This is a genomic window from Brevundimonas sp. ZS04, assembly GCF_001956865.1.
GTDB lineage: Bacteria > Pseudomonadota > Alphaproteobacteria > Caulobacterales > Caulobacteraceae > Brevundimonas > Brevundimonas diminuta.
The window spans coordinates 1-111412 of the sequence record NZ_MTHE01000007.1 but is presented as its reverse complement, the minus strand read 5'-3'; the positions used below and the strand labels follow the sequence as shown (position 1 = coordinate 111412).

Below are 111412 nucleotides of genomic sequence, written 5' to 3'. Positions count from 1 at the left end.
TTTCGCCCAACTGCCCATCGGCACGCGCGGCTCGGCCTCGACCGCCACGGGCGCGCAGGCGTCGGGCACCCTGGGCGCGGCCTCGGCGGCCATGACCAACGGCGTCACCGGCGCCCTGATCGGCAACGCCGCCTACGTCACCCGTCTGGGGGACATCGCCCGGATCGAGGAGGCGCCCGCCGAGGCGCGCCGCCTGTTCCGCGGCAACGGCGTCGATCAGATCGGCCTGGCCGTCACCCGTCAGGCCCAGTCCAACGACCTGCAGATCTCCGAAGGCGCGCGCAAGCTGATGGAAGAGATCGCCCCCAGCCTGCCGCCCGGCACGACGCTGGAGGTCGGCTCCGACAACTCGGTCTTCACCTCGCACGCCATTGACGAGGTGTGGATCACCATCGGCATCTCCATGGCCCTGGTGGCCCTGGTCAACTTCATCTTCCTGGGCAGCCTGCGTGCGGCGATCATCCCGTCGGTGGTGGCGCCTATCTGCCTTCTGGCGACCTTCATCGTCCTGGCGCCGCTGGGGTTCTCGCTGAACCTGCTGACCCTGCTGGCCCTGGTGCTGGCCATCGGCTTGGTCGTCGATGACGCCATCGTCGTGGTCGAGAACATCCAGCGCCGTCTGGATCACGGCGAGCCGCCGTTGGTGGCCGCCGAGCGCGGCGCGCGTCAGGTCTTCTTCGCCGTCGTGGCGACGACGATCGTGCTGCTGTCCGTGTTCGCGCCGCTGCTGTTCCTGCCGGGCTACGTCGGGCGCCTGTTCGTGGAACTGGCGGCGGCCATTGCAGCGGCCGTGGCCTTCTCGGCCTTCCTGGCGCTCAGCCTGTCGCCCATGCTGGCGTCCAAGATCCTGAAGCCGGCGCACACCGGCGGCTGGGTTGCGCGGCGCGTGGATGCGGGCATGGACGCCCTGAAGCGGTCCTATGCGGCTTCGCTTGACGCCCTGCTGGGCCGACGCATCGCTGTCGGCGGGGTGGCGGCCGTCATCGTGCTGGTCGCGGCGGGGGCTACAGGCATTTTCCTGCACCTGCCGAACGAGCTTGTGCCGAACGAGGACCGCGGGCGCGTGACGCTTCGCATCGCCGGGCCTGAGGGCACGGGCTTCGACTACACGCGCGAGATCATGCTGGGGCTGGAGCCGATCCTGGCCGAGTATCGTGAGAACGGCGAAGCGGCCAACTTCCTGGTGTCCTCGCCTGGTTTCGGCGGTTCCGGCTTCAGCTCGGGCAGCGCGATTTTGAACTTGTCCGACTGGTCCGAGCGCGACCGCTCGGCCGACCAGATCGCCCAGGAGCTGAACGGCAAGCTGCGCAACCAGACCGGCGCCCAGGTCAACGCCTCGACGCCCGGCGCCTTCCAGCGGGGCGGCGGCAACTCCAACTCGGTCGAGATGGTCGTCACGGGTTCGGAATACGCCGCCATCTACAACTGGCTGCAGCCCATCTTGGCGGCGGCGCAGGAGAACCCCGGCTTCTCGCGTCCGCGCCTGAACTATGAGCCGAACGCGCCGCGCCTGCTAGTCGACGTCGATCCTCAGAAGGCGGCCGCCCTGGGCGTCTCCTCGCAACAGATCGGCCGCACGCTGGAAACCATGTTCGGTTCGCGCCGCGCCACGACCTACATCAAGGGCGGTCAGGAATACGACGTCATCCTGCAGACCGAGCGCGACAATCGCCGCGAAGTGACGGACCTGGAGTCGCTCTATGTCTCGACCGGCACGGCCCAACTGGTGCCGTTGTCCGCCGTGGTCTCGACCAAGACTTCGGGCGATACGCCGGACCGTCGTCGTTTGGATCGCCAGCGGGCGATCACCCTGGCGGCCGACCTTAATCCCGGCATGACCATTGATGACGCGGTGCAGTTCCTGAACGCCGAGGTCGCCAAGCAGCCGCAGGGCGTGACCAATATCCGCTGGGGCGGGGCCGCGCGCGATCAGCAGGAGGCGGGCAGCGCCGTCGGCTGGGCCTTCGCCCTGGCCCTGCTGCTGGTCTTCCTGGTTCTGGCGGCCCAGTTCGAGAGCTGGATCACACCGGCGGTCATCATGCTGACGGTGCCGCTGGCGGCGGCGGGCGGGCTGTTCGGTCTGTTGATGGCGGGCTCCAGCCTGAACATCTATAGCCAGATCGGCCTGATCATCCTGATCGGCGTGGCCGCCAAGAACGGCATCCTGATCGTCGAGTTCGCCAACCAGCTGCGCGATCAGGGGCGGAGCATCCGCGAGGCGATCATCGAGTCCTCGTCGCTGCGCCTGCGTCCGATCATCATGACTTCGATCGCCACCGCCTTCGGCGCCCTGCCGCTGGTGCTTTGGCAAGGGGCGGGGGCGGGCAGCCGTCAGACCATCGGCGTGGTGATCTTCACCGGCGCCATGTTCGCGACGGTGCTGACTCTGTTCGTGGTGCCGGTGATCTACGGCGTGCTGGCGCGCTTCACCAAGTCGCCGGAATACACCGCCCGCAAGATCGAGGAATGGGAAGCGCAGGAGAAGCGCGACGGCCTCGAGCCGGACATGAGCCCGGCGGAGTAGTTTCCTTCTACCCTTGTGGGAGAAGGTGGCTGCCGAAGGCAGACGGATGAGGGGTTTTGCGACCTCAGATGAAGGGACGCGCGTCAGGCGTCCCGCAACTCCTCATCCGACCTCGCTCTGCTCGGCCACCTTCTCCCGCAAGGGGAGAAGGCTAGGCGTTGCTCACTCGCCAGTCGGCTTGAACCCCGTCTCGACCTTCAGGAAGGCGATCACGTCGCGACGGTCCGTGGCGTCGGGCAGGCCGGCGAAGCTCATCTTATTGCCGGGCAGGAAGGTGCGTGGATTCTGCAGCCAATGGTCCAGGGTCTCGGCGTCCCAGGTGAAGTCCGCTGTCCGCAGGGCGTGGGAATAGCTGTACTTGTCCCGCGCGCCCGCCTCGCTGCCGAAGACGCCATAGAGGTTGGGGCCCGTCATGTTCGGCCCGCCCGGCGTGATGGTGTGGCACGAACGACAGCGGGCGAAGGCGCGGCGGCCGTTCTCCAGATCCGCCTGGTCATAAGGGGCGGGCAGGGAGGCCAGCAGGGCGGCTTTCTCGGCCTCGGTCAGCGCGGGGGGCTTGGGGGCTTCGGCCGCGCTGGTGCCCGAACCTTCGGCGCCTTGGCCGCAGGCCGTGAGGCCCAGAGAGCCTGTTAGCGCGGCGGCCAGCACGACGGCCGGGCCGGACGCGCGGCGGATCGTGGGGAAGGACGAAAGACGGAACATGACGCACTCCTTGGCCGAGGGGCATGCTTTAGCCCATGAGGGCGCCGTCGCAATGGACAGCTTGTCCAAGCGAGGGCGTCAGCGCCCGGTGGTCAGCTTCACCACGATGTGGGCGGTGGTGTCGATGATGGCTTCCGGCGTATCGGCGCGGCGCATCAGTTCGAAGCCCGCCGCAACGGATTCCACCAGGTTCGCCGTCTCATAGGAGGTCAGGCGGGGATTGAGCCCCTCGGGATGCAGGCCGCTGGCGTGGGCCTGGGCGATACGGCGCTCCAGCGCCAGGTGCAGGCGACGCAGGCGGCGGATGCGGCTCTCGGCGAACGCGGGCTCGCCCATGTCGGCCAGCATGTGCTCGACCCGCAGCACCGGGCCGTGATCGCTCCATAGGCCCAGAACCTCCAGCACATAGGCGCGCGCCGCCTCGAAGGCGCGCTCGCCGGACCAGTCGGCGTGGATGTGCGCAGCCAGCCGCTGGAAGTCCTCGCCTGCTTCTTCGCACAGCAGCAGCAGGCCTTCCTCGACCGAAGCGAAGTAGGTGTAGAAGGTCGGCGCCGACACCCCCGCCGCCGCCGCCACGTCGGCGGGACGGATTTCGCCCAGATGCTTGCTGTTCAGCAGTCTGCGCAGAGCGTCCAGCAGGGCGCGCCGGGTGCGGGCGCCCCGTGTGCGGATCTTGTGACCCAGCTTGTTGGTCGTCTCGGACATGTGGGAGGCGGCCGAAGTTGCGATGGAAACGGGCCGAAAAGGGGAGAAGGCGAAGGCCTAGCGGCTTCCGCCCTCTGCGACAAGCGCGACTCGGGCCGCGACGGGCCCTACAGGGTGGCGCAGACCTCGACCTCGTCGCCGAAGAAACCGCCCGTGGGCACGAAGCCCAGACGGCGATAGAAGCCCTCGGGGCTGCCTTCGCCCAGGCCGTAGCTGGTGAAGAGCGTGGCGTAGCCGCGACGACGCAGGCGCTGCTTCACCATCTCGACGACCCGGCGGCCGACGCCCGCGCCCTGGTGCGGGCCTGCGATCATCAGGCGCCACAGATAGGGGCCGTCGCAGTCGATGCCGTCGTCCCACTCGTCGCCGTCGTTGACCATGACCAGGCCGACGAGTGTTTCGTCCAGGTAGATCGCTCGAAGCCATGTCGCTTCGGAACAGAAACCCTCGGCGATGGACACGCCGTTATCGGCGACGACAGCGCGTTGCGCCGGCGACAGAGTTTCGCTCAACTCGCAGACTTCGCTGACATTTTCAGAGGTGATGCGGCGGAAAGAGATTTCATTTTCAGGAGACATGGACGGCATATTGCAAAGCCTCTCCATGCTTCGCCCTGCGACGTATGGACGCCGAACGCCTGAGGCGCGGGAGAGGAGGCGAGGGCCCTCGTCTCGCGAACGCCGTGACGGGCTGTTCGTCGTCCTGCCGGTTTGAAATCGGCGTTCTGCTAGTTCAGAGCGCGGCATTTAGAGGTGGAGTTGTTCATGACCGGGTCGTCGATCATACAGAGGACGTATCGGTCGCCGTTCGTGAGAATGAAGGAGAACGACTCTGTATTGGGGTTGTACATCTCGGTCCGATAGTTGGTATGCGAGATGATCTTCCAGCCTGTATTCAGCAATTCGGTCATTGATTGAGAAAGCGGAACCCAATCCGTAGCGCGGTGCTGGGGATCGGGGTCCGGAACCCTCTGCCGCCGTGCTTGGGCCTCGACAGCCGTCGGAACCATCACGAGCAGAGCGAGCAGCAGGGTGAATTTTCGCATTTTCATCCTTTAGGGCGGCCAAACGACGGGCGGGCGAGCGAAGGCCCTGGGCGTCGAACGTCGTCGGCGGATGGTAGCGTGAGGAATCGCGATCCGTCGATACGGATAACCGCGTCGCATCTCGCTACGTGCGGGCCTGATCATTCCCGGTCTGATCGGGAGAGGGTGGTGCCGGTTGCAGGGATCGAACCCGCGACCTTCGGTTTACAAAACCGCTGCTCTACCAGCTGAGCTAAACCGGCGTGGCCCGCCTTATGCTGGCGGAATCTCTTTGACGCAAGCACACTGATCGAATGCCCTCGCTGCCCTATCTCGCGCCCATCGTCATGCTGGCGCTGTCCAACGTCTTCATGACCTTCGCCTGGTACGGCCACCTGAAATTCGGGGCCAAGCCGCTGTGGATCGTGGTTCTGATCAGTTGGGGGATCGCCTTCTTCGAATACTGGCTGGCCGTGCCCGCCAATCGCATCGGCCATCAGGTCTACTCGGCGGCCGAGTTGAAGACCATGCAGGAGGTGATCACCCTGCTGGTCTTCGCGATCTTCTCGGTGATGTATCTGGGGGAGAAGCTGACGGTGAACCACCTGATCGGCTTCGCCCTGATCGCCGGCGGCGCCTTCTTCATCTTCAAGGGACCGCTGTAGGCGGTCAGTCCAGCGCGGCCGCGATCTTCTGCGCCAGGATTTTCAACTGTTCGGCGTCGGCCATGGGGGCGTGGCCATGACCCTTCATCGGGCGATCGGCCCAGCGCGGCACGATGTGGAAATGCAGGTGGAAGACCGTCTGGCCGCCCGCGTCGCCGTTGAACTGCATCAGGCTGAGGCCTTCGGGCTTCAGCGCCTTTTCGACCGCGCGGGCCGTGCGCTGGACGGCGGAGGTCAGCTTGGCCAGGGTCTCGGGCTCGATCTCCAGGATGTTGCGGGCGGTCGACGTCTTGGACACGACCAGGACGTGCCCTTCAGACTGGGGAAACACGTCCATGAAGGCCAGGACGTCGTCGTCCTCCCACACCTTCACGCTGGGCATGTCGCCGCGCAGGATCTTGGCGAAGATGTTGTCCGGGTCGTAGGCGCCGTGAAGGCTCATGAGGGTCTCCTTCGGGGTAGGGCGCTCAGCCTAGCAGGCGATCTTGCCGGACGCACGGAGCGGAACGCCGCGATATGCGCTTATATGGTCAAGGTTCTTCAGTTGGAGGCGTCATGCTGGGTTTCATCGTTCAGGCCGTGGTCACGGCGATCGGCCTGTGGGCCTCGGCCAAGCTGGTGCCGGGGGTGGAGTTCACCTCGACCGGCTCGCTGATCGCGGCGGCGGTCATCCTGGGCGTGGTCAACGCCTTCGTGCGGCCGCTGATGGTGATCCTGACCCTGCCGCTGACCATCGTCACCTTCGGCCTGTTCCTGCTGGTGGTGAACGCCGCCATGATCGGTCTGACGGCCATGTTCCTTGGCGGCTTCGTCGTCGACGGTCTGTGGGCCGGGATCGGCGCGGCCATCGTCACCGGCGTCGTCAGCTGGATCGCCGGCGCCCTGTTCGGGGGCGTGGACGAGCGGAGATAATAAATTACCCGGGCAATATTGACGCGATAATATCATCCGGGTAATTCCTTCCTCAACAAAGCGAGGACGGATTATGACTCTGTGCACGGCCTTCGACGGCCATACGATGATCGCGACCGGGCCGTTGGCTCAGGTCGCGGGTGCGGTGAAGGCCGCGCACGACTCCGGACGGGCGGTTCTGATCTTTCGGGATGAGGATGCGCAGCCGGTGGACCTGGATTTGCGCGGCGATCTTGCGGCGGTGCTGGCGAGACTACCGCCCGAGCCGTCGCAGCCTGAACCTGAGAAGCGCGGGCCGGGGCGGCCGAAGCTGGGCGTGACCGCGCGCGAAGTCACCTTGCTGCCCCGCCATTGGGACTGGCTGGCGTCCCAGCCGGGCGGGGCGTCGGTCGCCTTGCGCAAACTGGTCGAAACCGCCCTTCGCGAGGCGGAGGCGCCGGATCGGATGCGTCGCAGCCGTGAGGCGGCCTATCGCTTCATGACCGCCGTGGCGGGCGATCTGCTGGACTATGAAGAGGCCGTGCGGATGCTGTTCGCGGGCGACTGGACGGCGTTCGACGCCTGGACGGAGGCCTGGCCCGTGGACGTGCGTGATTACGCTCGGCGTCTGGCGGAGCCGGGCTGGCGCAACGGCCAGGGACGCTAAGGTCTGGACGCTGAGGTCAGCTGGGGCGGATCACCATGCAGGTGACGCGACGCTCGGACAGGGCCTCGCACGCCGCCTCGGCCGACTGCTGGGTCATGCCGGTGAAGCGCGACCGATACCAGCCGTTCGCCGTCTGCACGTCGCGCTGGGCGCTCGAGAATTGGGTGCGGAAGCGGCGGCTGACGTCGTTCAGCCAGTCGCGGGCGACGGCTTCCTCGCGGAAGGCGCCGACCTGGACAGTCCAGCGGCCGGCCGGAGCCGGAGCGGCGGCGCGCGCAGAGGTGTTGCGGGTCGCGCGGGCCGGCGCCGCCGGCGCGGCGGCCGAACCGCCGTTGAGGGCGGCGGTCAGGCTTTCGGGCGGGCGGTTCTCGGCGCGGCGCGCCGATGGCGGCGGCGTCACCTCGGTCGGCAGGTTGCGCGGCGGCGGACCGGCGACATAGGCCACCTCGGTCGATGAGCCGACGCCTTCGCCGTCCTCATCCGACAGGGAGGCGTAGGCGACGGGCAGCGAGGGGGCGGCGCTGATCCCAAAGCCGCGCTGTTCGAAGAAGGCCTGGGCCAGTTGGATGCGCTCGCCCTGGCCGCGGCGACGCTGAACCTCGAAGCCGGTGTCCATCAGTTCGGCGACGTGGTCGTTGCGGCTCTTGGTCGAGCGGCCGCCCATGACGATGGTGATGATCCGCTTGCCGTCGCGCACCGAGGACGCCGCGAGATTGTAGCCGGAGGCGTTGGTGAAGCCGGTCTTGATGCCGTCATAGCCGCGCCCGGTGGCCAGCAGGCCGTTGGTGTTGCGGTAGTCCCGGCCTTTGTAGAACCAGTCATGCAGGCCGAGGTAGCGGTAGTATTGCGGATAGTCGCGCATGACCGCGCGGCTGAGGATCGACAGGTCGCGCGCCGTGGTCGCCTGGCGCGTGTCAGGCAGGCCGTTGGCAGTGGTGAAGCGGGTCTGCTCCATCCCCAGTTCGCGCGCCTTTTCCGTCATCATCTGGGTGAATCGGCCTTCCGAGCCGCCGATGTGCTCGGCGATGACCACGGCCATGTCGTTGGCGCTGCGGACGGCCGTGGCGCGCATGGCGTCGTCCAGGCTGATCGTCTGACCGGCCGCCAGGCCCAGCTTGGACGGCGGCTGCGACGCCGCGCGCGGCGAGACGGTCAGGTTGTCGTTCAGGTTGACCTTGCCCGACTCCAGCGCCTCGAACGCCAGATACAGGGTCATGACCTTGGTGATGGAGGCCGGATAGCGTCGCGCGTCGGCGAAACGCGAGAACAGGACTTCACCCGAAGCGGCGTCGACCACGATGGCCGCATACCGACTATCGGACGACTGCGCTTCCGGCGGCGCGACGCCGATCGTCGGCGTCAGGATGATTCCGCCCAGGACCAGGGCGGCCAGGAAACGTCGGCGGAATAGGGCGTTCATGGGCAAGCTACTAGCCTCGTCACTGTGGCGCGAAGACGGCTGCGATCACGCACGTTACAAAGGCTAACATCCGCTTCCCCGGTTTCGAGAGGGTTAACGACGCGTCAACAGACTTGTGATCGCTCTCCGCATCCAGAGGGCAGGTTATCAGCGATCATATTGTGCGTCGCACAAATTTCACTTGAAGTTTCTTCGCAGGTGCACCATATCGCCGTTGTCGCGATGGGCCCGCCTGTCGCCAGAACCCTTTTGCTTCAGGAGACTCCCCATGGCTGACGCCGCTGAGACCGTGAAGAAGACCGTCGAACAAACCACCGCCAAGGCCAAGGCCCAGGCTGAATCCATTCAGGCCGCCGGCGCCAAGGCGTTCCGTGAAGGCGTCGACAAGTCCGTCGCCTCGCTGAGCGAACTGAACGCGCACGGCAAGAAGAACCTGGAAGCCGTGGTCGAATCCGCCGCCGCCGCCCAGAAGGGCGCCGAGGCCCTGTCGCAACAGGCCGTGGCCTACAGCAAGAAGTCCTGGGAAGACGGCGTCGCCGCCGCCCAGTCCTTCTCGCAGGCCCGCTCGGTGCAGGAACTGTTCGAGCTGCAGACCAACTGGGCCAAGTCGGCCGCCGAGGCCTATCTGGCCGAGTTCGGCAAGGCGACCGAGACCATGACCGCCTCGGTCAAGGACAGCTTCAAGCCGATCAATGAGCGCGTTTCGGCCGCCGTCGAGCAGTTCCAGGCCGCCCGCTAAGGCGCGACTGCACGCTTAATGCGAACGAGGCCCCGGCGGAGACGCCGGGGCCTTTTTCATGGCTTCGCTTCGGCGCTCATGGGCGCGTGGTCGATGCTGAAGGCGCGGGCCAGCCGCCAGCGCCCGTCCGGCTCCAGCCGCCACAGGACGGAGAAGCGGGCGCGTCCGACCAGGGTTTCCGGCCCGTCGCCCTGCCGTTCGTAGAACAGGTGGCTGCCTTCTTGGACGGCGCCGACGCCGGGGATGGCGTAGACTCGCATCGTGCCGGGCACGAGTTCGCGCCGTGAGCGCCAGGCGTCAGGGGCGGTCCGCGCCGCGCAGCCCTGGCGATAGTCGTCGATGAAGCGCGCCCGCGTCGCCGTCAGTCCGCCCCGGTCGTGATAGAATTCCAGGTCGTCTGTCACCAGATCGGCCAGGGCCTCGGGATCGCATCGGTCGAACATGACCGAAAACAGGGCCGCGTCCTGTTCAGCGATGATGGGGGCGAGGGCGGCGTCATCGGTAGGGGCGGCGGGCGGTTGGGCCAGCGTCAGGGCGACGAACAGTCCGGCGATCAGGGGCATGGCGGCGGTCCGGGGCAGGGAACGGAAGCGCATTGGTGCGGTTCCTGAGCCGAGATGTCCCGTGAATCTTTGGTCAGGCGACCGGGGTCACGCAGGCTGTGACTGGACGCATCTACAAATCAGGCCATCATTCCCTATCTGATCTTTTGACACTCCCCGATTACGGACCACGAATGCCTAACAGACGGCCAGGTGAACAGGGCGGAGGCGCAGGCGCCGCCGTCGTCACCGAGACAAAGCCGAAACTTCAGCGGCCCTCGCTCTATCGGGTGCTGATCCTGAATGACGACTACACCCCCATGGAGTTCGTCATCTACGTGCTGGAGCGGTTCTTCCAGAAGAGCCGCGAGGACGCGACCCGCATCATGCTGCACGTGCACCAGCATGGCGTCGGGGTCTGCGGCGTCTTTACCTACGAAGTGGCCGAAACCAAGGTCGCCCAGGTGGTCGAGACGGCGCGACGCCACCAGCACCCCCTGCAATGCACGATGGAAAAGGACTGAGAGGAACCTGCCATGCCTTCGTTTTCCCGTCCTCTCGAAGAGACCCTGCACCGCGCGGTCCACTACGCCAACGAGCGTCGGCATGAATACGCCACGCTCGAACACCTGCTGCTGGCCCTGATCGACGATCCGGACGCCTCGGCCGTGATGACGGCCTGCAACGTCGATCTGGGCGCGCTGAAGGCGGCGCTCGGCTCCTATGTCGACACCGATCTGGCCGCCCTGGCCACGGCCGACGGCGACGACGCCAAGCCGACGGCCGGTTTCCAGCGCGTGATCCAGCGCGCGGTCATCCATGTCCAGTCGTCCGGCCGCGAGGAAGTGACCGGCGCCAACGTCCTGGTCGCCATCTTCTCCGAGCGCGAAAGCCACGCCGCCTATTTCCTGCAGGAGCAGGACATGACGCGCTACGACGCGGTCAACTTCATCGCCCACGGCATCGCCAAGAAGGCCGGGGCGGCCGAAGCCCGCTCGGTGCGCGGCGCCAGCCCCGAAGAGGCCGAGGACGGCTCGGTCGTCAAACAGGGCGGCGAGGCGCTGGAAGCCTATTGCATCGACCTGAACGAGAAGGCCCGCAACGGCAAGATCGACCCCCTGATTGGGCGTCAGGCCGAGGTGGAGCGCTCGATCCAGATCCTGTGCCGCCGCACCAAGAACAACCCCCTGCTGGTCGGCGATCCCGGCGTCGGCAAGACGGCTATCGCCGAAGGTCTGGCCCGCAAGATCGTTAACGGCGAGGTGCCGGAAGTCCTGAAGGACGCGACGATCTACAGCCTCGATATGGGTTCGCTGCTGGCGGGAACCCGCTATCGCGGCGACTTCGAGGAGCGGCTGAAGCAGGTCGTCAAGGAGCTGGAGAGCCACGAGAACGCGGTCCTCTTCATCGACGAGATCCACACCGTGATCGGCGCGGGCGCGACCAGCGGCGGTGCGATGGACGCCTCCAACCTGCTGAAGCCGGCGCTGGCGTCCGGCAGCCTGCGCTGCATGGGCTCGACCACCTACAAGGAGTATCGTCAGCACTTCGAGAAGGATCGCGCCCTGGTGCGTCGCTTCCAGAAGATCGACGTCAACGAGCCGACGATCGAGGATACGGTCAAGATCCTCAAGGGTCTGAAGACGACCTATGAGACGCACCACAAGCTGCGCTACACGGACTCGGCCATCCGCACGGCGGTCGATCTGTCGGCGCGCTACATCACCGACCGCAAGTTGCCGGACAAGGCGATCGACGTGATCGACGAGGCGGGGGCGTCGCAGATGCTTTTGCCTGAATCCAAGCGCAAGAAGGTCATCGGCCAGAAGGAGGTCGAGGCCGTCATCGCCAAGATGGCCCGCATCCCGCCCAAGTCGGTGTCGAAGTCGGACACGGAATCCTTGCGCGAGTTGGAGACCGATCTGAAGCGCGTCGTCTTCGGTCAGGAACAGGCCATCGACCAGGTCTCGGCGGCGATGAAGCTGGCGCGGGCGGGTCTGCGCGATCCGAACAAGCCGATCGGCGCCTTCCTGTTCAGCGGCCCCACCGGCGTCGGCAAGACCGAGGTGGCCAAGCAGCTCGCCTCGACCCTGGGCATCGAGATGCAGCGCTTCGACATGTCCGAATACATGGAGCGCCATACGGTCAGCCGCCTGATCGGCGCGCCTCCGGGCTATGTCGGCCATGACCAAGGCGGCCTGCTGACCGACGCGGTCGATCAGCATCCGCACTCGGTGGTCCTGCTGGACGAGATCGAGAAGGCCCACCCCGACGTCTACAACATCCTGCTGCAGGTGATGGACAACGGGACGCTGACCGACGCCGTGGGCAAGAAGGTCGATTTCAGGAACGTCATCCTGATCATGACCACCAACGCCGGGGCCGCCGACAACGCCCGCGCCTCCATCGGCTTCGGCCGGGGCAAGGTCGAGGGCGAGGACGACAAGGCCATCCAGCGCCTGTTCGCGCCGGAGTTCCGCAATCGTCTGGACGCCATCGTGGCCTTCAAGCCGCTGGGCGCCGAGACGATCCGTTCGGTCGTGACCAAGTTCGTGCTGCAGCTGGAAGCCCAGCTGGCGGACCGTAACATCACCATCGAGCTGACCGACGAGGCGACCGACTGGCTGGCCAAGAACGGCTTCGACGAACTGTATGGCGCACGGCCCCTGGCCCGCGTCATCCAGGAGCATATCAAGAAGCCGCTGGCCGACGACATCCTGTTCGGCCGCCTGACCCGCGGCGGCCACGTCAAGGTCGAGTTGAAGGACGGCAAGATCGCCTTCGACATCACCCCGACCAAGGGCGCGGCGGTGAAGGAAGAGGAAGAAGAAACGGCCTGATTTCGCTCAGGCTCAAAGAGAAAGGCCCGGACGTCGCCGTCCGGGCTTTTTTCATCCTTCTCCCCTTGTGGGAGAAGGTGGCCCGTCAGGGCCGGATGAGGGGTCTTGCGACGTGAAAAAGGGGTTGCGGGATTTGTCGTCCCGCAACCCCTTATCCGTCTCGCTTCGCGAGCCACCTTCTCCCACAAGGGGAGAAGGCCTTGATCAGCGTTTGCGGCCCAAGGCGCCGAGCAGCACCGCCGCGCCGGCGATGATGCCGGTGGTCAGCAAAGGCTTGCGGCGGGCGAAATCCAGACCCTTGCGGGCGGGATCGCGCAGGTCGGCGGGGGCCTTGTCCACCATGCCGTCCAGGCCGTCGATGACGCGGCCATAGGCGTTCTGCGCCTTGCCCTTGAATTCGTTCAGCTTGCCTTCGACCTGAAGCTTGCTGTCGCCGGTCAGGCGGCCGAGGCCGTTCTGCAGCTTGCCGCCCGCTTCGGTCACGGCGCCTTCGATGCGTTGGTCAGTCATGATCAATTCCTGATGCGAGTGAGGAGGAGACTCCGAGAAAAAGCGCATCTGGACGGCGACGGTTCCTGATGTTCTGCCGCTCGCGACGAAATGTCAGGGGTCAGCCCTGACGGTAGGGCGACAGCCCCGCCGTCATGGCGCGCATCTCCGCCTCCACCGCCGGGCGTTCCTGCTCCAGATAGCGGGCGACTGGATCGCGCAGAGCGGGATCGGCGATGAAATGGGCCGAATAGACGGGCGAGGGCAGGTAGCCGCGCGCGATCTTGTGATCCCCCTGCGCGCCCGCCTCGACCCGCGACAGGCCGCGCGCGATGGCGAAGTCGATGGCCTGATAATAGCACAGCTCGAAATGCAGGAAGGGTCGGTCGACCAGCGTCCCCCACTGGCGGCCGTAAAGCGCATCGCGGCCGATGAAATTCAGCGCGCCCGCCACCGGCGTCTCACCCTCGAACGCCATGACCAGGGCGATGCGGTCGGCCATGCCGGCTCCGACGCGGGCGAAGAAGTCGCGCGTCAGATAGGGCCGGCCCCATTTGCGGTCGCCGGTGTCCATGTAGAAGGCGAAGAAGGCGTCCCAGTGCGCCTGGGTGATCTCCGCCCCGGTCAGGATGCGGATGTCGAGACCGGCCTGCGCCTCGCGCCGCTCGCGCCGGATGGTCTTGCGCCGGTTGGACGACAGGGCGGCCAGGAAGTCGTCGAAGCTCCGATAATCGTCGTTGCGCCAGATGAACTGGATGTCCCGGCGCGGCAGCAGGCCCGCCTCGGTCATGGCGCGCCATTCGATCTCAAGCGGGAAGTTGACGTGTAGGGACGAGACGCCCAGTCGCTGGGTCAGGGTTAGCGCGCCTTGCAGCAGGGCGTCGCGCACCGCGGCGGCGTCGGTTCCCGGCGCGTTCAGGAAGCGCGGGCCGCTCGCGGGGGTGAAGGGCACGGCGCCCAGCAGCTTGGGATAGTAACGCCCGCCCGCGCGCTCATAGGCGTCGGCCCAACTGTGATCGAAGACGTATTCGCCCTGACTGTGGCCCTTCAGATAGAGGGGCATGACGCCGATCACGGCGCCGTCTTCATCATGCAGGGACAGGTGGCGCGCCGCCCAGCCCTCGGACGGGACGGCGCTGCCGGACGCCTCGCAGGCGTCAAGGAAGTCGTAGGAGACGAAAGGATCGCCGCTCGGGGTCGCACAGGCGTCCCATGCGTCCCGGCCTATGGCGGAGATCCGGTCGTTGACCTGGAGGGTGAAGCTCACTTCACCTCGATGACGGCGTCCACTTCGACGGCGAAGCCGAGCGGCAGCTTGTAGACGCCGACGGCCGAGCGCGAGTGCTTGCCCGCGTCGCCGAAGACCTGGACCATCAGGTCCGAGCAGCCGTTGATCACGCCGGGGATGGCCTCGAAGTCCGGCCCGGCCTGGACGAAGCCGCCCAGCTTGACGATGCGGACCACGCGATCCAGGTCGCCGTCGACGGCGGCGTTGATCTGGGCCAGCAGGTTGATGCCGCACAGGCGGGCGGCCTCGGCGGCCTGCTCCGGGGTCACGTCCACGCCGACGGTGCCCTTGATGCCGCCGTTGGCGTCGTTCGACAGCTGGCCCGAGATGAAGATCTGCTCGCCCGAGCGGACGTAGGAGACATAGCTGGCGACCGGCTTGGCGGGCTCGGGCAGGGTGATGCCGAGTTCAGCGATGCGGGCGTGAATGCTCATGGGGCGACTCCGTATGAAAGTGTGGAGGGGGTTTAGCGCGGCGCGGCGGCCGCGTCATCCGGGGCGTTCATTTGGTCGCTTCAACGCGCGTCCGGCCACCACGGCGGCGGCCCCGAACTTGTCGCGCAGAGCGTCGATGGCGGTCTCGGTCTTCAGGGCGCGGGTCTCGGCCGTGGCGAACAGGCCGGCGGGCGCGTCCTGAGCATCGGCGATGTCGGCCATGCCGATGCCGATCAGTCGATAGGGCACGCCCAGTTCCGGTTTCAGCAGGTCGCGCCCAGCGGCGAACAGGGCGCGCGCCGTCTGCACCGGCTCGGCCAGGGTGATGCGGCGGGTGACGATCTTGAAGTCGGTCTTGCGCAGCTTCAGCACCACCACGCGGCTGGCCACGCCGTCGCGGCGGGCCTTGGAGGCCAGCTTCTCGCACAGGGGCCACAGCTCGGCCTCCAGCGCCTCGGCCGTGGTCAGGTCGTCGTTGAAGGTGGTCTCGGCGCTCATGCCGCGCCGGTCGTGGTCCGGGTTCACCGGGCGGCTGTCGCGGGCGTGGCTGAGGTCGTGCAGGCGCAGGCCTGTCTCGCCATAGCGCCGGACCAGATCCTTCACATCGGCGGCGGCCAGGTCGCCGATGGTGGCGAAACCGTCAGAGCGCAGGGTGCGGCCGAACACCGGCCCGACGCCGGGCAGGGTGGTCACCGGCCGCGGGGCCAGCAGCCCCTGCGCCTCGGCAGCGCCGATGACGGAGAAGCCCCGCGGCTTGTCCAGCTCCGACGCGATCTTTGCCAGGAAGCGGTTGGGCGCCAGGCCGATGGAGACGCTGAGGCCCGTCTCGTCCTCAATCCATTTCTGCAGACGCGCCAATTGGAAGGCAGGCGGGCCGCCGTTCAGCCGCTCCGTGCCCTTCAGATCGATCCACGCCTCGTCCAGCGACAGGGTCTGGACCAGCGGCGTCAGGCGGTGGACGGCGCCGAAGATGCGCTCGCTCTCGGCCACATATTTGCGGAAGTCCGGCTTGATCACCACGGCGTCGGGACAGGCCTTCAGCGCCTTGAACATCGGCATGGCGGAGCCGACGCCATACAGCCGCGCCACATAGCAGGCGGTGGAGACCACCCCGCGCTTGCCGCCGCCGACGATGACCGGCCTGTCGCGCAGTTCGGGTCGGTCCCGCTTCTCGACCGAGGCGTAGAAGGCGTCGCAGTCCAGGTGGGCGATGTGCAGATCGCTCAGCTCGTCATGGGCGATGACCCGGCGCGAGGCGCACGACGGACACCGCGCGACCTTGCGGTCGCCGGTCCACAGGCAGTCGCGACAGAGGGCCGTGATGGCCAAGCAAGAACTCCGTTTGTCTCGGCTTCACGTCAACTTAAGACTGCTGCGGTCACAGTGCATCCAAGAAGGCGCAACAGCCCACCGCAAAAGCGGATGAACAAGAGGCGCAACAGCCGGGTGGCGGATGTCCAAGAAAGTCCTCATCGTCGAGGATAATGAGCTGAACATGAAGCTTTTTCATGATCTGCTCGATTCCCAGGGGTATGAAGTGCTGCAGACCCGCGAAGGCCTGCAGGCGCTGGCGATTGCGCGCGAGCACCGCCCCGATCTGATCCTGATGGATATCCAGTTGCCGGAAATCTCAGGCCTTGAAGTCACCAAATGGCTCAAGGACGACGAAGAGCTGAACCATATCCCCGTCATCGCCGTTACAGCCTTCGCCATGAAGGGTGATGAAGAACGGATTCGCCAGGGGGGCTGTGAAGCCTACATCTCCAAGCCGATCTCGGTCATTTCCTTCCTGGAGACGGTGCGCAGGCACCTGGGTCAGGGGGCGGCATGAGTGCGCGAATCCTGGTGGTCGACGACGTCGAGGCGAACGTCCGGCTTCTCGAAGCCAAGCTGACCCTCGAATACTACGACGTGCTCACCTGCCATGACGGCGCGACCGCCATCGCCCTGGCCGGCGCCGAACAGCCGGACCTGATCCTGCTGGACGTGATGATGCCGGGGATGGACGGCTTCGAGACCTGTCGCCGGATCAAGGCGGCGGCGGACACGCGCCATATCCCGGTGGTGCTGGTGACGGCGCTGGACGGACGGCATGATCGGATCAAGGGCCTGGAGGCCGGGGCTGACGACTTCCTGTCCAAACCGCTGGACGATGTGATCCTGATGGCGCGGGTCCGCAGCCTGACCCGGCTGAAGATGGTCATGGACGAGCTGCGCGAGCGCGAGGAGAGCGGGCGTCGGGTCGGCGTCGACACCGGCGGCGTGGCGCGTCTCAAGGGGTCTGGCGGGCGCGTGCTGATCGTCGACGACAACACGCTTCAGGCCCAGGTGATGGCGCAGGAGCTGTCGCGAGAACACCGCCCCCTGATCGAGCCCTCGGCTGAGGCGGGGCTGGAGACGGCCCGCGGTCCGGTCGATCTGGTGATCGTCAACATCACGTCCGAACGGTTCGACGGCCTGCGGCTGATCGCCCAGCTTCGCTCCAAGGAGCCGACGCGGCGTCTGCCTATCCTGGCCGTGGTGGACACCCAGGACCGGCCGCGCCTGCTCAAGGCGCTGGAGCTGGGCGCGCACGACCTCCTGATCCGTCCCATCGATCCCGAGGAACTGGCGGCGCGGGTGCGGACCCAGGTGCGCCGCAAGCGTTACGGCGACTTCCTGCGCGAGAAGCTGGACCACAATCTGGAGATGGCGGTCACCGATCCCCTGACCGGCCTGCACAACCGTCGTTACATGAACGGCCAGTTGGACGCCCTGGTGGCGCGCGCCAATCGCGGCGGCGACCCGGTGGCGGTGCTGGTGCTGGACATCGACCACTTCAAGGCGGTCAACGACAGCCTGGGCCACGACGCGGGCGATGAGGTGCTGCGCGAGTTCTCGGTGCGGCTGGCGACCAATGTGCGGGCCGTGGACCTGCCGTGCCGGTTCGGCGGCGAAGAGTTCGTGGTGGTCATGCCCGGCACGACGCTGGAGGACGCCCATCGTATCGCCGAGCGGATTCGTCGGGACGTCGGCGCTTCGGCCTTCCGCATCCTGGGCGGCGAGCCGTTGAGCATCACCGTCTCGGTCGGCGTGGCGGCGACCATGGGGGCGGACGACACGCCGGCCTCCCTGCTGAAGCGCGCCGACGAAGGCGTCTATGAGGCCAAGAAGGCCGGCCGTAATCGGGTGGTGGCCCGCGCCGCCTGACGCGCCTGTGGTCGCATGACGGACAACGAAAAACGCCCGGTCCTGCGACCGGGCGTTTCGATTCTTGCAGATTCAAGCGGAGGGCAAAGCCCTTACTTGATCTTGCCTTCCTTGAACTCGACGTGCTTGCGGACGACCGGGTCGTACTTCTTGACGACCATTTTCTCGGTCATCGTACGGGCGTTCTTCTTGGTGACGTAGAAGAAGCCGGTGTCAGCGGTGGAGTTCAGGCGGATCTTGATGGAAGCCGGTTTGGCCATCGGAATTACCTCTGCGACGGCGAAAGCCGCTTGAAATAAGAGGCGCGGAACATACTCAGGACGGGCTCAAAGTCAACGGTTTCGATGTCGCGTTGAGCGGCGCCGCAGAAGCGTTAGTGTTTCGACATGAAAACGCCCTACTTCAAGCCCGCCCACGCCCTGTCCGTCGCCGTCATTGCGGCCGGATTGACGCTGTCCGCCTGCTCGTCCGAACCGGCGACGCCCGCCGCAACGGCCGATGCGGCCCCGGCCACGGCGCAGGACGCCTTCTTCGCCAATCTGACCGCCCTTTGCGGCCAGCGCTTCGAGGGCAAGGTCGTCACGACCGAAGCCGCCGACTCGGATTTCGTCGGCAAGCGTCTGCTGATGCATGTGCGCGACTGTTCGAAGGATGAGATTCGCATTCCCTTCTGGGTCGGCGAAGACCGCTCGCGCACCTGGGTCGTGACCCGCACCGAATCGGGCCTGCGGCTGAAGCACGATCACCGCCAGCCGGACGGCAAGACGGATCCGCTGCACTGGTACGGCGGCGATACGAAGAACGAAGGCACGGCCGAGCGTCAGGAATTCCCGGTGGATCAGGAATCCATCGATCTGTTCAACGCCCAGGACGCCGCAGTCTCGACGACCAACGTCTGGGCGATGGAGGTCCATCCCGGCAAGACGTTTACCTATGAACTGCGCCGGCCGAACCGCCATTTCCAGGTTGATTTCGACCTGACCAAGCCGGTCGCCGAATAAGACGCGAGGCCGCTGCGTCAGTCCTGATGGTCGATGACGTGGCGGCCGCGCACCATGTGCACGAAGGGCAGGGGGCGCTGCGGCGTCTCCAGCCGCTCGGCGACCTCGCCCAGCACGAAGCGGGTGATGGCGGGCAGGTCCAGGCTTCGCGCTTCGTCCAGAGGAATCCAGGCGATCTCGTCCAGTTCGCCTGAGCCTTCGATCCGATCGGGATCGCGCAGGGCCTCGACCGGGGCCATGAAGAAGCGGGCGTCGAAGCGGCGCGTGCGGCCCGGCGGCGTGATGGCGCGCGCCACATAGGACAGGACCGACAGGTCGGGCAGGGCGCCCGCCTGACGATAGTCCCGCCACGGTCCGGCGACCGAGGCGGCCGGCGCGGCGCGGCCCAGGATCAGCCCGGTTTCCTCAAAGGTCTCGCGTACGGCGGCCAGGGCCAGGGCGCGGGCGCGGCGGGCGGGCATCTCCGCCTGCAATCGTCGCGCGGCGTCATGCGACAGGGCGCCGTCGTCGGCGGCGTTGAAGTCCGCCCGCTCGATACGTCCGCCCGGAAACACCCACTTCGACGCCATGAAGACGTGGCCCGGCGCCCGGCGGCCCATCAGCACCTCAGGACGCCTGGCGTCGCGGGTCAGGATCAGGGTGGCCGCGTCCTTGGGGCGTTGAGCGCCGCCGACACGCGGCGCGTCGGCCAGGTCTTGGGCTGCGTCGAAGGGGAGGGAGGTCATGGATAAAACTCCTTCCTTCTGCCCGTCGGGGGGGAAGGTGGATCGCGCAGCGAGACGGATGAGGGGGACGCTGGCCGCGTCCTCAACGTCAGTCGTTCTGCGTGCGGATACAGCCCCCTCATCCGACCTGCTCCGCAGGCCACCTTCTCCCTCGAGGGGAGAAGGGAAACGACATCGCTCACCGCCGCTTGCCCTTTCGGACGCCTTTCAGGCCGCCGGAGGGCTTGGCGCCGTTGCGGGGCTTGGGACCGCCGGGGCGGCCTTTGCCGCGCTTGGGCGGGCCGTCTCCCCCGCGTCCGCGCATGCCGTAGCGCGGGGCCGGAGCGTTGGGATCGCGCGGGTCCGGCTCGGACAGCATCTCCAGCACCAGACCGCCGGTGACGGGCGTGGCCTCCATCAGCCGCACCTCGACGCGGCGGCCCAGCGGGAACCGCTTGCCGGTGCGCTCGCCGACCAAGGCGTGGGCGCGGTCGTCGTGGGTGAAGTACTCGTCGCCCAGCGTCGAGACCGGCACCAGTCCGTCGGCGCCCGTCTCGTCCAGGCGGATGAACAGGCCGAAGCGGGTGACGCCGGTGATGCGGCCGGTGAAGGTCGCGCCGACGTGCTCCTCAAGGAAGGCGGCGATGTAGCGATCCATGGCGTCGCGCTCCGCGGCCATGGAGCGGCGCTCCGTCTCGGTGACGTGTTCGGCGATGCCCCCCAGCTCGGCGATCTCGCGGTCGGTCAGGCCGTCCGATCCCAGCTTCAGCCCCCGGATCAGCCCGCGATGGACGATCAGGTCGGAATAGCGCCGGATCGGCGAGGTGAAGTGGGCGTAGCGGTCCAGGTGCAGGCCGAAGTGGCCGACGTTCTCAGGGCTGTAGATGGCCTGCATCTGGGTGCGCAGGACGACTTCGTTGACGACCTCGGCGTGCGGAGTGTCGCGGGTCTCCTCCAGCAGCTTGTTGAAGCGCTTGGTGTTCGGCGCCTCGCCTTTGTTCCACGGCTTGCCGATGGTGTGCAGGAAGTCGGCCAGGTTGAAGATCTTCTCCTGGCTGGGCGTGTCGTGGACCCGATAGATCAGCGGCGTGTGCGTCTTCTCCAGCGTCTCGGCGGCGCAGACGTTGGCCTGGATCATCATCTCTTCGATCAGGCGGTGGGCCTCCAGCGACTTGCGCGGCTCGATGCCGGCGATGCCACCGTCGGGCGACATGATGATGCGGCGCTCGGGGCTTTCGATGGCCAGCGGGCTGCGGCGCTCGCGGCCCTTCAGCATGGTGCGATAGGCGTTCCACAGCGGATAGAGGATCGCCTCCATGATCGGTCCGGTGGCGTCGTCCAGCAGCCCGTCGATGGCCGATTGCGCTTGCTCGTAGGACAGCTTGGCGTGGCTGCGCATCAGCCCGCGCGTGAACTTGTGCCCGGTCTTGCGGCCGTCCTTGTCGAAGACCATGCGCACGGCCATGCAGGCGCGGTTCTCGCCCTGCTTCAGGCTGCACAGGCCGTTGGACAGCACTTCCGGCAGCATCGGTTCGACCCGGTCGGGGAAGTAGGTCGAGTTGCCCTTGGCCCGCGCCTCGCGGTCCAGCGCCGTATTGGGGCGCACATAGGCGGCGACGTCGGCGATGGCGACCCAGACGATCCAGCCGCCGTCGTTCTTGGGGTCTTCATCACGCTCGGCGTAGACGGCGTCGTCGTGGTCGCGCGCATCGGCGGGGTCGATGGTGATGAAGGGGACGTGGCGCAGGTCTTCGCGCCCCTTCAGCGTCGGGACGGCCTGATCCTCGGCCTCGCGCTCGACGGCCTCGGAGAAGCCGGTCGGCACCCCGTGGGCGTGGATGGCGATGATGGAGGCGGCGCGCGGGTCGTCCTCGCGCCCGATGTTCTCGAGAATCTTGCCGCGCTTGGGACCGTAGCGATGCTCGCCCTTCTCGACGGCGGCCAGCACCAAGTCGCCGTCGCGCAGGTCCGTCGCCTGGGCGGCGGGCACCAGCAGCACGTCCTTGGAGCGCTTGTCGACCGGCTCGACCCGCGTCTCACGCCCGCCCTTGCGGATGACGCCCAACACGCGGTTGGTTCCGGCGTCCAGCCGCTTGACCAGGCGCGCCTCCCAGCCTTCGACGCCCCGGCTGAACTTGACCAGCAGGCGGTCGCCCATGCCGGGCGCCGGGCCGCGACCCTCGCGGTCGGGCATCAGGACGGCGCGCGGCGCGTCCTCGCTGCTCCTGACCAGTTTGACGTATAGTTCGCCGTCGGCGTCGCGATCCACGACATCGACCACCCCGACGGGGGGCAGGGCGCCGGCTTCGGAAAAGCCCTTGCGGCCGCGCTTGCCCAGGCGGCCCTCGGCCTCAAGCTCCTTCAGCATGTCGCGCAGGGCGCGGCGCTCGGCGCCCTTCAGGCCGAAGGCGCGCGCGATGTCGGCCTTTTCGGCTTCTCCGGCCTCGCGCAGGAAGGCGACGAGGGATTCTTTGTCGGGCAGGCCCGCGACGGGGCGTTTCGGTGTCTTGACCATTGCGCCCTTTCTAACGCGCTTCGCGGCGAAAGGGTGAAAACTTGCATGAGTTGACCGCGAGGGTGCGGACGCCCAGCTTCCCCCCTGAAACCCGTGCAACGGAGCCTGCCTTCATGTCGATGACCGACACCCCTGTTCTCAGCCGTCCGGCGAAGACCCTGCTGGACCTGATCGGCAAGACGCCGATGGTCGAGGTGACGCGGATCGACACCGGCCCCTGCCGCCTGTTCCTGAAGCTGGAGAGCCAGAACCCCGGCGGCTCCATCAAGGACCGTATCGCCCTGTCGATGATCGAGGCGGCGGAAAAGCAGGGCTGGCTGAAGCCGGGGGGCACCATCGTCGAGGCGACGGCGGGCAACACCGGCCTGGCCCTGACCCTGGTCGGCAAGCAGAAGGGCTACAACGTCCTGCTGGTCATCCCCGACAAGATGTCGAAGGAGAAGATCCAGCACCTGCGCGCCATGGGCGCTGATGTGCGCCTGACCCGCTCGGACGTGCCGCACGGCCACCCTGAGTATTACACCGACATGGCCGAGCGCCTGGCCCAACAGATTCCGGGCGGCTATTTTGTCAACCAGTTCGCCAATGACGCCAACTCCGAGGCCCACTTCAAGACGACCGGCCCGGAAATTTTCGAGCAGATGGACGGCGACATCGACGCCTTCGTCGCCGGCATCGGCTCGGGCGGGACGATCACGGGCAACGCCCGCTATTTCAAATCGCAAGGCTCCAAGGCCCAGATCATCCTGGCCGACCCGGTCGGCTCGGCGCTGGCGGGCCTGATCAACGAGGGCGTGGCCGGGCCGGACGGCAGCTATACCGTCGAGGGCATCGGCCAGAACTTCATGCCCGAGACGACCGACCCCGACCTGATCGACGTCGCCTATTCCATCCCTGACGCCGAGGCGATCGCCACGGTGCGCGAACTGCTGCTGAAGGAAGGCATTCTGGCGGGGTCGTCCTCGGGCACCCTGATCGCCACGGCCCTGCGCTGGTGCCGTGAGCAGACGGAGCCGAAGCGGGTCGTGACCTTCGTCTGCGACACCGGCGCCAAATACCTGTCCAAGGTCTACAACGACGCCTGGCTGGCCGATCAGGGCCTGGCCGAGCGCGAACTGCACGGCGACCTGTCGGACCTGATAAACCGCAAATACGCCGCCGGCGACGTGGTGGTGATCGGGCCGGAGGATACCCTGGACACCGCGTTCAAGCGGATGCGCGGCGACGGCCTGTCGCAACTGCCGGTCATCCAGGACGGCCGCCTGGTCGGCATTCTGGACGAAAGCGACATCGTCCACATCATGAACACCGACGAGATCACGCGGAAGGAGCGCTTCGCCAAGCCGGTCGCCTCGGCCATGACGCGCGATCTGGACACGCTTCAGGTGATGGAGTCGCTGGACGCCCTGATCCCGGTCTTCGATCGCGACCGCGTCGCCATTGTGCTGGACGGCGAGGCCTTCGTCGGCCTGATCACCCGCACCGACCTGATCAACCACCTCAGCCTGAACCGGTAAGCCCATGTCTGAACTGAAGAACCGCCAGGGCTTTTCGACCCGCGCCATCCATGCGGGCCAGCAGCCGGACCCGACGACGGGCGCGGTGATGACGCCGATCTTCGCCACCTCGACCTATGCCCAGGAAAGCCCCGGCGTGAACAAGGGCTATGAATACGCCCGCGGCAAGAACCCGACGCGCGAGGCCTTCGAGGCCTGCATCGCCGATCTGGAGGGCGGGGTTCAGGCCTTTGGCTTCGGCTCGGGCATGGCGGCGACCTCGACTGCGCTGGAACTGCTGGACGCCGGCTCGCACATCATCACCGGCGACGACCTGTACGGCGGTTCGTGGCGGCTGTTCGAGCGGGTGCGCCGTCGCTCGATGGGGCTGGACTTCAGCTACATCGACCTGACCGACCTGGCCGCGGTCGAGGCGGCGATCACCGACAAGACGCGGATGCTGTGGGTCGAGACGCCGACCAATCCGCTGATGAAGCTGGCCGACATCGAGGCCCTGTCGAAGATCGCCAAGGCGCACAAGCTGATCCTGGTGGTCGACAACACCTTCGCCACGCCGTGGAGCCAGCAGCCGCTGGCCTTGGGCGCCGATGTGGTCATGCACTCGGCGACCAAATATCTGAACGGCCACTCCGACATCGTCGGCGGAGTTCTGGTCGCCAAGGACGCCGAGATGGCGGCCCAGCTGAAGTTCCTGCAGAACTCGATCGGCGGCGTCATGGGGCCGTTCGACGCCTTCCTGGCCAACCGGGGGCTGAAGACCCTGGGCCTGCGCATGAAGGCGCACAATGAGAACGCCCTGGCGGTGGCCCGTTGGCTGGAAGACCGGGCAGGGGTCGCCAAGGTCATTTATCCGGGCCTGGTCAGCCACCCGCAGCACGACCTGGCCGCGCGCCAGATGAACGGCCGCTTCGGCGGCATGGTCACGGTGCTGATCGACGGCGATCTGGAGCGCACCAAGCGGGTGCTTGAGCGGGTGCAGGTCTTCACCCTGGCCGAGTCGCTGGGCGGCGTGGAGAGCCTGGTGAACCACCCGGCCATCATGACCCACGCATCCGTGCCCAAAGAGGTGCGTGAGGCGGGAGGCGTCACCGACAATCTGATCCGCCTGTCGGTCGGGGTCGAGGACATCGACGACCTGATCGCCGACCTGGATCAGGCCATCGGCTGAGGCTGATTGAGGCGCCGGGGTTCAAATCCCCGGTAGGCCTGCCTAGGCTGGGCCCATGTTTGATTTCATCGCCATGCGTGATCGCCTGGCGGAGTTCCCGATCGCGGAGATGCTGATCGGGCTCTGTCTTCTCGTCCTAGTCGCCTTTATCGCGGACTTTGTGGTCCGCCGCATCCTGACCCGACTGATCCTGCGGATCGTCGGGCGGGCGGTGCATGATCTCGACGTGCTGCTGCGCCCTGTGGTGCGCAGCTTCACCCGCGTCGTCCCGGCCGTCATCATCCATCAGGGCATAGGCGGCGTGCCGCATCTGGCGCCCGGCTTCGTCACCCTGGTTCAGAACGTGGCCGGGGCCTTCATGATCGTGGCCGTGGCCATCGGTATCGGCGCCGGTCTGGACATGGCCAACGCCCTCTACGCCCGCTCGCCGCGCGCCCATCGCCGCAGCATCAAGGGCTATCTGCAGGTTCTGAAGATCGTCATCTACGCCATCGCCACCATTCTGGTGATCGCGGCCCTGATCGACCGATCGCCCTTGCTGTTGCTGTCGGGCCTGGGCGCGCTGGCGGCCGTGCTGATGTTGGTGTTCAAGGACACCATCCTGTCGCTGGTGGCGTCGGTTCAACTGAACTCCAACGACATGCTGCGCGTCGGCGACTGGATCGAGATGCCCCAGGTTAACGCCGACGGCGACGTCATCGACATCGCCCTGCACACGGTGAAGGTCCAGAACTGGGACAAGACCATCACCACCATCCCCACCTGGCGCCTGATCAGCGAATCCTACCGCAACTGGCGCGGGATGCAGGACAGCGGCGGGCGCCGCATCAAGCGGTCCCTGCTGATCGACCAGACCAGCGCGCGCTTCCTGACCGAGGCCGAGCGTGAAAGGATGCGGCGCTTTCTGCTGATCGACGACTACCTGGCCGACAAGAGCGCCGAGATGGCCGACTGGAACGCCAAGCTGGTCGAGGCCGGGCGCGACCCGGTCAATATGCGGCGCTCGACCAACATCGGCGCCTTCCGCGCCTATGTTCAGAACTATCTGGAGAACCATCCGCGCATCCGTCAGGACATGACGCTGCTGGTGCGCCAGATGCAGCCGACGGACACAGGGCTGCCGCTGGAGATCTACGCCTTCACCGCCACTGTGGCCTGGGCCGAGTATGAGGCGATCCAGGCGGACATCTTCGATCACCTGCTGGCGATCCTGCCCGAGTTCGATCTGCGCCTGTTCCAGTCGCCCAGCGGGGCGGACTTCGTCCAGCTGCGGCGGCCCTCGCTGGCGGCCTAGGGCGCAAAAAGAAAAGCGCGCAGAGGGCGACCCCTGCGCGCTTTAAATCCTGTCATCGTCGGCCCGTCATTGCTGACGCGGCTGGCGATGGAGCCGGATCAGCCTTCGGTCTTCAATTGACCAGCCGATTCCTTGCCCGAGCGACGGTCGCGCTCGATTTCGTAGGAAACCTTTTGGTTTTCGTCCAGGCCGCGCAGGCCGGCTTGCTCGACAGCCGAGATGTGGACGAAGACGTCCTTGCCGCCGTCGTCCGGCTGGATGAAGCCGTAGCCCTTGGTGGAGTTGAACCATTTAACAGTGCCGGTAGCCATTTTCAGGACCTCCGCTAGAAGTTGGCCTCAGAGAACGTCCCTGAAGACCTGTCGGGTCTGTATGGATCGGCTTAGACCTCGGTGCGCGGGGCAGAAGGCAGAGCGTGACGCAGAGAGATCGACCCCTCTAAGGTGGACGCTCCGGTGTCCTAATGCAAGAGCCGGGGCGTCAGGGCTCGGCCGTTTCCGGCGGCGAGACCCAGTTCTCCTGACATAGCTTGCGCAGGGCCGAGGTGATGGTCGAGCCGTAGAGCGCATCCTGAATCCGCTCATAGCCCTCCATCTTCAGGGCCTGTTTGACGTCGCCTACCGTCCGGCAGCCGCCGCTTTCGGCCAGTTGATACGCACGTTCCAAGGTCGTCGGTCGAAAAGTCATGACCGTAGCCTAGGCCCTTTCGGGCCAAAGGTGAAACCGGGCGCCCGAAACGCGCCGCGCCCGGATCAGAAGGAAACGCTGATCCCGGCGACCAGGGCGTCGGCGTACTGTTCGCCAGGAACCTTGGCGTTGGTGCCGTGCCAGCGCAGATCGGCCTCCAGATTGCGGGTCAGGGCGTAGGATGCGCCGATGTTGTAGCCGGTGTAGTCGACGCTGTTGTCCTGCTCGCGGCGGCCGATCTCGGCCGAGACGTTCAGCTTGTCGGTGAAGTCCCAGCCGCCGCGCACCGCGACCCAGGTCCAGGCTTTCACCGAACCGGCGCCGTCGGGCGAGTGCTGCAGCCGCAGGCGCGCGCTGGCCGGGCCGATCGACCGCTTCATGTCGGCGGTGAACTCCCAGGCGTTGGCGTCATAGCCGGGGTTGGCGTCCACCCGCCACTTGTGCGCGACGTTCAGGTCGAAGTCGAAGCCCGCCCATTGGGGACGCACGCCGCCGGCCAGTTCGACCTCCAGCTCCGAGCCGCCGCTCTTGATCGTTTCGGCGGCGGGGCTGACGTAGAAGAGGCCGCTGTCGCTTTCCCATTCCGCCGCGCCCCAGACGAAGGGATCGCCGTCCGACTTGGAGGCGTCCTTGGAGCGGTTGTCGCTGGCAGCGCCGGCGCTGAAGCTCCAGCGGCCGGGCATGTCCTGCGCCTGTGCTTGGGCCGTCGAGGCCAGGATCAGGAGCGGGGCGGTCGCCAGGACGGTCGTCTTCAGGGCGGTCGTCAGGATGCGCATGGTCGGCCTCGATAGGGGAGTGTCGAGGCCGCTTCCTAGAGGCGCTTCTTGTCGAATTTATCACAGGCTTGCGAAAACTCGTCCGTCAGCCGAGCGACAAGCTGAGCCGTTGTCGGCACGTCGTGGACGGCGCCTGACCCCTGGCCCGCCGACCAGATGGTCTTCCAGGCCTTGGCCTCCTCGCCCATGTCCAGCTTGTGCTCGGGCAGGGATTTGGGGTCGATCTTGTTCTCGACCAGGGAGGGGGTCAGGAAGTTGGCCGGAATGCCCGACACGGCGGGCGTATAGGTGATGTCGGCCGAACCCGACTGGACGATCAGCTCCTTGTAGTGGGGCTGGGCCGCGCTCTCGGTCGTGGCGATGAAGCGGGTGCCCATATAGGCGAAGTCCGCGCCCATCATCAGCGCCGCCGCCACGTCCTGGCCGGTCGAGATGCAGCCCGCCAGGATGATGGTCCCGTCAAAGAAGCCGCGCACTTCGTTGATTAGGGCGAAGGGGTTCACCACGCCCGCGTGCCCGCCCGCGCCGTTGGCGACCAGGATCAGGCCGTCGACGCCCGCTTCGGCCGCCTTGCGCGCATGACGCACATTGGCGATGTCGTGGAAGACCACGCCGCCATAGCCGTGCACCGCATCCACCACGTCGCGCACGGCGCCGAGCGAGGTGATGATCAGCGGCACCTTCTCCTCGACCGAGACCATCATGTCGGCCATCAGGCGCGAGTTGGTCGGGTGGATGATGTGGTTGACGCCGAAGGGGGCGGCGTCGGGCTTCAGCCGCGACTTGATCTCGTGCAGCCACTCCCGATAGCCCTCGGTCGTGCGCTGGTTCAGCGAGGGGAAGGTGCCGATCACGCCCGCATTGCAGGCCTCGACCACCAGATCCGGCCCGGACACCAGGAACATGGGCGAGGCGATCACCGGCAGCTTCAGGCCGGACTGCAGGGAAGCGGGAATGGCCACGGGTCGTCTCTCCTGAAGGGATAGGTTGTTTTAGGCCACGCTAACCGGGTGTCGTCGGGGAAGGCAATGCGGTTCGGCTCGCCCCGTCAGGCGCCGGCCGCCGAGGCCTGTTTCGCCCTGAGCCGCTTTCTGAGCCGGGCGCGCGCATTGGCGTAGGGAGAGGACGTGTTGAACTGGATCATCCGCCCCATGGTCCATTTCCCGTCGAGCCAGCAGCGCCCGTACAAGGTGTCGTCCGAACGGCTTTCGATCTCTGAGACGATGCGCTCCTTGGCGGCCTCCAGCCGCTGAAGGAGAGCCGGATAGGGCAGGGCCTCATAGTCGCGGTAGAATTTCTGGGCGAGGCGACCCAGTTCGCTCCACTTGAACCCGGTTTCCGGGAAGTCGACGGCCAGACCGGCCTTGTCGCGATCCAGCCATTTGAGAACCAGTTCGTTCCACCCGATCAGATAGGAGACGAGGTTGGCGATGCTCATGCGCGTTCCGGCGGCGTGACCGTCCAGGCCGCAGTCGTCCGCCAGGTCGAGCGGGACCGCACGCAGGTCAGTCATCAGCTTGTCGAAGTTGACCTCGATCGCGCTCAACAACTCGGTCTTGCTCTGTGGGACGGCCATGATCCCGATCCTTTCCGCTTGACGTCGAGCGATCGGCCGATCCGGCGACGCGCGCATTGATCTTCAGCAATCGAGGTCCGCGATGGCGCGCCGGTCTCGAGAGAAAAACAGAGTCCAATTCGTCTGAATCGTCTGAAATCCCCCGGCCCGGACGGCCGCTCTCCCCTCGGCCGCAGGGCAGTCTAGCACAGGTGCGACAGGCGGATGGCCGATTGCGGCGGGCGCGGCGTTTTCTTTGGCGGGCCGAACGCCTAAATGGCGGGCATGACGCATTATACCGACAGCCTCAGCCAGCTCGGCGCCCAGACCGCCGCCCCGACGAACCCGCAAGAGGCGGTGCTGGAGCGCGTGGCCAATCCGCACGCCGACACCCTCTATGTGGCGCGCTTCACCGCGCCGGAGTTCACCAGCCTGTGCCCGGTGACGGGCCAGCCCGACTTCGCCCACATCGTCATCGACTATGTGCCCGGCGACTGGCTGGTCGAGAGCAAGAGCCTGAAGCTGTACCTGACCAGCTTCCGCAACCACGGCGCCTTCCACGAGGACTGCACCATCGCCATCGGCAAGCGCCTGGCCGAGCTGCTGCAACCGAAATGGCTGCGCATCGGCGGCTATTGGTACCCGCGCGGCGGGATTCCGATCGACGTCTTCTGGCAGACGGGCGCGCCGCTGGAGGGCGTGTGGCTGCCGGATCAGGGCGTGGCGGGGTATCGCGGGCGGGGGTGAGGGGCAGTCGGATACAGAACGTTTGCAGTTAGTATTGTCGTCGATCTATGATCGGTGAATGAAAAGACCCATTCCCGGCCAGAAGCACCATTGGTTCCCTAAGGTCATGGCGAAGGCGTGGGTGGATTCAGAGGGAAAGGTTTCCCGCACAAATAGCCGTTCCTTCACCACCCAAAAGCACCCTAGTGCTGTTGGCTATTATCCAGATCACCATAACATCTTGTCGGACGGTGGTAGCCCGTGGGACTCGACATTCGAGCCTGATTTCGATGATGCTGACAATGCTTTCCCTAAGGTGATAGGGTGGCTGGACGAAATCGCAAGCTCTCACCCTAGTGGAAAGCGGATCGGTGGCGTAACGATCTCTTCGGAGATGCGTACACAATTGGCCGAATGCTTAGCCTCACTTATCGTGAGGAGTCCAAGGATGAGATATTTATCTGAAAAATATACTGCTGAATATCAAGTTGAGTGGATGGGTTTTGATGAGCCTCGAAATGTTCACCAAACTGCAGGTGCGAATCTTAGGCGTTGCCAAGAGCCGTTTGCCCGAAGCATCCGAACCGGGGGTAAATTTGCTTTCCTGGTAGCGACGGAAGGTTACTTTGTGTTCGGTGATGGCTTTATGTCCAACTTTAACCCGAGTCCCGACTGTCGATCGAATTTAATGGCGCTTACAGCCTTTACGCCAAGCGTTGCTTTGTTGTGGTTTAGTCCGAGGCAGTATCCGTCGTATCCAGACGGTGTGACGATTCTAGTTTCAAAGGATGAGGTCGTTCAGTTCAACGATATTGTTCAAGTATATTCTAAGGATAATATTTTTCATCGAGGCTTGGCTCCTAATCTTCACGAATCTTTTCTAAAAAGTCAGCATTATATAGTGACTAGCAATGGCGCCAACCACACTACGCCTTTGGTGGAAGGGTGGATGTTCGAGGCGCTTCAAGTGCGCGAAGATTGGCGAGCTTAGCTGTGCGGTGGCACTTTGTAGGCCTCAGTGGAAATTGACAATTCATCGTCATTCGCCCTGCATTCTTTCTACATAATCTCCGCCCATGACCCCATCCTCCCGCCTCCCGCTCGAAGCCTGGGGCCGTCGTCTGATGACCCGCGCCGAGGCGTGGGCCGACCGCTCCCGTCTGCGCCGTTACGCCTATGAGTTCCTGTGGTTCGGGCTGAAGCAGGGGTGGGCGTGTCTGTTCGGCGGGGCGATGCTGGCGCTGATCCTGGGGACGTTTCTGTTCTGGCCAGATGAAGCGCCGCTGGCGCGCTATGACTTTCTGGTGCTGGGGGCGCTGGGGATACAGGCGGCGATGCTGGCCCTGAAGCTGGAGAGCTGGGAGGAGGCGCGGGTCATCTTCCTGTTCCATGTCGCCGGGACGATCATGGAGCTGTTCAAGACCTATCACGGGTCGTGGATCTATCCGGAAGAGTCAGTGCTGAGGATCGGCGCCGTGCCGCTGTTCTCGGGCTTCATGTATGCGGCGGTGGGCAGCTACATCGCGCGGGTGCAGCGCATCTTCCATATCCGGGTGCGGAACTATCCGCCGCTGTGGACGACGTGGGTGCTGGCGGCGGCGATCTACGTCAACTTCTTCGCCCATCACTGGCTGCCGGACGTGCGGCTGGCGCTGTTCGCGGCGACGGGGCTGCTGTTTATGCGGGGGTGGTTCTACTTCACCGCCGATCGGACGCGGCGGTCGATGCCGCTGCTGCTGGGCTATGGGCTGGTGGCGCTGTTCATCTGGTTCGCGGAGAACCTGGGGACGTTCGCGCGGGCCTGGGTCTATCCGGGGCAGGAGGGCGGATGGGAGATGGTCAGCCTGAACAAGCTGGGGGCGTGGTTCCTGCTGATGATCATCTCGGTGGTGCTGGTGTCGATCGTGCACCGGCCGGAGGAGGAGCCGCGTGACTGAGGCAACGCCTGCGCCGTCCGGGCGTTTGCTGGACCTCGGCGACGAAGGAGAGGACCATGGCGACCTATCATTTCAGCAAGACGCTGGACCTGCCGTTCGAGGCGGCGCTGGACGCGACGCGCGAGGCCCTGGGCCAGGAGGGGTTCGGCGTCATCACCGAGATCGACCTGCGCGCCACCTTTAAGGCCAAGCTGGGCGAGGATTTCCGCGCCTATACGATCCTGGGGGCCTGCAATCCCAAGCTGGCCTTCGAGGCGCTGGGGCTGGAGGACAAGGTAGGCGCCATGCTGCCGTGCAATGTGGTGGTGCAGGACGCGGGCGGCGGCCGCACCGAGGTCTCGGCCATCGATCCCGTGGCCTCGATGCAGGCGATCGACAATTCCGCGCTCAAGGACAAGGCCGCCGTGGTCGCCGGGAAGCTGAAAGCCGCCGTCGATCGACTTTGACCCGCCTCAGGGGCGCGCCGTCACCTTGTGCTCCAGGTCGGGGCGGGGGCGTTCCAGCGGGGGCTCGGACAGGGAGCCGACGTGGATGAAGCCGGCGATGCTCTCGCCGTCCTCGACGCCGAACAGGGCGACGGCGGCGGGGTCGTAGGAATACCAGTCGGTGATCCAGCTGGCCGAATAGCCCAGCGCATTGGCCGCGTGCTCCAGGTTCATGCAGACGGCGCCGGCGGACAACTGCTGCTCCCAGACCGGCACCTTGTGGCCCTGGATCGGGGTCGAGACGACCATGACGGTCAGCGGCGGGTTGGCCAGCTTGGCCAGGGCGGCGATCTCCTTGCCGGTGCGGTTCTGGGTTTCGCCCAGGGCGGCGAGGGCTTCGGACAGTTCGGTGCGGCTGCGCGGGCCCAGGATGACGAAGCGCCAGGGAAACAGCTTGCCGTGGTCCGGCGTGCGGGCGCCCAGCAGCAGCATCTGCTCGATCTCGGCGTCCGAGGGGCCGGGCAGGGCCAGCGACTGGGCCGGGGCCGAGCGGCGCACGGCCAGGCGCGACAGCAGTTCTTCCGAACGGACGGGCAGGGGCAGGGCGGAAGCGAGGTCTGACTGGCTCATGGCCGATAGCTAGGCTTTCGCGACGCGCTGCGCCATAGCAGGGGCATGAGTCAGATCCGCGACATCAAGCCTCGCTGGGCTGAGGGCCTGCCGGACACGCCGCCGTGGCGCAGCCTGGGCGACAGCGCTCTGGTCGACACGCCGTGGATGCGGGTGACGCGCCACCCGGCGATCGCGCCGACGGGGGCTGACGCCGACTATGTGGTCGTGCGGCCGAAGAATGTGGGCACGGGCGTGCTGCCGCTGCATGACGACGGGACGGTCAGCCTGGTCGGGCAGCATCGCTTCGCCCTGATGCGCTATTCGTGGGAGATGCCCGAGGGCGGGGCGCCGGAAGGGGAAGACCCCTTTGAGGCCGTGAAGCGCGAACTGGCCGAGGAGGCGGGGCTGACGGCGCAGCACTGGCGCGCGGCGCTGGACCTGGACCTGTCCAACTCCATCACCGACGAGCGGGCGATGGCCTGGGTGGCCTGGGGGCTGGAGGCGACCGAGACGGCGCCGGACGAGACGGAGGTCTTTCTGACGGCGCGCGTTCCCTTCCGCGATCTGATGGCCGAGATCGCGCGCGGGGCGGTGCGCGACGGGCTGACGGTGGCGACGGCGTACCGCGCCTACCATATGGCGCGGGAGGGCGAACTGCCGGCCGCGCTGGCGCGCGCCATGCTGGGCGCGTAGGATCGCCGCCTGAATTCGAAGGAAGCCTGATGGCCAAGCTGGAAGTCGTGCCGAAGCAGCCGGACCTGTGGGCGCAGTTGCGCGCCGCCGCCGAAGACGCTGCGCGCGAGGAGCCGCGTCTGGCGTCGCAGCTGAACGCCGTCGTCCTGGCGCATGAGGATTTCGCCGGGGCGCTGAGCTTCCAGATCGCGCGCAAGCTGGGCGATGCGGAGCTGGGGGCCATGACGGTGCGCGAGGTGGCCCTGTCGGCCTTCTCCGCCGATCCGGGCATTGTCGCCGCCGCCGAGGCGGACCTGAAGGCGGTGCAGGAGCGCGATCCGGCGATCCGGTCGCTGTTGCAGCCCTTCATGTATTTCAAGGGGTTCCAGGCGCTGCAGGCCTGGCGCGTGGCCCACTGGCTGTGGGAGCAGGACCGCGACACCCTGGCGTTCCATTTCCAGAGCCGGATTTCGGAGCTGTTCCAGCTGGACATCCACCCGGCGGCGCGGATCGGCTCGGGCGTCTTCCTGGATCACGGCACGGGCATCGTCATCGGCGAGACGGCGGTGATCGGGGACGAGGTGTCCATGCTGCACGCCGTGACCCTGGGCGGGACCGGGGCCGAGCGCGGCGACCGCCATCCGAAGATCGGGCGCGGCGTCCTGTTGGGCGCCGGGGCCAAGGTGCTGGGCAACATCACGGTCGGCGACTACGCCAAGGTGGCGTCCGGCTCGGTGGTGCTGAAGCCGGTGCCGGCGGGCTGCACCGTGGCGGGGGTGCCGGCAAGGCTGGTCAACTGCCCGACCGACGCCACGCCTGCGCGGACCATGGACCATACGCTGTCCGACATCGTCTATGACTTCGTGATCTGAGGGCGGTCGCTGCGCCTGTGGACGCCTGACGCGCGGGCTTCCCAAGGCGGGGCGGCTTCTCTAGGGTCCGCGGCCAACGACATGCGCCTCACCGGCGCCAAAACGAGGCTGACCCCGTGACCGAGAACGACCTGAAGCGCGTCGAGACGCACCTGAAGCGCACCTTCAACCACGGCGGCATCAAGGTGAAGGCCCGCAAGGTCGCCGACTCCGCCGAAGTCTATGTCGATGACGAGTTCATCGGCGTGGTGTTCGAAGATGAGGACGAAGCCGGCTCCTTCATGTTCGAAATGGCCATCCTGGCGGAAGACCTGCCGGAATAAGCCGTCTCAGCCATGAGAATTGAAGAAGGCCGGAGAGGGCGTCCTCTCCGGCCTTCTTTGCGTTTGCGATCAGCCTCTGATCACCAGCCGAACAGACGGGCGAAGAAGCCCTTCTTCTGCGGGGCGGGGGCCTCGACCGGCTTGACCGGCTCGGCGGCGGGCTTGGGCGTCGTCGCCTGAACGGGCGGCTCGACCGGAGCGGGGGCCGCAGCGACGACCGGCTCGGGCTTCGGCGCGGGCTTGGTCTCGGCGATGGGCGCGGGCGCGAGGGAGGCGGCGACCGGCGTCTCGACCGGGGCCGGAGCGGCGGCCTTGGGCGCGGCGGGCTTCTTGGGAGCCGCAGCCTTCTTCGGCGCAGCGGCCTTGGCCGTGGTCGTTTTGGCGGAGGCCGGAGCCTTTGCCGTTGCGGGTTTCTTGGCGGCAGGCGCCTTTGCGGCAGTCTTTGGCGCGGCGGCCTTCGGCGCAGCGGTCGCCTTGGCCGCCTTGGGAGCAGCCGCCTTGGCCGGAGCCTTGGCGGGGGCCTTCGTCGCGGCGGGCGCCTTTACGGCCTTGGGCTTGGCGTCAGCTTTTGTCGCTGTCGCGCTCGACTTTGCCGCCGGTTTCGGCTTGGAAGCGGCGGAAGCCGCTTTCGCGGCAGGTTTCGTTTCAGACGGTGCTTTGGCCATAAACTCCCCGACCCCTCGTTGGACACGGGCGTAAGGACAAGCCCGCACTGGCGATTCGTCATTATAACGGTGTTTGAGAAATGTCCGAATCCGCAGTTCAGGTGATCGCGCGCGGCGATCGCGCCCCGGCCGAAGCCGCCGCCGCCGCCATCGACGCCAACCCCCTGTTGGAGAACGCGACCTATTCCATCCTGGAAGAGGATGAGGACAAGGAAATCTGGCGCATCGACGCCTTCCCCACGACCGATGAAGAGGCCGAGGGCATCGCCGAAATCCTGCGCGCCACGCCGGGGCTGGAGGTCGTGGTCGAGAAGCTGGCCGACGCCGACTGGCTGGCCATGAGCCTGTCGGGCCTGCCGCCGGTCGAGGCCGGGCGCTTCTTCGTCTACGGCGCTCACGATCAGGGCAAGGTGCCTGAGGGACGGGTCACGCTGAAGATCGACGCGGGCGCCGCCTTCGGCACCGGCCACCACGGCACGACGGTCGGCTGCCTGGAGGCGTTCGACAATCTGCTGAAGACTGAAAGCTTCGAGAAGGTGCTGGACGTGGGCTGCGGCACGGGCGTTCTGGCCATCGCGGCGGCCAGGACGGGCTCGCCCATCGCCGTCGGCACCGACATCGACGAGCCCTCGGCCCGCATCGCCAATGAGAACGCCCAGATCAACGACGCCAAGTGCGAGTTCTATTTCGCCGACGGTCTGAGCGATGCGCGCATCGCCCAGCACGCGCCCTATGATCTGGTGTTCGCCAACATACTGGCGGCGCCGCTGGTGTTCCTGGCGCCCGAGATCGGGGCGGCGCTGAAGTCGGGCGGGGTCGCCATCCTGTCGGGCTTGCTGCGCACCCAGGAGGAGCGGATTCTGGAGGCCTATCTGCCGCTGGGCTTCGTGGTCGAGCAGACGATCCATCATGATGCGTGGAGCGCCCTGCAACTGCGCAAGAAGTAGGGCGCAACGGCGGTTGTTCGCAAACAAGCGCAGCCCGGCAAAAAAGCCGGGCTGCTTTGTCGCGCGGGCCGGGCGTTCTAGCTCTTCGGCGCGGCGGCGAGGGACTGGCGGTATTCATCGACGGGCAGGCCGCCGACGCCCCAATCCTCCAGCGGCACCTCGTCTATGACCACGAAAGTCACGGCAGGCGGCTTGTCGAGCACCTCGTAAAGAAGGTCGGTGACGCCGGCGATCAACTGCGCCTTCTGTTCTCGTGTGGCGCCTTCGCGGGTGATCCGGATGTTGACGTAAGGCATTGCTACGCCCCTCCTAGGCTTTGCGTTCGATGATCTGGAAGACCTTGGCGATGATCCGCCACTGGCCGTCGGTGCGCACGAGAGACAGGAAGTCGACGAAGTCCCGGTCGCCGATTGAGCAGCGAACCCGCGCAAGGGCCGTATTGTCGCCGGCCAGCTGAATCTCGTCGATATGATCCCGCCTCGGCTCTTGGCGCGAGGCGGGCGATCGCCGGGCTGCGACGATGGGGAGGTATTCCTCCATGGTGCGGAACAGCAGGGGCGTCTCGTCGGCGGTGGCGTAGATAGCCTGCGGGTGGAAGACCGACGTCAGCTTTTCGACATCGCAGTCGTAGAGGCCGTCGAAGTAGTCCGTGAGCAGGCGCGTGATCTGGGGGAAGGGGGCGGTCATGCGGCGTCCTTCAGCAGGCCTTCTTGCAGCAGGGCGGCCCTTACGGACGCATGGGCGCCCATGCGCGACATGAAGTCGTACAGGCGCGGCCAGCCCTGAAGGCTGAAGCCGATGAAGCCCGTCCAGTTCAGCACGACGAACAGATAGATGTCCGCCACGCTCATTCGATCTCCGAGCAGGTAGGGGCTTTCCTGTCCAAGCATCTGTTCGACCTCGCCGAGGCGTCGTTTGAGCAGGGCCTCGGCCGGCGCCCGGCGTTCGCCCTGCGCCTCGCCGTGGAAGAAGGGCGAGAAGGCCTTGTGCAGCTCGGAAGAGATGAAGCTCAGGGCCTCTTGCAGGCGCACGCGATCCCAGCTTCCGGCGGCGGGCGCCAGACGATCGGGCTGCAGGTCGGCCAGATACTGAAGCACAGCCGGGTTCTCGGTGACGACCCGGCCGTCCTTGAGCTCCAGAGCCGGCACATAGCCGCGGGGATTGACGGCGCGATAGTCGCGACCGTCCTCGGTCAGGCCCGCGTCGGTATCGACCCTGATCGCCTCGAACGCCTGGCCGAGTTCGATGAGGACGATCCGGGAGGCGAGCGAACACGCTCCCGGCTTGAAGTAGAGGCGCATGGAAAAGCTCCTGTCTGAAGAGAGGGCAGACCTAGGCGTCGAGGTTTCCATTGCCAATGAAGTTTCCAATGGTTATCGCATTATGGAGTTTCTTCCCGGTAACCGGCGGCTTTCGACATGACCCTCAAGATGCGCAAGAACCGCAGCGCGCCGCCGCCGGAACGATGCGACCTGACCGAATGCATGGCGGTGATCTCGGGAGCCTGGGCGGCGAATGTGATCTGGCATCTGCGCGAAGGCCCGCGGCGGTTCAGCGAGCTTCGCGCCGACATTCCGCCCGTATCCGCCAAGGTGCTGTCCCAGCGTCTGCGCGAGTTGCAGGCGCGGGGCGTTCTGGATCGACGGGTCGTGCCGACCTCGCCGCCTTCGGTCGAATACGCTCTGACGGCGCTGGGCGGCGAACTGATCCCGGCGCTGACGGCCATCGTCGAGGTGGGCCATCGCCTGAAGGCGGCGGCGAAGGATGCGCGGAAAGACGCCGACTGAAGCGCGGACGCCCTGCTTGTTCTGAAGGTCGGGGCGAAAAATCGCGAACGCGGCGGATGGGCCGGAAAGCCGCCTTCTCGCGCCGGAAGAGAAGGGTATAAGAGCGACCCATGCGCCAGACATTCGACGAAACCACCGATCCGTCCTTCGGGGCCAAGCACCTGCCTCTGCTCCGCGCCGAAATGGCCAAGCAGGGCCTCGACGGCCTGCTGGTCCCGCACGAGGACGAGCACCAGAACGAATACCTGCCCGACGCCAATGAGCGGCTGGCCTGGGTCAGCGGCTTCACCGGCTCGGCCGGGGCGGGCGTGGTGCTGAAGGACCGCGCAGCGGTCTTCGTCGACGGCCGCTATACGGTGCAGGCCAAGGCCCAGACGGACGGTGCACTGTTCGAGCGTCAGCCGCTGAACAAACTGGCCGACTGGCTGGCGGCCGTGCCGTCGGGCTGGGTGATCGGCTATGATCCGCGCCTGCACAGCCCGGATGCGCTGGCGAGCCTGAAACAGGCCGTCGAGAAGGCCGGGGCGAGGCTGAAGGCGGTCGAGGCCAATCCGATCGACCTGGCCTGGGGCGACGCCCGCCCGGCCCAGCCGCAGGCGCCGGTGGCGCCGCATGAGGACCGATATTCCGGCGAGGAAGCCGCGTCCAAGCGCGCCCGCATCGGCAAGGCCATCCTTGATGCCGGGGCCGAGGCCGCCGTGCTGACGGCGCCGTCGTCGCTGGCGTGGCTGTTCAATATTCGCGGCGGCGACGTGATCCGCACGCCGCTGCCGCTGGGGCAGGCGGTGGTGAAGGCTGACGGGACGGCCAGCGTCTTCCTCGACCCGGCCAAGGTGACGAACGAGCTGCCCGGCTGGCTGGGCGACGCCGTGACGCTGGAGGCGCCCGAGGCGCTGCCGGGCGCGCTGGACGCCCTGTCGGGCCATAAGGTGATGATCGATCCGGCCGTGTCCTCGGCCTGGTATTTCGACCGGCTGGAAGCGGCGGGCGCGACCATCGTTCGCGGCATGGACCCCTGCGCCCTGCCGCGCGCCCAGAAGAACGCCGTCGAGATCGAAGGCAGCCGTCAGGCGCATATCCGCGACGGCGCGGCCCTGACGCGGTTCCTGCACTGGGTGGATACGGTCGCGCAGAAGGATCTGCCGGACGAGCGGGCGGTGGTCGAGGCGCTGGAAGGCTTCCGCGAGGCGACCGGGATGCTGAAGGATCTTTCCTTCGACACCATCGCCGGGGTCGGGCCGAACGGCGCCCTGCCGCACTATAAGCCGGTCGGGGCCAAGATCCGGCCGATGGAGGCGGGCTCGCTTCTGCTAGTGGACGGCGGCGGTCAGTATCTGGACGGGACCACGGACGTGACCCGCACCATGGCCATCGGCGAGGGCACGGCCGATCAGCGCCGGATGTTCACCCTGGTCCTGAAGGGCCACATCGCCATGGCGGTGATCCGCTTCCCCGCCGGGACCAGCGGGCGCCAGCTGGACGCCGTCGCGCGCCAGCCGCTGTGGAACGCGGGCTTCGACTTCGACCACGGCACGGGCCACGGCGTGGGGTCGTATCTGGGCGTGCACGAGGGACCGCAGCGCATCGCCGGATGGGGCACGGATCAGCCGCTGCTGACCGGCATGATCCTGTCGAACGAGCCGGGCTATTACCGCGAGGGCGAGTGGGGCATCCGCATCGAGACGCTGCAGGTCGTCACGGCCCCGGCCCAGGTTCCGGGCGGCGAGCGGCCGATGCACGGGTTCGAGCAACTGACGCTGGCGCCGCTGGATCGCCGCCTGATCGATACGGCGCTGCTGACGACGGACGAGCGGGCTTACGTGGACGCCTATCACGCCGAGGTTCTGACCAAGGTCGGGCCTCTGCTGGCGGACGGCGTTCAGAAGGATGAGGCGGCGCTGGAATGGCTGAAGGCGCAGACGAGACCGCTGTAAAGGAGAAGCCCGGCCGATGATCGGCGCCATCGCCCTGCTGCTCGTCTGCCAGTTGGCGGGCGAGGTGATCCACCGGCTGACGGGCCTGCCCCTGCCGGGGTCGGTGATCGGCATGGTGCTGCTGCTGGCGTGGCTGGCCCTTGTGCCGAGGGAGCGGCTGACGCTGACCCAGGTGACGGGCTGGCTGACGGCGCATCTGTCGATCATGTTCGTGCCCGCCGCTGTCGGGGTGATGGAGGAGGGGGCGATCCTGTCGCGCTATGGCGTCGGCATCGTCGTGGCGGTTGTGGTCTCGACCCTGCTGACGCTGGCGGTGACGGCGCTGGCGTTCCGCGCCGTGGCCGGACGTGAGCCCGAACCTGATGATAGCGGGGAGGGCGCGTCGTGAGCGGTCTGATCGCGACGCCCCTTTTGTGGCTGGCGGTGACGCTGGCGGTGTTCGAGGCGGCCGACATCCTGTCGCGGCGCAGCGGGCGCCATCCGTTGTGCCATCCGGTGCTGCTGGCGACGCCGGTGCTGATCGGGGTGCTGCTGGCGACCAAGACGCCCTATGCGACATACGCCGAGGCGACGCAGGTGCTGGGCTTTCTGCTGGGACCGGCGGTGGTGGGGCTGGCCGTGCCGATCTGGGCGCAGCGGGCGACGATCCGGCGGTTGGCCAAACCGCTGACCTGCGCCCTGCTGGCGGGGGCCGCGACGGCCATCGTCAGCGCCGTGGGCATCGTCTGGCTGTTCGGCGCGCCCGCAGAGATCATCGCCTCCATCGCCCCGCGCGCCACGACGACGCCGGTGGGGATGGCTGTGGCCTCTCAGTTGGGGGGCATACCGGCTCTGGCGGCGGTGATCGTGCTGATGTCCGGCGTGATCGGGGCGATGACGGCGACGCCGCTGTTGAACCTGCTGAAGATCAGGGATTATCGGGCGCGGGGCTTTGCGGTCGGGGTGTCGGCGCACGGATTCGGCGCGGCGCGGGCGTTTCAGGTGGATCAGACGGCGGGCGCCTTCGCCAGTCTGGGCATGGCGCTGAACGCCGTGGCGACGGCGACCATCCTGTCCATCGTGGCCAGTCTGATCTGAACCATCCGCTCATCCCGGCGGACGCCGGGACCCAGTGCTTTGGCTTCAAGTCCATCGGCCGGTTGTGGAGCGCGGGGCTCTTACTGGATCCCGGCGTCCGCCGGGATGAGCGGGTAGGGTGAAGGCGCGCCCCTTGAAATAAGGCTTTACGGCGCCCATCTGAAGCGCGTCGGCGGATGCGCCGCCGACCCCCTCACATCAGAAGGAATGCGCGGATGAAGATGCGCAAGCTGGGCCGTAACGGCCCTGAGGTCTCGGCCGTCGGTCTGGGCTGTATGGGCATGAGCGCTTTTTACGGCGCAGCGGACGAGGCCCAATCCATCGCGGTGATCCACCGCGCGCTCGACCTGGGCGTCACCCTGTTCGACACGGCCGAGATGTACGGCCCCCACACCAATGAAGTCCTGCTGGGCAAGGCGCTGAAAGGGCGCCGTGACGAAGCCTTCATCGCCACCAAGTTCGGCATCAACCGCCAACCGGACGGCTCGGCGATCACCGACGGCTCGCCCGCCAATGTGCGCCGCGCGGTCGAGGGCAGCCTGAGCCGCCTGGGCGTCGACCATATCGACCTCTATTACCAGCACCGCATCGACCCCAATACGCCGATCGAGGAGACGGTCGGGGCGATGGCCGAACTGGTGAAGGAGGGGAAGGTCCGCTTCATCGGCCTGTCCGAGGCGGCGCCCGCCACCCTGCGCCGCGCCCACGCCGAGCATCCGATCACGGCTTTGCAGACCGAATATTCGCTGTGGAGCCGCGACCCGGAGGATGAACTGCTGGGCGTGGTGCGCGAATTGGGCATCGGCTTCGTGCCTTACAGCCCGCTGGGCCGGGGCTTCCTGTCGGGGGACATCAAGTCGATCGACGACCTGGCGCCGGACGACTTCCGCCGGACGAACCCGCGCTTCGCGGGCGACAACTTCCAGAAGAACCTCGATCTGGTCGATGCGGTCGGCGCCATCGCGGCGGACAAGGGCGTGACGGCGGCGCAACTGGCCCTGGCCTGGGTGCTGTCGCAGGGAGAGGACTTGGTCCCCATCCCCGGCACGCGCCGGATCACGACGCTGGAGCAGAACGCGGCGGCGGCGGACATCGTGCTGACGCCGGATGATCTGGCGCGGATCGAGGCCGTCTTCCCGCGCGGGGCGGCGGCGGGCGAGCGCTATGCGCCCGGCGGCATGAGCTCGCTGAACCGCTGATGTGAAAACGCCTCCCTCGCGATCGCGGGGGAGGCGTCTTTCATTCGGGCCTGGGCGAGAGGTTTACTGGACGCGGGTCCAGGTCTGGGTCTTGCACAGGGGGGCTACGATGCAGCCGCGCAGGCGCAGGGTGTTGTCGTTGGTCAGGGTGATGGTGCCGCGATAGGTGCCGCCGTCCTCGGGATTATAGACGGAACCGCCGCGCCATTCGGTCGGGCCGCCGGTGAAGCCCGACAGCATCCGCAGGCCGCGCAGGGGGCGGGTCCGCAAGGACTCGTCCTTGTTGCGGGCGTCGCGCACGTTCGGATCGGCGCGGATATGGCTGGAGGTGACGAGGACGCCGCACAGGGCCTGGCCGCAACGCTCGATGCGGACCTGGCCGCCGTTGGTCGGCGTCTGCCACAGGCCGGTCGGGTCGCTGGCGAGGGCCGGAGAAGCGAGGGCGGCGGCTGCGACGGCGAGCGCCGTCAGGACGGAGGTCTTCATCGGCGTTTTCCTTCTGACGGATCGTTGAGGCGATCCCTTGGACGAAGGATGATCCGGGGTTCGGTCCGAAACAAGGCCGAAATTGTGAACTTCACTCAATGATTACATGACCTTAGGTCAAGTTGACCGCGCTGCGGGCGCCTAAGGCGATGGATTCGGGCGTCTTTTGCGGGAGGCGTCGATCAGCCGCCGCGCGGACGGCGGGGGCGGGTTCCGGCGTTGGAGCAGGCCGAATAGCCGTCGCGCCAGACGCGGCCCATGGTCAGGCGGCTGGCGTCGGCCAGGGCGCGGCAGTCGGCCGCCTGATGCACCTGCGCCGCCGCCAGGGCCACGGAGGCGCAGGCGAAGGCGTCTTCGGCCGCGTCGTGGTGGCGGAAGGCGACGCCCAGTTCGGCGCAGACGTTGTTCAGCTTGTGCGAGGCGAAGTCCGGCCAACTGATCTGGGCCAGCTTGACGGTGCAGAGGTAGTCGAACTCGGGATAGGTCAGGCCGTAGTGGTCGCAGGTGTTGCGGATGACGCTGACGTCGAAGGCGGCGTTGTGAGCCAGCACTGTGCGGCCTTCGAGACGCGGGGCGATGGCGGCCAGGACGGCGGGGAACTCCTCGGCGTCTTCGACCTGTTCGGGGCCGATGCCGTGGAAGGCGATGTTGAAACTGGCGAAGCGCATCCCCGGCGGGCGGATGTAATGGTGCTCAACGGATTCGATGACGCCGTCGTTGATCCAGGCCAGGCCGATGGAGCAGGGGCTGGCCCGCTGCTCATTGGCGGTTTCGAAGTCGATGGCGACGGCGTGCATCAGGAAATAAGCGCCAGCCACTCGTCCTCGGTCAGGACGGTCACGCCGTGCTTTTCGGCGTCCTTCAGCTTGGACCCCGCGCCGGGACCGGCGACGACGTAGTCGGTCTTCTTCGACACCGAGCCCGAGACCTTGGCGCCGAGGCTTTCGGCGCGGGCCTTGGCTTCGTCGCGGGTGAAGCGTTCCAGCGAGCCGGTGAAGACCACGGTCTTGCCCGCCACCGGGCTGTCGGTCACGGGGTCGGCCACATCCTCGACGCGCTCGAGTTCTGCCAGCAGGGCGTCGACGACCTGAAGGTTGTGCGGTTCATGGAAGAAGTGGGCCAGGGCCTCGGCGGCGACCGGCCCGACGCCGGAGACGCCCGCGATCTGGTTCAGCATGTCGGAGGGGCCTTCATCGCGTGCGACGGCGGCCCAGCGGATCAGGTCGCTCCAGCTGCTCGAGATTTCCGCCAGCGAGCGGCGGGCGGGCGCGGCCATGCCGGGGAAGGCGAGGGCGATCTTCTGATCCATCGGCGCTTCCGGCCACGGATCGTCGGCGGGAGGCTGCGCCTCGGCCATCAGGCCCAAGACGCGGGTCGAGATGGCGTGGGTCGCGGCCAGGGTCTTCCAGTCATCGCTGGCGAGGCCGTTCGCGGCGGCCATGCAGGCGTCGCGGAAGGCGGTCCAGCTGCCGAAGGCGCGCGACAGGACCAGCGAGGTCTGCTCGCCGATCTCGCGCACGCCCAGACCGAAGATCAGGCGGTCGAGGCTGATGACGCGGCGCGCGTCGATGCCGGCGATCAGGTTGCCGACGCTGGTCTCGCCATAGCCGTCCTCGGCGCGCAGCAGGGCCAGCTTCTCCTCGTCGCGGGCCAGGCGGAAGATATCGGCGGGCTCCTTGATCCAGCCGCGGGCGTGGAAGGCGATCAGCTGCTTTTCGCCGAGGCCCTCGATGTCGAAGGCGCGGCGGCTGACGAAGTGCTTGAGGCGCTCGACGATCTGGGCGTCGCAGATCAGGCCGCCGGTGCAGCGGCGCTTGACCTCGTCCCCCTCGCGCACGGCTTCGGAGCCGCAGACGGGGCAGACGGTGGGGAAGACGTAAGGGACGGCGCCCTCGGGTCGCAGTGTATCGACCACGCCGACGATCTGGGGGATGACGTCGCCCGCGCGTTGTAGGACGACGGTGTCGCCGATGCGGACGTCCTTGCGGGCGATCTCGTCCTCGTTGTGCAGGGTGGCGTTGCGGACCACGACGCCGCCGACGGTGACGGGATGCAGGCGGGCGACAGGGGTCAGGGAGCCGGTGCGGCCGACCTGAATGTCGATGCCTTCCAGCACGGTCGTGGCTTGTTGCGCCGGGAACTTGTGGGCGATGGCCCATCTAGGGCTGCGGGCGATGAAGCCGAGGCGCTGCTGCCAGTCCAGACGGTCGACCTTATAGACCACGCCGTCGATGTCGTAGCCGAGGCGGCTGCGGTCGGCCTCCAGCGTCTGGTAGACGCCGATCAGGCCCTCGGCGCCCTCTACGCGGGCCGAGCGGTCGTTGACCTGAAAGCCCCAGTTGCGGAAGGCCTCCAGCGCGCCTGCCTGCGTCTCGGCGAAGGGGGCGGAGGTCTCGCCCCAGGCGTAGGCGAAGAAGGTCAGGGGGCGCTGGGCCGTGATCTTCGGGTCTTTCTGGCGCAGCGACCCGGCGGCGAAGTTGCGCGGGTTGGCGTAGGTGCGCTTGCCTTCGGCCTCGGCCGCCGCGTTGAAGGCGTCGAAGGCGGCGTTGGGGGCGTAGACCTCGCCCCGGATCTCGATGACGTCTGGCCAGCCCGAGCCGGCCAACGTCTGGGGGATGCTGTCCAGCGTGCGCAGATTGGCGGTCACGTCCTCGCCCGTCTTGCCGTCGCCGCGCGTGGCGCCCTGGACCAGCACGCCCTTTTCATAGCGCAGGCTGGCCGAGAGGCCGTCGATCTTGGGCTCGGCGACGAAGGCGATCGGTTCGTCGCCCGGCAGCTTGAGGAAGCGGGCGATGCGGGCGACGAAGTCGCGCACCTCGCCGTCGTCGAAGGCGTTGTCCAACGACAGCATGGGCACGCCGTGGCGGACCTCTGCGAACTGGGTCGAGACGGGGGCGCCGACGCGTTGCGACGGCGAGATTGGGCCGGACAGGGTCGGGAAGGCGGCTTCCAGGGCCAGGGCGCGGCGTTTCAGCTCGTCATAGTCGGCGTCGGAAATCTCGGGCGCGGCGTCGGCGTAATAGAGGGCGTCGTGACGCGCCAGTTCGGCCGACAGGCGATCCAGCTCTTCGCGCGCCTGGGCTTCGGTCAGGGTTTCGACGGGCGTGAAGAGGTCGGACATGAGAATCGCAGGAAGTCGGCAAAGGCGGAACGGTTCCTTATCATCCCCCGACCTTGATGGCAGACGCGCCATGACAGAAACGTAATCTGACGCGGCGGCCGGGGGCCGCTAGCGTCGCGCCTCAAAGTGTCCTGCCGGAGTCCTCCATGCGTCCTGTCCTCGTCAGCCTGTCCGTGATCGCCGCCGCCCTGACGCTGGCTGCCTGTGAGACGCCGACCGTCCCGGCCGCGCCGGAAACGCCCGCCGTCGTCGCCGCCTCGGCCGATTACGCTCAGTTGATGGAGGATCTGCGCATCCTGTCGGCCGACGACATGCAGGGCCGAGACACCGGCTCTGAAGGCGGGGCCAAGGCGCGTGAATACATCGTCGGGCGGCTGGAGGCGCTGGGCGTCCAGCCCTCGCCGATGGGGCGTCTGCAGCCGTGGGAGATGCAGGGCCGCACGCGCGAGGGGACGAAGACCTACAGCGGGACCAACATCATCGGCGTGATCCCCGGCACGCGCGTGGCCGACAAATACATCGTGGTCACGGCCCACTATGACCACGTCGGCGTCAACGACGGCCAGATCTACAACGGCGCGGACGACAACGCCTCGGGCGTGGCGACCATGCTGGAGCTGGCCAGGCGGCTGAAGGCCAACCCGCCCGAGCACAGCGTGCTGATCGTGGCGTTGGACGGCGAGGAGCGAGGCCTGTTGGGCGCCAAGCATTTCGTCGAGGCGCCGCCGGTGCCGCTGCACGCGATCGCGATGAACCTGAACTTCGACATGACGGCGCGGGCCGACAGCGACGGCAAGCTGTGGGTGACGGGCACCTATCAGCACCCCTATTTCCGCCCGGTGCTGGATCAGGTTCCGGCGCGCCGGACCGTGGCCCTGGCCTTCGGCAAGGACACGCCCGAGGACAAGGGCGCCGACAACTGGGTCGAGGCGTCGGACCACGCCGCCTTCCACCGCGCGGGCCTGCCGTTCCTGTATTTCGGCGTGAACTATCACACGGACTATCACCGCCCGAGCGACGATTTCGAGAAGGTCAATCCGGCGGTGTTCCAGGACGCGACCGAACTGGCTATCGGCGGGTTCCGCGCCCTGGATCAGTGGCTGGACCAGTGATTTTTGCGACCGCGAAACGCTCGCAAAGATAAGCCTTGAAAGCGCCGTAAGAGCGGCGTTCTGTCGCAGTCACATCAGTTAAGGAAACACAGATGTCGGCGACGCAGGACTTTGATCTTCAGCGGGTGCAGAAGCTGCGTAAGGCGGCGCTGCTGGTCGGACTGATCGGCGTGGTCGGGCTGGCCTTCGTCAGCCGGTCCATCGGCGGCGAGACCATGCTGCATGAGGGACTGGAGGCGTTCGGCCTGGGCCTGATCGTCGTCTGCATCGTCGGGCGGGCCTGGTGCTCCCTCTATATCGGCGGGCGCAAGAAGGCGGAGATCGTGGATCGCGGACCCTATTCGATCAGCCGCAACCCGTTGTATGTCTTCAGCTTCATGGGGGCGTTCGGCGTAGGCGCGCAGACGGGCAGCGTGACCCTGGCCACCATCTTCCTGCTGCTGACGGTGGCGGTCTTCTACGCCACGGTGAAGCGCGAGGAGGCCTGGCTGTCGGGCGCTTTCGGCCAGACCTATGCGGACTATTGCGCGCGGACGCCGCGCTTCGGGCCGGACTTCTCCAAGTGGCGCGACGCCGAAAGTCTGGAGGTGCGTCCGCAGTTCTTCCTGACGACGCTGCGCGACGGCCTGGTCTTCCTGCTGGCCGTGCCGCTATTCGAGTCGGTCGAGCATCTGCAGGATCTGGGCTGGCTGGCCGCCCTGGTGCGCCTGCCTTGAGGGCCTTGCCGGTTCTGCTGGCGGCGGCGCTGGCCTTGACGGTCGCCGCCTGCGACCGGGGCGCGGCGCCCGACAAGACGGCGCAGGCGACGGCGTTCACGCATGACCTGCCCGAGGACGTGTCCGGCTATTACATCCCCACGGCGGCGGTTCAGGTCGGCGACTGGCGGCTGCATCACCTGTTCCTGGGTCAGGTTCCCGACTTCATGGCCTGGCGCGACGGGCAGCGGACGGCGGGCTTTGCGCCGATCATGATGGAGTTCGAAGCGGGCGATAAGGCGCGGCGTACGCGGCTGATTCCGACGGCCTATGACGTGACCGAGGACCGGTTGCGCTTCGAGGCGACGTCGCGGGAGCTGGGGGCGGTGTCGTTCGAGGGAAGACTCGACCAGGATGCGTTGGCGAAGGCGCGGCGCAATCTGGGCGATCAGGGCGTGGTCCTGAAAGGGACGCTGAAGGTCGGGGGCCGGACCTTCGACGGGGTTTCGATGCGCTGGTGGGCGGGGGACTGATCCCCCGCCGCTGATACCGATCCTTAGGCGACGGTCGCCTTGACGATCTTGCCCGGCGCGCGCGGGGGCTCGCCCTTGGGCAGGGCGTCGACGTGTTCCATGCCTTCGATCACCTCGCCCCAGACGGTGTACTGGCCGTCCAGGAAGCGGGCGTCGTCGAAGCAGATGAAGAACTGCGAGTTGGCGCTGTCCGGGTTGGCGGTGCGGGCCATGGAGCAGACGCCGCGGACGTGCGGCTCCTTCGAGAACTCCTGCTTCAGGTTCGGCTTCTTCGAGCCCGAGGTGCCGGTGCCCGTCGGGTCGCCGCCCTGGGCCATGAAGCCCGGAATCACGCGGTGGAAGACCACGCCGTCATAGAAGCCTTCCTTGGCCAGGTCGGTGATCTGCTTGACGTGGTTCGGGGCCAGATCGTCGCGCAGCTTGATGACGACGTTGCGGTCTTCGCCGTCGCCGGTGTCCAGGGTGAAGGTCAGGGTTTGGTCGGCCATCGGGCGCTCCTTGAGGTTATGCGAGCCGGAATTGTGCGCGGGTCATAGCGGCTGAACGCCGTCAGGGCTATGTGGGAAGCATGAGTGAAGACGAAAAGCCCGCCGACAAGCCGCAGGAACGCCGCCGCATGGTGCGCCTGCCCACGGGCGGCACCGCAGCCGGGCGCAAGGTCGGCCAGAAGATCAAGACGGCCGACAAGAAGACCCTGTCCAGCCAGGCGTGGATCAAGCGTCAGCTGTCGGACGAATGGTCCGATCGCGCCCGCGCCGAGGGCTGGCGCAGCCGCGCGGCCTTCAAGCTGATGGAGATCGACGACAAGTTTCGCCTGATCAAGCGCGGCTCGCGGGTCATCGACCTGGGCGCGGCGCCGGGCGGTTGGGTGCAGGTGGCGCTGGATCGCGGCGCGGCGGCGGTGGCGGGCGTGGATTTGCTGATGATCGAGCCGATTCCAGGCGCGACGCTGATTCAGGCGGACTTCACCGATCCGGGCGTGGATCAGCAGATGCTAGACGCCATCGGCGGGCCGCCGGACCTGGTGCTGTCGGACATGGCGCATAATACGGTCGGCCATCGCCAGACGGACCACCTGAAGATCATCGCCTTGATCGAGATCGCGGCCGATTTCGCCATCCACACCCTGCGGCCGGGCGGGAATTTCGTGTCGAAGAACTTCCAGGGCGGCGACGCGGGCGGGGTGCTGACGCGCCTGCGCGAAGAGTTCGAGACGGTGAAATACGTGAAGCCCGAATCGAGCCGCAAGGGTAGCGCCGAGGTCTTCCTTGTGGCGCTGAACAAGCGGTAGGGCGCCGGGTCGCTGTCTTCCCACCCACAACTAACTGCCGTCATCCTCGGGCTTGACCCGAGGATCGAGCCTTCCGTCTGCGTGACGTCGGCAAGGATGAGCGCGTCGCCGCGCTGGATCCTCGGGTCAAGCCCGAGGATGACGGCGTGTGGGAGATCTGACGGCGTTGGGAAGGTTGCCGCGTGTAGGAGGGACGACGGCGTCTGTGAGGGTGCGGCGCGGGCGTGGCGGAGGGCGTCGGTTAGGCCGACGCGCCCTCGGCCGCCGCGGCGGCGCGGCGGGCGGCCTTCTTGGCCTCGACCCGCGTCCAGATGCGGTCGTGCAGGGTGAAGAAGACCGTCTGCACCAGCGGCTCGATGGTGCCGATGGCCAGGGCGATGCGGATGTCGCGCGTCAGGGCGAAGGCCACCAGCACCGCCACGGTGAAGTGCATGACGCCGTAGGTGACGGTCTTCAGCGCGATCTGCTTCAAGTTGCGGGGCAGGGCGTGGCTGTGTCCGTGGCCCTGGCCATGATGGTTGTGCGCGCGATTCTGCTCGTGCGCGTTCATCACCTCCAGACGGGCGGTGAAGGCCTCGGCCGTCTCCTCGACGCCAGACAGCATCTTGCGGCGCTCGACCCGGTGCCAGACGCGGTCATGGATGGAATAGGCGATGGTCTGGAAGATCGGCTCGACCACGCCGACCGCCAGCGCCAGCCGCCAGTCGCGCGTCAGGGCGAAGGCCACCAGGATCGCGACGATCAGGTGCATGGCGCCGTAGCTCGCAATCTTGAGAGCGAGCTGTCGCGCCGTGTTGATCAAGATGCGAACCATTATCGGGAAATGCGGCCTCTCGCCGTCCGTTTCAAGGCAATTCCTCTTATATGCACGATAGCGCGGGCTTGGGGTTGCGGTTCCCCGCAAACGGGGGCTATACGCGGCCCGCAAAATGGAGGCTCCAAATGGAGATACGCGAAGGCCTAACCTTCGATGACGTTTTGCTCGAACCCGGTCCGTCCGAGGTCATGCCCGCTGATGTCGACGTCTCGACCCAGCTGACACGCGAAATCAAACTGAACATCCCGCTGCTGTCGTCCGCCATGGACACCGTGACGGAAAGCCGCCTGGCCATCGCCATGGCGCAGGCGGGCGGCATGGGCGTGCTGCACCGGAACATGACCATCGACGAGCAGGCCGAAGAGGTCCGCGCCGTCAAACGCTATGAAAGCGGCATGGTGGTGAACCCGGTCACGGTCGCACCCGACACGACGCTGGGCGAAGTCCTCCAGATCGTCGAGCGCAAGAAGATCACCGGCTTCCCCGTGGTCGATCCCAAGAGCGGCAAGCTGGTCGGCATGCTGACCAATCGCGACATGCGCTTCGAGACGGACCTGAACCTCAAGGCCGCCGATCTGATGACGACCGGCGAGCTGATCACCCTGCGCGAAGGCTCGGCCGGGCGCGAGGCGGCGCGCGAGCTGCTGCGCACGCGCAAGATCGAGCGGGTCATTGTGGTGGACGACGCCTATCGCGCCGTCGGCCTGATCACCATGAAGGACATCCAGAAGGCCCAGGCCTTCCCCAACGCCTGCAAGGACGAGCAGGGTCGTCTGCGCGTCGGCGCCGCCTCGACCGTCGGCGACGCCGGGTTCGAGCGCGCCATGGCGCTGGCCGATGCGGGCGCGGACGTGGTGGTGATCGACACCGCCCACGGCCACTCGGCCTCGGTCGCCCAGGTGGTCGAGCGCATCAAGCGCGAGAACAACCGCGTCCAGATCATCGCCGGCAACGTCGCCACCTATGACGCCACCCGCGCCCTGATCGACGCGGGCGCCGATGCGGTGAAGGTCGGCATCGGGCCGGGCTCCATCTGCACCACCCGCATCGTCGCGGGCGTGGGCGTGCCGCAGCTGACGGCCATCGTCGACGCCGCCCGCGCGGCGGAAGGCACGGGCGCCTCGGTCATCGCCGACGGCGGCATCAAGTTCTCGGGCGATCTGGCCAAGGCCATCGCGGCGGGCGCCAATGTCGCCATGATGGGCTCGATGTTCGCAGGGACCGACGAAAGCCCCGGCGAGGTCTTCCTGTACCAGGGTCGGTCCTACAAGTCGTATCGCGGCATGGGCTCGGTGGGCGCCATGGCCCGCGGCTCGGCCGACCGCTACTTCCAGAAGGAAGTCTCGTCCGAGAAGCTGGTCCCCGAAGGCATCGAGGGTCAGACCGCCTACAAGGGGCCGATCGCCCCGGTGGTGCATCAACTGGTCGGGGGGCTGCGCGCCTCCATGGGCTATGTCGGCGGCGCCACCATTCCGGACTTTCAGGAGCGCGCGCGCTTCGTCCGCATCACCAATGCGGGCCTTCGTGAAAGCCACGTCCACGACGTGATGATCACGCGCGAGGCGCCCAACTATCGTCAGGGCTGACCTGATCCGCTCCCGGCCTCGGTCGGGAGCGGTTTTGTTTTGGGCGAGTAGAACAGGAGACGGGCGTGACGACTGAACTCACCTATCTGGCGGCGACGCTGGTGCTGGCCCTGGTCCAGATTCTGCTGCCCGCCTTCGCCCGGACGCGCGAGTTCGGCCTGTCGTGGAACGCCGGGGCGCGGGACACGACGCCCGAGGCGCATAGCCCCGTCGTCGGCCGTCTGGAGCGGGCGCAGGCCAATCTGTTCGAGACCCTGCCGCTGTTCATCGGCGCCGTGCTGATCGCCCAGGTCGCAGATCGGACCGGCGCGCTGACGGCCTGGGGCGCAGGCCTCTACTTCTGGGCGCGCGTCGCCTATATCCCGCTTTACGCCCTGGGCGTTCCCTATATCCGGTCGCTGGTGTGGCTGGTCTCGCTCGCGGGACTGGCGATGTGCCTTCTGGCCCTTTTCATCCGAGTCTGATTTGACCCCAGCCGCCCGTCTGGCCGCCGCCGCCGCCATCATCGACAGCATTTCCCAAGGCCGCCAGCCCGCCGACGCCGTGCTCAAGGCCTGGAGCCAGCAGAACCGCTATGCCGGTTCGGGCGACCGCCGCGCCATCGCCGAACGCGTCTATCAGGTGCTGCGCGCGCGCGGCCGCCTGTCGGCCTTCATGGGCGGGCGTCAGGACGGACGCGCCCTGATCGTCGGCGCCCTGTCGCTGCTGGACGGCGCGACGCTGGAGGAGATCGAAGGCCTCTACAACGGCGAAGGCTATGGCCCGCGTCCCCTGTCCAAGCACGAGCGCGGCCGCGTCATGGCGGGCGAGGACGCGGTCGATCTGGCCGAGGTCGCCCTGCCGGACTTCGTGACGGCGGACCTGAAGGCGGTCCACGGCGACCGTTGGCGCGAGGAGGTCGAGGGCCTGAGCGGCCGCGCGCCGGTGGATCTGCGGGTCAACAGCCTGCGCGCCACGATCGAAGAGGTCAAGGCCGAACTGCGCGACGCCGGTCTGTCGCCCCAGCGCACTCCGCTGTCGGGATGGGGCCTGCGTCTGGACGCCGAGCCTACGCCGAACGTGCAGCCGCTGGACGGCTTCCAGAACGGTCATTTCGAGATTCAGGACGAGGCCAGTCAGGTCGTCGGCTGGCTGTCCGGCGCCTTCCCCGGCGCGACGGTGGTGGATTACTGCGCGGGCGGCGGCGGCAAGACGCTGGGCCTGGTGCAGGCCATGCAGGGGCAGGGCGCGCTGATCGCCTGCGACGTCTCGGCCAAGCGTCTGGACAATGTGAAGCCGCGCCTGGCCCGCGCGGGCGTCGAGGCTGACCTGCGCCTGCTGGGCACGAACGGCGGCGGGGTCGAGGATCTGAACGGTCAGGCCGATGTGGTGCTGGTCGACGCGCCGTGCTCGGGCTCGGGCGCCTGGCGGCGTCGGCCGGAGGACAGCTGGCGCCTAACGGCTGAGGAGGTCGCGCGCCTGCATGGGCTGCAACTGCGCATTCTGGGGCAGGCGACCAAGCTGGTGCGGCCCGGCGGGCGTCTGGCCTATGTCACCTGCTCGGTGCTGGGCGCCGAGAACGAGGCCACGGCCGCCGCCTTCGAAGCCGCGCACCCGGACTTCAAGCCCGTTCCGGTCGCCGATGCGGCGCACAGCGCGGACCTGACCGAGGCGGGGCGCGAACGCCTGACCGCCCTGGCGCAAGGAAACCAGCTGCGCCTGTCGCCCGCCGCCACCGGCACGGACGGCTTCTTCATCGCCCTGTTCGAGCGCGCTTCATGAGGCTGGAGCGCTACGGCGTCGTCACGGTCCTGCCGGTGATGGCGGCTCCCGCTGAGTATGGCGAACACCTGCGCGCCCGCATCGACCCGTTGATGACCGGCATCGGGCCGGTCGAGGGGGCGGTGGCGCTGACGGCGGCTCTGGCGCGTCTGGAGGCGAGGGGCGAGGCGCCGGACCTGATCCTGTCGCTGGGCTCGTGCGGGTCGCGCGTGCTGGATCATGCGGCGGTCTATCAGGCGTCGTCGGTGGCCTATCGCGACATGGACGCTAGCGCCCTGGGGTTCGAGAGGGGCGTGACGCCGTTGCTGGACAGGCCCGCCGTTCTGCCGCTGCCGTGCCCCATCCCCGGCGTGCCGAGCGCGCGCCTGTCGACCGGCGCGAACGTCGTCTCGGGCGCCGCCTATGACGCCATCGACGCCGAGATGGTGGACATGGAGACCTGGGCCCTGGTCCGCGCGGCCCAGACCTTCGGCCTGCCGCTGGTCGCGCTGCGCGGCGTGTCGGACGGCAAGGCCGAGCTGACCGGCCTGCACGACTGGACCTCGACCCTGCATCTGGTGGACGAGAACCTGGCCCAGGCCGTGGACGGCTTGATCGCGGTGCTGACGAACTCAGGCCTCTCCGCCCTTGAAATTCCGGCCCTTCAGGGCCAAACCCTCGCCCAATCGCTCGCCCCGGATTCGACCTCATGACCCAGCCGACCCAACACCAGAAGGTGCTCATCGTCGATTTCGGCAGCCAGGTGACGCAGCTGATCGCGCGCCGCCTGCGCGAGGCCGGCGTCTATTGCGAAATCCATCCCTACAACAAGGCCGGCGAAGCCCTGAAGGCGATGCAGCCCCAGGCCATCATCCTGTCGGGCGGCCCCAACTCGACGACCGACGCCGACAGCCCGCGCGTCGATCACGCCGTCTTCGACTACGGCGCGCCGATCCTGGGCATCTGCTACGGCGAGCAACTGATCTGCGCCGAGCTGGGCGGCAAGGTCGAGAGCGGCCATCACGCCGAGTTCGGCCGCGCCGAGATCGTCATCACCAAGGACAGCCCTCTGTTCGCCGGCATCGGCGCCCTTGATCACCGCGAGCCGGTGTGGATGAGCCACGGCGACCGCGTGACGGCCCTGCCGGAAGGCTTCCACGTCATCGCCACCTCGGAAGGCGCGCCCTTCGCCGCCATCGCCGACGAGACGCGCAAGATCTACGGCGTGCAGTTCCACCCCGAGGTGGTGCACACGCCGCGCGGCGCCCAGTTGCTGAAGAACTTCACTCACGGGGTGGCGGGCCTGACCGGCGATTGGACCATGGCCGCCTATCGCGACGAGCAGATCGCCAAGATCCGCGAACAGGTCGGAGACGCCAAGGTCATCTGCGGCCTGTCAGGCGGGGTCGACTCATCGGTCGCCGCCGTGCTGATTCACGAAGCCATCGGCGACCAACTGACCTGCGTCTTCGTCGACACCGGCCTGCTGCGCAAGGATGAGGCCAAACAGGTCACAGAACTGTTCCGCGAGCACTACAACATCCCGCTGGTTCACGTGGACGCCTCCAAGGAATTCCTCGGCGAACTGGCCGGGATTTCGGACCCGGAGACCAAGCGCAAGACCATCGGCCGCGTCTTCATCGAGGTGTTCGACCGCGAGGCCGCCAAGATCGAAGGCGCCGCCTTCCTGGCTCAGGGCACCCTCTATCCCGACGTGATCGAGAGCGTGTCCCCGACCGGCGGCCCCTCTCACGTCATCAAGAGCCACCACAACGTCGGCGGCCTGCCGGACTTCATGAAGCTGAAGCTGGTCGAGCCTTTGCGCGAGCTGTTCAAGGACGAAGTCCGCGCCCTGGGCCGCGAACTGGGCCTGACTGACGCCTTCGTAGGACGCCACCCGTTCCCCGGACCGGGCCTGGCCATCCGCATTCCCGGCGAGATCACGCCGGACGCCGTCGCCACCCTGCAGGACGCGGACGCCATCTATCTGGACGAGATCCGCAAGGCGGGCCTGTACGACGACATCTGGCAGGCCTTCGCGGTGCTGCTGCCGGTCAAGACGGTCGGCGTTCAGGGCGACGCCCGCACCTATGAGAAGGTGCTGGCCCTGCGCGCGGTCACCTCGACCGACGGCATGACGGCCGACTTCTACCAGTTCCCCTGGGAGGTCCTAGCCAAGACCGCCACGCGCATCATCAACGAAGTCCGCGGCGTCAACCGCGTCGTCTACGACGTGACGTCGAAGCCGCCGGGCACGATCGAGTGGGAATAATTCAGGCCTTTCGGCAGCTTTCGAAACCACTTCCGAAAATGCCGATAAGTCACTGACGTAAAAGTGAATTTTGACGAGACCCTTCGAAGCCTTTCGGAGGGTCTCTTTATTGTGATGACGGCTTTCCTGACGGTCTCACGTCCGTTGCCTCAACCGCCCCTGATTCATACCGTCACCCCATCCAGGGCGTCCTGACGGTCTTTTTCTCGAAACAAGGTTCTGAATTGTTTGAGAAAAATGACCGTGGAGGACCCCGAAAACGCCTGACGGTCTTTTGGAAGGGGAAATGGCATGCTTACCGACGCAGAACTGAGGAATACGCGAGGAAAATCAAAGGCGTATAAAAAGACCGACAGGGACGGTCTTTACGTGCTCGTAACACCGTCAGGAGGCATCGCCTTCAAGTACGACTACCGCTTCAACGGGCGGCGCGAGACGGTCACTTTCGGGTCCTATGGGCTGACGGGCCTGTCGCTCGCCAGGGCCCGGGAGAAGCTCATCGAAGCCAAGCGGATGATCGCCGAAGGCGTGTCGCCGGCTCTGGAAAAGCAGCGCGCCAAGAGGCGGCTCCGGGAGGCTCGCGACTTCGCCCATGTGGCGCAGAAGTGGATGGACGAGGCGCCTATGGCGGACAGCACGCGCAACATGCGGCGGGCCATCTTTAACCGGGAGGTTCTGCCGCAATGGCGCAACCGGCTGCTGAGCGAGATCACGCCGGACGATCTACGGGCCCATTGCAAGTCCATCGTGGAGCGGGGCGCTCCGGCGACGGCCATCCATGTGCGGGACATCGTCAAGCAGATCTATGCCTGGGCCATCCTCCATGGCGAGAAGATCGATAACCCGGCCGACGGCGTGGCGCCGGCGGCGATCGCACGCTTTCGGCCCCGCGATAGGTCGCTGTCGCCGTCCGAGATCCGGATCATGCTCGGGCTGCTGGAGGAGGTGGCCACCCTGCCGACGATCCGCCTGGGCCTGAAATTCATCCTGCTGAGCATGGTCCGCAAGAGCGAGCTACAGGACGGGACATGGGATGAGGTGGACTTCGACAACGCGGTCTGGTCGATCCCCAAGGAGCGGATGAAGCGGTCGCGCCCCCACAACGTTTATCTGTCGACCCAGATGCTCGACATCCTGGTCGCCCTCAAGACCTGTTCCGGAAACTCCCGCTACATCCTGCCGTCGCGCTACGACGCCGACGCGCCCATGTCCCGGGCCACCTTCAACCGGGTGACCATGGCCATCGCTGAACGCGCCCGCGACCAGGAACTGCCGCTGGAGCCCTTCACCGTCCACGACCTGCGTCGTACAGCCTCAACCCTGCTGCATGAGATGAGCTTCAACTCGGACTGGATCGAGAAGTGTCTCGCCCACGAGGAGCGATCATCACGCGGCGTCTACAACAAGGCGGAGTTTGAGGCGCAGCGGCGGCATATGGCCCAGGAATGGTCGAACGCCGTCGACGCCTGGGAGGCAGGGCGGTCATGGACCCCCGTGCTCTCTATCCCTGAAACGGCAGGATCCCGTTTCGATCCGCGTCCCTGACGGGGCGGGAGATGCGTTTGCGGACATCGGGCGGCGGCGCGGGGCGGATAGGCCGACGCCGCCGCGAAGCGAGCCAGGCTTCGACCTCGGCCAGATCCCAGACGACGCATCGCGGCGTCAGGAGGAAGCGCTTCGGGAACTCGCCTCGCTGTTCCATTTCCCAGATGGTGCTGTCCGCCAGGGGCACCATCTGAAGCAGCTGCGCCTTTCTGATCGACCGCGTCAGCGGAAGGTCGGACCGGTTCATCGTCGCTCTCCTTAATAGCCTTTGGGAATCGAAGGCGAAGGCAGACGGAACCACCAGCCGTCAGGTTTGCGTCCGACAGGCTGCGGGTCGACGCATCGACGCATCGACGCAGCGCTCCGATGTAAGCGGATCGGAATGCCGCAAACTCGCGATCCTTGATCGACGATCGGTTCCAGGCCTTGCGTCGGCTAAGGTCGCGCTTAGGAGTGCGGGAATGAAGATCCAAATCTCCCTGGCCTTGAGCGCCGCCGTTTTCATGTCCGCATGCGCCGGCATACCTTCGCCGTCGCCGGCGGGCTCGCTCAAGGTGGCGACCTGGAACATTGAACACCTGGCTGAGAAGGACGGGGAGGGATGCCGGCCCCGTACAGAGACGGACTACGTGCTTCTGCGCCGTCACGCCGACGCCCTGCAGGCAGATGTGATCGCCTTCCAGGAGATCCAGAGCGAGGCGGCCGCGCGGAGGGTCTTCGATCCGGCCAAGTACGACATTGTCTTTTCTTCGCGTCCCTCGAGCGGGATGGGCGGCGGATGTCGCGGTAAGCCGGGCCTCAATATCCAGAACCAGTCGGTCGGCTTTGCCGTCCGCAAGGGCGTGACCTGGCGTCGGAACGAGGATCTCTCGGCGCTTGCGCTCGGTAATCCCAATCTGCGCTGGGGCGTGGACATCACGGTGGGACGCGACCGCCCGCTGCGTCTCCTGGCGGTGCACCTCAAATCCGGCTGCAACTCGGGACGCGCGGCTTCCGATCCCGATTGCCCTGTCCTGTTTGACCAAGCTTCTGTTCTGGAAGGCTGGATCGACAGTCGGGCGCGGGCCGGAGAGACGTTTGTCGTACTCGGCGACTGGAACCGACGGATCGCCAGCCGCAATGACGCCTTCTTCGCTGAAATCAATGACGGCGCCCCTGCCGAGGCGGCGCTTGTCCAGGCCGCCGGCGGCCGGCCGGCCGGATGCAAGGCCCGCTATCGCGAGTTCATCGACCATATCGTCGCCGGGCGTGAGGCTGCTGCCCGGATCGAGCCGGATTCCTTTGAAGAGTACACCTACGACGCGCCTGAAGCCGACCACCCGTCGGACCATTGCCCCGTTTCGGTGAGGATCAGGGGCTGACCTGCAGACGCCGCCGATCTCGCCGATAGCAGCGCCTGTGGCGCCGCAGGTCTAAGGGCTCCGCCCTCGCGCGGGCCAGGATTCGCGCTGCGCCGCCGGACCGGCCGGTCTCCCCGGCCTTCCGCCCCGACACGGGTTCATAGCCTTCAGGGTTCGAGGCCAGGTCGGGCGATCCCCCTCCGGCCGTTCCGTCCTGGCCCTTGCTACCCCGGTCTCGCCGACGGGCAGGGTTTCAGGCGCGCCTTGCGCGTGCCTGAAGCCCTTGCCCAGAGGAGGCAGACAGGGAGGCTCTGGTGGAAGGACAGGGGGCGGCTGCCGCGTCTCGGACAGCGCCTGAGGTCGATGTCGAAACTGGACGCGGAAGGAAGAGAGGTCGGACGTCATCTGACGACGCCTTTTGCTTCGTCGCGGAATAGAAAGCGAGCCGTTAGAAAACTCACCGCGTGCCCGTCCGGCCTGTTGGATTTTTAGTTGTCGTTCGCGGCGTTAGGCCGAAGGATGCACGCCGCCACGGCGACCGCTGCGAGGGCGACACCGGCAAGACTAAGCGATAAGGCGAAGGCTAGAGGGGCGATATTGGACAGGCCGAACCCGACGCCTAGCAGGCCTGTCATAACACCAGCAGAGAAGAGGACGACGGGGCGTAGATTGGAGCGCGAACGAACGTAGCGGTTCAGACGGGCGATGGTCCTATCGAGCGAGGCCATGCTCATCTACTCGGCCAGACGCCGGAGTTCCTCGATCCGAGCTTCGCAGGCTGCGCGCACAACATCGCGCAGCACCTCGATCCGTTCGGTGAGGAAGGCCAACTCTTCGTCGGTGATGCGGTAGTGACGTGAGTAGCGGGCCTTGACGTAGGCGGCCCGCAGCAACTCGAAGCAGCGTTTCTGGAACTTGGTTTCGTGGGGCCAGACGTCGCGGAGCTTCGGCTCCAGCGGCTCCGTCATGTTGCGGAGGCGGATGAGGTTGTGGCTCTTGGGGGAGTAGAAGGTCAGGACCTGCAAGAGGCCCTGATAGATGGTTTCGGTCGTCTGATGCAGAAGGAAGGCGGCCTTCTTCGTAAAGCCTCGCTTGCGCGCAGCATCGGCCAGAAAGAAGAACTCTTCGGCATCCTCCTGCCATTCCTCGAAGTATCCCGAGGCTTCCTCTAAAGCCGTTGCAGGGGGTAGGGGCTGCGGCTCTGAAAACGTCACGCCGGGAGTGTCCTGCAGGACCACGCCGTCGCGGGCGATGTCGATGAAGAAGCCGCGGCCGTGCTCCAGCTTCCAGTTCACGTCGTCCAGACTATGGACGATCAGGCTGACGGGGGTGCGCATGGCGCCCGCCGACAGTTCGGCCAGAAGGCGTTTTTCCACGTCCTCCCAGAACTCGAAGTCGGTCAGGTCCTCATGGTCCACGACGACCAGCAGGTCGAAGTCCGAGAAGTAGCGCCCGACCGGATCGTGCACCCAGTCGCCGCGCGCATAGCTGCCGAACAGGATGATCTTGAGGATGCGGCCATTCTTTAGCCGGTCGGCCCGGCGCGTGGAGATAGCCTTGGCGAAGCCGTCCTGGATGATCCTGACGGCGGCATCGAGTTCACGCTGTTTCGCGAGCGGCAATTTCCTCAGCGGACGTTTCATGCCCTGAGTCTCCGAAATGCGGAGCCGACAAGCAAGAGTCGAAACGCCCCAATCAGCACGCAACTAGGCTGCTGCGCTCATAATCGCTACGCTAGCACCTGCGGGCGCCGGTTCCATAGGGCGTCGTCTGTTCGCCGTAGGGCCGGTTCGCCGGAAAATCGTCGCGGCGCCGCCTGAATGTCCCGGGCCTCCACGCAGAGGTTCCAACGCCCGCACCTTTCCCTTTCCAAATGGCCACACTTGACTCTTCTCGGAAATTCGGAAGGGCTGCTTTCCGGCTGCGGCGAGACTGTGAACTAGAGGGGCTGGGTAACGGGTAGTTATCGTCGATCTGCAGGGTCTTTCTTGAGGCTCGATCCTTTCAATCCTCAATCCACTGCGGGACCCCGATTGCCAGGATCCAGCCAGTGGTGCGCCATGGAGTGCCGAAGCCACGCGTACTTCATGAGTGTAGTCTGCGCCGCCTGAAGAACTTATGGTGGAGTGGACAGGGCCCATCGCGCCCGTTTTCGCAATCGCCGCCATCGCCATGAACGCCAAGCAACAGCGGCAAGCCGCCGATATCGCGTTCGTCTTCGCCGAGACCGAGAGGATCATGTCGATCCCGTTCGCCGAGATTTCGCGCGATGATATATGGTTCGATCTGCCCCATCCCTCCGCGCGCGGAAAGATGATTTGCGGTCGCCAGGCCATGCTGCGCGTTGAACGTCTGGCGAAGGAGGCGGGCGAGCAACTAGGCATTCTACGCCGGGTCAGGCGGAGTCGGCTGGTGGAACACGTGGGCCAGGAACTCGTCGAACGTTTCGTGCGCGACGGCCGCCCGATCGACGGCAAGCAGATCGACCGAGCCCTGAGCGCGGCCGCTAAGGCCGCCCGTCGGGCCTGCGAGGACACCACGCACCTGCTGCCGTGCCATCTGATGCTATCCAAGGATCCAGACGAGATCGTCCTAGGCCCCGTGCGCTTTCTCAATCGCCGTGCGGCCCGCCGCCTGCTGCTAGGCCACGCCAAGGCGCGGCGCGAGAAGGAACGGGCGACCGAGGCTAGGCCTCGCGACGACGATGACCGGCCCTTCTTGGTCCAGGCCCTGAAGTACTATCGGCATTTCAATTGGGTCGCCCAGGTCGAGATCAAGGGCTGCGACCCTGATGTTTCCGAGACCCTCGCACGCCAGGCGGTGACCTCGGCGCTGGATTGTCTGCACCTGGCGCTCGGTGCCCAATGGACTGATCGCATGCGGATCGGAGGCCCGGCGCTGAAGTTCGACCGGCGCGCCAAGCTGAAGATTTCGGCGACCGGTAGCCTCGATTACAGCCTGTCGTCCCAAGGCTCCGGCCAGGTTAACTTCCCGAACGGCTGGTCCGAGCGCCTAGAGGATCCGGACATGGCTCGGGTGTTAGAGCTTTGTGGCGTGGCGCTGGAGGCCGCGGTTGACCCTGACCTTGACCGGCCGCTCAGCCGCCGCCTGCTCGACGCGGCACAATGGTTCGGTGAGGCGGCCCGCGACGAGAGCCCCTCCACCCGTGTCGTCAAGTACGTGACCGCCCTGGAGCGGATGTTGATGACCGAGGAACACGACGACATCACCACGACGGTGTCATTGCGCCTCGCCTCCCTGTGCGCCGCGCTAGGCGATCACGAGGACTTCGAGCGCTGGCGATTGAACACTCGCGACACATACGAACTGCGCTCTCGGCTAGTGCACGGCTCGTTGTCGCCTGGGGCCTCGGCCGTCGGGGCTGGCGTCGGCAAGGCCGCGCGTCTTGGCGAGAGCGGCATCCTCTTCGCCCTCTCCAACTTTGGAGAGGACGGCCTGCGCGCCGACAAAATCAGCACCACCCGCATCGCCAAGTGGTTCGATGGCCTCGTCGCCTGGTTCCAGAAACAACTTTTCGCTCCAAACTCGTCCGGCACCCCGCCCCAAGACGACCACGCCGAGAATACGAATCTGGCGGGGCAGGCCACGGGCGGCTCCATCGAGGAAGACGGCTAGGACATCCTCATGGCCGAACGCCCACTGATCGACATGGGGGAGCGGGAGTTCTCGCTCTACGCGCTATCGCTTCCGCGCGGCCCCGACCTTTCGCCATATGACGCCATCGTCGGCTGGCGGACGCAAGAATGCGAGGCGGCCGGTGTGGTGATGGTCAATGCTGACACTGGCGACTACGGCGCACTGGTCTTGCGCCGACAGGTCGATCATCGCTGGACGATGGTGCTGGAAACCAGGGGGCTAGCGAGTTTCGAGACGGCCGTGGCGATCGCCAAGACGACGATCACCCAACATGTGCCGCCCGAACCTCTTGCGCCGGGCGAGCGGCGGCGGCCACTGCTACTCAAGCCGGGACGCTCGCCATCCGGGAAAAACTTCAGAATCCTGACGGAAACCTGGTCACACTATCCGGCTATGATGACCGTAGGCGAGGCCTACCTCGCCATGCCCAAGCCGGACGCCAACTTCGTCACCGACTTCCAAACTGCCAACTTCAACGCGCGCCTCTTCGAGCTCTATCTGCTGGCGGCGTTTCGCGAGCAGGGCGTCGAGGTCTCCCAGGACGTGGTGTCGCCCGATTTCCATCTGCAGCGCGCGGGGTTCGAGGCCTGGGTCGAGGCGGTGGCGGCCAATGACGGTGCCAACCAAGGCTTCACCCAGCCCGTCCACGCCCCGAATTATCGCGAGCGCATGGTCGGCGCGCCGGCTGTCCGTTTCGCCAAGACGCTCCGCAGAAAACTGCAGCGCGACTACCATCTCTTTCCCCACGTTCAGGACAAACCCTTCGCGTTGGCCCTGGCCGATTATCACGCGCCCGGGTCGATGCTTTGGAGCCGCGAGGCGCTTCCCACCTATCTCTATGGCGACTATGCCCACGTCGGAATGGTCGATGGCCGACGGGCGGCCCTGTCCATGCCCGTCCGGCGCTTGGACGGGCCCGCCCCGATCCCCGCTGGGATTTTCCGCGACCCTGAGTTCGCTCACCTGTCGGCGGTGCTGTTCAGCAACAGCGCCACCTTCGGCAAGTTCAATCGCATGGGCCTACTGGCCGGCTGGCGGCCTCCAGGCCTGCGAATGAAACGACGCGGTATCCTGTTTGATCGCAGCGACGGCGCGCTCGATCCCATGGACTTCAACTACGACATCCTCGATCTAGCCTATGAGGCGCTATGGCCGACCGGGGAGCGTTGGAGCCAGGAGTTGGAGGTCTTTCACAACCCTTTGGCCGCGCGCCCGATCGATTTCGAGCTTCTGCCGGACGCCACCCACTGGTTCGAGAAGGACGGCGAAATTCATTGCCACACGGTCTGGGCCAACAGCGTGTTGGCTTCGACTACTGACCTGGTGTGGGCGGACGTCGCCGAGCCGGTTGGGTCCCGCTAGATCCCGCTTGCTGGGGCTCAAACCCGGGGACGCGCAGGACGTGGTGGTGCCCCCGCCCCCCTTCGTCGATGAAGCGACCTGGACGCTGGACGTCTGGCTTCTGGAGCGATGCCAAAGTCAAAAAATGGCGCACCTGTGACATGCCGCGCCATAGGCCAATGCTGACTCTTGGCGGACGTTCACGACGTCTGCTTGCGGCCCGGTCAATTCGCATCGGGTTCCTTCATGGCGAGGATTTCGCGTGTGCGGCGGGTGATGCCGTAGAGCATGCCTGGGGCGCTTTCGTCCCAGTCGATCGCCTGACCTTCGGCCTCCATGCCTAGCGTCTCGATATGATCAACGACGCCGCCGCCGTCGGGAATGGCGACGACATAGAGTTCGGGGTGGTCATGGCCGCTAAGGTAGAGGCGGCCGCCGGGACCCCATCCGCCGCCGGAAATGCTCATCGGCGCGATCCGCTCCAGGATGGACATGGGGAGGGCCCAGCTTTCGGTGCGCCGCCACTGATCATCGAAGCGGACCAGGGTGGTGTGGCGGTGGTCGCGCGGGGCCTCGCCGCCGCGCCCGTCATAGTTGGCGAACATGCCCCACCAGGCGCCGTCGTGACGCTCGATCCAGGTCAGGGAGCCGGTGCCCAAACCGAGAGCGACGCTGCGGACGTGACGCAGGTCCTGCGGATCGAAGACCTCGACCGTGCTGACGTGCGGCGTGCCGGGGAAGTTGGAGGCGGCGCAGACCAGTTCGGCGGCTATCAGCGTGCAGGAGTTGATGTGGGGGAAGCGCTTGGGATCGCCCGACCACGCGGCCTTCTTCTCGCCGGTCGCCTTGTCGTAACGGGTCAGGGACCAGTTGGAGACGGCGTAGACGTCGTTAGGACCGACGGCGACGCCTTGGCGCGCGTCGGACGGATAGCGGCGAACGGTCGCCAGTCGTCCGGCGAGGACGGGCGCCGACGGCTGGGCCTCAGGCGCCTGAGAGACGGACAGGGCGAGGGCGGCGAGGGCGGCGGTCAGCATGGCGGAGCTTTCAGACAGAAGGGCCGCCTTCCCGATCGAAAAGGCGGCTTGAGAGGCAGGATCAGAAACTGGCGGACAGGCCGATCCAGAAGGTGCGGCCGTATTCGGCGGATTCTTGCAGGTAGCCCTGGTTTGGGCCGGTCACTTCGCGACGACCGGCGTCGTTCAGGTTCTGCCCTTCGACAAAGACCGTCATGCCGTTGTCGAAACGCCAGCTGATCGAGGCGTCATACAGGTGACGGCCTTTCCAGTACTGATCGGCGTTGGGGATGGAGTCGTTGATCGTCTCCAGGAAGCCGCCGACGTAGTTGTGCGATATCCGCGCTTCCAGCGGCCCGCGCTGATAATAGATGGAGGCGTTGGTGGTGGTGTCCGGTTGCTGAAACAGGCCGGTGTGGCGCTCGCCCGCCGAGGTCAGGAAGGTGAACTCCGTGTCCAGGAAGGTGGCGTTGGCGCTGACGCCGAAGCCGTTGAACGGCGCCGGCAGCATGGTCAAGGCTTGCTGGAAGCCCAGTTCGATCCCGCGGATTTCGGCCGACTGGGCGTTCATCGGAGTGGAGACCAGCACGTCCTCCTTGCCCCGACCCACGTCCATGCGCTGCACCGAGCTGAGGGTGAAGATCTCGTTGTCGATCGACTTGGTGAAGACCGCCACCGAGATCAGGCCGTCCGTCGGATAGTATTCGAACGACAGGTCGAAGCCCTCGCTCTCGCGCGGCTCCAGATTGGGGTTGCCACGCGACAGGGCCGGCTGCGAGCCGTCGAAGCTCAGGCTCTCGCTGGCGGCCAGGGAGCCGAAGTCCGGACGGCCGATGGTGTTGGTCCAGGCGGCGCGCACCACCATGTCCTCGCGCACGTCCCAGCGCAGGTGGACGCTGGGCAGCCAGTTCTCATAGCCGCCCTCGTTGTGCGCCGGGGTCAGGACGCCGCCGGTGTTGCGGACGGCCTGGGACTCCACCTCGGTCTTCTCGTAGCGCAGCCCGCCCAGGACGGTGACGTCGCCCATCCGATAGCTGGCCTGGCCATAGGCGGCGTAGACGTCCTCGGTCACGTCATAGTCGCCGGTCGGCAGTGCGGTCGTGGCGATGAAGCGGTCGCGGTTGGCCTCAAAGAAGCTTTCGGCCAGACCGGCGTCGATGCGGGCGCCCAGGTCATAGCGGCCCTGGATCAGCTCGCTGGGGCCGCCCACGTCCACCTCGTCGAAGGTGAAGGCGAAGCCGGGCGCGGTTTTGTAGTCGGTGCGGCTGCTGGCGTAGGAACGGTCGCTGGAGCGGATCAGGCCGCCGAACTTCATCGTCAGGTTCCGCTCATGGCCGCCGTCGTCGAAGGCGGCGTTGAAGCGGGCCTGCACCGTGTCTTCATCGCTGGTGGTCAGGGACACGCGGCGCTGTTGCAGGTTGTAGAGCGAGGCGTCGCGAAAAGCGGCCGGATCGGTCGGCGTGAAGACCGGGAAGAAGTCCGACGTATCGTAGCTGAATCCGAAGTCGGAATGGACCGCCGTGCGGAACCCATACGAGGTGTTCGGCGTCTCCAGCGAGGCCTTGGAGTAGGAAAGGTCGCCGTCCAGCGTCCACTGGCTGGTGGCGTCCCACTGGAATCCGCTGCGGACCAGGCCGATCTCGCGCTGGGTGATCGGCTGGTTCAGGCCGACGAGGTTGCGTCCGGTCGCGAAGACGCCCGAAGTCTGCGTCTGGTTCGAGACGTTGCCGTTCGGCTCGGCGCGGAACTCGATGCGCTCCTCATCGTCCTCCATGCTGGCCCACAGGGCCGAGGCTTCCCAGCGGAAGGTGTTGGACGGGCGCCATTCCAGCTTTCCGTTCAGGCCTGAGCGCTGCTTGGTGTTGTTATACCAGAACAGGCGGTTCTGGGTCGGCACCTGGATGCCGTTGCCGGTCGCCGAGCCGGAGTCCACCGGCTTGCCGTCGGCATCGTATTCACGCACCGAGGGGGCGGCGACCTCGACCTGCGGAATGTCGTAGTCGAGCTGTTCGTGCGAGGCGCCGAACACCACGCCCCATTGGTCATTGGCGCCGAAGCGGCGACCAGTGGCGAAGCTCAGGCGATAGGACGGATCGTCGTTTCGCACGTCGCCGCTGCGCTCATAGACGCCGTAAGAGACCATGCCGTCGAAGAACGGGCCGTTGCGGTCAAAGGCGCTGCGGGTTCGCACATTGATGACGCCGCCGATGGCGTTGCCGTCGTTCTCGGGCGTCACCGTCTTGATGACTTCCAGGCGGCCGGCCATGACCGAGGGGACGATGTCCATCGGCACGGTGCGGGCGCTCTCGTCGACCGAGCCGACGAAGGCGCCGTCGATGGTGGTGCGGTTATAGGTCGAGGCCAGACCGCGCAGGATCGGCCAGCGCGGCTCGCCCTGGTCTTCCATGATCGACACGCCGGGGATGCGGCGCAGGGCAGCGGCGGTGTTGTGGTCCGGCAGCTTGCCGATGTCGTCCGAGGACACGGCGTCCATGACCTCGAACTGGCGGCGCTTGACGGCGATGGCGGCGCGCTGGGCTTCACGCTGGCCGGTGACGACGATCTCGCTGACTACGGTGGCGGCCTCGGCCGGGGCGTCCTGGGCGAGCGCCACAGCGGGCGATCCGAGGACGGGCGCGCAAAGCGCGGTGCTCGCCAACAGCCAGGCTGCGGCGCGACGAGAGGCGGTGGTCATGAAGGAATCCCCGGAAGCGTTACCAATGGCCGGGGCTAGACCGTTACCAAGAAGGACAAGTTTCAGAACGGCTGTTGTTCTGAAGCATTTCGACCAAGGACGTGTGATAACTTGTCCGCAACCGGAGTCTGCGGCGAGACACGCATCTATTTGTAGTCACGCCGCCACGCTTCCAGCACCGCGCGGGCATGCGGCAGGGAGCGAAACACGTCTCGTTCAGCAGCTCGTCACGCAGGCGCCCGTTGAAGCTCTCATTGAAGCCGTTCTGCTGAGGCTTGCCTGGTGCGATGTAGCGCCAGCCGACGCCAGTGTCGTCGGCCCAGGCCAGGACCGCATTCGAGGTGTATTCCGTGCCGTTGTCGCTGACGATGGTGTCGGGCCGCCTTTCGCTCATCTCGTAGGCAGCTTGCAGATAACCAGCCGCCGCGCGCCAGCCGGCGGGCGTCACCACTTTTTTCCCAGCAGGTCCTTCAGGGCCACGTTGTCCAGCATCGCGTCTGCCAACATCCGCTTGAGCCGGGCGTTCTCGTCTTCAAGCGTCTTCAGCCGCCGAGCCTCCGACACGTCGAGCCCGCCGAACTTGGCCTTCAATTTGTAAAAGGTCGCCGAGCTGACCCCGTGACGCCTACACACCTCCGCCGTCGTCACTCCGGCCTCCTGCTCCCGCAGGATCCCGATGATCTGTTTCAGTCTGGCGTATACGCCAGCCCTCAATCCGTGAACCCTGATCGCTTCATTCTGTCCGTCCTTCGTTAAGGGCGGACTCTAGCTATTCCTGGAGGAGTTTCAGGGGGTCACGTCAGGAAGTCTGAACCATCGCACCATTTGGGGGAGCCTGAAGCAGTCCGGACAAAAGGTGCCGGAAGGCCTCAACCGACCTGGCCATGACTGCACGCGGGTCGTCAGATGCGGCGATCCATAGCGCAGCGTTAAGCGCCGCGCCGTTGACCAGCCGCGCTGCGGCCACGGCGTCAATCGGCTTGACCGTGCCCACGTCAATCAATCTCTGGATCGTCTCGGTGGTCGTGCGCAGACAGGCCGTCTGGTTTGGCCAGCGTGAAGGATCGCCCAGCACGGCAGGTCCGTCCAACAACATGATCCGCTGGATCTCGGGCTCCAGCGCCATCTCGATATAGGCAACGCCCTCTTGCAGGAACGCCGCCCACGGAGTGTCGGCCTGACCCGCGGCCTCCCGCATCCGCGCCAGCATCTCGGCGTCGATCTGGTCTATGACAGCCTGCAGCAGGCCCTTCTTGTCGCCGAAATTGTGGTAGAGCGCGCCTCGCGTCAGGCCGGCGTCCGCTGTCAATTCGTCCATCGACGCCTCCGCATAGCCCTTCGTCGCAAAGGCGTGCCGGGCAGCCCGGATCAGACTGGCCTTCGTTTCCTCGACCATGTCCTTGCGCCGTCTGGCCATCGCTTCCTCCCTCACATACAGGCCGTATGTTAGTTGACATACGTTGCGTATGTCCTCATGTATTCACATACGAAGCGTATATCAATGGAGATCCCGATGCCCCAACGCGATGCAGTCTTCCCTGCCGGTCGGCAGGCCCTTTACGAAATCAACGGCTACTCCGCGGCCATCCGCTCTGGCGACCTCCTGTTCGTTTCGGGCCAGGTCGGCAGCCGGGAGGACGGATCCGCCGAGCCCGACTTCGAACAGCAGGTCGAACTGGCGTTCGCCAATCTCGCTGCCGTGCTGAAGGCCGCTGGCTGCGACCTCAACGACATCGTTGATGTCACGACCTTCCACACTGATCCCGAGGCGCAGTTCGGTACGATCATGGCGGTCAAGAACAAGGTCTTTGGCGTGCCGCCTTATCCGAACTGGACGGCCGTCGGCGTGAACTGGCTTGCGGGTTTCGATTTCGAGATCAAGGTCATCGCCCGCATTCCGGACCCTGTGTGATTTGGAAATTTCGGAAGCGACACCAGGGTCGCAGGATGTCGCCTAGTCGGCTGAAGGCGCGAGTCTGCTGTTGGCGCGTCGGCGACATCAACCTAACAACTATCTGACTCAACGCAGAACCAGAGGCGTGAGGAGGGTGATGATATGCCGAGTTCTTGGCCCTTGCGCCGCGTCTACTAAGCCGCCGGCGCAGACCGAGGAGGCCTTAGGCGTCTGCGCCTATCGCCGTCTCCTGTTCGACTGAGGCTTCCCCGCCGAGCGCTTCGTAGCGGCGCTCGGCAAGCCATTGGAGGCGCCGCGCTTGCGTTTGAAGCACGCGTCGAAGGCCGCCCTGGACCTTCCGCTCTGAGATTACTTGCGCCAGTCGCGAGATGATCAAGGCTCGACGCGCGATCCGGAAGTCCGGATGCGACCGCAGTTCATAGACCCGATCCGAGACGATGCGCCCGCGCAGCGACGGCGGCGGCTCTACGGCGAGCAGGCCGGGTGGCGGATCCTTCTCGTTGAGGATCGCCTTGAAATTGGAGCGCTCGACGGCCTGTTCCGTGATCAGCCGCTCTAGAGCGTCCAGGCGCTGTTTGGCGGTTACATCCCTGCCGCCGACGGCCTGAAGCTCGGGCAGGGGCCAAACCTCGATTTCATAGACCTCGAACGGATCCAGCACTGACATGGCGACGGCGTCCGTGCGCTGGTTGGTCAGGTGCCGGCGGATGCGGGTCCGCAGCATCTCATTGGTCTGGCCCACATAGATCGGCTCGCCGTCGTAGTCGAAGAAGGCGTAGACCCCCCACTTGTAGTTGCCGACCCTGACCTTATGGCCTGCAGGATCGTCAAAGGGCGTATCTAGGAAGGCCGCGAGATTGGCGCGCAGGTCCTCCGTTTCGAACGGAGGTAACTGGGAGGCGTCTCTATCCCTAGCGTCGATCACCATTGGGGGTCAGGCCGCTTTGCGCAGGGCGCTGGCTGTACCCAGCAGCGGCTCGAACACATGCTGCGCCAAGTGGCGGACCACGGGGACGGCCACGCCGTCACCGGTCAGGTGATAGGCCTCATTGTAGCGGCTGGGCAGGACATAGCTGTCGCTCAGGCCCATTAGGCGAGCGGTCTCGCGAGACGAGATCAGGCGCGAGCGGACGCGATGACCATCGACAACCATGATGATTTGTCGACTGGAGCCGCCTGCTGGGGTGCGCAGGCAGCCAGCGATGTCATCAAACCGGACCTCAGCGCGCTGAACCTTCTGCCCGGTCTCGTCGAAACGGGTTCGACGATAGACGCCGCCGACCATACGGCGCCCGGCGCGCTTGGCCGCTTCCACCTTCGCCAAGTTCACCGGCGACATCATATCGAGGAGCTTCTTGGTTTCGGCCTGATTGTGCCAAGGCACGCTATCGGGATCATCTTCGATGACGTCGGCGAAGGTGCTAGCCCGCCGTTCAGGCGTTGGCACATTCCACCAGACGAGCTTGTCAGCTACCTCAGCCGGGAGGCTCGAAACCGCCTTCTTCAAAGCTCGGGTGTGGAATGGCTCGATAGGCTCAGGCGAAACCAGTTCTGGCGCAATATCCAGGTCCGCACGTACGCCGATGACAAACAGCCTCGGGCGAGATTGCGGCACGAAGAGATCTGCGTTGATCACCAGGGCCCCGAACCGATAGCCGGCGTCCGCATAAGTCTTGCACATCGCTTGGAAGTCAGCGCCGCCATGGGAGGTCAGGGCGCCGCAAACATTCTCCACGGCGACCATGGCTGGCGCGCGGCCTTCGGCAGCCAGTCCGCGGATGATGTCCCAAAAGGCGTAGAAGGTGCCCGAGCGCTCTCCGGCTAGGCCTTTGCCGACGCCAGCCAGAGAGAGATCCTGGCAGGGGAAGCTGCCCCACACGAGGCCAGGGGATCCTGGAAGATGCTCGGCTTCGAGAGCACGAATATCGCCGACCGTCAGCTCCCCGCCGGTGCCCCAGTTCGCCTGATAGGCGAAGCCCTTCTTTGCGTCGAAGTCGTTGGCGAACAGGCAGGTCCAATCATCGCCCAGACCTGCGCGCGCCATGCCGCCGCCCGCGAAGAACTCATAGAAGGACTGGTCGACGTTTAGCGCGGCCATGCGGGTCTCCAACGCGTATTGAGATCTGCGCTCCTGCCATGAGGAGACGGGCGAGATTCGCACATGGAGACATGTTGGCGGGCTGGTGCGGGATCGTCCAGTTCTTTGTTTGTTCGCCTCGGGGCGGGTCTTAGGATTCTGGTGATTGGGCGGGCAGCCATGCAGATACCTGTCGGCTTAAAAGGACCGGTGGCTTCGTGGAAAGCGCCATGACCTTGGGACAAGCCGCCGCAGGGCGTGGCGAACCCGCTCGGAGCACGCTAGGGCGGCCGTCATTGGACCGGCCGGGCCGGTCGCGCCTCGGCCGGCCGGCTCACACCGGCGCGAAGTTGTTGCATCCTTTGCGACCGAAGGTGTCGCAAAGGGTCTCTATCTCCCCTCTCAGCAAAGACGTGAGGACCCATGAGACTGAGGGTAGTGGATTTCGAGACGACCGGCGCTGAAGGCAGCGAGGTCATCGAGGCAGGGTTCGTGGATGTCGAGCGGTGTGAGGGCGGCTGGCGCATTGGCGAGCCGCAATCCCAGTTCTTCAGTCCCTCTGGCGTCGTTGGCGTCCAAGCCCGTGCGGTTCACCACATCCCAGACGCGGCGCTCCAAGGCGCGCCTCGATCATCACCTGAGGCGGTTGAGCGGTATCTGACTCAAGGCGAGGGCGTCGACGCCCACGTCGCTCACAACGCTGTTTTTGAATGCAGCTTCCTGCCGCGCTTGGCGAAGTCGCCCTGGATCTGCACCGCTAAGACGGCGCGACGCGCTTGGCCCCAAGCGCCCGGCTATTCCAATCAGGTGCTTCGCTATTGGCTAGAGCTGAACCTGGATCCGACGGTCGCTCTCCCAGCGCATCGCGCGGGACCGGACGCGTATGTGACGGCGCACATCCTGCAAAACCTTCTGCAAACGGAGACCGTTGCGACGCTGCTGGAATGGACGACTCAACCGGCAGTCGTCAGTTTCGGCAAACACAAAGGCAGGCCGTGGGACGAAGTTCCGTCGGCCTATCTCCACTGGATGATGGGGGAACAGGACATGTCCGAACATCGGCTGGCCGCGGCGCGGCGCGAACTGGATCGGCGCGCTACAGATTTGGCTATCCATGAGGCCGCGCAATGACCGCGCGGCTCCACCTGATTTGTCGGGATGCGCAGGGCGTGACCTGTCTTGATCCCAAAGAAGCCCTCTACCGAAGCGAGGCGTGGGCGCTGACGACAGACGAGATCAGCGCGCTGGATGGCGGCCGGCTCTACCTGCACCAGACCAAGACGGAGCCGGCCTATTTTGGTGGGACGGTGGTCGGCGCTGAGCCGCTAGCGAGCGTCGACGGACAGGCCCAGCGTTACGCCGTGACCTTAAAGGCTGACCGCGAAGCTAAGGGCGTGGCCTGGGACGAACGGGGCCGCTCGCATGGGATGGCGTGGTCATCCGGCGTGGTGAAGGACTGAGCGTGTCGGGTATTCACCGCGCTGAGAAAGCCGCTTGGGCCGCCGTGGAGCTTGGTCGCAGCCTTTTCGGAACGCCAAGCCGTCAGAATGACAAGATGGCGGAGTGGCGCTTGAAGGGCGGCCTCGTCGTCAACATCCATCGCTACGGCAAGACCCTCGTCAATGTGTTGGCGGCTGGCCGTCCTGTGAGGGCTAATGGCGAGATCGATCTTGAGAGTGGACGCAGCTCGCCCGGCCGAGGGCCAACCAACTCAAACCACTCTGCCTAGATTAAGCAGGGACCGACCCGGGCGACGCAAGCGCGCCTTGATCAGCTGCCGCAGCTCGAGCGGTTTCTCAAAGATCTCGTGGACGACGCAGGGGCGCCGGCGACGGAAAAATCGACTGGCCGCCTGCCTCCAATCCCGAGCCAACCTCCTGTCCGAACGGCTGAACTTATGACCCCGCGCAACATCATCCTCTACGGCCCGCCAGGAACCGGTAAAACGTACGAGACCGCCGCGCTGGCCCTGGAGCTCTGCGGCGAACCCCAGCTCACCGAGCGAAACGCGGTGATGGCGGCCTACGCCAAGCTGGTCGCTGCCGAGCGGATCGCCTTTGTGACCTTCCACCAATCTTACGGCTACGAGCAGTTCGTCGAGGGACTGCTGCCGAAGACTGGCGGTGGGGACGCGGACGCGGAAGGTGAGGGGCCGGGGTTCCGGCTCGAGCCGGAAGCGGGCGTGTTCAAGCGGCTCGCGGACAAGGCGCGGGCAAGCTCAAGCGCTAGTGCGGATATGTCAGCCGAGGTGGCGCGTCTGAAGGGCAAGCGGGTCTTCAAGATGTCGCTGGGTCGCGCAGACCAGACTGAGGTCTATCAGCGCTGCATGGACGAAGGCGTCATCCTGCTCGGATGGGGTGGCGATGAAGACTGGTCGGACCCAAAGTACGTCGCCTACGACGAGGTGTATAAGCGCGGCCGCGAGCTCGACGCTGAAGCGACAGGCAACTCCGGTCACATCTCCCAGCTCTGGGCGCTGCGCGGAAACATGCGGATCGGAGATTTGGTCATTGTCTCGGACGGCAACTCGCGCTTCCGGGCCATTGGCGAGGTCACAGGCGACTACAAGTTCGAGCGCTCCCCGGACGGGTTCAATCACAGCCGAACGGTTCGGTGGCTCAAGGTCTTCGACCAGTCACTCGATGTGGCGACCATCTTCGATGGTCAGTTTACCATGCGCTCGCTCTATCAGCTCGATCCCAAGCGCTTGAAGCTTGAGCGGCTCGCCGGCGTGCTCAGCCAGAGCGAGCAGGGGGAGAACCCCGCCGCCCTGCTGCCGCATGTGATCATCATCGACGAGATCAATCGCGCTAACGTCTCCAAGGTGTTTGGCGAGCTGATCACCTTGATCGAAGCGGACAAGCGCCAGGGCATGCGTAACGCTCTGGAGGTGACGTTGCCTTATTCCAAGGAGCCGTTCAGCGTTCCGGCGAACCTGCACATCATCGGCACGATGAACACCGCCGATCGCTCGATCGCCCTGCTCGATACGGCTCTGCGTCGCCGCTTCGAGTTCCGTGAACTAATGCCTCGGCCGGATCTGCTCTCGGTGGTGGAAGGCGTCGACCTCAAGGCTTTCCTTAGCGGGCTGAACGACCGGATCGAATACCTGTTCGATCGCGATCATCAGATTGGCCACGCTTTCTTCATGGGATGTACGTCGCGCGAACACATCGACCAGGTGATGACCCAGAAGGTCATTCCGCTGCTCGTGGAGTATTTCTACGAAGACTGGGAGAAGGTCCGGCTCGCGCTTGGCGAAACCCAGGATGACGGGCGCTTCATCCGCCGGACCAAGCTGCGGCGCCCTGGCGCTTTGGACGACGCCTTCGACGACGATGATCGCTGGCGCTACCAGGTCCAGCCCAAGTTCTCAGATGACGCATACCGGATCGGCTGATGGTGTCGATCGCGCTAAGCGAATGGGAGCACTTGCCGATCCGCGCTGACGGCGCGGATCGGTCGGTGACGCCCGATCAAGCTGATCAACTGATCGCTGGTGCGATCGCTGTGGAGCGCAAGCTAGGGATGGGATCAGGTGAGGGCGCCAGTGTTCTGGTCCGCACCCATAAGGCGTTGTGCGCTCGTCAGGTGGTGGGCGTTCTGGCGACGGCCGAGACCGACCTAGAGATCATGCCCAAGATCGACACGCTGGGCGAACAGGGCGTGCGCAACGTCCTGGTTCATATGCTGGCCAGGGCTTGGGATCTGCCCATCTCCGATGGCGAGGCGGCGCTGTTCAGTCAGCAGGAGAAGACGCTTCTGGAGGTCCTCATCCGGCTCTTCTGCGAGCGCCTCTTCAAGGCCGTGCACCGCGGGTTGTCTCGCCGCTACCTGGATCATGAGGAGGACCTGCCAAGCCTCAGAGGGCGGTTGGATATCCAGCGACAGTTTTCGGCCAACATCGTCACGCCGAACCGGCTGGCCTGTCAGTTTTCTGAGCTCAGCGCGGACATTGCGCTGAACCAGATTCTCAAAGCGACGGTGGCTCAGCTGTCCAAGGTGTCTCGCTCGATGCGGAACCGTCGATTGTTGATGGAGCTGGAGCTCGCGTTCGCCGACATCAGCCGGATGGGGCCGGATCGACTGCCCTGGGATCGGGTCCATCTCGATCGCACCGACACGCGCTACAAGGATCTGTTCCAACTGGCGCGGGCGCTCATGCAGCGCCGCTGGCAAACAACGACCACCGGTAAGCAGGCCGGCACAGCGCTCATGTTCGAGATGAACACCCTGTTCGAGGACTTTATCGGCCGGCATGTTCGCTCGAGCGGGCGCGCGAGCGGGCGATCGGTGAGCCTGCAGGGGCCGCGCCACTTCATTCTGAAAGATGAGAAGGGGGCGCCGCGGTTTGCGACCAAGCCAGACATCGTGGTGAAGGGCGCCGAAGGCATCCACATCATAGATACTAAGTGGAAGCGGCTCGTCTCTGCCGACGTCGACACCAAGCGCGGCGTCAGCCAGGCCGACGTCTATCAGATGCTGGCCTACGGCCAGGTCTATGAGGCCAAGAGGCTGACCCTTCTGTATCCTCACCACCGGGGCCTGGGCCAAGAGGCTGGCGTCGTCGCAACCTTCGCCATGCCCCAGACCGGCGTGAAGCTGGAGATCGCGACAGTGGATGTGGCGCTGCTGAAGTCCGTTCCGGCGCAGTGCTTGGATTTGATGTGCTGGCCGAGCGCGCCCGCTATTGCCGTGGCGAGTTGAGCTGAGGCGTGCTGGTCTGACCGTACTCCGGCGCCGGCGGCGGCGGCAGGTTGAAGCGGCTTGGCGTTTGGCCTCTCAGCCACATCGGGAGGGAGTCGAGCTCCTCTGGCCCAGGCTCGAAATACTCTTCCATCACGAAAGGCAGTGCGCCCAGGCGCTCCATGGTCCCCATCAGCTCGCTGAGCCAGCCGGCATAGGCCCAGTCCCGTCCTCGACCGCTTTCGCAGATCGCGCCAAAGCGCGTGATGAACTTTTCGGCGAGCTGTCGGGCCGTATCTGTGTGCGCGTCGTCCCAGCCGAAGTAGCTGGACTGACTGGCGCTCGAGTAGACCGCGAAGCGGTCGAGATCGAGGTCGGCGCTGTAGGCGCCGTTGCGATGAGAGAATAGCCCGGCGGGGCCAATCGCGACGCGATAGGCGAGGGGATAGAAGTAGGGCATCACGCGCAGGCGCTGATAACCCAAACGGTGAAGCTCGCAGACCATGCGGATCACGCGCTGGCTGCGTCGAACCGCGGCGTCCTTTTCATAGGTCATCGCGTCGGCTCCATAGCCGCCTTGGCCTTCCGAAGATCATAGCGCTTCGGCGGCGCGCCAGGTCCGCGCGGGGCAGGCAGAGTGAGCGGCTCATCAGTTTCGGCGTCTGCCCAAAGTGCGGCAATCTTGCGATGCAGGTTCGAGCGGTCTCTAGCGTGCTCAGCCTCCCAGAACGGTTGGTAAGCGTCCAGGAACATCGGGTAGGTGAAGACGCTCGGCATGAGATCCAGAAACAGGCCGAGCTCCTGACGACGTTGTCGGATGTTCTGATGCGCATCTGCGACAATCCGGTCGTGATCGAAGGCGAGGCCGTTTGCCTGCGCGACCGGACGCCATTCGAAGCGCTTCGCGTCCGAGCCGGCCTTAGGCTGGCATCGCTCGGCATGGACAAACGTCCAATAGGCGATCGAGACATAGCGGCCACGCGGATCGCGGTCCGCCGCCCCATAGGCGCCGAACTGATGTAAGGTGAACGGCGTCACGCCCGCTTCTTCTTGGAGTTCGCGAAGCGCGCAGTCCTCTAGCGTCCAGTCGATGTCATCTCGGTGGTCTCCGGAGGCGGCGGCCAACTCGATGCGGGGCTCGCCGACCTTCAAGAATCCGCCGGGAAGGGCCCAGCCTAAGGGCGCTTCTTTTCGCTCAATCAGCAGAACCTCGAGGCGCCCTTCGTAAAACCGCAGGGTGACGACATCGGTGGCGATGGACGGGCGGGGATGCGCATAGCTCGGCATAAGTGTTTCATTGACACGAATTAAAATGTGTGGCAACTACCACAAATGATCTGAGGGGAGAAGTGCATGGTCAGGACCAGTCAAACCGATCCGATTGAAGTCGCGGAGGTGTTGTGCGGCGCAGGGGTGATCGGGGTGACCTTCTGTCCTGGCAAGAGCGGCCCCAGCGTCTTTGGCGCGCCATGGGCGCGGGACCTTCAGCGGGATGTGGCCGCCCTGAAGGACTGGCGCGCGGGCGTCGTTTTGACCCTCATCGAGGACCACGAGTTCGAGCTCCTGAATGTGCCAGCTCTTGGCGAGGCCGTACGCGACGCCGGCATGGTCTGGCTGCATGCGCCCATTAAGGACATGGGTGCTCCCGATGAGCGGTTTGAGCGGCGGTGGTCGGTGTTCGGGCATGTGATCCGCTCCAAGCTCCTGCACGGTGACCGGGTCGTTATTCACTGCCGTGGAGGTCGCGGACGCGCCGGCATGATCGCAGCGCGGCTGATGGTCGAACTGGGGTCTGCTGCTGAGGACGCAATGGCTCAGGTGCGTCTCGCGCGTCCGGGCGCAATTGAGACCGCCGCGCAAGAAGCGCACGTACGTCAGGTGCAGCCCATCCAAACCCATGACCGGGACGAGCGCGTTCTCGGCTGCCTGTTCGGCGGAGCAGTTGGCGATGCGTTCGGCTACGCCGTAGAGTTCGATCATCTCTCGGAGATCCAGGCGAAGTTCGGTCCAGAGGGGCTGACCGTCCCACAACTCAATAACGGACAGCTGCGCGTCAGCGACGATACGCAGATGACCTTGTTCACGGCTGAGGCGCTTGGCCGCTCCAAAGGGCAACATGACTGCGTCGAGGAGTGCAGGCAGGCCTACCTGCGTTGGTATGAGACCCAAGCCCTGGGCGGTTCGGCCACAGGAAGGGAAGGGCTTCAACGGTATTCCTCGCTCTGGGCCCGTCGAGCCCCGGGCAACACCTGCATGTCTGCACTCGCGGCGGGCGGTCGTGGGAGCGTCGAGGCTCCGATCAATGGATCTAAGGGCTGCGGCGGCGTGATGCGCACCGCACCGATCGGGCTGGTGGGATGGACGGCCACGACCGCCTTCGATCTTGGCATCGCCGCCTCCGCCCTAACCCACGGACACCCCAGCGGCTACTTCAGCGGTGGGGCGATGGCGGCGATCGTTAGGGCCGTGATAGCGCGGCAGGGACTGATAGCAGCGAGCGAGGAGGCTCTGACGCTTCTGGGAGAGCGGGCGGGGGCTAAGCAAACCGCTGAGGCTCTCAGCCAGGCGATCACCCTCGCTCGCACATCGACAGCTCCAAAAGGCGTGATCGCCAGCGGCGCCCTTGGAGAGGGTTGGGTCGGAGAAGAGGCGCTCGCGATCGCGGTCTATGCGGCGCTCGCGGGGTCTAGCTTCGAGGAAGTGATGGCCTTGGCTGCGAACCACGATGGCGACAGCGACTCGACAGCCTCGATCGCGGGTCAGCTCGTGGGCGCCTGGTTCGGGCTGGGCCACGTCCCTTGGGCATGGATCGAACCGCTCGATGCGTTCGACGCGATCTGCGAGGCGGCGACGGATCTGCTCTTGGCCGCGAACCTCAATCAGCCCGAGGGAGGTCTGCATGCTTGAGCGGCGCGCTTTGGAGATCTGGGAAATCGTCCAGGCCTACGACACGCCCTACGAATGGGCGGTGGGGCCAAAGGCCCGGGCTTCACTGGATGATATCCTCGGCGAAACTGCGAACTGCTGGGCGGACGCTGATGCGGCGACGACGAACCGAAAACTACGCGAGCTGCTGACGAGCGCGCTGAACGATCCGAATACCGACCACGACAAGGCAGGGCGGATCTATGGCTGGATCGTCGCGGACTGGGGCGGCGTGCGCCGCAATCGGCAGGCGGTCGAGGCATGGTCTCAGCCAGCGAACGGCTGGCACGGCCACTATGGCGACGACGTCCTGTTGGCTTTCGCCGACCGGGTCGGCGCAACGCGCATCTCATCCTGGAGCAAGGTCTTCGCGTTCGCGGCGCCGGATCGGCATGCGATCTACGATAGCCGCGTGGCCGTCGCGTTGAACCTCGCACTTGAACAGCTCGGCGAAACCGACCGGTTCTTCATGCCGCCCTCGCGGATCGTCCGGGATAAGGATGGCGTGCCGCGACCGAATGCCGTGGCTCGAGCAAGGGCAAGGCTGCGGGGCGGTGAGCGGCTGGGGTACCGCGAGTATTTGGCGTGGCTGACTGCCGTACGGGCTCAGTCGGCCGGCGTGGATTTCCTGACGATCGAGGCTTCGCTGTTTGCTAATGCCCCGCGGATGGCTGAGGCGCTGGGGGCCACCTAGCTCAGGCCTTCAATAGTACTCTCGAACATAGGCGTAGGCCTTTTCAAAGAGGTCTGAGTCTTGGTGGAGCTGATAGCGAAGCAGCGTTCTCCTGAGCGCTTGTTTGACTTCGCGTTCTCCGGCGTGAGTCGTCTGCCAGCCTGCAAAGCGAACGGCGCGAACGATCTCATCAATGTCGTCGACGACACGTGAGACCATCACGGGTGTCCCGCCATTCTTGGACTCTTCGAATAGCGCGGTGAGGGCCGCCTTGCCGGCATCAATCTCGGGCTCGTCCGACGTCTCGCGTTCGGCCCGGACGACATCCTTGGCCAGAGCCAAGAGCTCTTTCAGAAAATCGATCGACATCAGAAGCCCCTGCTGATGCCTTGCACGCAGGTCTTCGAGACGTTCGCCGAGGGCTTTGAAGTTCGGATTGCCGCTATGCTTCCGGAGCCGACCATCCAGCTTGATGACAATCTCTTTCGCCTTTTTGCCCGGGTCGGGATCACCCAGCACTGCCTGAAGCAGGTCCGCGTCTAGAACGATCGTGTCCAGGTCGTCCCTGATCGCGTCCACGTGAACGTTGGCGTGGATGATTTCGAGCGTCTTGGCGCCTAGGCTGTGCCACAGCAGTTTGCCGGTTCCGGTCGAGGGCTTTAGGGACTCGTAGACCTGGCCAAGCCACCGGTAATCGGTCTCAAACTCTGACAAGATCGGATCAGGAGATAGCGCCTCCCAGATCCGCGCCAGGATCGTGAAATCCGCTGCAAACCTGTCCCGAACCTCATTGTTCGGGACGCAGTCTTGCGCAGCGATTAGGCCCTGATAGCCGCCGACAGTCCGATCGACGTCCGCAAAGTAGGCGAGGCAAGTCTGTATCGCTCCAGGAAGGGCCGCTGCGAGTTGAGCGATATTCGAGACAGCCTTCTTGACGCCCTGTTCATCGAACTGCAGCGCCTGAGCGACGTCGTCAAAAACGCCGAGATAGTCGACGATTAGGCCGTGGGTCTTCTGTTGCCCATAGGGTCGGTTCGTCCGGCAGATGGCCTGCAGCAGCGTGTGATCGCGCAGAGGCTTATCCAGGTACATGGTCTGAAGGATCGGCGCGTCAAAACCGGTCAGCAGCTTTGCCGTGACGATCAGGATCTTCAGTGGGTCCTTCGGGTCACGGAAGCGGTCGAGTAGCTTTTCTTCAGCGTCCCGATCTCTCTTGTAGGCGGCGTACTCAGGCTCGTTGGCGCTGACCGACATGACGATGTCGGACGTTTCCGGGGCAAGAAACTGATCCAGGGCTTGCTTATAGAGCAGGCAGCTGGCGCGATCGTAGGTGACGACCTGGGCACCAAAGCCGTTCGGCGCGACCTTGGTTTGGAAATGCGCAGCGATGTCGGCGCAGATGGCGTTCACCCGCGCGGGCGCCTTGACGAAGTTGGCCATGCTAGCTGCAGCTTGGCCGAGCTTGTTCCGTTCCTCGTCGGTCAGGTGGGCGGTGGTCGCCTCGTACGCCTCAGCGATCGCCTCTTGATCGATGTGCAGGTCAATCAGACGAGGCTCGAAGTGAAGTTCCTTCGTCGCCCCGTCGCGGATCGAGTCTTCCAGATCGTAGCGGCTCAAATAGCCATTCTGGTCCTCTTCCGCGCCGAACGCATAGAAGGTGTTCTTGTCGGCGCGGTTAATCGGCGTGCCGGTCAGCCCGAACAGGAAGGCATTCGGAAGAGCGTCTCGCATGCGCCGACCGAGATCGCCTTCCTGGGTGCGGTGCGCCTCATCGACAAGGACCACGATGTTGGAGCGATCGTTCAACACGCCGTCCGCTTCGGCGAACTTGTGGATCGTCGTGATCACGACCTTGCGGGCATCGCCGGCGAGAATGTCTTCCAGTTCTTTGCGGCTCTCCGTTCGAACCAGGTTCGGTATATCCGCGGCGTAGAAGGTGCCAGCGATCTGGCTGTCCAAGTCAATCCGGTCGACGACGATCAGGACCGTAGGGTTTTTGAGGGCGGGGTGCAGGCGCAACTTGCGCGCGCAGAACAGCATGAGGAGGGACTTACCAGATCCCTGGAAGTGCCAGATCAGGCCCTTTTTGGGATGACCCGCGACCACTCGGCCAACCATCTTGTTGACGCCGTCGACCTGTTGGTAGCGAGCGATCAGCTTGATCCGCTGCTTGCCCTTCAACGTCGCGAAAGCTGTGAAACTGTCCAGCATGTCGAGAACCATGGCGGGGCTCAGCATTGAGAAAACCGCCTTCTCGACTTCCGTCAGGGACTGTTTCCCAGCCTCATTCCTCCAGGGCCCCCATAGATCGACCGGCAGTCTGATTGAGCCGTATCGGAACTCCTTACCCTCGGTTGCTACCGAGAAGACATTCGGAACGAACAGCTCCGGAACGTTGGGTTCGTAGTCGTCGTGGATCTGCAGAGCCGCATCGAACCAGCTTTGGCTCGATCGCACAGGCGTCTTGGCCTCAATCACGACGAGCGGGACGCCGTTGACGAGCAGGATTAGGTCAGCGCGCTTTTCGGTCTTGCCGGCCCGGAACGTGAACTGCTGAGTGACGACGAAGCTGTTGTTCTCGACGTCCGCGAAATCGATCAGGCGGACGGTGACGTGTTCTCCGTTCGGACCAAAGGGCATGGAGCGTTCACCGAGCAGCCAGGCTGCGAACTCTTCGTTCGCCTTCACCAGCCCGTCCGACCGCGCGCCCATGACGATGGCGCGCAGGCGGTAGAGCACGTCATCGGCTCGGCCGGGATTGGCGGCGATGTCGGGGTTTAGGCGGATTAGGGCGTCGCGCAGATGAGGTTCGGTCAGCACCTCTTGCGGCTGGCGGGGAAGGTCGGCGGGGGCGACGTAATGCCAGCCGAGGCCCGCGATCTTGCCGCCCGCGCGGGCGAGGCCGATGGAGAGTTGCGCCGGGCGGGCCGAGGCCGCGCCCGTGAGAAGGTCGCGCAGATGGGCTTCGACGGTGTTGGATTCGTTAAACAAGCGCTGCCTCCAGAATCTTCTTCTGTAACGCCTGTGCGCTGGCCTTTCGCTCTTGTAGCGCTCTTACGCGCAAGACGAACTTATCTCTCAAAGACGACAGCTCAGCCTGTAGTTCGCGGTCTGGAATTGCGAAGAGCAATCGCTTTTGAGTCGTGATCGGAACTTGGTTTCGCGTGCTCTGGCGCATGATTGTGCTCAACTGGTACTTAAAGACGGAACTCTCCAAAAACCAGCGCAGATAGTCTGGATCGAGATTCTCAGAGTTACACCGATAATATGTGGTCGAGGTGCTGGCGACGATAGGAGTGGGCCATTCAGGCAGGCGCGTAACTCGACCAACGGTGGCGTTGTGGGAAAGCACGATATCCCCGGTCTGGGCTGGCGGGATACGCAAAGCATTCGCTCTTTCTGGCCGGATGCGACGACAGGTTTCCAGATCAATTTCACCGTCATCTGTGATGTCCGTGGCCGACAGGTACGGATATCCGACAGAGCCTAACTCAGAAGCGGTCGGATATTGCGACCCATGGTTTCCGTCTTGCAAGGCTGCAAGATACCCGAAGTCCAGCAGATCCTGCCCTGTCAGGATGCGCCAGCCATCTTCAGGTTTTGCCTTGGCCAGATCTGGCTTCCCTTCCGGAAGGTTTAGCGGACGACTTATTACTTCTTTCTCGGTAGCGGCCTTGGTGGCAATGAGTGCATCAATTGCCGCATCAAACGCATATTTGATCGCTTCGCTTGCCGACAGCACCTCCACCAACCGCGCCTGCTCCTGGATCGGAGGCAGCAGGAACTCGAAGCTGGCGAGGCTGGTCCAGTTGGTGCGCGGCGACAGCGATCCGGCCGAGGTGCCGACAGCATGATCGAAGAAGGCGTCGGTCTGGCACAAGAAGGGCAGCAGTTCCGGCATCAACCGGTCGTTCGCAGGTTCCAGCACATAGATGTCGCCGGAACAGACACCTTCGAAATCCGCCACCGCCACCTTGCGCTGATAGGCGCGGCGCTTGCCGAACAGAACCTGACCGGGCTTGAACAGTGTGGTGAAGGTTGTGCCATCTGCCACGTCGCCCCAGCGCCGGATGCGCAGGTCGCCGGGCTCGATATGCTCCAGCCCGACAACACGTTCGATCCCGGCCGCCTCGGGGTCGGACACCCGCGCTTTTGACAGGCGCACTACGTCGCCAAAGGCCGCGCGCGTCCACCCTGCCTTGGAAATAGGCCGCTCAAGCATCGGCATCCTCCGCAGGCGTCAGGCCATCGAGCATGTCCACCAGCGCGTCCATGCCCGACCAGAACTCACGCCCGTCCTCGTCAAACGCCGCCCAGGTCGCCGCCAGCGTGGCACCACCCGCCACCGCGGCCTTGGGCCGCTTCACATAACGGGCAATCGACAGGTTGCCGTCTGCCACCAGCACATCGGCCACCTCCGCCACCGCGGCAAAGCCGGGATCATCGGCAAAGGCATGATAGGCCGACAGGATGCGCGCCTGATGGTCAGGGCGCAGAAAGCTTTGCGCCCGTTCGCGCGCAATCTCGGCCACCGCGTCGATGAACAGGATGCGCCCCTTGCGGGCCTCGGGCTTCTGCGACCGGCAGATCACCACACAGGCCTCCATCGGCGAGTTATAGAACAGACCCGGCCCCAGCCCCAGCACGCATTCGACCCGGTCAGATTCGACCAGCCTGCGCCGCATCTCCGCCTCTTCATTGCGGAACAGCACGCCATGCGGAAACAGGATCGCGCAGCGCCCGATTTCAGGGTGCATCGACGACAGGATGTGCTGGAAGAAGGCGTAATCCGCCCGCCCCTGCGGCGGGGTGCCAAGGAAGTTGCGCCCCCAGGCATCCTGCTCCCACGCGCCGCGGTTCCATTTCTTGATGGAATAGGGCGGATTGGCCAGGACCACGTCGAAGGTGCGCAGCCGGTCGCCCTGCACGAAGGCGGGCGTGGCCAGCGTGTTGCCGCTGGCGATGTGGAAATCGTCCACGCCATGGATGACCAGGTTCATCCGCGCGATGGCGGCGGTGATGGTGATCAGCTCCTGCCCGTAGAGGCCGGTGGTGCGGATGTCGCCCCCGCGCCGCTTCACCTCGGCCAGGCAGGAGATCAGCATGCCGCCGGTGCCGCAGGTCGGGTCATAGATGCTCTCGCCCGGCTGGGGTTCCAGCATCTGTGCCATCAGATGGACGAGGGTACGGTTGGTGTAGAACTCCTGCGCGGTGTGGCCGCTGTCGTCGGCGAACTTCTTGATCAGGTATTCGTAGCCGTTGCCAAGCTCGTCCTCGGGCACGGCGGCAAGGGTAAGGTCGTGCTTGGAGAAATGCTCGATCAGGTTCTTCAGCGTGCTGTCGGGCATCTGGGCCTTGTCGGTCCAGTTCGCGTTGCCGAAGACGCCCTGCAGGCGTTCGGGGTTGGCGGCTTCGATGGCGAGGAAGGCCGACAGCAGCGCCCGGCCGACGTCGCGCGGGGCGGCGCGCACATCGTTCCAGTGCGCGCCTTCGGGGATCACAAAGCGGTCGTTGGCGGTGGCGGTGGCGTAGCCTTCGTCGCCGGTTTCGTCGAGTGCATCCTGATAGTCGCCGTCCCAGACATCGGACAGGCGTTTGAAGAACAACAGCGGGAAGATGTACTGCTTGTAGTCGCTTGCATCTATGAGCCCGCGCAGCAGGGTGGCGGCGCCCCAGAGATAGCTTTCGAGTTCGCGCTGGGTCAGCCCGCTCATTGCAGCCACCCTCCTTCGACCAGAACCTTGCGCAGGTGGTCCTCGGCCACCCGAGCGTCGGCCAGAGCGGTCTTGAACGCCTCGACGGCTTCGGGCAGCGGCAAGATGTCTTGGCCGATGGGCGGCAGAACGTAGCGCGAGATGTTCAGCGTCCAGCCTTCCTTTTTGATTTCGTCCAGTGACGTGACCTTGGCGCGATCCTCGACACTCTCGAAGGCTCGGTACCAGTTGACGATCTGGTCGCTGTGCTCCTGATCGAGGAAGTTCTGCGCCCGACCTTTGCGAAAGAGGCTTGAGGCGTCGATGATCAGAACCTTGCCCTTGCGAGCGTCGGGCTTGTTGCGGCGGAGAATGACGACGCAGCCGGCCAACTGAGTTCCGTAGAAGAGGTTTGGGGCCAGGCCGATGATGGCTTCAATCAGATCGTTTTCGAGAAGGGCCTGGCGAATGTCGCCTTCGGCGGACTTACGGAACAGGGCGCCTTGAGGGAGCACCACCGCCATGCGGCCGTCCCCAGTCATCGCTGTTGACGCGAGCATATGTTGGACAAACGCATAGTCGCCATAGCTTTCGGGAGGGATCCCGTACTTCGCTCGTCCCCAAGGATCGGCTTCCCAGAGCTCTCGCCCCCATTCCTTTAACGAGAAGGGTGGGTTGGCGATGACGCAGTCGAACGTGGCCAACCCGCCGGTGCTGGAGTCAGTGAACGCGGGACTTCTAAGCGTGTCCTCGCGCGCAATTTCGAAGTCTTCGATCCCGTGCAGGACGAGGTTCATACGCGCGATTGCGGACGTCGTGAGGTTTCGTTCCTGCCCGTAGATCTTGCCGTAGAAGGTGCGGGCGTCACCGCCCTTGCGTTTGACGTGTTCGATCGCTCCCAAGAGCATGCCGCCGGTTCCGCAGGTTGGATCGTAGATGCTTTCGCCCTCTTTAGGGTCGAGGATCTCAACCATCATGTTGACGACGCTGCGAGGGGTATAGAACTCGCCGGCCTTGTTGCGACGGGTGACGTCGGCGAACTTTCCGACGAGGTATTCATAGGCGTCGCCAAGCACGTCCGTGCTGACTGCTGAGTTGCCCAAGGCGATCGATGAAAATCCGTCGATCAGATCATTCAGCAACTCGTCGGTGAACTTCTCTTTGTTTCCCCAGTCGGCCGATCCGAACACGCGATAAAGAGTCTCAGGGTTTGCACGCTCGATCTCCTGCATCGCTTTTTGCAGGGCCGCGCCGACATTGGTCACAACTGCCCGAATGTCGCGCCAGTGACACCCTTCGGGCACCTGAAATCGATGCGCTTCGGGATACTGCGAGGGATCGACATCGCCGTACAACGCAACGGCTCCAGCGGTCTCTTCATCCCAGCAGTCGGAGATCCGCTTCAGGAAGATGAGCGGGAGGATATAGCCCTTCCAATCTGTGCGATCGATCGCTGAACCGCGCAGAGTGTTGGCCGCCTCCCATAGCGTCGAGCGGAGCTCAGAATTCTGGACGGTGTCAGTCATCGGTGGTCAGGCTTAGCTCACGGAGGCCGTTGTTCAGGGCGTAGGCTCTGTTCGTGGCCTAGGTCGGAGGCGCATACGTGACAGTGCACTGCTTGCGCTCGTCATAGAGTGCTTCGATGCCCCGTCCCAGGGTTAGTGCGTGGATCCGAACGGCGCCGCCGGCGTGACGGACGGAAATATCTACGAAGCGATCGTGGAAGTCGTCGTCTCGAGATCGCTTACGCCGCCGAGTCAGCGCGATCTTGGGCGTCGGTGAGAAATGACGGCTGAGCTGGTCGCCGATCTCACGACGGTTCTGAGCGTCAGAGCCATCGCCTTCGACTTCTTCGGCGTACTCGATCGTGACGGCTTCCAGGGATCGGGCGACGTTCCTCAGATCTTGAATGAAGCGCACCTGGGCGTCGCGGTTCGCACGCCGCGCCAGCGCATAGGGGTCACGGATCGAAACATCGACCAGATCCTTCCCGGCGAATAGCGCCAGGATCTCTTGAGTGGGCCGCGAGCCGCCCGCATCCACTCGCCATTGCTGGATGCCCGTGCTGACCAAGGCGGTCGGCAGCCGAAACGTCTGGCGAGCTGCTGTCCGCGGCGCAGAAGGATCAGGAGCTGGGACTGGGACGTCAGGCTTGTCGACGGTGGCCTGAGTTACAGCTTCCTGAGGAGATCCGGCTTCGATCTCGACACCTTGTGTCGGCTCGCCCAGCGAAACCTGACGGAAGAGGTCCGCCAGTTCGCCTTCGCTGGCGTCCGGCGGCAGGAACAGATCCCGCGTCAGTTGGCGCTTGCGATCGATCAGCGCATTGAGGCGCAAGTCGAAGCTGGAGTCCCGGATCGCGGGGTCCGGGTGGACGGCCATGGGCAAGTGCACATGGACGTCACGGCGCTGACCGATCCGGAACACCCGGTCCGTCGCCTGATCTTCGACCGCCGGGTTCCACCAGCGCGACAGGTGGATGACGTGGTTCGCCTCGGTCAGCGTCAGTCCAACCCCGCCGGCCTTCGGGGACAAGATCATGACGTCGAAGACGCCAGGCGCGGCCTGGAAGGCGTTGACCATCTCCTGCCGCTTTGGTCCCGGCACTGAGCCGTTGATCCGCATGGGCAGTCGCGCAAGCTTGAAGCGCGCCTGGATCATCCCTGCCAGGCGATCCTGCATGGCCAGGTCTTCGACGAAGATCAGGGCCTTTTCGTTCTTTGCGGCGATCCCTTTTAGGATCTCGAGTGTCCGCGACAGGCGTGCGGATTGTTCTGCATAGGCCTCTAGATCTGCAGGAGCCTGCCGTGGGTCCAGCGGGTGCAGGGACACGCCGCGCAAACCGGCAAGCGTCGTCAGCATCCCGCCTTTGCCGACAGATCCGTTGGCGCTGGCGGCCGCGGCGCGCACGACCAGGTCGCGGTAGGCGCTGGCCTGAGCCGGCGGCATCTCGCCTTCGAAGGGGTGGACCCGCTTCTCCGGCATGTCCTTGAGCGCATCGCTCTTGAGGCGACGCAGCATGTAAGGCGCTTGGTTCTCCGGGGCCTCAGTCAGCTGCGCTTTGAGGCGGGCGAGCGCGACCGGATCGTTCGCAGGATGTCGGCGCTCGAAGTCTCGGCTCGCGCCCAAAAGCCCCGGCGCGATCACGTCCATGATCGACCAAAGATCCTGAAGGCGGTTTTCGACCGGCGTGCCAGTCATTCCGAGCGTGAAGGCGCCGTTCAGCGTCTTGGCGGCTCGGGTCATTTGGCTGACCGGGTTCTTTAGCTTCTGGATCTCGTCGTAGACAATCAACCCGAACCGGGTCCGCGCGAAGGAGAAGTGATAGTCGCGCAGCGTTTCGTAGGTGGTCAGGACGACACCGGCGTCTCGCCAACTCTCCGCCTTCAGCGCGGCGCGACCGGTCTCAATGTCCCGCAGGCCGAAGCTATCCTGTTCCTTCAGGAGCTTAAGGTCCGATCCGAATGCGGGCACCAAAAGACCGAGCTGTTTGCCCGACAAATGCTTCTGGATCTCGTTGCGCCATGTGCCGAGCAGGCCCGTGGGGGCGACGATCAGGAAGGGCTCTTTTGGCCGACGGCCAGCTTCGGCCTCTTCCTGAAGCCAAGCCATGAAGGCGATCGCTTGGAGGGTCTTGCCCAGACCCATGTCGTCCGCGAGCAGGGCGCCAGGATGGAGCGTCTCGACCGAGCGGACGAGCCATGCCAACCCGTCGACTTGGTGGGCTTTCAAAGCGCTCGATAGTCGCTCGGGAATGCGTAGCGGGGAGGGCGGTGGCGTGGCCTCATCCGCCTGGAATGGCGCAAACTCGACCTCTTCGAAGTTCTCGCGGACCACGAGGAACAGCTTGCCTCGCACCGCAGCGTCCCAGCCCTCCGGCGGCTCCGGAGGGACGTCGGAAGACCCTCGCCCGGCAGCATCGGCGCTGGCTTCAGCAAAGGGCCGCAAGCTTTCCAGGGACTGGATCAGCTGATCGTTGACCGGCAATTTGTCCGGCGCTGGTGGAGCGTCAGGGGCGACGGGTTTCAGAAGGCCTTCGACGGAAGCGCTCGATTGGCCGGCCTCTGCAGCTTGCGCCACCTTCTCGATGACAGCCGCGACGTTTTCGGCCGGGATCTCGAAATAATCGTCGCCGACCCGAAGCCCAAACCGCTCTGGCAACCAGCTGTTTTTGCTGATGGGGGCGATCCACGGCAGGACCGGGGTGCGCCACACGTCAACGCCGGCGACACGGCTGGAGAACTGTTCGGTTTCAACGAACAGCTCATCCAGGGCGATCTTCTCGGCGACCTCTTCGCCCAGAACCTCCTTGAGCACCTTGCGGGGGTTCAGGACGAACTCGCGACGTTCTTTTTCAGGGCGATCTTGGAGGCGCCGGACCGCACCCAGGGCGGGCCTAAGTGATGGATCGATGAAGATGTATTCGCCGTCTCTCAGCACGTAGACCGGGCGCGCATCGGGCTCGCGCCGGAATCGGTCGTCGGCGAACAGCTTCTGCGCGCTCGGCGTCAGCACATTGTCGAAGGCTTCATCGAGGGAGCGGCCCTCGGCTTGCGCGTCTTCAGCGACACCTTGACCAAACAACACGGGGTCGAAGTCCGTGCGGTCCGGCGTCAGGGTGCGCAGCGTCAGAGAGATCGAAGACGCATAGTGGACGCGCATGTCGCGCAGATAGGGCTCCGCGCTTACGGAGGCGGGCCCGTCGCCAGGCCAATAGCGCCTCAGAAGCGCGAGCTGGCGAAACCGTTCGGCCTTGTCCACGGGTGTGCTGAGCGCGCGAGATACGCCGAGGATCGACCACAGGGGCTCAGGTATCCGCCGCTCAGACCCTTCGAAACTGAGCAGAGCGCCGGCGACGGTCACGCGAGAGGGCTGGCCGCCAGGTTTGACCCAACGCGCCTCGATCCTGAAGTCGTCTTCGTCGATGCGGCCGACCGGCTTGAGGTCCAGAGCCAGCGGCGTCGGGGGTGGCAACGCGAGCGCCAAAGCGGTAGCGGCGTCTAGCTCAGCGACGCATCGTGGGCTGAGGACGACGTCATCGTGCAGCACCAGAACCGCGGGATCCTGGCCGACTTCAGCGGGCTCTTCAGATCGGGCGAAGAGCTCTCCCAACGCCCCCGCTGCATCTGGTCGTCGCTGCATCCATTCGGCGGTGGGGGTAGGTTTTCCGTGGTGAATGAGCTGGAGGTGCAGCGCCTCGCCATTCTGGCGATAGACGAAGGCCGCGTCGCCCGGCGAACGGGCTTTGCGCTTGAAGAGGTTGATCATGGCCGCAAGCCTGTTTGGTCACGAATGATCTGGGCGACGCGATACTGCCAGCCGGAGGTGTGTGATCCCGAAGTCGGGGCGTACATCAGCTCGGTCGGGTCATAATCGGCAAAGCGTCTGGAGTTGTGTTTGAACAAGACCGGGTGCCGATCGTCGCCCGCGCTCCAGATGTTGTATTTGCCGTTGTGGCTCCATTCGGCGATCGTGAGGTCGCCGATGCGCATGATCAGCGCAGCATGCTGGGACGATCGCCCAGCGCCGGCGCTTAGTCGGCCGAACATGGAGAGGCTCTTGTCGCTGGTCCGTGACGCGGCCCGATCGGCGCGATTTGCGCCGTCTGAACCGAACGCGACCCAGGCGGCGGTGATCATGTCCGCGTCTAGATACTGCGTCCAAAACTTGCGGCGCTCCGCCCACATGTCTGGGCGGTCGGTCATGGTCTCGCTGACGATGTCGAAGAACTGGCGTACTGACGCCTGTGTCAGCCAGCGCAGGATGACGGCGTAAGCCTCCCCGGCCACGTCCTCGACCGGGCGCCAACGGGGACGATTGATCCGCGGATCACCGGCATGCGCGATGGCGCGGTCCATGATGCGTGTCTTGTGCTCACGGTGCGGCTCAACCGTGCGCCACGGCTCAAAGAGCGCGGCGGCGAACTCAGGCCAGGCCTTCGGATAGAGGAGCGGGCCTTGTGTTCCGGACCAGTCCAGAAGCCTGTCCTGGCTTGTAAGGGATGCCGTCCCCTTGAGCTTGCGGACGCTCAGGCAAGCGGCGCTGAAGCTCGCGGCGCCAAGGCCGCCCAAGCGCCGTCCCTCTGTTGTCAGGCCCGCTTGATCCAGGATGAGACGGTGATCCGTGTCCCCTTCCAAAATGGCCGCTGCGATACGCCCGGGAGCCTTGGACGGCGACAGGAGCTCGTAGGTCTGGATGCGAGCCGGCCAGGGATCGGTCTCGCGCCAGGGCCATCGCTTGTGCGCGGTGTTCAGCCGCTTGGCCAACCAAAGCAGGGCTTCGTCTTCGGCGTCAAAGCCATCGAGATAGGCGTCCAGAAGCGCGAAGAAGGCTGAGCGTCGTTGCAGCCGTTCGACTTCATCGCAAAGCGGCTTGGCGACCTCTGGATCGCGCGCCGGGGCGTGCGGAGGATGCAGGAAGGTGCGGCAGCTTTCGCGCAGGTCGCTGCGCGACAACGTGCTGACGCCATCGCCGGCAATGAGCTTTGCTACGCGCCGCTGCAGCGCCTCAGTCGGTTCGCGCTCTATGTGGTGAGCCTCTCCAGAGATCTTAGCGACCGCCCGGGGGAGGAGCGTCAGCTCAGGCGCTCGCACCCGCAGAGCGGCCAGCAGTGCATCGGGGTGATCAAGGAGCGAGGCGAGGCGGGTCACGAGGCTTGCAGGGCCTGCTCGACCCGGCGGACCGTCTGACCGGAATCCGGTGTGACCATGATGATCCGCAGATCGATGCGGCGGTTCTTGGCCTTGGCTTCGATGCTGTCGCCAGGATCGACGGGCCGTTGAGGACCATAGCCGCTGACGCTCAGCACCGGCTCGCACCGGTCACCCTTGATCGCGCAAAGGCCGCTGAGATCGGGGCGCGCGCCGACCAGCGCCCGATAGGTGTTGGTGGCCCGAACCACCGAGAGGTCCCAGTTGTCTCGGCCGCCGCGGGAGTAGTTGTCGGCGTCGGTGTGCCCCTCGATGTAAACGGACTCGATCGCGTGTTCATTGGCTTCGCAATGCGCCGGCCGGGAGGTCGTCTCAGCTCGCCGCGTATAGCAAGGAAGGACTTCTTCTAGAGCGACCGAGAGCTTGGCGACCGACAGCTGCCCTTCGGGCTTCAGCTGATCATTGCCGCTGTCGAAGAGGATTGAATCCGGCAGACGCAGCACGCCGTTTTGCGTGTCGACCAACACCTCGACGCCCTGCCGCTTCAGCGAGCTTTGGATCTGCGTCAGGATCTCCGCGCGGGTGGCGTCTGCGCCTGTCAGCTCGTCGGTGACCTGCCGGAACTGCAGGGCGTAGTACATCAGCAGGATGATGAAAATGAAGACGAGCCCGACCATCATGTCGGTCATCGAGACGAAGTAATTCTCCTCCTCGATCGCATGCTCATGGCTCTCATCGGCGATCATTAGGCGGCCTCAGCCTGACCGTTCGCCTCGACATAGGCGTTGAGGGATTCTGCGTATTCCTCGATCGCCGTCAGGGCGCCGGAAAGTTTGCCAACCGCGGACGCCAGTTCCCGATCGGTGTCTTGGGCGAAGCGTTTGAACTCCCCGAACGTGCCCTCGAGCGTCTCTCCGAGCTGGACGGTGGTCTTCTCCAAAGACTTGTCGACGCCTTCGAAGCGGGCCCGGTACTCCGTCCAAGCCTTGGTTGCGCTCTCCTGGGTCTCGCGAATGCCCTCAGCCAGGTCGCGCAGTGACTGCACCGTTTGAGCATCCATCTGCTGATTGGCTTCGAGCGAACGTACGATCCGACCCGCGGCGTCGTTGATCGCTTGGACGGATTGAGCGACTGGCGCGGCGGCGGCGGCGAAGCCCTTAGAGGCGTCACCGATGGAGATCGCGACGGTCTTGGCCTGACCCGTGACCCCTTCCATAGCCTCAGCGGTGCGCACAGCGTTCTCGCCGCTGCGGGCGAACCCTTGGGCCGCGCGGTCAATCTCGCCGGCCGCATCACTGACGGCCTTGGCCAGGCCGGCGGCGACCCCGCGCAGACCTTCGCCGGATTCCTCCAGCGCTGCGCGGAAGGTCTCCTGGCTAGCGGCGACGCCGGCAGCCATGGCCTCGGAGACCTCCTTTTGCAAGGTTTCGGCAGCGGAAACGCCCGCGCCCTGCAGACGGCTCACTGCGTCGGCGATGGCGTTCGCGGATTTGGTCTGAGCGCTTTCGAGGCCGCTAAGCATTCGCTCGAGCGAGTCGGACTGGGCTTGCGCCATCGCCTCGCCTTGGCTGGAGAAGCGTTCGCCCATGCCGTCCACCTGTCCGGTCAGTCGGTCGAACGCTTCTCGAATGTCCGTGGCGGCCTGAGCAAAGTCCGCGCCGGCGGCGCGGATCTGCCGGGCCGCGTCCTCGCCCGAAGAGCCGACCGAGCTGCTCAGAGCATCGAGGCGCTCGCCTAGGGTAGAGAGGGTTTGGCCAAGCGCGCGTAGTTCGCCGCCGGAGGCTTCCTCAATCGCCTTGGCCGCGCCTTGTCCCAGGCCTTGGCTCATCGTGCTCATGTTGTCGTTGAGCTGACCCAGCGAGGCGGTCACTGGCGCGATCGCCTGTTGGAACTGCGCGCCCATGCGCTCGCTCAGCTGAAGCGCAAAGTCAGTGTTGAAAGCTTTGAGCTGATCGCGCTGCTCACGCATGACGTCGAGCTGCTCGACGGCCAGACGCTGGGGCGGGACGTAGAGCATCCCACGCTCAAGCAGGGTGCACAGAGCTTCGTTGATGGCGTTCGTTTTCTTCTGCAGGCCGCTTTCGGCGAACCGCAGCATCACCGAGGAGCCAACGCCTGCAACGGACGTAAAGAACTTGGCGCCGGCGACGACCAGCAGTCCCCGGAGGGAGGCCTGCATGACCGCAGGATCGGTTCCTGCCATGCCTGAGCTGGCTTTATGCAGTGCGACGATCAAGCCGAGGAAGGTCAGAACGAGACCGATGCCGACAAGCACGTTCGACCAGAAAGCCAACCGGACCTGCTTGGGCGCGGCCCGGTAGAAGAAGGCCGTCGGACGAGCGGTGTTGCGGATTGGGCTTTCGGTCTCGTCGACGATCGACTCGTGGAATTCCCGCCAGGCCAGAACAATCCCCGGCGCGCCAGGAGCATCAGCGTTCAGAGCGCCGGCGACGTCGCCGTAGTTCGCGCTGAAGGCTTGACGTTCTGCGATCGGGTCGGGGTCGTCACCCAGAGCGGTTTCAAGCACCCGCACGCGCGCTTTGGCGGCGTTGAGGTAGGGTTGAGTGCGGCGCCTGGCGACGATCCAAAGATAGCCTGCCCAGCCAAACATCGCTGGAGCGATAAGCAAAGGCGCAACCCACGGCACGCCAAAGATCAGCTCCAGCCCCTGGAGCAGCAACTGCAAAATCAGATCCATCTTGCCCACCCTCGCGGTCGTGCGTTTCTACGAGCGCGACCACCGCCTAAACTTGTCCGAAAGAGCCAGATTCCTTTCGGAATCTCAATCGGCTTCAACTGCAGGAAACCGTCAACCCAGGCTGGAATGCTCGGCACGCGCGAGCAGGTCGAGCCGCGGCAGGTCCGCTAAGCCTGGTGTCGGAAGCTCCAACAGACGCGAGCCTTTCACCACGACAGCCAGGCATTTGGCGCGGCTGATCGCGACGTTCAGCCGGTTGCGGTTGAACAGAAACTCGGTGCCGCGCGGAGCGTCGCCGCCGAAGGAGGTGGCCATCGAGATCAGCACCACCGGCGCCTCTTGGCCTTGGAACTTGTCGACCGTCCCGACGCGCGCGCCCTTGGGCAGTCGCTTCTTCAGCAACAGCACTTGCATGTTGAACGGGCTGACCACCACGATGTCATCCAGGGTCAATCGCTGGGTCTCGCCCGCCGCGTTGGTCCAGGACTGTCCAAGAAGTTCGCCGATCAGCGCGTTGATTTGATCTGCCTCTTCGTCGGACGCCTGGGTGCAACCGCTGTGCGGAAGATCGATCGTGCTCACACCGGTCGGCTTGAGGGCGCGATGAAGTCCCTCAGCGAGCTCCAGCCGTTGACCGGCGGTGGAGCCCTCCGCCTGCAAACGACCTTCGTAGACAGCGTCCGAAATGAAGCCGCAGACGTCTGGGTGCATTCGCCAGGAGATGTTTAGGAGGATACCGCGCTCCGGCGGAACCGTGGGGTGGTCCTGCATGGCGTAGTCCATTGACGACAGACCCGTCTCACCGGGGTGTACGCCTTGAACCGGCTGAGGCAGCTGCATCTGATCGCCGACCAGGATCAGGTTCTTCGCGGCGCCCGCCATGGCCAGGAGGTTGCCCAGGGAGACCTGGCCAGCCTCATCGACGAACAGATAGTCGAACGAGTTAGCAGGATGCTTCGCCAGTTCAAACGCGGTCGCGCCGACGAGCTGATGTTCCCCCTGATCGTCAAGCGAGGCCTTGGAGATGACGCCGTAGCCGGTGAAGGCGGTTTCCGGATCGCCGGCGGAGCACTTCTTCACGCCATCCAGGGGCAGGCCTTTGGCCTCGCAGTAGCGCGACACCCCGGCGAGCAGGTTGTTGATGGCCTTGTGGGAGTTGGACGAGACCGCCACGCGCTTGCCGTCTTGAAGCAAGGCTGCGATCGCGCGGGCAGTGGTGTAGGTCTTTCCGGTCCCTGGCGGCCCTTGGATGATCAGGCAACTATCTTCCAAGCTGCGCACCGCCGATGTGGCTGCAGCGACCAAGTCCTCCCCCTCGACGACCACCGGCAAGCCAGCCTCGCGCCCAGCCAGGCGCGGCGGCGCGCGGCGCAGCATGTCCAGGACGGCTTGGTCAGTCTGAAGGTCGCCCTTAGCGAGGCGCCCCGCCATCGACATCAGGGCTTCTTCCAGCAGCTTCTGGCTAATCAGCTGGCCAGGGGACAGGGCTGCAGTCTCGGGGAAGAGGCCGGCCTTGGACTGACGGCGCAGGCTCACTTCGCCCCGCGCCACATCCAGATCCGTGATGGACCCAGCCGCTTCCAGGGTCAGGGCGATCTTGGGACGATCGCCTTCCTTCAGCTTGGTGTCCTGAGGCGGGAAGCTGTAGGTGGCCACAATCGAGCGGCCATCGGGTTGCTGATCGACGAGGCGAAGCCCGCCGAGGCTTTCCGCATCCTCGATGAGTTCTTCATCAGTCCAGGTCTGACGGTCGAACAGGGCCCACCACTGGGGCTTCTGGGAACGCTGATGGAACCACAGCAACTCCGCGATCAGCTCGCGCAGAGCCGGCTCCAGTGCGGTTTGGGCCCGGATCGCCTCAGCCATGGCGATACGGTCGCGTTCAAACTGGGCGCGTTCTTCGGCCTTCGCCGAGGACTGGGGCGTCGGCGCTTCCGGCTCCACCTCATCCAGACCATACGGGGCGTCAGCCGGCCGCAATTCTTCGAGCCAGTCGCGCAGCTTGGCGGTCGAGACGCAGTCGTCCTCGTTGTAGCGCTCGATGGCGTCCAGGATCGCCTGGTCGCCGAGCTCGCGCCAACGCTCGTACTCCACGATGCTGTCGCCGGCGTTGGTGACCTCGCCGGAGCGCTTTCCCCAATAGATCTTCTCCAGATCCTTCAGCGAATAGCTTTCGGTCGACGCGCGGATGGCGTGGCGGACCACCGCGTAGAGATCGACGAAGCGGTGGTTGCGCAGCATCTGGTCAAGCTGAGCCTCCCGCGTGGCGTACTTCATCGCCAGGCGTTTAAGCGCGGTCTGCTCATAGGCGGCGTAGTGATAGATCCGGGCGTCCGGGAAGCGCGCAATGTGCGCTTCGAACAGATCCATCAGGGCTTCGAAGGTCGCCTTCTCCGCGGCATGATCATGGGCCCACAGCGAGACAAAGCGTTCAGTGAGGTCGTCGCCTAGCGGACCCCAGAGGCCGTGCAGATACTCCAGTCCTTCTGGGTAAAGCGGATCGCCTTCGATGTCGTAGAAGAGGTCGCCGTCGGCTGGCGAGGGCAGGGTGGCGAACCCCCGCAAGGGTTCAGGCGGCAGGACTTCAGCGAAGTGCGCGCCAGCCTCCACGCCTCGCCTCTGCAGGCGGGCCTGGTAGGTCAACTTGGCCAGGGTGTCTGCGCCAATGCCCTGAATGGTTTGATCTGCGGGCAGGGCGGCGATGTCCGATAAGGTGCGCACGCCCGCCCGATCAAGCTTGACGATCTGGTCTGCGCGGATGCCGGCGACGAACACCGGGCTGTCGGCGGCGCGCCATTCGGCGGTGCAACGTTCATTGAAGTCGCACTGGCTGCAGGCGCCGTTCTTGACCGCCGCCGTTGGTTCGGGCGCATCGATAAACCTTTCGAACTGCAGCATCATCCGGCGCGTGATGTGGGCGGTCTCGTCCAGGCGGAACCGCTCGGGCGCGCCGCCGGAGCCATGGATCACACCCTCGCCCGGGCGATACCCCGCCATGTGGTGGACGAGCTCAGCGTAGACGCCCAGCTGAAGCAGGTGCTCAGCCTTCGCCTTCTTGGCGAGCTTGGCGTCCTCGGGCTGATAGCGCCATTGGCCATCAACCGGGTCGGCAAGGCGGATCAGGAAGTCGGGGTAACCGACCCAGCGGCCATCGGTGAGCGCAGCTTGGTAGATGACGGGCGCACCCGCCGCCATCGTATCACGGCTAAGCTGAACGCGGTGGTCGAGCGTGCCTTCGCTGGGGATTTCGACCACGTCGCCATAAGCCTCTCGGAGCCTGTCTACGACCTGAGCTTCGTGTTCGAAGCCCTTGTTTCGGATGAGAAGAACAGCGTCGTCGGCACGCTCTGGCGGCTTGATGCCTTGCAGCCAGAGCGCGGTCTGGTGGCGGCAGGCCTGAAAGGCGTTGAGGCGCGAGGCGGAGAGAAGTCGGGTCATAAGCTCAAGCCTGACGCGATTTTGCGACAGTTTCGGTCGCGGATGGTCCATGGCGGCTCAGCGCGTGTTGGAGCTCCTCGAGCATCACGGTGCGCAGACGTTCAGGCGAGAGGATTTCCACATCGCCGCGCCAGGTGAATAGGTGCCAAGCGAGCTCCAGCATGCCGCCGGTTTGGAAGGCGATGATGAGGGAGCCGTCTGGTTGTGGAGATAGGGTCTGGCCCGGGTGGAAACGCCACCGCTTAGCATCAGCGACCGCATCGCCTGTGAACCTGAGTCGAACCTCTTCAAGCTGGTCGTGATAGACGCCAAAGGAGCGCGAAGCGTAGTCGGAGATCGAGAAATCCTCAGGCGCCTCGCTGGCGATCTCGAGCACCTCGAAGGCTTCGATGCGGTCCAGCCGCCAGTTACGCGGCTGATCCGAGCCGGTCTCTGCCCCGACGAGATAGTTCATGCGCTCGAACAGAAGGCCGTATGGGCTGAGGGTGCGGACCGAGCCCGGACGCGATCCGCCCATGTAGCGGAAGCGCACCTGGGAATAGCCCATCAAAGCCCGACGAATGCCGGCGACGAGCTCTGCATCTTCAACCGGCTGGGGACCAGCGCGAACCCCGGTGAGTTCGGCCCGCGCAAGGGCGTCGACATCAGGCGTGATCCGTCGGCGCTGTTCAGCCTTCAAGGCGGAGCGGATCTTGGTGTCGAGCCCCTCCAAGACCGTCGCGCGATTGCGGTGGCCATTATCTCGCAAGCTGTCGACGGCGCGTGAGAGCTCAATCAGCTCTTCGGTAGTGGGGGACTGAAAGAAGCCGTCTAGACCGCGGGGAATACGGAAGCGCTTGCTCGTGCCCTCCTGCAGCAGCTCCATCTGGGGAAAGACCTGCGCCACCGCGTCGCGCATGCGCTCTGCGGTTCGCCGGCAGACCCCGAGGTCACGGGCCATCTCTTCGGTGCTGAGTCCCTCAGCGCTGGCCGCCAGCCTTCGGGCCAGCTCCAGCACAAGGGTCGCCTTCTCATGCCGCATCGAACACCCCCTTCGATTTGCGACCGAAACTGTCGAAAATGAACCCTAGCGTGTCCTTCAACGCCATCAAGGAGGAAGGCTATGGACCTGCAAATGACCACCCACGCTGTAACGCGCGCGAGCCAACGCGGCGTGCCGCACGATCTGATCGCCGACCTGCTGACCTATGCCGATTTGGAGACCAATGTCGGAGGTGGTTGCGTCGCCTTGAGCATGAGCCGGCGTCGGTTGGCGGACCGGGACCTGCGACCGACTGTCGGACGGAACATCGATCGGCTGCGTAATCTGACGGTGGTCTGCGATGCAGGCGATGGCTCGATCGTCACGGTCTTGCACCAGGAGGGCGCGCGCGGGCGGCGCTACCATCGTGCTTAGATTAGCCGTCGGGGCGTCGCGACCGCTGACAAACGGCCAGGAAGCGGGGCTTTGCCATCAATCAAAGATGACATTGTGCCCGAATCAACTTGCCGTTGGCTGCACCAATCGGGGAATGTGAAGATATGACGGCGTCACCGTCTGAAATGTCAGTCGGAGGTTTGGCCGCCTTCTTCGAACGGTGGCGTGAGCTAGGTGCCTCTCGGGAGGAAGCGCCGCTGCAAAGCCGGCTAGTTTCTCTATTTGATAAGTTGCGTCCTTTGCTGCCAACGTCTTCCAATCTGGCTGAGAGGGATTCAGCGCAGAAGCGGGCGCCGTTGGATAGCGCTACGCTCGCGGCGTTTTTGCCCCAGATGACCAGCTTGCTGACCGTGGCTCGCCGTCAGGGCGTTGTGGCGAATGTTTGGTCCATCTCCGGGCTTAAGCGAGACGAGGTTCGCAACGCGAGCGTTCTGGCGTCCCTGTTTGACCGGCGGCTGTCGGACGACCGCGCTCAGACGTTTTTGTCCGCGTTTTTGGAGAGGCTCAAAGGGGAGGATCGGCAACGGCTTCCAACCAAGGAAGAGCTCGCCACAGGCTACAGTGTTCAGACCGAGGCGCGTCCGCTCGGCGCCCTTGATGATCGGGTGGATTTATCCATCGAAGGCGCGGATTTCTTGCTTCTGATCGAGGTTAAGATCGATGCGAGGGAGGGGGCCGAGCAGCTTTCTCGATACGAAGCGGTGCTGCGGCTGAAGGCTCGGGCCCTGGGTAAGAGGTCCGCGCTCGTCTACCTCAGTCCGATCCCCGCGAAATCACCCCCGCCCAGCGCATTCTATGCAGACTGGAGCGACGTCCGCAGGGCAGCGCTGAGCGTGGTGGCGCAGCGACCCAGGCCAGAACGCTCATTTCAAGATCTCTTGCTCGCACAATTCGCCGAGCACGTCAGAAGTTTCTAAGAGGAACCCACGATGTCTGAACCGGCCCTCAACGCCCTCATCGTATCAAATATCAAAGATCTCGACGCTGCCGCCTACCATCTTGAGAACACGCTTCAGGACGACGTGGCCGCCGCGCTAGATGCCGTGGCCGATCGTGTGCGGGGCGAAGCAGGGTGGGATGGTGCTAGCGACTGGTTTGATGACGCGATTACAATCGCGCCTAAGACCTGGCGCCTCGAAGGCGAAGCTGAGGGCGGCCACAGGGCTCAGTTTGAGCTCGACCACGACGACGACGCACTCGGCGCTCGGGATTACTTCTGGCTGACGAAGCTTGTGGGGCAGGGACATGCTCGTCTCGGCTTCCGGTGGTCGCGGTGTAACGTGACCAAAGCGCGCTGGAAGAAGGCGCTGGCCCAAAAGTCTGAGTTCATTGAAGAGGCTCGGAAGCGCGGGTTCACCTATCTCGAGAAGGACGGATCCTTCTTCCTGCCCGTGGTCATCGACGTGCACCAGCTTGCAGCCGCATTGGGGGAAGAGACACCGGAGCAGGCGCTTGCGCCATTTGAGAATGCAGTCCGGGCACTGATCGAGGCGGAACCGTTCTTCGACCGACTGCTGGCGGCGGTGGTGGTCGACTGAATATCCTGCTGGCATCGGCTTAGTCGTCAGGCCGAGTGGCGCACTTCACAAAGCGGACCTTGGCTTGCCCTTTCAGCAGGAAGGCGTCGTATCCGGCCGAACGCCAGGCATCGCGCTGCACGTTGGTGTAGGTCTGCTCGGTGTTCGCCCAGAACTGCGGTCGTTCGGCGCTAGCAGGCAGTGGACCGACCAGGGCTTCGATGTCGTTGAAAGACAAGACCAACTCAGCAAGGTCTTGCTGCGCAAGCCATTCACCAAGGGGCGCATATTTCGATCTGTATGGCGGCGAAGGCTCCCAGTGGCTGAGGAGGAGGTTCGCTTCGTCGTCATCCAACTGCGCGATCTTGTTGTGGGCGTTTCGGTACAGCTTCGCAGCGAGCCCGCCCAAGGATCCGGGAGCGTCGCGCTCAGGGGCGAGCGTGCGCTTATCGAGTGCTCGGCGTGGTGATGTCTGATGAACCGTCAGAGCGATGTCGCCATCGTCGCTAGCCGCCTCGATGACGCCGTGTGCTGCCAGACCGCTTCCGCCGGTGGTCTCAGAGAACCAGATGAACACCGCGTCGCCCGATTGAGGCTGAGCGCCTTTGTAGAGCGGTGCTGAAAGAAGAGCGCGACCGCCGACGTGAAGGGGAATCGGATCGCATTTGATGACAATGGCCATACGCTATCTAGTCCGCCAAACTCGCGCATAGCTAGCGTTCACGACGCAGCCGCACTCGGAGCTCACAGATGTCTGACGCCGCCGACCTCATGCGAGGGCTGGGCCTTACTGTTGCAGCGGGCGGGCCCAATGGCCGCTATCCGCGTAGCCACGAAGGGCCAGCTCAAGGCTATCGGTGGTGGGCGCACGCGATTGACGGCGAGTACCGCTTCGGCGTGCAGCCGTTTCCGAAGATGGAGCTGTCTAGCCCCGTCGCTTCCGCCTTCACCGCCGCGGGGTTTCACCTGATGCCGAAGCGAACCGAGGCCTTCATGAACCTGTCTGGTCCGCTTGATCATGCGGTCGATCAAGGGCGCGTGGTGATGGCCCAGTGCGAGCATATCTTGGCGCGAGCGCGTTAAGCAGAAACAGCCGTATCAGCGCCACGCTCGCCCAAGGCTTCCTCCGCCGCTCGACGGCGGTACGAGGTCATGACCTGGGTGCGCAGGAAGGTTTCGAGCAACGAAGCCAACCAGGCGAGGGTCCCAAGGACGAAGCCCGCGATGATCAGGGGAGGCGCTGTCTCGGGTGATCGCCATGCTCCACCGAAGAACATGGCCGTGGCGATCAGGGCAAGCCATGCAAACGCCGTGATCCGCTGCCAGCGCGCAAAGCCAGGCTGGAGTGTGAGCAAGGCCGTGGGGAACGGAGCGATCAGCACGCCAAACCACAGAACCAGGCTGCTGGACCGGTGGTATCGAACGCGGGCCGTCTTTGCAGAGCGAGCGCTTAGATATTCTTTGTTTCGGAAGGTCCGCGATTGAAGGTCGATCCATTCAGCTCTGGCCTCGTCGGCTTCGTCATGGGTGTCGTAGGTGACCCCGACGACAGTGCGTTTGTGCGCATCTTCATCAGCGCTTTGAGCGGATTTCGCCTCAGCCTCGGTCGGGTATAAGGACCCCTTGTAGGTTCGCCTGGCCAGATCGAGTTGTTCAGCCACCCGAGCGATCTGATCTCTCTCTGCATCGAAGGGCACGCCGAGCGCGGCGGCCCTGGCTTCTAGCCTAGGGCTGTTTTGAAGACACTCTTCTGGCGTGGACCACTTCAGCGCGTGGCGTTCAGCGGCCAGCAGGGCGTCGCGGTGAGCTTCAAGACCCAGGATGCCAATCGTCTGGGCGGCTTTCAGGACGCTACCATCCCGGTCCTCGAGCTTCTCGATCCAAAGTCTCCACGGCAGTTCAGAGTATGGGTTCAGGTCGATGGCTTGGGTCAGGATGGACTGGATCTGGTCGTCCGGCACTCGACCTGATGCGACGTTGTTCGCCAGCGCCGCTGCGCGGCGTTCGGCCTCTGCTGTGATCTCTTCGACCCGGGGGTTCTCGTCTTGGCGATTGAGGACTTCCGCCAGCACGGCTTGCCCTTCGAAGGCGACGTCGCGGATCACCTTGGCCAAGGTCCTCCGCGTCTGAGGATCCTCAAACAGGGCGCGTTTCGTGCGCTCATCTTCACGGCTTGCAAGCGCTCGTCCGGCTGCGTCTGCAGCGCCATAGACTAGGCCGAGCGCGACATTCGCTGCGGAGGCGACAGCCATTCCCTTGGCGGCGCCCTCCAGGCCGAACCCGCCTCCCGAGATATAGCTGCGTCCAGCTCCCTGATACGCCCGGTCGACTTCTCGCGCCTCCGCCTTGATTCCGATCTCTTGGTAGGCGCTCTCGAGCTCGGCGAACGTCGCCATCAGGCGATCCAAACGCGCCTCCAAAGCCTCGCGAACCGCGGCGTCATCCCAATCGTAGATGCCTGACCTGGCCAGGTCCGATGCAACCGCTGCGGCGGTCTCATCGAGCGTCTGGGACAGCAAGCTCGGAAACTGCGCCATCACCTGGTCAAGCGATGCATAGTCCCCGTACTGCGTCTCATAGCGGTCCTGGGCAGCCTCAGCGTGGGCTTCATAGGCGTGTCGCAGATCAGCGCGGGCTTCGCGCTGCGCGGAGAAGGGCAGGCGAGACGGACCAAGCGGCAGGTGGTTCACGACGGGGATCTCTTGAGCAGAAAGACTTGATGGGTAGGATTTAGTCGCCGGCGTACGCCGGCAAGGAGACCCACGAACCGCGCTGGAGCTGCAAGGCGTGCCAGTGGGCTTTGGCCGCTTCGCCGTGGGGCAAGAAACCGGCGGTTGGCCGTCCGTCTTTGCCGTCCTTCATCTTGCGCCATTCGCCCTCGACGCCATCCACAACGAGGCGAAGCGATTGGCCGCCGGGGATCGCAGCCAGCCACTCCAGGGTCGCAGGCGGGCACTCGATATGTTTGATCCAAAGGGCATGGTCTCTGACTTCAACGCGCATTGCAGATCATCAAGCAGCCAATGGGGCAGGGTGCGGGGCGGGTGCGTCGAAGGTCAGCGGGACGCCGATCAGCTCCCGATGAATCTCTGACCACTCGCGATCCAGGTTCACTGTCTTGACCAGAACCTCGTGGCCGCGGATGCGGTATCGCAGTGCGATCTCGATGCCGACGGCCGGATAAATCAGAACGCCATCACATGGCCGCTCCGGTGTTCGGGAGCCGGCATGCTCCAGGTAAGCGAACAGCTGGTAGAGGTGCCCGGAGCGGACCTTTCCGGCTCCGCCTCGGGAGACCATGGTCTCCTTGTAGAATTTGGCGTCCATCACGATGGTCCGTTCGCGCGATCGCAGCGTGATGTCCGTCTCCATAATCGGCAAGCGGCCGTGGGAGTGCTCGTCCAGAGCGATCGCATCCCAGGACATGACCTCGCGGCTGACGCGGTACCGGGTCTGATGATGGGCGTAGAAGTTCCGCAGGAAGTCCTCGAAGACCGCTGACATCGTCACCTCGTCCTTGAGGATATCGGCGAAGCGACTTCCAGCACCGGTCTCGTCTGGCATCTGAGCCCGCCAGACCAACTCGCACAGCTTCATAAGGGGCGCGTACTGGCGGGTGTTTCGAGATAGCTGCACGCCTTTGAAAAGGTCCGCGCTCAGTCGGACATCGCTCACCGCCTGTAGCTTGAGGACGATTGCGCCCAGCTCGTGGACCAATGCGGGCTCAACGCCGCGCGTACGAGCAAGAAGACGCGCGGCGGCTTTGACGATCCGATTGTGGACGATGTCAGGGGTCAGCTCATCAATGGCGCAAACAACTGCGCCGCGCCGCAAGGTCTGCTCCTTGACGATGGCGTCCAATAGCAGCCGGCCTCGCGGCGCGCGGGTCTCTTCAACGAACGTGCGATAGCCGCGATCTAGACCACGGCGCAGCAGGGCGTTGACGTCGTTAACGAGAAGGCGCGCGAACAGGTTCGGCAGATCCGGCGCGGCGTCCACACCAGCTTCGACCGCGCCGCCTGGAGGAAACCGCTGCCAGGCGTAGCAGAAGAGGTAGTAGAGGTTGCGGATCGGGATGGTCATAGGTGGCTGAGCAGCCGCAGACGCCATTCGTCCGCGCGATCCGGCGCGTCGAACCAGTACTCCTCTAAGAGCGGGCGGATCTCGGTTTCGACGACCCGTTCGAACCAGGCGCGCCCAGCGGCCTGGCCCGCCGCCGGCGTAAAGAAGCTATGGCCGATCTGGAACCCGGGACCCAGGTTCACCCGGTCGTCGCCGATCGCGACGTTGAGCTCCTGCATCCCTTGGACGATAGCGGAGATCAGGTCGGGGGCGACCCCCGCATCCGCCAGATGCGCGCCGAAAGCTTGCGACGTGAAACCGGGCTTCAGCGTCACGAAGGCGAAGCGCCGACGCAGGGCATAGTCGACCACCGACAAGGAGCGGTCCGCAGTGTTCATCATGCCCAGCAGCCAGACATTGTCCGGAACATGGAAGGACTCGTCATCAGGGGATGCATAGGCCAGGCGGGCGGACCATTCCGATGATCGTTTGTCGTGTTCGATCAGTAACATCAACTCGCCGAAGATTTTCGACAGGTTGCCGCGGTTGATCTCGTCGATGATGAAGACGTGCGGCACGCCGGGCTGTTTGCGGGCGGCCTCGCAGAAGCGGTGGAAGACCCCATCCCGCAGCTCAAAGCCGCCGTCTTGGGTCGGCCGATAGCCCTGGACGAAATCCTCATAGCCGTAGGACTGGTGGAACTGCACCACCTCCACACGCGCCTGGTCCTTCTGCGCCATCAAGGCGTAAGCGAGCCTGCGTGCAATGAAGCTTTTGCCCACGCCAGGGGCGCCCTGCAGGACCAGGTTCTTCTTGTCCTTCCAGATCGCCAGGATGCGCTCAAACTCTTCGCGATCCAGGAAGAGGCCCTTCAGGGCATCGTCGACGGTGTAGGGCGGTAGGGCGTCGGGTGTCGGCTCGGCTTGAGTATCGCGACGCGCCAGAACAGTCTCATAGGCGGTCACAAGCGCCTCCATGGCGTGCTCGAGAGCATCATCAGACGGAAGATCATCCGTGGCGAATGGCATGTGCGCCACGCAGCCGGCTTCGTAGCTTTGGGCGCGCCAGCCTTCAGCGCCCAGATCAATGTCGCCATCCAGCCGGAAGCCGGCCGACGCCAGGTCCGGAACTAGGGCGCGGTACTGGTCCGAGCGCGCCCGCAGGATCGGCAAAGCGCCGGACTGCTTGTGCTCATTCACCAACTCGGTGGTGCCCTGCATCAAGCACAGGTGGATCGCCGACAGGTCTCGACCGACGAGGAAGACGATGTAGAGGCCAGTCTGCGTCGAGGTGGTTTCGCGCTCGTCCATGACGGCGATCCACGGGACAGACGCCCAGACGCCTTTGCCAAGGCTCCAATCGACCTTGAGCGCATCGCGGCGAGACACGCTCGCAAGGCGGTCGATCGAGGCTTTGAGGCGGCCCATGGTCGCCCAAAGCTCTGGCTGGGTCTTAAAAGGTGTCGCTCGAACCGTGCGGAACTGCTCCAGAAACGATGTGGCTTCCAGTGCGAAGGTTGAGGCGGCCGTACCCACGTCGTCATAGGTCAGGGCGACCCATAGGAAGCTTTGGACATCGATCAGATCGCGCGGGGCCCACCCCTGCTGCTGGAGCGCATCAAACACCGCCTCCGCCACGGCTAGGGCGGTTCGGACCCGAGCATCTTCATGCGCGTAGCTGGGGAACTGGGCGTTCTTCAGGTGAGCCATCGCCTTTTCAAAGAGATCCGTTCGGATCACCAGGAAGTCGTCGGGCGACTGAAGCATTAGGGCGCAAGAGCCTAGGAACCGGGCGATCCCTCGGGGGCCAGTCGCGCCCGCGGCGCGGAAGATATCTCCTGCAGTCGCAATAAAGGCGTCCAGGCGATCAGTCGCGACATCATCGCCGGTCAACAAGGCGTTCAGCGCATCGCCGAGCGCAGCTGCTGTGGTTGGGTCCTTGGGCTTGAGGCGATCCACCGCCTGCCAGCTGACCAGGTTCTGGGGCTTGCCGGACGAGAGCAGCGTGCGGGTCAGGACGCTGTAATAGGCCGTAAGGAGCTCTCGAGCAGGAGCGTCGGTTAGGCCGAAGGAAGACGCTCTGGGCAGGACTTCCGTTTGGAACAGCTCGACGAGCTCGTCCTTGTAGCTGCGCTCGCGCTCTGGATAGATCTCACCGGGGCGATCGAAGGTTTCGAAGTCCGGCATGTGGGCGCGGAAGCGGGCTTGAAGCTGGGCCAGGGCGCTTAGATCGATGTCGGTGAGAGGGAGGTTCGCGTACCAGGCCAGAAGGTCTTGTAGCGCCGCTGGGGCCGACACGATCGCCAGCCAGGCGGGGTGGGGCTCAGCCAGCGCTGGGGCATTGGCCTTCAGCGCGCTGTGGCGGCTCTCAAAGGGACCATAGTGGGTGGCCTGGGCCGCTTCGGCGGGCGGTTCGGCATCCAACCAGATCCGGACGGATTCCTGTTCCAGCTGCAGCGCCAGGGTACGGCCTGCCGGCGTGCTCCAAACCGCGAGGTATTTCACCAGCGCTTTTTCCGGGCCCCATGCGGCGCGGATCTGCTCAAGTGCGTCAGTGGACCGGAACGCGGCGGCAGCATCGCTTGACCAGACAGTGAAGCCTAGGGTCTCTAAGACTTTGCGTACGGTGGCGTCGCCGCCGGAGAACTCGTCAGAGCGCAGAGGGCCTCTATGAGGATGTTGATAGCCGACCGCGACGCCAGCGATGGCTTTTGAATCGTAAAGTTTGCCGTCGCGGACGACGAACAGGTTGCGGGCCTTGCCGTAGCCGTACTTCTCCAGAAAGGCTGGGCCGCCTAAAGCGTTGAACTCATCGATCGCAGCATGAACGGCCGCAGGGTCCGTCAGTAGATTCAGACTCATGGCTCCCCCTCGCACTCTGGTTGCAGCCTTGGCCAGGAGAGGTCAACACTCAGCCTCTGGTTCAGGTCAGCCGCTTAGGGAAACAGCTAGAGCGGCGCTGATAGCGAACCGTCTGGCTCTCTTGTCTTTGCGCCGCTGACATCGAGAGCCTTGGTGCGCACTGGCAGCCTGCCTCGGCGATAGCGTCTACCTGACGCCTGGCGGCTGTTTCAACGACTGACTCCCACGGGAGAACGCCGGCGCTGGAGTGGATTCTGATTGACGCCCCTGGCTTGGCGCTGGGCGACAAGATGCTTAAAGGCGACAATCAAATGACGCCTAGCTTTTTGCCGCCTGCGCTAAGTTGGTCTCCCCCAACAACAGGAAGAGCGGAGCAGCAAAAGCTTGCTGATTGGGACGCTCTTTTCGCGGGCCATTTCAGTAAGGCGCACCTTCAACAAGCGTGGCGACTTGTTACTCCGAGGTCGGTGGTTCAATCTTCGACATCGGACGGCCGATGTCCCGCAAGCCGTTGTGGACTGAACGCGTAGGGCAAAGAAGCAGGTACAGCTTGGGCGCGCCGTCCGCCTTCCGCAGGGCTGTCATCTATTGACCCGCTGCGCGCGAGGCCTTGTTCCGCTTCCTGGGGTAAGTTGTTCGAGGCCCGCCTAATTTGCCTGGGTGACGGTAACCTAAGGCGGCGGTGTCATCTGTCCCGGCTTTCCCATGCGCGCTTGCGCGGCCTCTCTAAAGGCGGATCTGACCGGAACCCGGTCGGCTGACGCAACCGCGCGTTCGACTTTCATCCCCGGCCTGACGGCCTTCCTCGCGAAACAGGAAAGTCTCCCTTGCGGTCCTCCGCTGCGCTGCGGGGGGCTCGACTGCGTCCGCCCTGCGCGCCGCCCGGCCCCCGGGTCTCCCGATCGCCATCGAGGCCGCGGCAGGCGTGGCCCGAAAGCAAGGAGAGACGACCATGGCTTCCATCGGCACCTTTACCGCCCAAGCCGACGGCTACACGGGTTACATCAAGACCCTCACGCTCAACGTCGAGGCGGTGGCCTTCCAGCTCAACGAGAAGAGCGACGATAAGGCGCCCGACTACCGCATCTTCGCCGGTCAGACCGAGTTCGGGGCGGCCTGGAAGAGGACGAGCCGGGAGAACCGGGACTACCTCTCGGTCAAGCTCGACGACCCCAGCTTCCCCGCTCCGATCTACGCCTCCCTGGTCGAGGCCGAGGACGGGCACAGCCTGATCTGGTCCCGCTGACCCAGTCGCGGCGGCGCTGAGGCAGCGCCGCCGCCCATCATCGCCATTCGAGGAGGTCGCCATGACGCGCCCGAACGAACCCGCACGCCCCGATATTCACACCCGCATCACGAACCAGATCATCGCCCAACTAGAAGCCGGGGTCCGGCCCTGGGTCCAGCCCTGGGAGGCCGGCGCCACCGTCAACCGTCCGCTTCGTCATGACGGAACACCCTATAGCGGCATCAACATCCTTCTCCTCTGGTCCGAGGCGGTCGAGCGCGGATACCTCCGCCCGACCTGGATGACCTTCCGTCAGGCGCTGGCCCTCGGCGCCCATGTCCGGAAGGGCGAGCGCGGCGCGACGGTCGTCTACGCCAACCAGATCATCCGGGAGGAAGCCGATGAGGCCGGCAAACCCGTCGAGCAGCGCATTCCTTTCCTGAAGGCCTACACGGTTTTCAACCTGGATCAGATCGACGGCCTGCCTGAGCGCTACGCGCCGCAGCCGCAGCCGACCATCAATCCCGAGGTTCGGATCGGCGCGGCTGAGGCCTTCTTCAGCGCTTGCGGAGCAGACATCCGGCACGGGGGCGGGAGCGCCTTCTACGCGCCTGCACCGGACTTCGTGCAGATGCCGGCCTTCGAGAGTTTTCAGGACGCTCAGAGCTATTACGCCACCCTTGGCCATGAGATGATCCATTGGACCCGCCATTCCAGCCGGCTGGATCGGGATCTGGGTCGTCAGCGTCACGGCGACGAAGGCTATGCCCGGGAGGAACTGGTCGCTGAGCTCGGCGCGGCCTTCCTCTGCGCCGACCTTGGTCTGGCGCTTGAGCCTCGCGAGGACCATGCGGCCTATATCGCTTCCTGGCTCCAGGTGCTGCGCGACGACAGACGGTTCATCGTTTCGGCCGCCGCCCATGCGCAACGGGCGGTCGCCTGGCTGCATGGGCTGCAGCCTGGATAGCCGACGTTGGTCTCTCCCGGTCGGTGTCCCGCATGGCTGCGGCGGCGCCGACCGGGAAGGTCGGCTAGCCCTCCCTGCGTTCCGTCAGGCTGAGGCGGCGGCTGGGCGGCGCTAGTTGTCGAGAGGACCTATGGGATCATCCGTAGGCCTACGGGGCGAGGGCAGAGGGGGGTCTAGGGCAGGATAGGCTTTGCGCCGGCAATGTCTGACAGAGCCCTTTCCCCATGGACCGCTTCACTGTTCGCCTTCCGCCCGACCTGGCTCGCCGCTTCGACGCGGCGGCCAGCGCGTGCGGCGGGCGGTCGAAGCTGTTAAGGCGGCTGATCGAGGCCTCGGCCGGAGATGGGGATCCGCGTTCCGGACCGGCGTCGGCGGAACCGCTGACCGGAAAACTGACCCTTAGGCTTGGCGCTGCCGATCTCGCCGCCGTAGAGGCTGAGGCGACGAGGGTCGGCCTGTCGCGCACCCAGTGGGTGGTCGCCCTCGTGCGCCGGCGGCTCCACGGCCAGCCGCAGCTTTCGCCGGGGGAGGCCGTCGCCTTTATCGAGATCCAGCGCGACCTGCGCCGTATCGGCGTGAACCTGAACCAGATCGCCCGGACCGTGAATGCGACGGTCCCGGGTGGGCGGGCGCCTGGTGCTGAGCTGGTTCGCGTCCTCGCCTTTGCAGAGGAGGTCAGAGGCGGGCTGTCGGGCCTGCGGCGGGCGTTCGAGGGCAACCTCGACTACTGGTCGGCCGGCTCATGACGGACTTCCGGCCGCCTTCGGGTTTCGAGGAGGCGCTGCGGCCGCCGGTCCAGCCGGCGCGGGCGCGGATCACGCGGTCGGTGCTTGGGCGGGCGGGAGG

Annotated in this window: 106 protein-coding genes, 1 tRNA gene and 1 pseudogene (1 of these 108 cut by a window edge); 53 read left to right on the top strand and 55 right to left on the bottom strand. The window is 65.3% G+C overall.

Annotated elements, in window-relative coordinates; all coding sequences use genetic code 11:
* Positions 1-2524, top strand: the 3' portion of a protein-coding gene (locus BJP32_RS10855) for an efflux RND transporter permease subunit (RefSeq protein ID WP_076224078.1). 713 nt of this gene lie to the left of the window's left edge; the window shows 2524 of its 3237 coding nt (coding positions 714-3237); its start codon lies off the left edge, out of view; the stop codon is at positions 2522-2524.
* A 162-nt stretch (positions 2525-2686) separates the two neighbouring features.
* On the opposite strand, the gene BJP32_RS10850 is transcribed toward BJP32_RS10855, so the two are convergent.
* The 5 genes from BJP32_RS10850 to BJP32_RS10830 all read right to left on the bottom strand — a co-directional run bounded on the left by BJP32_RS10850 (position 2687) and on the right by BJP32_RS10830 (position 5218).
* Positions 2687-3226, bottom strand: coding sequence for a cytochrome c family protein (locus tag BJP32_RS10850; protein ID WP_232463948.1), 540 nt, complete (start codon positions 3224-3226; stop codon positions 2687-2689).
* A gap of 78 nt (positions 3227-3304) precedes the next feature.
* A complete protein-coding gene (locus BJP32_RS10845) occupies positions 3305-3931 on the bottom strand; it encodes a TetR family transcriptional regulator (RefSeq protein ID WP_046653724.1) in 627 nt (208 codons plus the stop codon).
* A 107-nt stretch (positions 3932-4038) separates the two neighbouring features.
* Positions 4039-4443, bottom strand: a complete 405-nt coding sequence (locus BJP32_RS10840) for a GNAT family N-acetyltransferase (RefSeq protein ID WP_197733819.1) — start codon at positions 4441-4443, stop codon at positions 4039-4041.
* 215 nt (positions 4444-4658) lie between these two features.
* Complete coding sequence (locus BJP32_RS10835) at positions 4659-4976, bottom strand: hypothetical protein (protein WP_046653723.1); 318 nt, start codon at positions 4974-4976, stop codon at positions 4659-4661.
* 166 nt (positions 4977-5142) lie between these two features.
* Positions 5143-5218: transfer RNA gene (locus BJP32_RS10830), tRNA-Thr, on the bottom strand.
* A gap of 51 nt (positions 5219-5269) precedes the next feature.
* Between BJP32_RS10830 and BJP32_RS10825 the strand changes: the two genes are divergently transcribed.
* A complete protein-coding gene (locus tag BJP32_RS10825; protein WP_046653721.1) occupies positions 5270-5620 on the top strand; it encodes a DMT family protein in 351 nt (116 codons plus the stop codon).
* A gap of 4 nt (positions 5621-5624) precedes the next feature.
* Here the strand turns inward: BJP32_RS10825 and BJP32_RS10820 are convergent, their stop codons facing one another.
* Positions 5625-6062, bottom strand: coding sequence for an HIT family protein (locus BJP32_RS10820; RefSeq protein ID WP_046653720.1), 438 nt, complete (start codon positions 6060-6062; stop codon positions 5625-5627).
* 113 nt (positions 6063-6175) lie between these two features.
* Here BJP32_RS10820 and BJP32_RS10815 point away from each other — a divergent pair, with 113 nt between their 5' ends.
* Both BJP32_RS10815 and BJP32_RS10810 read left to right on the top strand, forming a co-directional pair.
* Positions 6176-6532 carry a phage holin family protein gene (locus BJP32_RS10815; RefSeq protein WP_003164436.1) on the top strand — a complete coding sequence of 119 codons (357 nt, stop codon included), beginning with the start codon at positions 6176-6178 and terminating at the stop codon, positions 6530-6532.
* A 73-nt stretch (positions 6533-6605) separates the two neighbouring features.
* Positions 6606-7178 (top strand): DUF2239 family protein, encoded by a 573-nt coding sequence (locus BJP32_RS10810; RefSeq protein WP_046653718.1) that lies wholly within the window; start codon positions 6606-6608, stop codon positions 7176-7178.
* A gap of 16 nt (positions 7179-7194) precedes the next feature.
* Here the strand turns inward: BJP32_RS10810 and BJP32_RS10805 are convergent, their stop codons facing one another.
* Positions 7195-8598: a D-alanyl-D-alanine carboxypeptidase gene (locus BJP32_RS10805; protein WP_046653717.1), complete on the bottom strand. Its 1404-nt coding sequence runs from the start codon at positions 8596-8598 to the stop codon at positions 7195-7197.
* Positions 8599-8866: 268 nt separating this feature from the next.
* On the opposite strand from BJP32_RS10805, the gene BJP32_RS10800 reads away from it, so the two are divergent.
* On the top strand, positions 8867-9337 hold the full coding sequence (locus tag BJP32_RS10800) for a phasin family protein (RefSeq protein WP_003164441.1): 471 nt from the start codon (positions 8867-8869) through the stop codon (positions 9335-9337).
* 56 nt (positions 9338-9393) lie between these two features.
* On the opposite strand, the gene BJP32_RS10795 is transcribed toward BJP32_RS10800, so the two are convergent.
* On the bottom strand, positions 9394-9933 hold the full coding sequence (locus tag BJP32_RS10795; RefSeq protein WP_083673969.1) for a nuclear transport factor 2 family protein: 540 nt from the start codon (positions 9931-9933) through the stop codon (positions 9394-9396).
* Positions 9934-10073: 140 nt separating this feature from the next.
* Between BJP32_RS10795 and clpS the strand changes: the two genes are divergently transcribed.
* Both clpS and clpA read left to right on the top strand, forming a co-directional pair.
* Positions 10074-10403: an ATP-dependent Clp protease adapter ClpS gene (gene clpS, locus BJP32_RS10790; protein WP_003164443.1), complete on the top strand. Its 330-nt coding sequence runs from the start codon at positions 10074-10076 to the stop codon at positions 10401-10403.
* 12 nt (positions 10404-10415) lie between these two features.
* Positions 10416-12719: an ATP-dependent Clp protease ATP-binding subunit ClpA gene (gene clpA / locus BJP32_RS10785; RefSeq protein WP_046653715.1), complete on the top strand. Its 2304-nt coding sequence runs from the start codon at positions 10416-10418 to the stop codon at positions 12717-12719.
* Positions 12720-12923: 204 nt separating this feature from the next.
* Here the strand turns inward: clpA and BJP32_RS10780 are convergent, their stop codons facing one another.
* From BJP32_RS10780 to BJP32_RS10765, 4 genes are all read right to left on the bottom strand, one after another.
* A complete protein-coding gene (locus BJP32_RS10780) occupies positions 12924-13229 on the bottom strand; it encodes a CsbD family protein (RefSeq protein WP_040346555.1) in 306 nt (101 codons plus the stop codon).
* A gap of 100 nt (positions 13230-13329) precedes the next feature.
* A complete protein-coding gene (locus tag BJP32_RS10775) occupies positions 13330-14475 on the bottom strand; it encodes a GNAT family N-acetyltransferase (RefSeq protein WP_076224040.1) in 1146 nt (381 codons plus the stop codon).
* Complete coding sequence (locus BJP32_RS10770) at positions 14472-14930, bottom strand: RidA family protein (protein WP_003164447.1); 459 nt, start codon at positions 14928-14930, stop codon at positions 14472-14474. The genes BJP32_RS10775 and BJP32_RS10770 overlap by 4 nt, the downstream gene beginning before the upstream one ends.
* Positions 14931-14984: 54 nt before the next feature.
* Complete coding sequence (locus BJP32_RS10765) at positions 14985-16259, bottom strand: DNA polymerase IV (protein ID WP_076224039.1); 1275 nt, start codon at positions 16257-16259, stop codon at positions 14985-14987.
* A 124-nt stretch (positions 16260-16383) separates the two neighbouring features.
* On the opposite strand from BJP32_RS10765, the gene BJP32_RS10760 reads away from it, so the two are divergent.
* Positions 16384-16761: a response regulator gene (locus tag BJP32_RS10760; RefSeq protein ID WP_003164449.1), complete on the top strand. Its 378-nt coding sequence runs from the start codon at positions 16384-16386 to the stop codon at positions 16759-16761.
* Positions 16758-18119 carry a PleD family two-component system response regulator gene (locus BJP32_RS10755; RefSeq protein WP_046653709.1) on the top strand — a complete coding sequence of 454 codons (1362 nt, stop codon included), beginning with the start codon at positions 16758-16760 and terminating at the stop codon, positions 18117-18119. The genes BJP32_RS10760 and BJP32_RS10755 overlap by 4 nt, the downstream gene beginning before the upstream one ends.
* A 92-nt stretch (positions 18120-18211) precedes the next feature.
* On the opposite strand, the gene rpmG is transcribed toward BJP32_RS10755, so the two are convergent.
* Positions 18212-18379 (bottom strand): 50S ribosomal protein L33, encoded by a 168-nt coding sequence (gene rpmG, locus BJP32_RS10750; protein ID WP_003164451.1) that lies wholly within the window; start codon positions 18377-18379, stop codon positions 18212-18214.
* A 126-nt stretch (positions 18380-18505) separates the two neighbouring features.
* Here rpmG and BJP32_RS10745 point away from each other — a divergent pair, with 126 nt between their 5' ends.
* Positions 18506-19120 carry a hypothetical protein gene (locus BJP32_RS10745; protein WP_046653707.1) on the top strand — a complete coding sequence of 205 codons (615 nt, stop codon included), beginning with the start codon at positions 18506-18508 and terminating at the stop codon, positions 19118-19120.
* A gap of 17 nt (positions 19121-19137) precedes the next feature.
* Here the strand turns inward: BJP32_RS10745 and BJP32_RS10740 are convergent, their stop codons facing one another.
* On the bottom strand, positions 19138-19845 hold the full coding sequence (locus tag BJP32_RS10740; protein ID WP_046653706.1) for an NUDIX domain-containing protein: 708 nt from the start codon (positions 19843-19845) through the stop codon (positions 19138-19140).
* A 178-nt stretch (positions 19846-20023) separates the two neighbouring features.
* Positions 20024-22339 (bottom strand): ribonuclease R, encoded by a 2316-nt coding sequence (rnr, locus tag BJP32_RS10735; protein WP_046653705.1) that lies wholly within the window; start codon positions 22337-22339, stop codon positions 20024-20026.
* 113 nt (positions 22340-22452) lie between these two features.
* On the opposite strand from rnr, the gene BJP32_RS10730 reads away from it, so the two are divergent.
* The 3 genes from BJP32_RS10730 to BJP32_RS10720 are packed head-to-tail and all read left to right on the top strand — an operon-like array spanning position 22453 to position 26318.
* On the top strand, positions 22453-23856 hold the full coding sequence (locus BJP32_RS10730) for a pyridoxal-phosphate dependent enzyme (RefSeq protein ID WP_046653703.1): 1404 nt from the start codon (positions 22453-22455) through the stop codon (positions 23854-23856).
* Between the two features lie 4 nt (positions 23857-23860).
* Positions 23861-25024 (top strand): cystathionine gamma-synthase, encoded by a 1164-nt coding sequence (locus BJP32_RS10725; protein WP_046653702.1) that lies wholly within the window; start codon positions 23861-23863, stop codon positions 25022-25024.
* 55 nt (positions 25025-25079) lie between these two features.
* Positions 25080-26318, top strand: coding sequence for a mechanosensitive ion channel family protein (locus BJP32_RS10720; protein WP_076224037.1), 1239 nt, complete (start codon positions 25080-25082; stop codon positions 26316-26318).
* A gap of 98 nt (positions 26319-26416) precedes the next feature.
* On the opposite strand, the gene BJP32_RS10715 is transcribed toward BJP32_RS10720, so the two are convergent.
* The 5 genes from BJP32_RS10715 to BJP32_RS10695 all read right to left on the bottom strand — a co-directional run bounded on the left by BJP32_RS10715 (position 26417) and on the right by BJP32_RS10695 (position 29357).
* The gene (locus tag BJP32_RS10715; protein ID WP_003164457.1) at positions 26417-26629 is read right to left on the bottom strand and encodes a cold-shock protein; all 213 of its coding nucleotides are present in this window, start codon (positions 26627-26629) and stop codon (positions 26417-26419) included.
* A gap of 169 nt (positions 26630-26798) precedes the next feature.
* Entirely contained in the window at positions 26799-27005 is a 207-nt protein-coding gene (locus tag BJP32_RS10710; RefSeq protein WP_003164458.1) for a hypothetical protein, read from the bottom strand.
* A gap of 65 nt (positions 27006-27070) precedes the next feature.
* Positions 27071-27781, bottom strand: coding sequence for a TorF family putative porin (locus BJP32_RS10705; protein WP_046653700.1), 711 nt, complete (start codon positions 27779-27781; stop codon positions 27071-27073).
* A gap of 35 nt (positions 27782-27816) precedes the next feature.
* The gene (locus BJP32_RS10700) at positions 27817-28743 is read right to left on the bottom strand and encodes a nitronate monooxygenase family protein (protein WP_003164460.1); all 927 of its coding nucleotides are present in this window, start codon (positions 28741-28743) and stop codon (positions 27817-27819) included.
* Between the two features lie 86 nt (positions 28744-28829).
* Positions 28830-29357, bottom strand: coding sequence for a ClbS/DfsB family four-helix bundle protein (locus BJP32_RS10695; protein WP_076224077.1), 528 nt, complete (start codon positions 29355-29357; stop codon positions 28830-28832).
* Between the two features lie 264 nt (positions 29358-29621).
* On the opposite strand from BJP32_RS10695, the gene queF reads away from it, so the two are divergent.
* The 4 genes from queF to BJP32_RS10680 all read left to right on the top strand — a co-directional run bounded on the left by queF (position 29622) and on the right by BJP32_RS10680 (position 32445).
* Complete coding sequence (queF, locus tag BJP32_RS10690) at positions 29622-30083, top strand: preQ(1) synthase (RefSeq protein WP_076224075.1); 462 nt, start codon at positions 29622-29624, stop codon at positions 30081-30083.
* A 58-nt stretch (positions 30084-30141) separates the two neighbouring features.
* On the top strand, positions 30142-31053 hold the full coding sequence (locus BJP32_RS17160; protein WP_143255457.1) for a DUF4238 domain-containing protein: 912 nt from the start codon (positions 30142-30144) through the stop codon (positions 31051-31053).
* An 85-nt stretch (positions 31054-31138) separates the two neighbouring features.
* Positions 31139-31999 carry a DUF817 domain-containing protein gene (locus BJP32_RS10685; RefSeq protein WP_083673968.1) on the top strand — a complete coding sequence of 287 codons (861 nt, stop codon included), beginning with the start codon at positions 31139-31141 and terminating at the stop codon, positions 31997-31999.
* Positions 32000-32055: 56 nt separating this feature from the next.
* Positions 32056-32445: a DUF302 domain-containing protein gene (locus BJP32_RS10680; RefSeq protein WP_040345051.1), complete on the top strand. Its 390-nt coding sequence runs from the start codon at positions 32056-32058 to the stop codon at positions 32443-32445.
* Between the two features lie 6 nt (positions 32446-32451).
* Here the strand turns inward: BJP32_RS10680 and BJP32_RS10675 are convergent, their stop codons facing one another.
* Positions 32452-33054 carry a nitroreductase gene (locus BJP32_RS10675; protein ID WP_076224034.1) on the bottom strand — a complete coding sequence of 201 codons (603 nt, stop codon included), beginning with the start codon at positions 33052-33054 and terminating at the stop codon, positions 32452-32454.
* Positions 33055-33099: 45 nt separating this feature from the next.
* Between BJP32_RS10675 and BJP32_RS10670 the strand changes: the two genes are divergently transcribed.
* The 3 genes from BJP32_RS10670 to BJP32_RS10660 all read left to right on the top strand — a co-directional run bounded on the left by BJP32_RS10670 (position 33100) and on the right by BJP32_RS10660 (position 34903).
* Positions 33100-33729, top strand: coding sequence for an NUDIX hydrolase (locus BJP32_RS10670; RefSeq protein WP_046653693.1), 630 nt, complete (start codon positions 33100-33102; stop codon positions 33727-33729).
* A 29-nt stretch (positions 33730-33758) separates the two neighbouring features.
* On the top strand, positions 33759-34580 hold the full coding sequence (gene cysE / locus BJP32_RS10665; RefSeq protein ID WP_003164468.1) for a serine O-acetyltransferase: 822 nt from the start codon (positions 33759-33761) through the stop codon (positions 34578-34580).
* Between the two features lie 116 nt (positions 34581-34696).
* The gene (locus BJP32_RS10660; protein WP_003164469.1) at positions 34697-34903 is read left to right on the top strand and encodes a DUF3126 family protein; all 207 of its coding nucleotides are present in this window, start codon (positions 34697-34699) and stop codon (positions 34901-34903) included.
* An 80-nt stretch (positions 34904-34983) separates the two neighbouring features.
* Here BJP32_RS10660 and BJP32_RS17860 read toward each other — a convergent pair whose 3' ends face one another.
* On the bottom strand, positions 34984-35568 hold the full coding sequence (locus tag BJP32_RS17860) for a hypothetical protein (RefSeq protein WP_046653691.1): 585 nt from the start codon (positions 35566-35568) through the stop codon (positions 34984-34986).
* Positions 35569-35648: 80 nt separating this feature from the next.
* Between BJP32_RS17860 and BJP32_RS10650 the strand changes: the two genes are divergently transcribed.
* A complete protein-coding gene (locus BJP32_RS10650) occupies positions 35649-36515 on the top strand; it encodes a 50S ribosomal protein L11 methyltransferase (protein ID WP_046653689.1) in 867 nt (288 codons plus the stop codon).
* A gap of 77 nt (positions 36516-36592) precedes the next feature.
* Here the strand turns inward: BJP32_RS10650 and BJP32_RS10645 are convergent, their stop codons facing one another.
* The 3 genes from BJP32_RS10645 to BJP32_RS10635 are packed head-to-tail and all read right to left on the bottom strand — an operon-like array spanning position 36593 to position 37816.
* Positions 36593-36811, bottom strand: a complete 219-nt coding sequence (locus tag BJP32_RS10645) for a 4-oxalocrotonate tautomerase family protein (RefSeq protein WP_003164472.1) — start codon at positions 36809-36811, stop codon at positions 36593-36595.
* Positions 36812-36824: 13 nt separating this feature from the next.
* On the bottom strand, positions 36825-37202 hold the full coding sequence (locus BJP32_RS10640; protein WP_076224032.1) for a nuclear transport factor 2 family protein: 378 nt from the start codon (positions 37200-37202) through the stop codon (positions 36825-36827).
* Entirely contained in the window at positions 37199-37816 is a 618-nt protein-coding gene (locus BJP32_RS10635) for a glutathione binding-like protein (protein WP_046653686.1), read from the bottom strand. The genes BJP32_RS10640 and BJP32_RS10635 overlap by 4 nt, the downstream gene beginning before the upstream one ends.
* A 117-nt stretch (positions 37817-37933) precedes the next feature.
* On the opposite strand from BJP32_RS10635, the gene BJP32_RS10630 reads away from it, so the two are divergent.
* The 5 genes from BJP32_RS10630 (at position 37934) to BJP32_RS10610 (ending at position 42512) form a co-directional block, all read left to right on the top strand.
* Positions 37934-38302, top strand: a complete 369-nt coding sequence (locus BJP32_RS10630) for a helix-turn-helix domain-containing protein (RefSeq protein WP_046653684.1) — start codon at positions 37934-37936, stop codon at positions 38300-38302.
* Between the two features lie 110 nt (positions 38303-38412).
* On the top strand, positions 38413-40236 hold the full coding sequence (locus tag BJP32_RS10625) for an aminopeptidase P family protein (RefSeq protein ID WP_076224030.1): 1824 nt from the start codon (positions 38413-38415) through the stop codon (positions 40234-40236).
* A 16-nt stretch (positions 40237-40252) separates the two neighbouring features.
* Positions 40253-40624, top strand: a complete 372-nt coding sequence (locus BJP32_RS10620; protein WP_046653680.1) for a CidA/LrgA family protein — start codon at positions 40253-40255, stop codon at positions 40622-40624.
* Positions 40621-41313, top strand: a complete 693-nt coding sequence (locus tag BJP32_RS10615; RefSeq protein WP_046653678.1) for an LrgB family protein — start codon at positions 40621-40623, stop codon at positions 41311-41313. The genes BJP32_RS10620 and BJP32_RS10615 overlap by 4 nt, the downstream gene beginning before the upstream one ends.
* Before the next feature lie 215 nt (positions 41314-41528).
* The gene (locus BJP32_RS10610; RefSeq protein WP_046653677.1) at positions 41529-42512 is read left to right on the top strand and encodes an aldo/keto reductase; all 984 of its coding nucleotides are present in this window, start codon (positions 41529-41531) and stop codon (positions 42510-42512) included.
* 63 nt (positions 42513-42575) lie between these two features.
* On the opposite strand, the gene BJP32_RS10605 is transcribed toward BJP32_RS10610, so the two are convergent.
* The 3 genes from BJP32_RS10605 to ligA form a co-directional block, all read right to left on the bottom strand.
* The gene (locus BJP32_RS10605; protein WP_003164483.1) at positions 42576-42998 is read right to left on the bottom strand and encodes a DUF2147 domain-containing protein; all 423 of its coding nucleotides are present in this window, start codon (positions 42996-42998) and stop codon (positions 42576-42578) included.
* Between the two features lie 182 nt (positions 42999-43180).
* Positions 43181-43816, bottom strand: coding sequence for a 3'-5' exonuclease (locus BJP32_RS10600; RefSeq protein ID WP_083673967.1), 636 nt, complete (start codon positions 43814-43816; stop codon positions 43181-43183).
* Positions 43795-46119 (bottom strand): NAD-dependent DNA ligase LigA, encoded by a 2325-nt coding sequence (gene ligA / locus BJP32_RS10595; protein WP_046653672.1) that lies wholly within the window; start codon positions 46117-46119, stop codon positions 43795-43797. The genes BJP32_RS10600 and ligA overlap by 22 nt, the downstream gene beginning before the upstream one ends.
* 146 nt (positions 46120-46265) lie before the next feature.
* Between ligA and BJP32_RS10590 the strand changes: the two genes are divergently transcribed.
* From BJP32_RS10590 to BJP32_RS10580, 3 genes are all read left to right on the top strand, one after another.
* Positions 46266-47231: a M20/M25/M40 family metallo-hydrolase gene (locus BJP32_RS10590; protein WP_046653671.1), complete on the top strand. Its 966-nt coding sequence runs from the start codon at positions 46266-46268 to the stop codon at positions 47229-47231.
* A gap of 92 nt (positions 47232-47323) precedes the next feature.
* Complete coding sequence (locus BJP32_RS10585) at positions 47324-47947, top strand: isoprenylcysteine carboxylmethyltransferase family protein (protein WP_003164487.1); 624 nt, start codon at positions 47324-47326, stop codon at positions 47945-47947.
* Complete coding sequence (locus tag BJP32_RS10580) at positions 47944-48459, top strand: hypothetical protein (RefSeq protein ID WP_233126808.1); 516 nt, start codon at positions 47944-47946, stop codon at positions 48457-48459. Before BJP32_RS10585 ends, BJP32_RS10580 begins: the two co-directional genes overlap by 4 nt.
* A 23-nt stretch (positions 48460-48482) precedes the next feature.
* Here the strand turns inward: BJP32_RS10580 and BJP32_RS10575 are convergent, their stop codons facing one another.
* Positions 48483-48947, bottom strand: a complete 465-nt coding sequence (locus tag BJP32_RS10575) for a peptidylprolyl isomerase (RefSeq protein WP_003164489.1) — start codon at positions 48945-48947, stop codon at positions 48483-48485.
* Between the two features lie 80 nt (positions 48948-49027).
* Between BJP32_RS10575 and BJP32_RS10570 the strand changes: the two genes are divergently transcribed.
* The gene (locus tag BJP32_RS10570) at positions 49028-49750 is read left to right on the top strand and encodes an RlmE family RNA methyltransferase (RefSeq protein ID WP_046653669.1); all 723 of its coding nucleotides are present in this window, start codon (positions 49028-49030) and stop codon (positions 49748-49750) included.
* 241 nt (positions 49751-49991) lie between these two features.
* Here BJP32_RS10570 and BJP32_RS10565 read toward each other — a convergent pair whose 3' ends face one another.
* Positions 49992-50564, bottom strand: coding sequence for a DUF2061 domain-containing protein (locus BJP32_RS10565; RefSeq protein ID WP_076224029.1), 573 nt, complete (start codon positions 50562-50564; stop codon positions 49992-49994).
* A 128-nt stretch (positions 50565-50692) separates the two neighbouring features.
* Here BJP32_RS10565 and guaB point away from each other — a divergent pair, with 128 nt between their 5' ends.
* The 6 genes from guaB to BJP32_RS10535 all read left to right on the top strand — a co-directional run bounded on the left by guaB (position 50693) and on the right by BJP32_RS10535 (position 57710).
* Positions 50693-52153, top strand: coding sequence for an IMP dehydrogenase (guaB, locus tag BJP32_RS10560; protein ID WP_003164492.1), 1461 nt, complete (start codon positions 50693-50695; stop codon positions 52151-52153).
* 65 nt (positions 52154-52218) lie between these two features.
* The gene (locus BJP32_RS10555) at positions 52219-52617 is read left to right on the top strand and encodes an MAPEG family protein (RefSeq protein WP_046653667.1); all 399 of its coding nucleotides are present in this window, start codon (positions 52219-52221) and stop codon (positions 52615-52617) included.
* Between the two features lies 1 nt (position 52618).
* Positions 52619-53914 carry an RsmB/NOP family class I SAM-dependent RNA methyltransferase gene (locus tag BJP32_RS10550; RefSeq protein WP_076224027.1) on the top strand — a complete coding sequence of 432 codons (1296 nt, stop codon included), beginning with the start codon at positions 52619-52621 and terminating at the stop codon, positions 53912-53914.
* Positions 53911-54606, top strand: a complete 696-nt coding sequence (locus BJP32_RS10545) for a 5'-methylthioadenosine/S-adenosylhomocysteine nucleosidase (RefSeq protein WP_046653664.1) — start codon at positions 53911-53913, stop codon at positions 54604-54606. The genes BJP32_RS10550 and BJP32_RS10545 overlap by 4 nt, the downstream gene beginning before the upstream one ends.
* Positions 54603-56165, top strand: a complete 1563-nt coding sequence (gene guaA / locus BJP32_RS10540; RefSeq protein ID WP_046653662.1) for a glutamine-hydrolyzing GMP synthase — start codon at positions 54603-54605, stop codon at positions 56163-56165. The genes BJP32_RS10545 and guaA overlap by 4 nt, the downstream gene beginning before the upstream one ends.
* A gap of 291 nt (positions 56166-56456) precedes the next feature.
* On the top strand, positions 56457-57710 hold the full coding sequence (locus BJP32_RS10535; protein ID WP_076224026.1) for a site-specific integrase: 1254 nt from the start codon (positions 56457-56459) through the stop codon (positions 57708-57710).
* Here the strand turns inward: BJP32_RS10535 and BJP32_RS10530 are convergent.
* Positions 57667-57957, bottom strand: coding sequence for an AlpA family transcriptional regulator (locus BJP32_RS10530; RefSeq protein ID WP_076224024.1), 291 nt, complete (start codon positions 57955-57957; stop codon positions 57667-57669). The two genes, BJP32_RS10535 and BJP32_RS10530, sit on opposite strands and share 44 nt — an antisense overlap.
* A 214-nt stretch (positions 57958-58171) precedes the next feature.
* On the opposite strand from BJP32_RS10530, the gene BJP32_RS10525 reads away from it, so the two are divergent.
* Positions 58172-59071, top strand: coding sequence for an endonuclease/exonuclease/phosphatase family protein (locus tag BJP32_RS10525; RefSeq protein WP_076224022.1), 900 nt, complete (start codon positions 58172-58174; stop codon positions 59069-59071).
* A gap of 713 nt (positions 59072-59784) precedes the next feature.
* Here BJP32_RS10525 and BJP32_RS10515 read toward each other — a convergent pair.
* Positions 59785-60756 (bottom strand): HEPN domain-containing protein, encoded by a 972-nt coding sequence (locus tag BJP32_RS10515; protein WP_233126807.1) that lies wholly within the window; start codon positions 60754-60756, stop codon positions 59785-59787.
* Positions 60757-61168: 412 nt separating this feature from the next.
* On the opposite strand from BJP32_RS10515, the gene BJP32_RS10510 reads away from it, so the two are divergent.
* The gene (locus tag BJP32_RS10510; RefSeq protein ID WP_076224017.1) at positions 61169-62686 is read left to right on the top strand and encodes a HEPN domain-containing protein; all 1518 of its coding nucleotides are present in this window, start codon (positions 61169-61171) and stop codon (positions 62684-62686) included.
* A gap of 9 nt (positions 62687-62695) precedes the next feature.
* Positions 62696-64069, top strand: a complete 1374-nt coding sequence (locus BJP32_RS10505) for a hypothetical protein (RefSeq protein ID WP_076224015.1) — start codon at positions 62696-62698, stop codon at positions 64067-64069.
* Between the two features lie 203 nt (positions 64070-64272).
* Here the strand turns inward: BJP32_RS10505 and BJP32_RS10500 are convergent, their stop codons facing one another.
* From BJP32_RS10500 to BJP32_RS10480, 4 genes and pseudogenes are all read right to left on the bottom strand, one after another.
* Positions 64273-65085 carry a hypothetical protein gene (locus BJP32_RS10500; RefSeq protein WP_076224013.1) on the bottom strand — a complete coding sequence of 271 codons (813 nt, stop codon included), beginning with the start codon at positions 65083-65085 and terminating at the stop codon, positions 64273-64275.
* 61 nt (positions 65086-65146) lie between these two features.
* Positions 65147-67759, bottom strand: a complete 2613-nt coding sequence (locus BJP32_RS10495) for a TonB-dependent receptor (RefSeq protein ID WP_076224011.1) — start codon at positions 67757-67759, stop codon at positions 65147-65149.
* 152 nt (positions 67760-67911) lie between these two features.
* Positions 67912-68449 (bottom strand): annotated as a pseudogene (locus BJP32_RS16935) (integrase core domain-containing protein); the annotation flags it as partial.
* A 109-nt stretch (positions 68450-68558) separates the two neighbouring features.
* Positions 68559-69176 carry a TetR/AcrR family transcriptional regulator gene (locus BJP32_RS10480; RefSeq protein ID WP_076224007.1) on the bottom strand — a complete coding sequence of 206 codons (618 nt, stop codon included), beginning with the start codon at positions 69174-69176 and terminating at the stop codon, positions 68559-68561.
* A 96-nt stretch (positions 69177-69272) separates the two neighbouring features.
* On the opposite strand from BJP32_RS10480, the gene BJP32_RS10475 reads away from it, so the two are divergent.
* Entirely contained in the window at positions 69273-69671 is a 399-nt protein-coding gene (locus BJP32_RS10475; protein WP_076224073.1) for a RidA family protein, read from the top strand.
* 205 nt (positions 69672-69876) lie between these two features.
* On the opposite strand, the gene BJP32_RS10470 is transcribed toward BJP32_RS10475, so the two are convergent.
* Positions 69877-70602 (bottom strand): GIY-YIG nuclease family protein, encoded by a 726-nt coding sequence (locus BJP32_RS10470; RefSeq protein ID WP_076224006.1) that lies wholly within the window; start codon positions 70600-70602, stop codon positions 69877-69879.
* 6 nt (positions 70603-70608) lie between these two features.
* The gene (locus BJP32_RS10465) at positions 70609-71772 is read right to left on the bottom strand and encodes a DNA cytosine methyltransferase (protein WP_076224004.1); all 1164 of its coding nucleotides are present in this window, start codon (positions 71770-71772) and stop codon (positions 70609-70611) included.
* 417 nt (positions 71773-72189) lie between these two features.
* Here BJP32_RS10465 and BJP32_RS10460 point away from each other — a divergent pair, with 417 nt between their 5' ends.
* The 4 genes from BJP32_RS10460 to BJP32_RS10445 all read left to right on the top strand — a co-directional run bounded on the left by BJP32_RS10460 (position 72190) and on the right by BJP32_RS10445 (position 76458).
* Positions 72190-72882: an exonuclease domain-containing protein gene (locus tag BJP32_RS10460; RefSeq protein ID WP_158043308.1), complete on the top strand. Its 693-nt coding sequence runs from the start codon at positions 72190-72192 to the stop codon at positions 72880-72882.
* The gene (locus BJP32_RS10455) at positions 72879-73211 is read left to right on the top strand and encodes a hypothetical protein (RefSeq protein ID WP_076224001.1); all 333 of its coding nucleotides are present in this window, start codon (positions 72879-72881) and stop codon (positions 73209-73211) included. The genes BJP32_RS10460 and BJP32_RS10455 overlap by 4 nt, the downstream gene beginning before the upstream one ends.
* Positions 73212-73648: 437 nt before the next feature.
* Positions 73649-75151: an AAA family ATPase gene (locus BJP32_RS10450; protein ID WP_076223999.1), complete on the top strand. Its 1503-nt coding sequence runs from the start codon at positions 73649-73651 to the stop codon at positions 75149-75151.
* Positions 75151-76458 carry an McrC family protein gene (locus BJP32_RS10445; protein ID WP_076223997.1) on the top strand — a complete coding sequence of 436 codons (1308 nt, stop codon included), beginning with the start codon at positions 75151-75153 and terminating at the stop codon, positions 76456-76458. Before BJP32_RS10450 ends, BJP32_RS10445 begins: the two co-directional genes overlap by 1 nt.
* Here BJP32_RS10445 and BJP32_RS10440 read toward each other — a convergent pair.
* Together BJP32_RS10440 and BJP32_RS10435 are read right to left on the bottom strand one after the other, a co-directional pair.
* Entirely contained in the window at positions 76439-76993 is a 555-nt protein-coding gene (locus tag BJP32_RS10440) for a hypothetical protein (RefSeq protein WP_076223995.1), read from the bottom strand. The genes BJP32_RS10445 and BJP32_RS10440 overlap by 20 nt on opposite strands.
* On the bottom strand, positions 76990-77724 hold the full coding sequence (locus tag BJP32_RS10435; RefSeq protein ID WP_076223993.1) for an NUDIX domain-containing protein: 735 nt from the start codon (positions 77722-77724) through the stop codon (positions 76990-76992). The genes BJP32_RS10440 and BJP32_RS10435 overlap by 4 nt, the downstream gene beginning before the upstream one ends.
* Before the next feature lie 66 nt (positions 77725-77790).
* Here BJP32_RS10435 and BJP32_RS10425 point away from each other — a divergent pair, with 66 nt between their 5' ends.
* Both BJP32_RS10425 and BJP32_RS10420 read left to right on the top strand, forming a co-directional pair.
* Positions 77791-79344: an ADP-ribosylglycohydrolase family protein gene (locus BJP32_RS10425; RefSeq protein ID WP_083673966.1), complete on the top strand. Its 1554-nt coding sequence runs from the start codon at positions 77791-77793 to the stop codon at positions 79342-79344.
* Positions 79337-80056: a hypothetical protein gene (locus BJP32_RS10420; RefSeq protein ID WP_076223991.1), complete on the top strand. Its 720-nt coding sequence runs from the start codon at positions 79337-79339 to the stop codon at positions 80054-80056. Before BJP32_RS10425 ends, BJP32_RS10420 begins: the two co-directional genes overlap by 8 nt.
* Positions 80057-80065: 9 nt before the next feature.
* On the opposite strand, the gene BJP32_RS10415 is transcribed toward BJP32_RS10420, so the two are convergent.
* From BJP32_RS10415 to BJP32_RS10370, 10 genes are all read right to left on the bottom strand, one after another.
* The gene (locus BJP32_RS10415) at positions 80066-83026 is read right to left on the bottom strand and encodes a type I restriction endonuclease subunit R (protein WP_076223989.1); all 2961 of its coding nucleotides are present in this window, start codon (positions 83024-83026) and stop codon (positions 80066-80068) included.
* Positions 83019-84257 carry a hypothetical protein gene (locus BJP32_RS17510; RefSeq protein WP_198935283.1) on the bottom strand — a complete coding sequence of 413 codons (1239 nt, stop codon included), beginning with the start codon at positions 84255-84257 and terminating at the stop codon, positions 83019-83021. The genes BJP32_RS10415 and BJP32_RS17510 overlap by 8 nt, the downstream gene beginning before the upstream one ends.
* A complete protein-coding gene (locus tag BJP32_RS10405) occupies positions 84250-85749 on the bottom strand; it encodes a class I SAM-dependent DNA methyltransferase (protein ID WP_076223987.1) in 1500 nt (499 codons plus the stop codon). Before BJP32_RS10405 ends, BJP32_RS17510 begins: the two co-directional genes overlap by 8 nt.
* Entirely contained in the window at positions 85746-87254 is a 1509-nt protein-coding gene (locus BJP32_RS10400) for a type I restriction-modification system subunit M (RefSeq protein WP_076223985.1), read from the bottom strand. The genes BJP32_RS10405 and BJP32_RS10400 overlap by 4 nt, the downstream gene beginning before the upstream one ends.
* A 58-nt stretch (positions 87255-87312) precedes the next feature.
* Entirely contained in the window at positions 87313-90996 is a 3684-nt protein-coding gene (locus BJP32_RS10395) for a DEAD/DEAH box helicase (protein ID WP_076223984.1), read from the bottom strand.
* A complete protein-coding gene (locus BJP32_RS10390; protein ID WP_076223982.1) occupies positions 90993-92378 on the bottom strand; it encodes an EH signature domain-containing protein in 1386 nt (461 codons plus the stop codon). The genes BJP32_RS10395 and BJP32_RS10390 overlap by 4 nt, the downstream gene beginning before the upstream one ends.
* On the bottom strand, positions 92375-93124 hold the full coding sequence (locus BJP32_RS10385) for an OmpA family protein (protein ID WP_076223980.1): 750 nt from the start codon (positions 93122-93124) through the stop codon (positions 92375-92377). The genes BJP32_RS10390 and BJP32_RS10385 overlap by 4 nt, the downstream gene beginning before the upstream one ends.
* Positions 93124-95076, bottom strand: coding sequence for an anti-phage ZorAB system protein ZorA (zorA, locus tag BJP32_RS10380; protein WP_076223978.1), 1953 nt, complete (start codon positions 95074-95076; stop codon positions 93124-93126). The genes BJP32_RS10385 and zorA overlap by 1 nt, the downstream gene beginning before the upstream one ends.
* 111 nt (positions 95077-95187) lie before the next feature.
* The gene (locus tag BJP32_RS10375) at positions 95188-98565 is read right to left on the bottom strand and encodes a TM0106 family RecB-like putative nuclease (protein WP_083673965.1); all 3378 of its coding nucleotides are present in this window, start codon (positions 98563-98565) and stop codon (positions 95188-95190) included.
* Positions 98519-99535, bottom strand: coding sequence for a YafY family protein (locus BJP32_RS10370; RefSeq protein WP_076223974.1), 1017 nt, complete (start codon positions 99533-99535; stop codon positions 98519-98521). The genes BJP32_RS10375 and BJP32_RS10370 overlap by 47 nt, the downstream gene beginning before the upstream one ends.
* An 81-nt stretch (positions 99536-99616) precedes the next feature.
* Here BJP32_RS10370 and BJP32_RS10365 point away from each other — a divergent pair, with 81 nt between their 5' ends.
* From BJP32_RS10365 to BJP32_RS10355, 3 genes are all read left to right on the top strand, one after another.
* Positions 99617-99910 (top strand): hypothetical protein, encoded by a 294-nt coding sequence (locus tag BJP32_RS10365; protein ID WP_076223972.1) that lies wholly within the window; start codon positions 99617-99619, stop codon positions 99908-99910.
* 161 nt (positions 99911-100071) lie between these two features.
* Positions 100072-100848: a PD-(D/E)XK nuclease family protein gene (locus tag BJP32_RS10360; RefSeq protein ID WP_158043307.1), complete on the top strand. Its 777-nt coding sequence runs from the start codon at positions 100072-100074 to the stop codon at positions 100846-100848.
* Positions 100849-100860: 12 nt separating this feature from the next.
* Positions 100861-101469: a hypothetical protein gene (locus tag BJP32_RS10355; RefSeq protein ID WP_076223968.1), complete on the top strand. Its 609-nt coding sequence runs from the start codon at positions 100861-100863 to the stop codon at positions 101467-101469.
* Between the two features lie 19 nt (positions 101470-101488).
* On the opposite strand, the gene BJP32_RS17685 is transcribed toward BJP32_RS10355, so the two are convergent.
* On the bottom strand, positions 101489-102130 hold the full coding sequence (locus BJP32_RS17685) for a hypothetical protein (protein ID WP_233126806.1): 642 nt from the start codon (positions 102128-102130) through the stop codon (positions 101489-101491).
* Positions 102131-102198: 68 nt separating this feature from the next.
* Here BJP32_RS17685 and BJP32_RS10345 point away from each other — a divergent pair, with 68 nt between their 5' ends.
* Entirely contained in the window at positions 102199-102531 is a 333-nt protein-coding gene (locus BJP32_RS10345) for a hypothetical protein (protein WP_076223966.1), read from the top strand.
* Here BJP32_RS10345 and BJP32_RS10340 read toward each other — a convergent pair.
* The 4 genes from BJP32_RS10340 to BJP32_RS16930 are packed head-to-tail and all read right to left on the bottom strand — an operon-like array spanning position 102528 to position 108371.
* Positions 102528-104138, bottom strand: coding sequence for a hypothetical protein (locus tag BJP32_RS10340; protein WP_076223965.1), 1611 nt, complete (start codon positions 104136-104138; stop codon positions 102528-102530). The two genes, BJP32_RS10345 and BJP32_RS10340, sit on opposite strands and share 4 nt — an antisense overlap.
* 40 nt (positions 104139-104178) lie before the next feature.
* Positions 104179-104451, bottom strand: a complete 273-nt coding sequence (locus BJP32_RS10335; RefSeq protein ID WP_076223963.1) for a hypothetical protein — start codon at positions 104449-104451, stop codon at positions 104179-104181.
* 9 nt (positions 104452-104460) lie between these two features.
* Entirely contained in the window at positions 104461-105531 is a 1071-nt protein-coding gene (locus BJP32_RS10330) for a hypothetical protein (RefSeq protein WP_076223961.1), read from the bottom strand.
* Entirely contained in the window at positions 105528-108371 is a 2844-nt protein-coding gene (locus tag BJP32_RS16930) for an MrcB family domain-containing protein (RefSeq protein ID WP_083673962.1), read from the bottom strand. Before BJP32_RS16930 ends, BJP32_RS10330 begins: the two co-directional genes overlap by 4 nt.
* 952 nt (positions 108372-109323) lie before the next feature.
* On the opposite strand from BJP32_RS16930, the gene BJP32_RS10315 reads away from it, so the two are divergent.
* From BJP32_RS10315 to mobC, 3 genes are all read left to right on the top strand, one after another.
* Positions 109324-109617 (top strand): DUF736 domain-containing protein, encoded by a 294-nt coding sequence (locus BJP32_RS10315; protein ID WP_076223959.1) that lies wholly within the window; start codon positions 109324-109326, stop codon positions 109615-109617.
* Between the two features lie 61 nt (positions 109618-109678).
* Entirely contained in the window at positions 109679-110566 is an 888-nt protein-coding gene (locus BJP32_RS10310) for an ArdC family protein (RefSeq protein ID WP_076223957.1), read from the top strand.
* Positions 110567-110790: 224 nt separating this feature from the next.
* Positions 110791-111312: a plasmid mobilization relaxosome protein MobC gene (gene mobC / locus BJP32_RS10305; protein WP_076223955.1), complete on the top strand. Its 522-nt coding sequence runs from the start codon at positions 110791-110793 to the stop codon at positions 111310-111312.
* Positions 111313-111412: the final 100 nt, after the last annotated feature.

Excerpts from the sequence above, each read along its gene's own strand:
- BJP32_RS10850 (WP_232463948.1), bottom strand. The coding sequence starts at position 3,226 with ATGTTCCGTCTTTCGTCCTTCCCCACGATCCGCCGCGCGTCCGGCCCG.
- BJP32_RS10845 (WP_046653724.1), bottom strand. The coding sequence starts at position 3,931 with ATGTCCGAGACGACCAACAAGCTGGGTCACAAGATCCGCACACGGGGC.
- BJP32_RS10835 (WP_046653723.1), bottom strand. The coding sequence starts at position 4,976 with ATGCGAAAATTCACCCTGCTGCTCGCTCTGCTCGTGATGGTTCCGACG.
- BJP32_RS10825 (WP_046653721.1), top strand. The coding sequence starts at position 5,270 with ATGCCCTCGCTGCCCTATCTCGCGCCCATCGTCATGCTGGCGCTGTCC.
- BJP32_RS10820 (WP_046653720.1), bottom strand. The coding sequence starts at position 6,062 with ATGAGCCTTCACGGCGCCTACGACCCGGACAACATCTTCGCCAAGATC.
- BJP32_RS10815 (WP_003164436.1), top strand. The coding sequence starts at position 6,176 with ATGCTGGGTTTCATCGTTCAGGCCGTGGTCACGGCGATCGGCCTGTGG.
- BJP32_RS10810 (WP_046653718.1), top strand. The coding sequence starts at position 6,606 with ATGACTCTGTGCACGGCCTTCGACGGCCATACGATGATCGCGACCGGG.
- BJP32_RS10805 (WP_046653717.1), bottom strand. The coding sequence starts at position 8,598 with ATGAACGCCCTATTCCGCCGACGTTTCCTGGCCGCCCTGGTCCTGGGC.
- BJP32_RS10800 (WP_003164441.1), top strand. The coding sequence starts at position 8,867 with ATGGCTGACGCCGCTGAGACCGTGAAGAAGACCGTCGAACAAACCACC.
- BJP32_RS10795 (WP_083673969.1), bottom strand. The coding sequence starts at position 9,933 with ATGCGCTTCCGTTCCCTGCCCCGGACCGCCGCCATGCCCCTGATCGCC.
- clpS (WP_003164443.1), top strand. The coding sequence starts at position 10,074 with ATGCCTAACAGACGGCCAGGTGAACAGGGCGGAGGCGCAGGCGCCGCC.
- clpA (WP_046653715.1), top strand. The coding sequence starts at position 10,416 with ATGCCTTCGTTTTCCCGTCCTCTCGAAGAGACCCTGCACCGCGCGGTC.
- BJP32_RS10780 (WP_040346555.1), bottom strand. The coding sequence starts at position 13,229 with ATGACTGACCAACGCATCGAAGGCGCCGTGACCGAAGCGGGCGGCAAG.
- BJP32_RS10770 (WP_003164447.1), bottom strand. The coding sequence starts at position 14,930 with ATGAGCATTCACGCCCGCATCGCTGAACTCGGCATCACCCTGCCCGAG.
- BJP32_RS10760 (WP_003164449.1), top strand. The coding sequence starts at position 16,384 with ATGTCCAAGAAAGTCCTCATCGTCGAGGATAATGAGCTGAACATGAAG.
- BJP32_RS10755 (WP_046653709.1), top strand. The coding sequence starts at position 16,758 with ATGAGTGCGCGAATCCTGGTGGTCGACGACGTCGAGGCGAACGTCCGG.
- rpmG (WP_003164451.1), bottom strand. The coding sequence starts at position 18,379 with ATGGCCAAACCGGCTTCCATCAAGATCCGCCTGAACTCCACCGCTGAC.
- BJP32_RS10745 (WP_046653707.1), top strand. The coding sequence starts at position 18,506 with ATGAAAACGCCCTACTTCAAGCCCGCCCACGCCCTGTCCGTCGCCGTC.
- BJP32_RS10740 (WP_046653706.1), bottom strand. The coding sequence starts at position 19,845 with ATGACCTCCCTCCCCTTCGACGCAGCCCAAGACCTGGCCGACGCGCCG.
- rnr (WP_046653705.1), bottom strand. The coding sequence starts at position 22,339 with ATGGTCAAGACACCGAAACGCCCCGTCGCGGGCCTGCCCGACAAAGAA.
- BJP32_RS10730 (WP_046653703.1), top strand. The coding sequence starts at position 22,453 with ATGTCGATGACCGACACCCCTGTTCTCAGCCGTCCGGCGAAGACCCTG.
- BJP32_RS10725 (WP_046653702.1), top strand. The coding sequence starts at position 23,861 with ATGTCTGAACTGAAGAACCGCCAGGGCTTTTCGACCCGCGCCATCCAT.
- BJP32_RS10720 (WP_076224037.1), top strand. The coding sequence starts at position 25,080 with ATGTTTGATTTCATCGCCATGCGTGATCGCCTGGCGGAGTTCCCGATC.
- BJP32_RS10715 (WP_003164457.1), bottom strand. The coding sequence starts at position 26,629 with ATGGCTACCGGCACTGTTAAATGGTTCAACTCCACCAAGGGCTACGGC.
- BJP32_RS10710 (WP_003164458.1), bottom strand. The coding sequence starts at position 27,005 with ATGACTTTTCGACCGACGACCTTGGAACGTGCGTATCAACTGGCCGAA.
- BJP32_RS10705 (WP_046653700.1), bottom strand. The coding sequence starts at position 27,781 with ATGCGCATCCTGACGACCGCCCTGAAGACGACCGTCCTGGCGACCGCC.
- BJP32_RS10695 (WP_076224077.1), bottom strand. The coding sequence starts at position 29,357 with ATGGCCGTCCCACAGAGCAAGACCGAGTTGTTGAGCGCGATCGAGGTC.
- queF (WP_076224075.1), top strand. The coding sequence starts at position 29,622 with ATGACGCATTATACCGACAGCCTCAGCCAGCTCGGCGCCCAGACCGCC.
- BJP32_RS17160 (WP_143255457.1), top strand. The coding sequence starts at position 30,142 with ATGAAAAGACCCATTCCCGGCCAGAAGCACCATTGGTTCCCTAAGGTC.
- BJP32_RS10685 (WP_083673968.1), top strand. The coding sequence starts at position 31,139 with ATGACCCCATCCTCCCGCCTCCCGCTCGAAGCCTGGGGCCGTCGTCTG.
- BJP32_RS10680 (WP_040345051.1), top strand. The coding sequence starts at position 32,056 with ATGGCGACCTATCATTTCAGCAAGACGCTGGACCTGCCGTTCGAGGCG.
- BJP32_RS10675 (WP_076224034.1), bottom strand. The coding sequence starts at position 33,054 with ATGAGCCAGTCAGACCTCGCTTCCGCCCTGCCCCTGCCCGTCCGTTCG.
- BJP32_RS10670 (WP_046653693.1), top strand. The coding sequence starts at position 33,100 with ATGAGTCAGATCCGCGACATCAAGCCTCGCTGGGCTGAGGGCCTGCCG.
- cysE (WP_003164468.1), top strand. The coding sequence starts at position 33,759 with ATGGCCAAGCTGGAAGTCGTGCCGAAGCAGCCGGACCTGTGGGCGCAG.
- BJP32_RS17860 (WP_046653691.1), bottom strand. The coding sequence starts at position 35,568 with ATGGCCAAAGCACCGTCTGAAACGAAACCTGCCGCGAAAGCGGCTTCC.
- BJP32_RS10650 (WP_046653689.1), top strand. The coding sequence starts at position 35,649 with ATGTCCGAATCCGCAGTTCAGGTGATCGCGCGCGGCGATCGCGCCCCG.
- BJP32_RS10645 (WP_003164472.1), bottom strand. The coding sequence starts at position 36,811 with ATGCCTTACGTCAACATCCGGATCACCCGCGAAGGCGCCACACGAGAA.
- BJP32_RS10640 (WP_076224032.1), bottom strand. The coding sequence starts at position 37,202 with ATGACCGCCCCCTTCCCCCAGATCACGCGCCTGCTCACGGACTACTTC.
- BJP32_RS10635 (WP_046653686.1), bottom strand. The coding sequence starts at position 37,816 with ATGCGCCTCTACTTCAAGCCGGGAGCGTGTTCGCTCGCCTCCCGGATC.
- BJP32_RS10630 (WP_046653684.1), top strand. The coding sequence starts at position 37,934 with ATGACCCTCAAGATGCGCAAGAACCGCAGCGCGCCGCCGCCGGAACGA.
- BJP32_RS10625 (WP_076224030.1), top strand. The coding sequence starts at position 38,413 with ATGCGCCAGACATTCGACGAAACCACCGATCCGTCCTTCGGGGCCAAG.
- BJP32_RS10620 (WP_046653680.1), top strand. The coding sequence starts at position 40,253 with ATGATCGGCGCCATCGCCCTGCTGCTCGTCTGCCAGTTGGCGGGCGAG.
- BJP32_RS10610 (WP_046653677.1), top strand. The coding sequence starts at position 41,529 with ATGAAGATGCGCAAGCTGGGCCGTAACGGCCCTGAGGTCTCGGCCGTC.
- BJP32_RS10605 (WP_003164483.1), bottom strand. The coding sequence starts at position 42,998 with ATGAAGACCTCCGTCCTGACGGCGCTCGCCGTCGCAGCCGCCGCCCTC.
- ligA (WP_046653672.1), bottom strand. The coding sequence starts at position 46,119 with ATGTCCGACCTCTTCACGCCCGTCGAAACCCTGACCGAAGCCCAGGCG.
- BJP32_RS10590 (WP_046653671.1), top strand. The coding sequence starts at position 46,266 with ATGCGTCCTGTCCTCGTCAGCCTGTCCGTGATCGCCGCCGCCCTGACG.
- BJP32_RS10585 (WP_003164487.1), top strand. The coding sequence starts at position 47,324 with ATGTCGGCGACGCAGGACTTTGATCTTCAGCGGGTGCAGAAGCTGCGT.
- BJP32_RS10575 (WP_003164489.1), bottom strand. The coding sequence starts at position 48,947 with ATGGCCGACCAAACCCTGACCTTCACCCTGGACACCGGCGACGGCGAA.
- BJP32_RS10570 (WP_046653669.1), top strand. The coding sequence starts at position 49,028 with ATGAGTGAAGACGAAAAGCCCGCCGACAAGCCGCAGGAACGCCGCCGC.
- BJP32_RS10565 (WP_076224029.1), bottom strand. The coding sequence starts at position 50,564 with ATGGTTCGCATCTTGATCAACACGGCGCGACAGCTCGCTCTCAAGATT.
- guaB (WP_003164492.1), top strand. The coding sequence starts at position 50,693 with ATGGAGATACGCGAAGGCCTAACCTTCGATGACGTTTTGCTCGAACCC.
- BJP32_RS10545 (WP_046653664.1), top strand. The coding sequence starts at position 53,911 with ATGAGGCTGGAGCGCTACGGCGTCGTCACGGTCCTGCCGGTGATGGCG.
- guaA (WP_046653662.1), top strand. The coding sequence starts at position 54,603 with ATGACCCAGCCGACCCAACACCAGAAGGTGCTCATCGTCGATTTCGGC.
- BJP32_RS10535 (WP_076224026.1), top strand. The coding sequence starts at position 56,457 with ATGCTTACCGACGCAGAACTGAGGAATACGCGAGGAAAATCAAAGGCG.
- BJP32_RS10530 (WP_076224024.1), bottom strand. The coding sequence starts at position 57,957 with ATGAACCGGTCCGACCTTCCGCTGACGCGGTCGATCAGAAAGGCGCAG.
- BJP32_RS10525 (WP_076224022.1), top strand. The coding sequence starts at position 58,172 with ATGAAGATCCAAATCTCCCTGGCCTTGAGCGCCGCCGTTTTCATGTCC.
- BJP32_RS10510 (WP_076224017.1), top strand. The coding sequence starts at position 61,169 with ATGGTGGAGTGGACAGGGCCCATCGCGCCCGTTTTCGCAATCGCCGCC.
- BJP32_RS10505 (WP_076224015.1), top strand. The coding sequence starts at position 62,696 with ATGGCCGAACGCCCACTGATCGACATGGGGGAGCGGGAGTTCTCGCTC.
- BJP32_RS10500 (WP_076224013.1), bottom strand. The coding sequence starts at position 65,085 with ATGCTGACCGCCGCCCTCGCCGCCCTCGCCCTGTCCGTCTCTCAGGCG.
- BJP32_RS10495 (WP_076224011.1), bottom strand. The coding sequence starts at position 67,759 with ATGACCACCGCCTCTCGTCGCGCCGCAGCCTGGCTGTTGGCGAGCACC.
- BJP32_RS10480 (WP_076224007.1), bottom strand. The coding sequence starts at position 69,176 with ATGGCCAGACGGCGCAAGGACATGGTCGAGGAAACGAAGGCCAGTCTG.
- BJP32_RS10475 (WP_076224073.1), top strand. The coding sequence starts at position 69,273 with ATGCCCCAACGCGATGCAGTCTTCCCTGCCGGTCGGCAGGCCCTTTAC.
- BJP32_RS10470 (WP_076224006.1), bottom strand. The coding sequence starts at position 70,602 with ATGGTGATCGACGCTAGGGATAGAGACGCCTCCCAGTTACCTCCGTTC.
- BJP32_RS10465 (WP_076224004.1), bottom strand. The coding sequence starts at position 71,772 with ATGGCCGCGCTAAACGTCGACCAGTCCTTCTATGAGTTCTTCGCGGGC.
- BJP32_RS10455 (WP_076224001.1), top strand. The coding sequence starts at position 72,879 with ATGACCGCGCGGCTCCACCTGATTTGTCGGGATGCGCAGGGCGTGACC.
- BJP32_RS10450 (WP_076223999.1), top strand. The coding sequence starts at position 73,649 with ATGACCCCGCGCAACATCATCCTCTACGGCCCGCCAGGAACCGGTAAA.
- BJP32_RS10445 (WP_076223997.1), top strand. The coding sequence starts at position 75,151 with ATGGTGTCGATCGCGCTAAGCGAATGGGAGCACTTGCCGATCCGCGCT.
- BJP32_RS10440 (WP_076223995.1), bottom strand. The coding sequence starts at position 76,993 with ATGACCTATGAAAAGGACGCCGCGGTTCGACGCAGCCAGCGCGTGATC.
- BJP32_RS10435 (WP_076223993.1), bottom strand. The coding sequence starts at position 77,724 with ATGCCGAGCTATGCGCATCCCCGCCCGTCCATCGCCACCGATGTCGTC.
- BJP32_RS10425 (WP_083673966.1), top strand. The coding sequence starts at position 77,791 with ATGGTCAGGACCAGTCAAACCGATCCGATTGAAGTCGCGGAGGTGTTG.
- BJP32_RS10420 (WP_076223991.1), top strand. The coding sequence starts at position 79,337 with ATGCTTGAGCGGCGCGCTTTGGAGATCTGGGAAATCGTCCAGGCCTAC.
- BJP32_RS17510 (WP_198935283.1), bottom strand. The coding sequence starts at position 84,257 with ATGCTTGAGCGGCCTATTTCCAAGGCAGGGTGGACGCGCGCGGCCTTT.
- BJP32_RS10405 (WP_076223987.1), bottom strand. The coding sequence starts at position 85,749 with ATGAGCGGGCTGACCCAGCGCGAACTCGAAAGCTATCTCTGGGGCGCC.
- BJP32_RS10400 (WP_076223985.1), bottom strand. The coding sequence starts at position 87,254 with ATGACTGACACCGTCCAGAATTCTGAGCTCCGCTCGACGCTATGGGAG.
- BJP32_RS10395 (WP_076223984.1), bottom strand. The coding sequence starts at position 90,996 with ATGATCAACCTCTTCAAGCGCAAAGCCCGTTCGCCGGGCGACGCGGCC.
- BJP32_RS10385 (WP_076223980.1), bottom strand. The coding sequence starts at position 93,124 with ATGATCGCCGATGAGAGCCATGAGCATGCGATCGAGGAGGAGAATTAC.
- zorA (WP_076223978.1), bottom strand. The coding sequence starts at position 95,076 with ATGGATCTGATTTTGCAGTTGCTGCTCCAGGGGCTGGAGCTGATCTTT.
- BJP32_RS10375 (WP_083673965.1), bottom strand. The coding sequence starts at position 98,565 with ATGGACCATCCGCGACCGAAACTGTCGCAAAATCGCGTCAGGCTTGAG.
- BJP32_RS10370 (WP_076223974.1), bottom strand. The coding sequence starts at position 99,535 with ATGCGGCATGAGAAGGCGACCCTTGTGCTGGAGCTGGCCCGAAGGCTG.
- BJP32_RS10365 (WP_076223972.1), top strand. The coding sequence starts at position 99,617 with ATGGACCTGCAAATGACCACCCACGCTGTAACGCGCGCGAGCCAACGC.
- BJP32_RS10355 (WP_076223968.1), top strand. The coding sequence starts at position 100,861 with ATGTCTGAACCGGCCCTCAACGCCCTCATCGTATCAAATATCAAAGAT.
- BJP32_RS17685 (WP_233126806.1), bottom strand. The coding sequence starts at position 102,130 with ATGGCCATTGTCATCAAATGCGATCCGATTCCCCTTCACGTCGGCGGT.
- BJP32_RS10345 (WP_076223966.1), top strand. The coding sequence starts at position 102,199 with ATGTCTGACGCCGCCGACCTCATGCGAGGGCTGGGCCTTACTGTTGCA.
- BJP32_RS10335 (WP_076223963.1), bottom strand. The coding sequence starts at position 104,451 with ATGCGCGTTGAAGTCAGAGACCATGCCCTTTGGATCAAACATATCGAG.
- BJP32_RS10330 (WP_076223961.1), bottom strand. The coding sequence starts at position 105,531 with ATGACCATCCCGATCCGCAACCTCTACTACCTCTTCTGCTACGCCTGG.
- BJP32_RS16930 (WP_083673962.1), bottom strand. The coding sequence starts at position 108,371 with ATGAGTCTGAATCTACTGACGGACCCTGCGGCCGTTCATGCTGCGATC.
- BJP32_RS10315 (WP_076223959.1), top strand. The coding sequence starts at position 109,324 with ATGGCTTCCATCGGCACCTTTACCGCCCAAGCCGACGGCTACACGGGT.
- BJP32_RS10310 (WP_076223957.1), top strand. The coding sequence starts at position 109,679 with ATGACGCGCCCGAACGAACCCGCACGCCCCGATATTCACACCCGCATC.
- mobC (WP_076223955.1), top strand. The coding sequence starts at position 110,791 with ATGGACCGCTTCACTGTTCGCCTTCCGCCCGACCTGGCTCGCCGCTTC.